This window comes from Kitasatospora sp. NPDC059599, from assembly GCF_042735125.1.
Lineage (GTDB): Bacteria > Actinomycetota > Actinomycetes > Streptomycetales > Streptomycetaceae > Kitasatospora.
The window spans coordinates 1-115,343 of the sequence record NZ_JBHWCL010000003.1 but is presented as its reverse complement, the minus strand read 5'-3'; the positions used below and the strand labels follow the sequence as shown (position 1 = coordinate 115,343).

General features: G+C 74.4%; 48 protein-coding genes (1 of these 48 running past the window's edge). 20 read left to right on the top strand and 28 right to left on the bottom strand.

From position 1 onward, the window contains the following. The 8 genes in view from ACFV04_RS02120 to ACFV04_RS02085 are tightly spaced (at most 47 nt apart) and all read left to right on the top strand, a layout consistent with a single transcriptional unit that may run on beyond the window. On the top strand, positions 1–683 hold the 3' portion of the coding sequence (locus ACFV04_RS02120) for a condensation domain-containing protein (protein WP_380526189.1). 1,042 nt of this gene lie to the left of the window's left edge; the window shows 683 of its 1,725 coding nt (coding positions 1,043–1,725); the start codon falls outside the window, past its left edge; its stop codon occupies positions 681–683. Positions 684–685: 2 nt separating this feature from the next. Continuing rightward, positions 686–2,371 carry an amino acid adenylation domain-containing protein gene (locus ACFV04_RS02115; protein ID WP_380526187.1) on the top strand — a complete coding sequence of 562 codons (1,686 nt, stop codon included), beginning with the start codon at positions 686–688 and terminating at the stop codon, positions 2,369–2,371. Beyond that, positions 2,340–3,914, top strand: a complete 1,575-nt coding sequence (locus ACFV04_RS02110) for a carbamoyltransferase C-terminal domain-containing protein (protein ID WP_380339782.1) — start codon at positions 2,340–2,342, stop codon at positions 3,912–3,914. The genes ACFV04_RS02115 and ACFV04_RS02110 overlap by 32 nt, the downstream gene beginning before the upstream one ends. Positions 3,915–3,924: 10 nt before the next feature. Further along, a complete protein-coding gene (locus tag ACFV04_RS02105; protein WP_380526185.1) occupies positions 3,925–4,140 on the top strand; it encodes a hypothetical protein in 216 nt (71 codons plus the stop codon). After that, positions 4,137–4,973 carry a hypothetical protein gene (locus tag ACFV04_RS02100; RefSeq protein WP_380339788.1) on the top strand — a complete coding sequence of 279 codons (837 nt, stop codon included), beginning with the start codon at positions 4,137–4,139 and terminating at the stop codon, positions 4,971–4,973. Before ACFV04_RS02105 ends, ACFV04_RS02100 begins: the two co-directional genes overlap by 4 nt. Before the next feature lie 16 nt (positions 4,974–4,989). Continuing rightward, positions 4,990–5,889: a 3-oxoacyl-[acyl-carrier-protein] synthase III C-terminal domain-containing protein gene (locus tag ACFV04_RS02095; RefSeq protein WP_380526183.1), complete on the top strand. Its 900-nt coding sequence runs from the start codon at positions 4,990–4,992 to the stop codon at positions 5,887–5,889. Between the two features lie 47 nt (positions 5,890–5,936). Then, complete coding sequence (locus ACFV04_RS02090) at positions 5,937–7,718, top strand: NAD(P)/FAD-dependent oxidoreductase (protein WP_380526182.1); 1,782 nt, start codon at positions 5,937–5,939, stop codon at positions 7,716–7,718. After that, positions 7,715–8,653 (top strand): formyl transferase, encoded by a 939-nt coding sequence (locus tag ACFV04_RS02085; RefSeq protein ID WP_380526180.1) that lies wholly within the window; start codon positions 7,715–7,717, stop codon positions 8,651–8,653. The genes ACFV04_RS02090 and ACFV04_RS02085 overlap by 4 nt, the downstream gene beginning before the upstream one ends. 136 nt (positions 8,654–8,789) lie before the next feature. Here the strand turns inward: ACFV04_RS02085 and ACFV04_RS02080 are convergent, their stop codons facing one another. From ACFV04_RS02080 to ACFV04_RS02070, 3 genes are read right to left on the bottom strand one after another with little or no spacing between them, the layout of a single operon-like run. Then, positions 8,790–9,944 carry a glycine amidinotransferase gene (locus ACFV04_RS02080; RefSeq protein ID WP_360262611.1) on the bottom strand — a complete coding sequence of 385 codons (1,155 nt, stop codon included), beginning with the start codon at positions 9,942–9,944 and terminating at the stop codon, positions 8,790–8,792. Continuing rightward, entirely contained in the window at positions 9,935–11,599 is a 1,665-nt protein-coding gene (locus ACFV04_RS02075; protein WP_380526178.1) for an AMP-binding protein, read from the bottom strand. Before ACFV04_RS02075 ends, ACFV04_RS02080 begins: the two co-directional genes overlap by 10 nt. A 12-nt stretch (positions 11,600–11,611) precedes the next feature. After that, entirely contained in the window at positions 11,612–12,925 is a 1,314-nt protein-coding gene (locus ACFV04_RS02070; RefSeq protein ID WP_380526176.1) for a peptide ligase PGM1-related protein, read from the bottom strand. A gap of 193 nt (positions 12,926–13,118) precedes the next feature. On the opposite strand from ACFV04_RS02070, the gene ACFV04_RS02065 reads away from it, so the two are divergent. The 6 genes from ACFV04_RS02065 to ACFV04_RS02040 all read left to right on the top strand — a co-directional run bounded on the left by ACFV04_RS02065 (position 13,119) and on the right by ACFV04_RS02040 (position 26,563). Next, on the top strand, positions 13,119–14,270 hold the full coding sequence (locus ACFV04_RS02065; RefSeq protein WP_380526174.1) for a GNAT family N-acetyltransferase: 1,152 nt from the start codon (positions 13,119–13,121) through the stop codon (positions 14,268–14,270). Positions 14,271–14,369: 99 nt separating this feature from the next. Then, positions 14,370–15,128 (top strand): class I SAM-dependent methyltransferase, encoded by a 759-nt coding sequence (locus tag ACFV04_RS02060; protein WP_380526172.1) that lies wholly within the window; start codon positions 14,370–14,372, stop codon positions 15,126–15,128. A gap of 207 nt (positions 15,129–15,335) precedes the next feature. Further along, positions 15,336–17,054 carry an ABC transporter transmembrane domain-containing protein gene (locus ACFV04_RS02055; protein WP_380526170.1) on the top strand — a complete coding sequence of 573 codons (1,719 nt, stop codon included), beginning with the start codon at positions 15,336–15,338 and terminating at the stop codon, positions 17,052–17,054. Beyond that, positions 17,051–18,805, top strand: a complete 1,755-nt coding sequence (locus tag ACFV04_RS02050) for an ABC transporter ATP-binding protein (RefSeq protein ID WP_380526168.1) — start codon at positions 17,051–17,053, stop codon at positions 18,803–18,805. The genes ACFV04_RS02055 and ACFV04_RS02050 overlap by 4 nt, the downstream gene beginning before the upstream one ends. A 159-nt stretch (positions 18,806–18,964) precedes the next feature. Then, the gene (locus ACFV04_RS02045; protein ID WP_380339820.1) at positions 18,965–19,267 is read left to right on the top strand and encodes an acyl carrier protein; all 303 of its coding nucleotides are present in this window, start codon (positions 18,965–18,967) and stop codon (positions 19,265–19,267) included. Positions 19,268–19,369: 102 nt separating this feature from the next. Then, positions 19,370–26,563 carry an amino acid adenylation domain-containing protein gene (locus tag ACFV04_RS02040; RefSeq protein WP_380526166.1) on the top strand — a complete coding sequence of 2,398 codons (7,194 nt, stop codon included), beginning with the start codon at positions 19,370–19,372 and terminating at the stop codon, positions 26,561–26,563. Positions 26,564–26,698: 135 nt separating this feature from the next. Here ACFV04_RS02040 and ACFV04_RS02035 read toward each other — a convergent pair whose 3' ends face one another. Next, positions 26,699–28,462: a SpoIIE family protein phosphatase gene (locus ACFV04_RS02035; RefSeq protein WP_380526164.1), complete on the bottom strand. Its 1,764-nt coding sequence runs from the start codon at positions 28,460–28,462 to the stop codon at positions 26,699–26,701. Positions 28,463–28,896: 434 nt separating this feature from the next. On the opposite strand from ACFV04_RS02035, the gene ACFV04_RS02030 reads away from it, so the two are divergent. Together ACFV04_RS02030 and ACFV04_RS02025 are read left to right on the top strand one after the other, a co-directional pair. Then, complete coding sequence (locus tag ACFV04_RS02030) at positions 28,897–30,123, top strand: ROK family protein (protein ID WP_380526216.1); 1,227 nt, start codon at positions 28,897–28,899, stop codon at positions 30,121–30,123. Between the two features lie 217 nt (positions 30,124–30,340). After that, positions 30,341–30,805: a hypothetical protein gene (locus ACFV04_RS02025; protein WP_380526162.1), complete on the top strand. Its 465-nt coding sequence runs from the start codon at positions 30,341–30,343 to the stop codon at positions 30,803–30,805. Between the two features lie 243 nt (positions 30,806–31,048). Here ACFV04_RS02025 and ACFV04_RS02020 read toward each other — a convergent pair whose 3' ends face one another. The 24 genes from ACFV04_RS02020 to ACFV04_RS01905 all read right to left on the bottom strand — a co-directional run bounded on the left by ACFV04_RS02020 (position 31,049) and on the right by ACFV04_RS01905 (position 65,946). Continuing rightward, complete coding sequence (locus ACFV04_RS02020; protein ID WP_380526160.1) at positions 31,049–32,002, bottom strand: ferritin-like protein; 954 nt, start codon at positions 32,000–32,002, stop codon at positions 31,049–31,051. 10 nt (positions 32,003–32,012) lie between these two features. Next, complete coding sequence (locus ACFV04_RS02015; protein WP_380339835.1) at positions 32,013–32,561, bottom strand: gluconate 2-dehydrogenase subunit 3 family protein; 549 nt, start codon at positions 32,559–32,561, stop codon at positions 32,013–32,015. A gap of 68 nt (positions 32,562–32,629) precedes the next feature. Continuing rightward, positions 32,630–34,333, bottom strand: a complete 1,704-nt coding sequence (locus ACFV04_RS02010) for a GMC oxidoreductase (RefSeq protein WP_380526158.1) — start codon at positions 34,331–34,333, stop codon at positions 32,630–32,632. A 518-nt stretch (positions 34,334–34,851) separates the two neighbouring features. Continuing rightward, positions 34,852–36,267 (bottom strand): DUF6519 domain-containing protein, encoded by a 1,416-nt coding sequence (locus ACFV04_RS02005; protein WP_380526157.1) that lies wholly within the window; start codon positions 36,265–36,267, stop codon positions 34,852–34,854. Between the two features lie 30 nt (positions 36,268–36,297). After that, on the bottom strand, positions 36,298–38,517 hold the full coding sequence (locus tag ACFV04_RS02000) for a hypothetical protein (protein WP_380526155.1): 2,220 nt from the start codon (positions 38,515–38,517) through the stop codon (positions 36,298–36,300). Between the two features lie 99 nt (positions 38,518–38,616). Beyond that, positions 38,617–42,396: a putative baseplate assembly protein gene (locus tag ACFV04_RS01995; RefSeq protein ID WP_380526153.1), complete on the bottom strand. Its 3,780-nt coding sequence runs from the start codon at positions 42,394–42,396 to the stop codon at positions 38,617–38,619. Beyond that, the gene (locus tag ACFV04_RS01990) at positions 42,393–45,617 is read right to left on the bottom strand and encodes a putative baseplate assembly protein (RefSeq protein WP_380526152.1); all 3,225 of its coding nucleotides are present in this window, start codon (positions 45,615–45,617) and stop codon (positions 42,393–42,395) included. Before ACFV04_RS01990 ends, ACFV04_RS01995 begins: the two co-directional genes overlap by 4 nt. Further along, on the bottom strand, positions 45,614–46,024 hold the full coding sequence (locus ACFV04_RS01985; protein ID WP_380339853.1) for a GPW/gp25 family protein: 411 nt from the start codon (positions 46,022–46,024) through the stop codon (positions 45,614–45,616). The genes ACFV04_RS01990 and ACFV04_RS01985 overlap by 4 nt, the downstream gene beginning before the upstream one ends. A gap of 8 nt (positions 46,025–46,032) precedes the next feature. After that, positions 46,033–46,365, bottom strand: a complete 333-nt coding sequence (locus tag ACFV04_RS01980; RefSeq protein WP_380339856.1) for a hypothetical protein — start codon at positions 46,363–46,365, stop codon at positions 46,033–46,035. A 14-nt stretch (positions 46,366–46,379) separates the two neighbouring features. Then, positions 46,380–46,889 carry a phage baseplate assembly protein V gene (locus ACFV04_RS01975; RefSeq protein ID WP_380339859.1) on the bottom strand — a complete coding sequence of 170 codons (510 nt, stop codon included), beginning with the start codon at positions 46,887–46,889 and terminating at the stop codon, positions 46,380–46,382. A gap of 22 nt (positions 46,890–46,911) precedes the next feature. Further along, entirely contained in the window at positions 46,912–48,006 is a 1,095-nt protein-coding gene (locus ACFV04_RS01970; RefSeq protein ID WP_380526149.1) for a hypothetical protein, read from the bottom strand. Positions 48,007–48,061: 55 nt separating this feature from the next. Next, on the bottom strand, positions 48,062–48,415 hold the full coding sequence (locus ACFV04_RS01965) for a hypothetical protein (protein WP_380339865.1): 354 nt from the start codon (positions 48,413–48,415) through the stop codon (positions 48,062–48,064). Continuing rightward, positions 48,415–49,059 carry a hypothetical protein gene (locus tag ACFV04_RS01960; protein WP_380339868.1) on the bottom strand — a complete coding sequence of 215 codons (645 nt, stop codon included), beginning with the start codon at positions 49,057–49,059 and terminating at the stop codon, positions 48,415–48,417. The genes ACFV04_RS01965 and ACFV04_RS01960 overlap by 1 nt, the downstream gene beginning before the upstream one ends. After that, a complete protein-coding gene (locus ACFV04_RS01955) occupies positions 49,056–49,658 on the bottom strand; it encodes a hypothetical protein (RefSeq protein WP_380526147.1) in 603 nt (200 codons plus the stop codon). The genes ACFV04_RS01960 and ACFV04_RS01955 overlap by 4 nt, the downstream gene beginning before the upstream one ends. Positions 49,659–49,692: 34 nt before the next feature. Further along, the gene (locus ACFV04_RS01950) at positions 49,693–55,986 is read right to left on the bottom strand and encodes a DUF4157 domain-containing protein (protein WP_380526145.1); all 6,294 of its coding nucleotides are present in this window, start codon (positions 55,984–55,986) and stop codon (positions 49,693–49,695) included. Beyond that, a complete protein-coding gene (locus ACFV04_RS01945) occupies positions 55,983–56,336 on the bottom strand; it encodes a hypothetical protein (RefSeq protein ID WP_380339877.1) in 354 nt (117 codons plus the stop codon). Before ACFV04_RS01945 ends, ACFV04_RS01950 begins: the two co-directional genes overlap by 4 nt. After that, complete coding sequence (locus ACFV04_RS01940; protein ID WP_380526143.1) at positions 56,327–58,339, bottom strand: ATP-binding protein; 2,013 nt, start codon at positions 58,337–58,339, stop codon at positions 56,327–56,329. Before ACFV04_RS01940 ends, ACFV04_RS01945 begins: the two co-directional genes overlap by 10 nt. 22 nt (positions 58,340–58,361) lie before the next feature. Continuing rightward, the gene (locus tag ACFV04_RS01935) at positions 58,362–59,630 is read right to left on the bottom strand and encodes a DUF4255 domain-containing protein (RefSeq protein WP_380339883.1); all 1,269 of its coding nucleotides are present in this window, start codon (positions 59,628–59,630) and stop codon (positions 58,362–58,364) included. 37 nt (positions 59,631–59,667) lie between these two features. Next, complete coding sequence (locus tag ACFV04_RS01930; RefSeq protein ID WP_380526141.1) at positions 59,668–60,357, bottom strand: hypothetical protein; 690 nt, start codon at positions 60,355–60,357, stop codon at positions 59,668–59,670. Continuing rightward, a complete protein-coding gene (locus ACFV04_RS01925) occupies positions 60,350–61,081 on the bottom strand; it encodes a hypothetical protein (protein WP_380339888.1) in 732 nt (243 codons plus the stop codon). The genes ACFV04_RS01930 and ACFV04_RS01925 overlap by 8 nt, the downstream gene beginning before the upstream one ends. An 11-nt stretch (positions 61,082–61,092) precedes the next feature. Further along, complete coding sequence (locus ACFV04_RS01920; RefSeq protein WP_380339891.1) at positions 61,093–61,617, bottom strand: phage tail protein; 525 nt, start codon at positions 61,615–61,617, stop codon at positions 61,093–61,095. 7 nt (positions 61,618–61,624) lie between these two features. Continuing rightward, on the bottom strand, positions 61,625–63,472 hold the full coding sequence (locus ACFV04_RS01915) for a phage tail sheath family protein (protein WP_380526140.1): 1,848 nt from the start codon (positions 63,470–63,472) through the stop codon (positions 61,625–61,627). A gap of 187 nt (positions 63,473–63,659) precedes the next feature. Then, positions 63,660–64,169 (bottom strand): hypothetical protein, encoded by a 510-nt coding sequence (locus tag ACFV04_RS01910; RefSeq protein WP_380526138.1) that lies wholly within the window; start codon positions 64,167–64,169, stop codon positions 63,660–63,662. 19 nt (positions 64,170–64,188) lie between these two features. After that, positions 64,189–65,946 carry a peptidoglycan-binding protein gene (locus tag ACFV04_RS01905; protein WP_380526136.1) on the bottom strand — a complete coding sequence of 586 codons (1,758 nt, stop codon included), beginning with the start codon at positions 65,944–65,946 and terminating at the stop codon, positions 64,189–64,191. 690 nt (positions 65,947–66,636) lie between these two features. On the opposite strand from ACFV04_RS01905, the gene ACFV04_RS01900 reads away from it, so the two are divergent. The 4 genes from ACFV04_RS01900 to ACFV04_RS01885 form a co-directional block, all read left to right on the top strand. Continuing rightward, positions 66,637–81,078 (top strand): type I polyketide synthase, encoded by a 14,442-nt coding sequence (locus ACFV04_RS01900; protein WP_380526214.1) that lies wholly within the window; start codon positions 66,637–66,639, stop codon positions 81,076–81,078. Between the two features lie 16 nt (positions 81,079–81,094). Further along, complete coding sequence (locus tag ACFV04_RS01895; protein WP_380526135.1) at positions 81,095–96,136, top strand: type I polyketide synthase; 15,042 nt, start codon at positions 81,095–81,097, stop codon at positions 96,134–96,136. Positions 96,137–96,173: 37 nt separating this feature from the next. Beyond that, complete coding sequence (locus ACFV04_RS01890) at positions 96,174–107,990, top strand: SDR family NAD(P)-dependent oxidoreductase (protein WP_380526133.1); 11,817 nt, start codon at positions 96,174–96,176, stop codon at positions 107,988–107,990. Between the two features lie 85 nt (positions 107,991–108,075). Next, the coding region (locus tag ACFV04_RS01885) for a type I polyketide synthase (protein ID WP_380526132.1) at positions 108,076–115,343 on the top strand (7,268 nt) is incomplete at its 3' end.

The window sequence follows — 115,343 nt, the reverse complement described above, 5'->3', positions numbered from 1 at the left end:
TCCACCAGGTCTCGATCGCGTTCGGCGACGGCGTGGAGAACACGCTGCGGCTGAAGGACGTGCGCTCCCGCCACGAGAGCATCGACACGGACAGCGGGACGCTGGACCTCGTCTTCGACCTGAACCCGACCCGCACCGCGACCGGCGGCCCGGACGGCATCGACGGCACCCTGGCCTTCGCGGTGGACCTCTTCGACCGGGCGACCGCGCAGCGGCTGGCCCACGGCCTGGTGCTGCTGCTGGAAGCCGTGGCCGCGGACCCCGATGCGCCGATCGGCCGGGCCGACCTGCGCTTCCCGCTCGACCGGGCCCGAGCCGTGCACCGGCCGAGCGGACTCGAACGGGCGGCCGTCCCACGGTCGCGGGAGCCCGCCCGGACGGCGGACCGGGCCCGGACGCCGCTGGAGGAGACCCTGTGCGGGCTGTTCGCCGAGGTGCTCAAGCGGACGACGGTCGCGGTCGACGACGACTTCTTCCTGCTCGGCGGGCACTCCCTGGCGGCCACCCGGCTGGTCAGCCGGATCCGTTCGGTCCTGGGAGTCAGGTTCGGCGTCCGGGAGTTCTTCGACGAACCCACGGTGACCGGGGTCGCCCGTCGGCTCGGCGACTCGGACCGCACGGACCCGCTGCCGCCGATCTCCCGCCGGTCCGCAGCCCCGGGCAGCACCGGCCGGGACGCGTAGCGGTGGGCGTCGACACCGGACCCGACACCCCGCCCGACACCGGACCCGACACCTCGTCCGACACCGGACCCCGGACCGGACCCGACACCCCGCCCGACACCGGACCCGCCGCCGGCGCGCCGTACCGGCGGACCCGGGCGGCGGCCGCGCGGTGCCTGCACGAGGTCTTCGAGGAACGGGCCGCCGCCGCGCCCGGCGCCCTGGCGGTGGCGTGTGCGGAGGAGCGGCTCAGCTACGGCGAGCTGGACGCACGGGCGGACCGGCTGGCCCGACGGCTGGCGGACGCCGGCGTACGGCGCGGTGCGCTGGTCGGCGTCCACCTGGACCGAGGCGCCGGGATGGTCGTGGCGATCCTGGCCGCACTGAAGGCCGGCGCCGGCTACCTGATGCTGGACCGGGCCTTCCCGGTGGAGCGGCTGCGTGCCATGGCCGAGGACGCGGCGCCCGCCGTGGTCGTCGCCCGCACGGCGGCGGACGCGGGCCGCCTCGGCACCCCGGCGGGCTTCGTCCCGCTGACCGGCCCCGGCCCGGCGCTGCCCCGCGGCGCCGTCCGCGCCGGACCGGAGGACGCCGCCTGCGTGATCTTCACGTCCGGCTCGACCGGCCGGCCCAAGGCGGTGTCCGCCCCGCACCGCGCGATCGTCGGCACCGTCCTCGGGCAGCGGTACACCCGGTTCGGCCCGGAGACCGTCTGGCTGCAGTGCGCGCCGGTCTCCTGGGACGCGTTCGCTCTGGAGCTCTGGGGGCCGCTGCTCACCGGCGGCGCCTGCGTGATCCATCCGGGCAGCCCCGATCCGCTCCGGATGGCGCAGCTCGTCGCGACCCACGGCATCACCACGATGAACCTGCCGACCGTCCTGTTCCACGTGATCGCGGACACCGCTCCGGAGACCTTCGCGAAGCTTCGGGACCTCCTGGTCGGTGGCGAGGCGCTCTCGCCCGACCTCGCCGCGCACGTGCTCCGGGAGCACCCGCAGCTGCGCCTCGTCAACGGCTACGGGCCGGTCGAGTGCATGGTCTTCGTGACGACGCACCGGGTCACCGCCGACAGCGCCGCCCGGCCCTCGGTGCCGATCGGCCACCGCCTGGCCGGCAAGCACGTCCGTGTGCTGGACGAGCGGCTGCGGCCGGTCGCCGACGGGGAGGCCGGCGAGCTGTACGCCGCGGGGGAGGGGCTCGCCCACGGCTACCTGGGCCGGCCCGGACCGACGGCCGAACGGTTCGTCGCCGACCCCTTCGGGCCGCCGGGCAGCCGGATGTACCGCACCGGCGACCTGGTGCGCAGGTCGGGCGACGGGGCGCTGGAGTTCGTCGGCAGGGTGGACGAGCAGGTGAAGATCCGCGGCGTCCGGGTCGATCTCGCCGAGGTCGAGTCCGTCCTGGCGGCGCATCCGGAGATCGGCGAAGCAGCCGTCGTCGCCGCGCAGGACAAACACGAAGACCGGTTCCTGGTGGCCTACATGACGATTCGTCATCGAATGGGAAAAGGGGTGTCCGAGCGTGACCTACGCGCCTATGCGGCCGGAAGAATGCCTGATTTCATGGTGCCGTCCCGATTCGTGATCGTGGACTCGTTCCCCCGGACACACAACGGAAAGCTCGATCGCACGGCCCTGGTCGAACGCGAAGCAGGCAGACCGCACGGAGGTGGGCAGGATGCTGATTCTGGGATTCAAAGAAGGTCATGACGGTGCGATCGCCGCGATCGAGGACGGCCGGCTGCTGTTCTCCCTGGAAGCGGAGAAGGACTCCTTCCCGCGTTACGACCGGCTGACCGCCGAGGTGCTGCTGCTCGCCGCGGAACGGCTCGGCCGGATCCCCGACGCGCTGGCGGTCGGAGGCTGGGTCAAGGGTGCGTTCTCCGTCGAACCACCCTCCAGGACGGGCTACTTCGGGGTGGGCCCGGGCTCGGTCTCGGACCAGGCCGGGACGTTCTTCGGCCAGGAGGTCCGGGTCTTCTCGTCGACGCACGAGCGGTCCCACATCATGACCGCGCTCGGCCTCTCCTCCTTCCGGCCCGGCCGGCCCTGCTACTGCCTGGTCTGGGAGGGGAACATCGGCTCCTTCTACCTGGTCGACGAGCGCGGCGAGGTCACCCACCTGCGCCACGTGCTGGCCGACCCCGGGAACAAGTACGCCTACCTGTTCGCCCTCGCCGATCCGCGCTTCCCGGCGAACAAGGGACTGCTCCGCCTCCAGGACGCCGGGAAGCAGATGGCCCTGACGGGCTTCGCGCAGCCGGGTGGCACGACCCGGGCCGAGCAGGAACTGATCGACTTCATCCTGGACCAGGACCAGATCATCCTGAACCTGGCCAAGGGCGACATGACCTGGACGCCGTTCCACAACATCGGCGTGGAGTCCCAGGAGTACAGGAACCTGGCGGCCAAACTCTCGGACGCGATCTTCGACCGGTTCCACGAGTACGCCGCGAAGGAACTCACCGAGGGCTACCCGCTGCTGATATCCGGAGGGTGCGCGCTCAACTGCGAGTGGAACCGCCGCTGGCGCGAATGCGGTCTCTTCCCCGAGGTGTTCGTGCCGCCCTGTCCGAACGACAGCGGCTCCGCGCTCGGCACCGCGATCGACGCGCAGCTCCACTACACCGGCTCGGCCGCGGTCTCCTGGGACGTCTACGCCGGGGACGCCTTCGTGGAGGACGCGGCCTTCGACCCGGCCGCGTACGACGTGCGGCCGCTGGACTTCGCCGAGGTGGCCCGCTTCCTGGCCGACGGCCGGGTGATCGCCTGGGCGCAGGGCCGCTGGGAGATGGGGCCGCGCGCGCTCGGAAACCGGTCCGTCCTGGCCGCGCCCTTCAGCACCGACACGACGACCCGGCTCAACCGGATCAAGCAGCGCGAGGGGTACCGGCCGATCGCCCCGATCTGCCTGGAGGAGGACGCCGACCGCTGGTTCAGCGGCTCGATCCCCGACCCGTACATGCTCTACTTCAGCCAGGTGCGGTCCGAGGAACTGCGGGCCGTCACCCACGTCGACGGGACCGCGCGAGCCCAGACGGTGACCCCGGAACAGAACCCGGAGATGGCCCGACTGCTCGGCGCCTTCCGCGACCTGACCGGATTCAGCGTGCTGTGCAACACCTCGCTCAACTTCTCCGGTCGCGGATTCATCAACCGGACCAGCGACCTGATCCGGTACGGCGAGGAGCACGGCCTGGACGGCTACGTCGTGGGCGACACCTTCGCCGTCCGGCGGGGGCCGAGCGCGTGAGGGGGCTCCCGTGCTGACCGGCACCGGCGCGCCCACCGCGCCCGCACCGAGCCGCTCCGGCCGTACCGAACACCCGGGCCGTGCCGAACACCCCGGTCGTGCCGAACACCCCGGCCACTGCGAACACCCCGGCCACTGCGAACGCCCCGCACACTGCGACCCTGCCGAGCACCTCGGCGCTGCCGAACGCTCCAGCCACGCCAACGGGAAGGCGGTTCCCTCGTGAGTCCAGCACCGCGTCAAGTCGCCGGTTTCCAGGCGGATCCGGAGTTCTTCCGCTTGGAGGAACGGACCGAGTTCGACCCCGGGCCGGTCCTGGAGGTGTTGCGCGGACAGCGGCTCGGCGTGATCTTCCGCAACGTGATACCGGACGGGGCGCAGAAGGAATCGGTCGCCCGGTTCTGGTCCAGCCCGGCGCGCCGGCACCGCGAGGGGGAGCCCTCGCACTACATCGGCTCCTACCACTGGAACAAGTCGACCGAGACCTACCTCGTCGAGACCGGCGAGGTCGCGGCGCACGTCCGCGAGGTGCTCGACGTGCCCGACTCGCCCTGGCAGAGCTTCCGTTCGGGACTGTCGGCGGAACTCGCCCGGCACGGCGCCGTGCTGCGGATCGCCGAGCACCGGGGCGCGGAGGCCTGCCCGGCGCTGATCCGGGCCTGGGACAAGGAGGGAAGTTTCGCCCTCGAACCCCACGAGGACGAGGCGCAGTGCGCCGATCCGCGGCAGGCCGGGTTCGAGATCCAGGGCGTGCGCGACTACGAGGTCTGCGCGGTCAACATGTGCGTCGAGCACGAGGAGGGCGGACGGCTGGTGATCTGGAACATCCGCCCGGACGACGAGAGCCGGCGCCGCCTGGGCATCGAGCACACCGGGTTCTCCTACCCGGCCGACACCCTCACCGGGTTCGACGAGCTGCGCATCGACGTCGAACGCGGCGACGTGTACGTCTTCAACGGCGCCTTCGTGCACGCGGTGGACACCAGCAAGGGGAACCGGACCAACCTGTCCTTCCTGATGGGGTTCATCGACGACCGCACCGTGGTCTCGTGGACGTGACCTCCGGCGGCGGCCGATGACCGCCCTCCACCTCTCCGCCATCGCCTACGTGCACGGTGAACGCCGCCCGATCGCCGAACTGTCCGGCCGGCTGGACCCCGAACTGCTCGACCCGGCGAGCGGCCTGTCCTGGTACCGGGCCGACGACCGGGACATCTGGCGGCTCGCCGCGGCGGCCGCCGCCCACACCGTCGAGGCCGCCGCCGAACCGCCCGACCTGCTGGTCTACGTGACGGAGAACGACCACGGGAGCAGCGACTCGCTGTCCCGGCTGGTGTGCGAGCTCGGTCTGCCCGCCATCCGGTACCTGCGGGTCTCCGGGCACGACTGCGGCAACCTCGGCCCGGCGCTGCACCTCGCCGCCCAGGCGCTCGCTTCCGGGGAGCACCACCGGGTGCTCCTCCTGCTGGCCGACCGGGTGCTGGACGGCGACCGCAGCCAGGCCGACACGCTCTCCGTGGTCAGCGACGGTGCGGCCGCCTGCCTGGTCACCGTCGAGGATCCGGGGCCGGACGGCGTGCGGTTCGCGGTGCACGGCGTCTCCACGGTCACCGGCGCCGTGGCCGGCGCCGGGGGCGCCGCCGGCGACCGGATCCTGGCCACCGTCGCACTGGCCGTGGCGGGCACGGAGGAGATCGCGCGGCGGACCGGACGCGCGGTGGAGGACTTCGACCACCTCCTCTTCCCCAACTACCGCACCGTCGCGCAGCAGTTCCTCTGCTCGGCCATGGGCGTGCCGCTCGACCGCCTGCTGGCCGGCCCGGTGGCCGAGTTCGGGCACTGCTTCTCCGCGGACAGCCTGGTGTCCCTGGCCCACTGCGCCGACCGCGGTGAGATCCGGCCCGGAGCGCACGTCCTGGCCTTCGGCGACGGCCCCAGCTCCTGGTCGTCGCTGGCCGTCGAGCGGCTCGGCTGACCCCCGGACCGGCCCCACCTCAGAACGAACGATCGTAGGGAATCACCATGCCGATATTCGTAACCGGCCCGGTCGACCGCGAGGTGCGCGACCTGGTCGAGGACGGGACACACCCGCGGGACCGCCCGGGGCCCGTCACCGACGCCCGGCGTGCGGTCGTCGTGGCCGACGACGGCACGGGCCCGGACGGGGAGGACACCCCCTCCGGCCGGAACCCGGTGACGGTGCGGGCGTTCGAGGCGACCGCGCTCCCGGTCGGGCCGGCGGCCGCCCCGTCACCGCTCGTCGAGGTCACCGGCTCACCGGCCCAGGCGTTCCTGACCGTGCTCCGGCACGCCGAGCAGCACGGCCGCCCGGACGGCGGGCAGACGGCGCTGCCGGAATCCCCCGTCCGGGACGTCGTCCTGGTCGGGGCCGGGGTCGTCAATCTGCTGACCGCCTGGCAGCTGGTCCGCGCCGGCCACCGGCTCCGGATCCTCGACGCGCGGCCCGACCCGCGGAGGGCGCTGCACTGGTCGGCGTACGGCTGCAGCCGGTCCGGCGGCGACGCCCGGATGTTCACCCTGACCGAGGCCGACGACTACCACGCCAGGAGCGCCGCCGACCGGCCGCTCGTCAACGGGGTGTTCCGCCGCTCCCTGGACGCCCGCGGCTGGAACGTGAAGGCGAGGCCGTTCACGGCCGCGGAAGAGCACTGGATATCGGAATTCGAAAGCGTTCCGGGCTGGTTGGCCCAGATCTACCACGACGACATCATCTCGTTCAACCGGGAGAGCCACACGCTCTGGCATTCGCTCCGGCACGAATGCCCCGGGCTCTTCCGGGACGTGGGGTACTCGCCGGGCATTCTCCGGCTCTACACGGACGAGGCACAGCTGGAGCAGTCGACGCGGCGCCACGTGACGCTCGGCGCGGTGCGTCGTGTCCTCGGCCCGGAGGCGCTCCGCCGGCGCCACCCCGGCCTCGACGGTGCGACCGACGAGCTGGTGGGCGGCCTGGAGGTGCCCGGGTTCACGGTCAACGTGCACTCCTTCATGGCCCGGTTGATCTCCTGGCTGGAGCGGGCCGGGGCGGTGTTCCGCTGGTCCACCCCGGTCGAAGGGCTGGAACGCGCCGCCGACGGACGGCTGCACGGCCTGCGCCTGCCCGACGGGTCGTTGACGGCCGACGGCTTCGTCATCTCCCCGGGGGCCTACGGCCGGGAGCTGCTGGCCGGCACCCGGTCTGCCGGCCGGATCCACGGTGTGCTCGGGGTCTGGATGGAACTGCCCGATCTGGAGCCGGAGTTGCGCCGGTCGTTGAAGATCGCCCGGCGCGGACACCCGGCCGAGGACGCGAACGTCACCCGGGCGACCGACGCGCACGGCCGCCCGCTCCTGGTCGTGGGATCCGGTTACGGCCACACCGGCGAGGACCCCGCCGACGTCGATCCCGCCGCGCTGGAGACGATGTTCGCCGCGGTCGAGGACACCTGTCGGCAGTTCTTCCCGAAGGCGTACGCCCTGGCCCGCGAGGACGGTTCGCTGCGCCGCAGCCGTCGGGTCTGCGTGCGCCCCTGGACCTCCGCCAACCTCGGCATCTTCGAGACGATGCCCACCACCGCCGGCGGGGTCGGTGTCATCACCGGTGGCCACAACACGGGCGGCTTCGCCCAGGCGCCGAGCGTGGCACAGGCCGTCGTCGCCGCCCTGAAGGGACGCCCGCACCCGATGCACGAGCTGTACCACCCGCAGCGCCTGGACCGCTTCCTCCGGCCCGCCCGGTACCGCCCGGCCGCGGAGCCGTTGCTGACGCCCGCCGTCCTGCCCGGTGGCCGGGGGCTGCGATGAGGCTGGAGCGGCGCAACGGCAACGAGTGGCATCGCACCGGAGACGCCGGGGATGCCGGGGATTCCGGGGACACCCCGGGCACCCCGGTTGCCCCCGGCGACCGGCTGCGGGTGGCCGTCCTGTGCTCGGACGACCCGCACCACCGCTACCTGGTAGCCCGGGTCGCGCGGGACCTGGACCTGGTCGGGGTCGTCGTCGAACCGGGCGCCGAGCAGCAGCGCCGGCTCTGGGCGCGGCGTGCCCGGACGGACGCGGTCGCCCGGGCGTACCAGGTCCGCCGCCAGCGGTGGACCGGCCGGTCGGCGTACCGGCGCCGGTACTTCGCCGCGCTGACGCCCCCGGTGGGTCCCGCACCGGAGCGGGTCCTGCGGGTCGACTGGATCAACTCCCCGGAGGCCGTGGACTTCCTCGCAGGGCTGGCGCCGGACGTGACGGTCGTCTGCGGGACGACCTACCTCAGGCGCCCGGTCATCGAGGCCGGCGGTCTGATGATCAACATCCACGGGGGGTACCTCCCCCAGTACAAGGGCAACCACTGCGTCTTCTTCGCCTTCCTGCGCAAGGACTACCACCGCATCGGTGCCAGCCTGCACCTGGTCACCTCCCGGCTGGACGGCGGCGAACTGGTCGAGGTGGTCCGGCCGGAGGTCCTGCCGCAGGACAACGACGAACACCTCTACGACCGTTCGGTGCACCTGGCGATCGACCGCCTGACGGAGATCCTCACCGTCTTCGAGGCCGGCGGCACCGTGCTGCGGACCGTCCCGCAGGAGGACACGGGGGAGACCTTCCGCCACCGCAGCCGCAAGCCGCACCTGGACCTGTGGGCCTGGCTCCGGATCCGGCTGGGGCTGGAACGGGTCCCGCACATCCCGCGCGAACAGCCGCCGTTCGACTGCCTGGTGCCGCGCGACGCCATGCGCCGGGACTCCTAGGGTCCGTCTCCACGCCCCCGCCGTCCGCGGGCGGGGGCCGAAGACGGGCCCCGGGTCCGGGCTGCCCGGGTTCGTCGGGCGCGGACGTTCAGGGGCGGTCCCGCCACGGGACCGCCCCTGAACGGCTTTCCACGGCTCAGCCGAGGTAGTCCTCCAGCACCGAGCCACGGCGGACGGTGTCCAGGGTGAAGCAGTGCAGCCCGCCGCCGAACAGCCGGCGGTGCCGGTGGCGGACCGGGACGGCGGTGAAGCCGTGCCGCTCCAGGGTCCGCATCAGCTCCGGGCACGCCTCGTTCACCAGGACCGTCTCCGGGTCGACCGAGAGGACGTTGAGGTCGATGTACGGGCTGGTGAGCACCAGGTCGTCGTCGTCGTAGGACGGGAAGGCGTTGACCTCCGGCTCGGGCGCGAAGATCATGTCCCACTTGCGCAGCGGCTCGGGCAGCATCTCGGCGACCCGCGGCGTGCGCACCAGGAGGAGGCCGGGGCGCAGGGCCAGCACCATGCTGTCGATGTGGTTGTCCGTCATCGAGACACGGTGGATACGGAACCGGCCCTCCAGGTGGCGTTCGAGCCAGTCCACGCCCAGGGCGTGGTTCTTCGTCGAGACGTTGATCATCAGGTCCCTGCCCAGGCGCAGGCACTGGGCGCCGTCGATCATCATCTCGAATCCCGTGTCGTACGGCGAGGCCGAGGGCTGCTTGATGAACTCGGCCGGTCCGCCGGGCGAGCGTTCGGCGTAGGACGGGTCGAAGGAGGCGTCCGTCATGATCGGCCGGGGCATCACCGTCCACCGGGCGCCCTGCTCGAAGTAGCCCTGGAACACCTTCTTCAGCAGCTGCGTCTCGAAGTACCGCGACCGGACCTGCGGCGGGGTCTCGATGATCTCGTCGCCGAGGATCAGGGTGTTGTCCCTGATGTTCAGCGGCGGCAGCACCGCGGCCGGCCAGGCCAGGGTCTCCACCTGGGAGACCTCGGCCAGCGGCATCGGCCGGTGCACCGTGACCGAGAGGGACTCCAGGGTCTGCGCGATGCCCTCGACGTCCTCGTTCAGCTCCTCCACGTACCGCCTCTTGATGGGCGACTGCACGCCCGCCTCCGGGCGCCCGCCGGCGCCGGGCGGGGAGATCACCGGGTAGTACTGCCGGTCGTAGAAGGACTTCTGTTCGGAGAGCTGGTCGTAGAAGAACAGCTTGAAGGAGAGTTCTGCCTCGTGCGTCGTGTAGTTCTCGGCGGACCCGACGATGACCTCCTGGAGCGGAGACCAACCGTCGTAGCTGTTCAGGCGCATGGGCCTGCCTCCTTCTGCGGTGGTTGTCCGGACACCCGGGCGGATCCGGGCCCGGTGGTGGTGGAGTCGGTGGCCTTGGCGGGGCGCGGGGCCGCGAGCAGCCGGGTCAGGGTCCTCAGGGTGGGCGCGGCGAGGAACGCCGGCACGGAGAGGGCCACGCCGTACTCGGCCCTGACCCGCTGCAGCAGCTGCATGACGCGGGCCGAGTCGCCGCCGTGGGCGAAGAACTGGTCCGGGAGCGCGGCGGTGTCACGGCCGAGCACCTCGCACCAGAGCGCGGCGACCCGGCGCTCCTGCGCGGTGCGCGGCACGTCGTCCGCCGGCTCCGCCGCCGGTGGTGCGGGCAGCCGGGAGCGGTCGAGCCGGCCGGCCGGATCCAGCGGCAGCCGCGGCAGCACCACGATCCGGTGCGGTACCGCGTAGTCGGGCAGTGCCTCGCGCAGGTACCGCAGCAACTCCTCCGGCACGGCGGCCTGCAGGCCGCGCGAGGTGGCGTACCCGGTCAGGCGGCCGCCGGGCGGCGCCGCCGGGTCGGCCGACACGGCCGCGTGCCGGACCGTGGGATGGGCGCGCAGCAGCACTTCCGCCTCGGCGGGCTCGGGCCGGTACCGCGGCGCGGGTTCGACGAACAGTCCGGCCGTGGGGAAGTGCCGTGCCAGGTCCGCGGTTTCGCTGTTGGCGAGGGGGGAGCCCGCGGTCCTGTCGGCGTCGGCGTCGGCGTCGGCGTCGGCGACCGCCACGGCGCGGAGCGCCGGCGCGGGCCCGCCGGCCGCCAGCTGGACGAGGAACAGCCGCAGCAGGTCGGGCGTGCAGTGCAGGACGGTGGCCCGCTGCCGGGCGAGGTCGCCCAGCAGGGTCGCCGGCGGGGCCGCGTACGGATTGACGACGTGCAGGCTCGCGCCGCTGAGCAGGGCGCCGAACAGCTCCGGGGCCGCGTCGTCCAGGGCGTGCCGGGCGATCAGCGGCACCCGGTCCTCGGGGGTGAGGCCCAGGCGTCCTGCGAACCGGAGCGCCTGCGCCAGCAGTTCCCGGTCGGTCCGCGACGTGCCGTCCGGCCGGACGCAGGCGGGTGCTCCGGCGGTGTCCGGTGCCCCGGCGGTGTCCGGTACCCCCGTGGTGTCCGGTACCCCCGTGGTGTCCGGTACCCGCGCGGTGCCCGGTACCCCCGCGGTGCCCGGTGCCCCGGTCGTCGGGTCGGCCGGTCCGTCCCCGGTCGCCGGCACGCGCAGCACCGGTCGTCCCTCGGCGGCGCGTTCGGCTGCCCGGGCGTGGGCGGCGTCGGTCAGGATCAGCGCCGGACCGGTGGCGGTGAGCGCGGCGCCCGACCGTGCAGCGGGTTCCTGCGGGTCGAGCGGCAGGTAGGCGGCGCCGGTCCTGAGCACCGCCAGGGCGGCGACGACCGACGCGATGTCGTGGCCGCACCAGAGCGCGACCAGGTCGCCGGGGCCGGCCGTGGACCGGATCCGGGCGGCCAGGGTGTCCGAGGCGACGTCCAGCTCGCGGTAGGTCAGGCTGCCGGAGGGGCCGTGCACGGCGGGCCGGTCGCCGAACCGGGCGACGGTCCCGCGGAACCGGTGGATCAGCGTCCCGTCCGGTCCCGGCGGTGCGGCGGCCGGCGGTCGGTCGCCGGGGTGTTCGGTCTGGTTCCGGGTCATGCTGCGCTCCTCTCAGGCGGGGATGAACAGCTCGCCGAGCCTCTCGTTGACCTCCCAGGCGTCGTCGAGGTCCGCCGCCACCGTGCAGTAGGTCGCGCCGTGCCGTTCCCGGTTGTAGCCGCTGACCACGATCACGCCGGTCCGGGTGGCCGGGTCGTAGGCCAGCCCCGCACCGGCGATGGCGTCGCGCATCGCCTCGAAGGACGGGGTGGCCCAGCCGCGTGGCCAGACGTTGGTGAGCAGGACCCGGTCCTTGGTGTAGCCCGGGCCCACCACGACCTCCCCGAGGACGTCGTAGGCATGCGTCGAGCTGGTGATCCGGCCGTTCCACTCGGTGAAGAGCACCTGGCGGTCCGGGGTGATGATCGCGTCCGCGCTCAGCCGGCCCCGGTAGCCCATGGCGTGCAGCGGCGCGCACACCTTCCGTCCACCGGCGATCAGCGCGGCCTGGAGTTCGGCGTCGAGTTCGGGCGGTGTCACCTCGGCCAGGTAGCGCGGGGCGTGCATCAGTTCGCCGATACCGCCGAAGACGACCTCCTCGTCCTCGATGGAGAACTCGGCGTAGTAGGCGCGACTGTCGTTGAAGTACCGTTCGACGACCAGCAGATGGGCACCATCGTCGGTGAGCCAGGACCAGTTCTCCGTCAGGTGGCGGCGCACCGCCGCCCGGTCGGTCAGTCGCACCGTCCGCCGCGCGCCGACCGGCCGCATGCCGTCGACCGGGCTGAGCACCTCGTTGCCCCCGCCGCCGGCGCCGTACTCGAGCTTCACCATCGCACTGTGGCCCCGCTCGATCAGCCTGGTGACGGCCTCCTCGGCGGCCCGGAGGTCCGCGCACACCGCGCCCTCCGGCAGGGGAGCCCCCGCGCCCGCGGCCGCCGCGCGGAAGACCGCCTTGCTGGTCACCACGGCGCCGCCGCCCTGGTCGACGAACGCGTACCCGGGCAGTGCCGAGCGGGCCCGCAGCCGGTCGGCCAGCACCGCCACCGAGGTGTGCGGCCACATCGCGAACACCTCGTCCACCGGTCGCCCGTCGAGTGCGGCCAGCACCTCGACGGCCAGCTGCGGATCGCTGATCTGCTCCCCGGTGAGCATTCCGGCACTCGACGAGGATTCCCTCGGCGGAACCACGACGGTGAGCGTTTCCCGGTCGACTCCGGTGTGCGCGGTCACGTATTGCAGGAATTCCTCCTCCGGAGCTTCCGGAAGGACCAGGACATCGTGGTTCCGGGCGAACCAGACGAAGTGGTTGACCCACCAGATGGCACCGTCGGCGTGCTTTCCCAGGTTTTCGTCCCAGTCGTTGCCTATGAGAACCCTTGCCATCTCAGCCCTCTCTGGAAACCATGGCGGATGAATGACCGTCAGTCCGATTTCCGCCCCGTCGGATGATGTCACAGAAGGTCCGGCGTGCAAGCGCGTGCACATTCGGTCCCGCGACGGCCCGGCGCGCATTCCGCGGGCGATTGCACCACCGTCGGCCGGTGGGTCCGGCAATTCACGAGGGGATTTCGTCACGATGCAGGTACGGGTGCACGACACGCTCGCGGCAGTTCCGGCCGCGGACTGGGCGACGGTGGCCGCCGGGGGCGGGCTGTACGCCTCCCACGCGTGGCTGACCCTCGTCGAACAGGAGACACCGGGCCGGTGCCACTACCTGCTGGCCCACGACGGCGCCGGGCCGGCCGGAGCGCTGCCGGTCTACCTGACGGCCCGGGAGCCCAACCCCTACTACGACCCGGGGTCGGTCTTCCGCACGGCCGCCCCGGGCCGGGACGGCCGGTACTGCCTGGCCGGCAGCCGCAGCGGCTACCGCAACCGGATCCTGCTGGCCGACCGGCTCACCGAGCCGCAACGGCGCGCCACCGTCGCCGCGCTGCTCGACCGGCTGGCCGCCCTCGCCGCGGCGCAGGGACAGGAACACGCGTACCTCCTGTACCTCGACGCTCCCGGCCTGCAGCAGGTCGGCGGGTACGCCGAGGACGTCGAGCCGGTGCTCAGCTACAGCGGCGACGCCTGGCTCGATGCTCCCGGCAGCGGCTTCGAGGACTACCTCGCCGCCCTCACCGCCACCCGGCGCAAGACGACCCGCAAGGAGCTCCGGCGCTTCGCCGAGCGGGGCCTCGACACGGTCCGGCTCGACCCGTCCGGGCGGCCCGGCCTGATCGCGCGGTTCGCCCGGCTGGGCAACGAGAAGTACGGGATCGAGGAGGACGAGGCCCGGCTGCGCGACCGTTTCGAGCGGCAGAGCGCGGCCCTCGACGGCAACGGCGTGCTGTTCGTCTGCCGGCGCGGGCCGACGGCCGTGGGGATGGCGCTCGCCTACCGGTGGGGGGAGTGGCTCTACCTGCGGGCCTCCGGGTTCGACCACGATGCCGCGGCCGGGGCCTATCCCTACTTCAACGTGGTGATCTACGAGCCGCTCCGGTACTGCTACGAGGCCGGTCTGCGCGGTCTCCACCTGGGCTCGGGATCCCACGACGCCAAGGCCGCGCGCGGCGCCCGCATCGGCCCGCTCGCCTCGGTGGCGCTGCCCGCGGCGGGCACGGCTCGCAGCGATCCGGCCGCGCCCACCGCGCGGACCGGCGTACGGCGCTACTGGGAACAGCAGTTCACGGCCCTGCCGCACCTGCTGGACCGGGAGCTGTGGCGACCGTGGCTCGGCCGCTGACGCCGGGGCCGACCGCAGGGACGGGACACGACGGAGGGGCGGCAGATGCCGCAGGGAACGGACACCCCGGAAGGGGCCGACGTGGAGGAGAGGACACCGATGGACGAGAGGACGCCCATGGAGGAGCCCGGCTGGGACGCCGACCAGGCCGCCCGGTACGATGCGGAACACGCCCGGATCGACACCCCGCTCACCGTCTCCTACCTCGCCGAACTGGCGGCCGGCGCAGACGTGCTGGAGTTCGGCGTCGGCACCGGCCGGCTGGCCGTCCCGCTGGCGGGAAAGGTCCGCAGCGTGCTGGGCGTCGACAGCTCGGCGGAGATGCTGGCGGCGGCCGCCAGGACACCGCTGCCGGAAAACCTGACCCTGGTGCGGGGCGACGCGCAGGACTGGACCACCGACCGGCGCTTCGGCCTGGTGCTCTGCGTCTACAACCTGCTGCTGCACTTCACCACCCAGGAGTCCCAGCTCGCGGTGGTGCGCAACGCCGCCGCCCACCTGGCGCCCGGCGGCAGCCTGGTCGTGGAGAACCTGCACCCGCCGCTGCGGGCCCTGGAGGACGGCGAACGGATCAGCGCCCTGCAGCCGGCCGGAACCGGCATGGGGATCAGCACCCAGCGGTTCGACTGGAAGTCGCTGCTGCTGGACCAGAGCGTGCTCTACGTGGACGAGGGCGGTCACCGGGTCCGGCGGTTCACCCAGCGGATGCTGCTGCCGTCCGAACAGGACCTGATGGCCCGGCTGGCCGGGCTGCGGCTGGTCAAACGGATCGCCAACTGGCGCGGCGGCTCCTGGCGTGCCGACCCCAGCGGTCCGGCCGCCAGCAACGTCATCTCCGTCTACCGCCGGACGGATTGAACCCGAACCGGTGGGCCCGCACCGGCGCGGCGCCGTTCAACCGAGAACACCTGACAGTTGAACGCGCGCCGTCAGGACCCGCCCGGGCCGCGGGCCGCGGACCTTGGACGATGGACAAACCGCGTGCGGTCCGAGGTTAATGGCCCTGCCGACGAACCGAGATGGAGGCGCACGTGTGGGGCAGGCTTCACCTGGCAGGGCTGAGCGGTGCGTGACTTCTTCGACCGGGAACCCGGGGTACCCGACCTGCGCGGCCCGTGGCGGTACCTGCTGCGGATGGCCGTCCGCCACCGCCGGGTCCTGTTGCTGGACTGCCTCGGCAACATCCTGTGGGCGGCCGGGCTCGGGCTGACGCCCGCCGTGATCGGGCAGGCCGTCAATCAGGGCCTGGTCGCCAAGGACCAGGGCGCACTGGTCGGTTGGGGACTGGCCGTGCTCGGGGCAGGTGTGCTCTCCGCGCTGTCGGCGATGTCCGTGGAACGCCTGGAGACCCGGCTGCGGGTCGAACCGGCGTACGAGACCATGCGGTTCGTCACCGCCAAGGCCTGCGAGCTGGGCGCCACGGTCGGGCGCAAGGTCTCGGCCGGTGACCTCGTCACCGTCGGCGTCTCCGACATCGGCCTGATCGGCCAGACCCTGGAGGTCGGCGCCCGCGGCGTGGGCGGCGTGGTCGGCTTCGTCGCCGTCGCGGTGTTCATGCTGGTCGCCTCCTGGCAGGTCGGCCTGCTGGTGCTGGTCGCGGTGCCGGTGATGCTCGTGGTCACCACCCGGCTCGCCCGGGTGCTGCGCGAACGGCAGGGCCGGCTCCGCACCCGCCAGCGCGAACTCACCGACCAGGCCGTCGACATCGTGCGCGGCCTGCGCGTGCTGCGCGGGATCGGCGGCGAGGACCTGTTCGCCGCCCGCTACCGGGAGGGCTCGCAGCGTCTGCGGGCCACCGCGCTCCGGCAGGGCCGCGCCTCGGCGGTGCTCGGCGCCACCAGGACCTTCCTGCCGAGCCTGCTGCTGGCCGGCGTGGTGGCACTGGCCGGCGAACTCGTCCTGGACCAGAAGCTGAGCGCCGGGCAGATGGTGGCCTTCTACGGCTACGCCACCTACCTGGTGATCCCCACCAACCAGATCACCTTCGCCGTCTCCAAGGCCATGCAGGGCCACGTCGCCGCGGAGAACGTCGTCCGGCTGCTCCGCACGGAACCCGACCTCGACCCCGGCCCGGACACCGGCGCCGTGCCCGTCCCCGGCCCGCTCGCCGACCCCGACTCCGGCCTGCGGGTGCCCGCCGAGGGGCTGACCGCCGTCGTCGGCTCCCCCGCCGACGCGGTCACCCTGGCCGACCGGCTGGGACGCCACACCGACTCCGGGACCACCTACGCCGGACGGAGGCTCACCGAGCTGCCGCTGGCCCGGGTCCGCGAGCGGATCCTGGTCGTCACCGCCGAGGACCACCTGTTCGCCGGGCCGCTGCGCCGAGAACTCGACACGGCGGACCGGCCGCCGGGCACCGACTCCGACGACCGCCTCTGGGCGGCCGTCGACGCAGCGGCCGCCCGGGACATCGTCGAGGCCCTGCCGGACCGGCTCGACACCGAGATCGCCGCCGGGGGGCGGGAGTTCTCCGGCGGCCAGCAACAGCGGCTGCGGCTGGTCCGCGCGCTGCTGGCCGACCCGGAGGTGCTGATCCTGATCGACCCGACCAACGCCGTCGACGCGCACACGGAGAACAGGATGGCCGAAGGCATCGCACGACTGCGCCGGGGCAAGGCCACCGTCGTGTTCACCACCAGCACCGTGCTGCTCCACCGGGCCGACCACGTCGCCCTGGTCCTGGACGGCAGCGTCGCGGCGGAGGGCTCGCACCGGGCGCTGACGGCCGACCCGCGCTACCGCGAACTGGTCGAGCGCCGGGCGGAGGCGGAGGCGGCATGAGCGACCTGCCCGTCGCCACCACACGCGAACTCGCCGCGTACGCACGGCGCGCCGTCCTCGCCCACCGGGGCGAATTCGCCCTGGTGGTCGGTCTCCAGGCGCTCGCCGCCGTCGCCGGACTGTTCGCCCCCTGGCTGCTCGGCACCCTGGTGGCCGACGTCACCCACGGCCACGACACCGTGCTGCGCCTGGTCCTGCTGATCCTCGGGTGCCTGGCCGCGCAAGCCGTGCTGGTCCGGCTCGCCGAGTACGCGGCGGCCAGGCTCGGTGAGAAGGTCCTGGCCGACCTGCGCGAGGACTTCGTCACCGACCTGCTGGCCCTGCCGCCGGAGACCGTGGAGGACACCGACGCCGGCGACCTGATCACCCGCACCACCCGCGACATCGACCAGCTCTCCGGCGCCATCCGGTCCGCGATCCCGGCCACCATGACCTCGGTCGGCATCGTCTGCTTCACCCTGGGCGCCCTCCTGCTGATCAGCCCGCTCCTGCTGCTGCCCTGCCTGCTCTCGGTGCCGGTGCTCTACGGCGCCGGCCGCTGGTACCTGCGCCGGGCACACCAGGGCTACCTGCGTCAGGCGGCCACCTACTCCCGGCTGACGGAGAGCCTGGCCGAGACGGTCGAGGGCGCCCGCACGGTCGAATCGCTGCGGCTGGCCGCCCGCCGGATGGACGAGGTCGACGAGTCCATCGCCGCCTCCTACGCCGCCGAGCGCCACACCCTGCGGCTGCGCAACGTCTTCCTCCCGCTCTGCGACACCAGCTACGCCCTGCCGGTGGCCGCCATGCTGATCTTCGGCGGCACGCTCTACCTGCACGGCACGGTCTCGCTCGCCGCCGTCACCGCCGGCACCCTGTATGCGTCCCAACTGCTCAATCCGCTGGACCAGTTGATGTTCTGGCTGGACTCGCTGCAGTCGGCCGCCGCCGCGCTCGCGCGGTTGCTGGGGCTGTCGCGGTTCCGGCAGCCGGCCGTGGCGGCCGCCACCGCGGGCACCGGGCGCAGCGCCGGCGGCCGGCGGGACGCCGAGGCCAGGGACATCGAGGTCCGGGACCTCCGCTACGCCTACCAGCCGGGCCGGGACGTGCTGTGCGGGATAGACCTGACGATCCGCCAGGGGGAGTGGCTGGCCGTGGTCGGCCCCTCCGGCGCCGGCAAGTCGACGCTGGCCAAGCTGCTCGCGGGGATCTACACCCCGCACGGCGGAGGCATCACGGTGGGCGGCCGGGAGGTCGCGGGCCTCGCCCCCGCCGATCGGCGCGGCACGGTCGCCCTGGTGACCCAGGAACACCACGTCTTCAGGGGCACCCTGCGCGACAACCTCACCATCGCCCGCCCGGACGCCGGTGACGAGGAGATCGCCGACGCCCTGCGCGCCGTCGACGCCTGGGAGTGGGCCGAGGAGCTGGGAGTGGACCGCGAGGTCGGCCCCGGCGGTCAGGCGCTCGACCCGGCGAAGGTGCAGCAACTGGCCCTCGCCCGCCTGCTCCTGGCCGACCCGGACATCCTCGTCCTGGACGAGGCGACCTCGCTGCTGAACCCGCGGGCCGCCCGGCACCTGGAGCGATCCCTGGCCGCCGTCACCACCGGCCGGACGGTGGTCGCCGTGGTCCACCGTCTGCACACCGCTCAGGACGCCGACCGGATCGCGGTGCTCGACGACGGCCGGATCGCCGAGTTCGGCACGCACGAGGAACTGCTCGCCAAGAACGGCGTCTACGCGAGCCTCTGGTGCGCCTGGCAGGGCTAGGGCTAGGGCTAGGGCTAGGGCTAGGTCCAGGTCCAGGTTCAGGACCTGGGCGCGGCCCGGGACGCGTCCGCTCCCGGGCCGCCGACACGACCCGAGAGTGCGCGCCGCCCGAATTCCTGTCGTGAAATCCGTCTGCCGGAGAACGTCGTAGGGGAGGGGGTGATTTTCCCATTGAGCCAGCGGATACTGGAGGACGTACGGGCGGCCTGGTGTGATGTCTTCGGGTCGGCCCCGGACGAGCCCGAGCGCGATTTCTTCGACTGCGGCGGCAATTCCCTTCTGGCCATCCGGCTGCAGCGGGCCCTTCTCACGCGGACCGGGGCGGCGCTCACCGTCGCGGAACTCCTGCGGCACCGGACGATCGGTGCGCAGGCCGCGTACATCGGAAGCACCGGGCCGGTCGGTTCCGGGCCGGATTCCGGGTCCGGCCCGCGGGCCGACGAGCCCGGTCGGGCCGATTGACGGGGCGGGCCCTTCGAGTCGCCCGGATCGACACCGGTCCGGGCCGGGTCGACATCGGATCGCGTCGAACCGGATCACGTTGAATCGGACCAGGGGGAAAAGATGCCGAACGATGTCCTGCTACCGGCCTCCTTCGCTCAGCAACGACTCTGGTTCCTGGACCAGTTGGCCCCGGGAGGCACCGAGTACCTGATCCCCTCGGTGCTGCGGCTGACCGGGGACCTGGACGTCGCGGCGCTGTCCGCCGCGGTCGCCGACCTGGTCGCCCGGCACGAGTCACTGCGGACCGTCCTCCGGGAGCGGGACGGCAGGCCCGGTCAGCTCGTGCTCGCCCCCGAGCCGGACGTCCTGCGGGTGGTCCGCGCACCGGCCGGCCCGGGGGAGGCCGCGGCGACGGCGACGGCCCCGATGGACCTTCGGCGCGGTCCGCTGTTCCGGGCCGTGCTGTACCGGCAGGGCCCGGCCGAGCACCTGCTCGTGCTGACCCTGCATCACATCGTCGCCGACGGATGGTCGGTCGGGATCGTGGTCGAGGAGCTGAGCCGGCTGTACGCCGCGCACCGCGCGGGCCGGAAGGCCGACCTGCCGGAACTCCCCATCCAGTACCCGGACTTCGCCATCTGGCAGCGGGACTCCCTGGACGGGCCGGTGCTGACGGGGCAACTCGCGCACTGGACCGCCCGACTGGCCGGACTGGCCACGCTGGAGCTGCCCGCCGACCGGCCCCGGCCCGCGGTCCGGTCGCCGCGCGGCGACACGCTCGCCTTCCGCGTACCCGCCGACCTGGCAGGACGGCTCAAGGAGCTGTTCCGGGCCCACCGGGTCACGCCGTTCATGGGCCTGCTGGCGGCCTTCCAGGTGCTGTTGGCCCGGTACACCGGCCAGCACGACATCGCGGTGGGGACACCGGTCGCCGGACGCAACCGGTCCGAGACCGAAGGGCTGGTCGGCTTCTTCGTCAACACCCTGGTGCTGCGGACGGACCTCGGTGAGGACCCGTCCTTCGCCGAGCTGCTGGCGAAGGTCCGGGAGACGGCGCTGGCCGCCTACGACCACCAGGACCTCCCGTTCGAGCGGCTGGTCGAGCACCTCGCCCCCGAACGCGACCTCGCCCGGACCCCGCTGTTCCAGACCATGTTCAACCTGCAGGACACCCGGGCCGCCGGGCCCGGCTGGGAGCTTCCCGGGATCGCCGTCAGCGCCGAACCGCTGGGTCTGGACGTCGCCAAGTTCGACCTGTCGATGGAACTCGCGGAGACCGACGCCGGATTCACCGGGATCCTGGAGTACGCCACCGACCTGTTCGACCGGACCACCGTCGAACGGATGGCCGGCCACTACCTCACCCTGCTGGCCGGTGCGGCGGCCGACCCGGCCTGCGCCGTCTCCCGGCTGCCCCTGCTCACCGCCCCCGAGGAACACCGGCTGATCAGCGACCTGAACCGGACCGCGGTGACCTACCCGGACACCCGGGTGCACGAGCTGGTGGCAGCCCAGGCGGCGCGGACGCCGGACCGGACGGCCCTCGTGTGCGGCGACCGCGCGCTGACCTACCGCGAGCTCGACGGGCCGGCCGACCGACTCGCGCAGCGGCTGGTCCGGGCCGGCGTCGGGCCGGACACCCTGGTCGGCCTCTGCCTGGACCGCAGCCCCGAGCTGGTCGTGGCGCTCCTGGGCGTCCTCAAGTCCGGCGGTGCCTACGTCCCGCTGGACCCGGACCACCCGCGCGACCGGCTGGGGCTCCTGCTGGCCGACATCTCCGCCCCGGTGGTCGTCACCCGGCGGCACCTGGTCGAGCGGATCCCCGTCCGGGCCGGTCAGGTCGTGCTCTGCCTCGACGACGGCCCGGCCGCCGACACCGCCGACACCGCCGACACCGCCGACCACCCGGCCGCCGACACCGACGACACCGCCGACCAGCCGGTCGCCGCCCCGCCGCGCCGGTCCGCGCCCGGCGACCTGGCCTACGTCATCCACACCTCGGGCTCCACCGGCACGCCCAAGGGCGTCCAGACCGGGCACGGCAACCTGGTCAACGGCCTGCTCGCGATGCAGGAGATCCTGCGGCTGGGACCGGACGACCGGCTGCTGGCGGTCGCCCCGTACACCTTCGACCCGTCCGGCATCGACCTGCTGCTGCCCCTGGTGTACGGCGCCCAGGTGCACCTCGCGACCCGTGAGGAGACCACCGCGCCCGCCCGGCTCGCCGCGCTGCTCACCGCCCGGGGGATCACCGTCCTGCAGGCCACCCCACCGCTGTGGAGACTGGTCGTCGAGGAGATGCCCGACCTGTCCGACCGCCTGCACGTCCTGCTCGGAGGGGAGGCGCTCGACCCCCGGCTCGCGGCCGTCACCCGCCCCAAGGTCCGCCGGCTCACCCACCTGTACGGGCCGACCGAGACCACCATCTGGACGCTGGGCGCGGACGTCGCACCGGACCGCGTGTCGGATCCGGTGATCCCGATCGGCACACCGATCGCCAACACCCGGGTGTACGTGCTGGACCGGCACCTGAACCCGGTGCCGGTCGGGGTGCCCGGCGAACTGTACGTGGCCGGGGCCGGGCTGTCCCGCGGCTTCCTCAACCGCCCGGCACCCACGGCGGAGCGGTTCGTGGCCTGCCCGTACGGTGCGCCCGGGGAGCGGATGTACCGCACCGGCGACCTGGCCCGCCGCCGGGCGGACGGGAACCTGGAGTTCCTCGGCCGCACCGACAAGCAGGTGAAGATCCGCGGCGTCCGGATCGAGCCGGGCGAGGTCGAGGCGGCCCTGCGCGCCGGTGGGCTGGTCGGCGACGCGGTCGTGATCGCGCGCGAGCACGCACCGGGGGACCGGCGGCTGGTCGCGTACGTGACACCCGCCGAACCCGGTGGCGGGGTCGACCTGGCCGGGCTGCGGCGACGGGCGGGCCGGCAGTTGCCGGCCCACCTGCTCCCGGCGCACACGGTGGTGATCGACGCGGTGCCGCTGACGGTCAACGGGAAGGTGGACCGGCGGGCACTGCCCGCCCCGGACTGGTCGCGACCGGAGACCGGCCGGACGTACGTGACGCCGGCCGGACCGGTCCAGCAGACGATCGCCCGCGTCTGGGAACAGGTCCTGGGCGTCGAGCGGGTCGGCGGCGAGGACAACTTCTTCGAGCTCGGCGGCCACTCCCTCCTCGCCACCCGGGTGGTCTCCCAGCTGCGCCGCGAGTTCGGGGACGCTCTCGGTGTGCAGAGCGTCTTCGCCGCGCCGACGGTGGCCGCACTGGCGGAGATCGTGACCGCGACCGGCGAGTCGGGCCCGGGCGCCGGCCCGCTGCCGGGCATGCCGCCGATCCGGCAGGTGCCGAGGAACGGACCGCTGCGCGTCTCTTTCGCCCAGGAACGGCTCTGGCTGCTGGACCAACTCGTCCCCGACAGCGCCGAGTACGTCGTCCTGCGGATGCTGCGGCTCACCGGCGCACTGGACGCGGACGCCCTGGAGCGGGCCCTCGCCGAACTCGTCGCCCGGCACGAGGTGCTGCGCACCCGGTTCGAGGCCGAGGACGGCGTTCCCGTCCAGGTGATCGAGCGGTCCGCCGTCCCCGCGATGCCGCTGACCGACCTGAGCGGGCTGCCCGTCGAACGGGCCGAGGCCGAGGTGTCGGCCGCCATCGCCGCCGAGAGCGCCGAACCCTTCGACCTGGGCGTCGCCCCGTTGCTGCGCGCGCGGCTGCTGCGGGTCCGGGCCGACGAACACGTCCTGGTCCTCGCGGTGCACCACATCGCCGTCGACGCCTGGGCCATGGGCCTGCTCAACCGTGAACTCGCCGTCCTCTACGCGGCGTTCCGCCGGGGCCTGCCGTCCCCTCTGGAGGCACCGGCGATCCAGTACGCCGACTTCGCGGCGTGCCAACGGGACTGGCTGCGTGGTGAGGTACTGGATGGCCAACTGGACTACTGGCGACGACAGTTGAGCGGCCTCACACCGCTGGAGCTGCCCACCGACCGGCCGCGCCCGGAAGTCCGCTCCGGCTGCGGGGCGAGCCACGGGTTCACGCTGACGGCGGAGCTGACCGCGGCACTGAACGCGCTCTCCCGCCGCGAGGGGGCGACGCCGTTCATGACCCTGCTCGCCGCCTTCCAGGCCCTGCTGTCCGGCTACGCCGGCCAGGACGACATCGCCGTCGGCACCCCGATCGCCAACCGCCACCGGGCCGACACCGAAGGGCTCGTCGGGTTCTTCGTCAACACGCTCGTGCTCCGCGCGGACCTCGCGGGGAACCCCTCGTTCACCGGGTTGCTCGCCCAGGTCCGGGACACCGCGCTCGGCGCCTACGCGCACCAGGACCTGCCCTTCGAGCGCCTGGTGGAGGAACTGCGCCCGGACCGCGACCTCGGCCGCAACCCGCTGTTCCAAGTGCTGTTCACGTTCCAGAACACCCCGAGGACGCCGCTCACGCTCGACGGGGTCACCGTGGCGCCGGAGGAATGGGAACAGCAGGTCGCGAAGTTCGACCTGACGCTCTCGGTGCACGAGGCCGACGGCCGGCTGGACTGTGCGATCGAGTACAGCACCGACCTCTTCGAACCCGGCACCATCGCACGGATGGCCGGCCACTTCGGGACCCTGCTGGCCGGTGCGGTGGCCGACCCGGACCGCCCGCTCTCCGAACTGTCCGTCCTCACCGGGCCCGAGCGGCGGCAGCTGCTGGAGGAGTGGACCGACACCGCCGCGCCCTACCCGGACGACCGCTGCGTCCACCAGCTGTTCGAGGACCGGGCCGCCCGCACGCCCGACGCCGTCGCACTGGTCGCGGGTGGCGCCGGGACGCCGTACGAGGAGCTGACGTACGACGGACTCAACCGGCGCGCGAACCGGCTCGCACACCACCTCAGGGCGCTCGGCGCCGGCCCGGGCACCCTGGTCGGCGTCTGTCTGGAACGCGGTCCCGAACTGGCCGTGGCCCTGCTCGGCATCCTCAAGTCCGGCGCCGCCTACGTGCCCCTGGACCCGGTCCACCCCCGCGAGCGGCTGGCGGCCCTGGTGGCCGACAGCGGGGCGGCGCTGCTCGTCACCCGCCGGGAGCTCAGGGACGGGCTCGGCGTCGGCACCACGGCCGTCTGCCTGGACCGGGACGCGCCCGTCCTCGCCGCCTGCCCCGACCGGAACCCCGCACCGTCGGCCCGGCCCGGCGACCTCGCGTACGTGGTCCACACCTCGGGCTCCACCGGCACACCCAAGGGCGTCGCCGTCGAGCACCAGGGCGTGACGGCCTACCTGTCCTTCGTCACCTCCCGCTACGGCGTCACCCCCGGCACCCGGGTCCTGCAACTGGCGTCCATCGGCTTCGACGCCTCGGTCCGGGACCTGCTCGGGCCGCTCAGCTGCGGAGCCACGGCCGTCCTCGCCCCGCACGACGGCCCGTTCGACCCGTCCGCGATCGCGGACTGCATCGAGCGCCACCGGGTGGAGGTGCTGCTCAGCACCGTCCCGTCCCAGCTACGGGCGCTCCTCGCGCTGCCCGAGGCCGAACACGCCCTGGCGCGGGTGCGGTTGACGGTGGCCAGCGGCGAGAGCCTGCGGCTCGCCGGGCAGCACGGGAGCCGTGTCCTGCCGGGCGCCCTGGTCAACCAGTACGGGCCCACCGAGTGCACCATGACCAGCACCTACTGGCCCGCTCCCGAGGACTGGGCGGAGCGCGCCGAGGACGTCGTCGGCCGGCCGATCGCCAACAAACGGGTGTACCTGCTGGACCGGTACCTGAACCCGGTGCCGGTCGGGATCCCCGGCGAGGTCTACATCGCGGGCGTCGGCCTGGCCCGCGGCTACTGGAAGCGCGTCGCGCCGACCGCGGAGCGGTTCGTCGCCTGCCCGTACGGTGCGCCCGGCGAGCGGATGTACCGCACCGGCGACCTCGCCCGGTGGCGGGCCGACGGGGACCTGGAGTTCCTCGGCCGCTCCGACGACCAGGTGAAGATCCGGGGCGTCCGGGTCGAACCGGGCGAGGCGGAGGCCGCCCTGCGCGCCGCCGGACCGATCGGTGACGTGGTGGTGCTGGCCCGGGAGGACGAACCGGGGGAGCGGCGGCTGGTGGCCTACGTGACGCCCGCCGAACCGGGCGGGCCGGTCGACGTGGCCGCGCTGCGGCGACGGGCCGGGCAGCGGCTGCCGGAGTACCTGGTGCCCGCCGTGGTGGTGGTCGACGCGCTGCCGCTGACGGTCAACGGGAAGGTGGACCGGCGGGCCCTGCCGGCCCCGGACGGGTCGCGGCCGGACACCGGCCGGGCGTACGCGGCGCCGGCCGGACCGGTCCAGCGCACACTGGCCCGGGTCTGGGAGCAGGTCCTGGGGGTGGCGCGGGTCGGTGCCGACGACAACTTCTACGAACTCGGCGGGGACTCCGTCCTCAGCATCCGGGTCGTCCACCGGGCCGGTCGGCTGGGCATCCACCTCACCCCGCGGATGATGGTCCGCCACCAGACCATCGCCCGGATCACCGAGCACCTCGGGCGGGACGGCCTCGACGGCGCCGTCGGGACGGCCGGGCGCGGCACGGTCACCCCGTTGAACGACAGCACCTCCGCGCACGCCGTCTTCTGCTTCCCGGTGATCGCGGGCAACATCACCGGCTACGTCCCGCTGGCCCGCGCGCTGAGCGCCGACGCCCGGGTGCTCGGCGTCGAACTGTCCTGGTGGGACCGGCCGGACGCGGCGCACTGGCAGATCCCGGCCATGGCCCGCAGCTGCTGCGAGGCGATCCTCGAAAGCCGCCCCGACGGGCCCCACCTGCTGGTGGGCTGGTCCTTCGGCGCGGTCCTGGCGCTGGAGACGGCCCGGTTGCTCCACGCGGGCGGGCACACCGTACGGGTCGTCGCCCTGGACGGCATCCTGCCGACGGCCGAGTACCGGGAGGGCGTGCGCGGGAACATCGCGGCGATCGACGGTCTGCTGGCCCGGCTCGCGGAAGGGCACGCCGCGGCCGGGCTGCCGGAGGACGTGGCCGCGGGACTCACGGAGCTGAACATCCCGCCGGAGCTGCACGAGGTCTCCGGCGACGACCTGGTGCGCCACCTGACCGTGATGCGGGGCATCGGGACCGCCCTCCTCGGGTACGCCCCCGCACCGGTGGAGTTCCCCGTCACCCTGTACGAGGCGCAGCACCGCCGGCTGCCGGACTGGATCGGGAGCACGATCCGGGAGACCTGGCAGCCGTACGTGCCGGACCTGGACGTGCTCGGAACGCCGGGCGACCACTACTCGTTCCTGCGCTACCCGATCGTGCGCTCGCTCGCGGACGGCCTCCGGGGGACCGTCCGCGACCACGGCTGACGCCGTCGGCGCGGGCACCGCCCGGGCCGCGCCCCGGGTCCTCGCACTCGCACCCGCGGACCCCGGACCCGGAGCACGCCGCCCGGAGGCCCCCGCCTCCGGGCGGCCCGGCGCCGGCCCGGCGTGCCCGGCCCGTCAGCGGGGTTTGGCGCGGGCGGCGAGAAGTGCGATGTCGTCCTCGGCGGCGGGGGACGCGGCGGCGGTGGGGGACGGGGGCGGGACCAGGGAGTGGAGGACGGCGTCGAGGAGGTCGTCGAGGTCGCCGGTGGCGGGCAGGCGCAGGGCGGCGAGGCGGTCCAGGGAGGTGTCGATGTCCTCGCCGCGGCGTTCGACCAGGCCGTCCGTGTAGAGCAGCAGGGTCTGGCCGGGGACGAGCGGGTGGCCGGTCTGCTCGTAGCCGCCGAGGCCGGTGCCCAGCGGCGGGCCGGTGGGCAGGCGCAGCAGCTCGGTCGGCTGGTCGGGGGTGATCAGGGCGGGCGGCAGGTGGCCCGCGCTGGAGAGGGTCCAGCGGCCGCGCCCGGGGTCGGCGAGGGCGAGCAGGCAGGTCGCGGGGCGGGCCGAGTCGTCGGCGGAGATCACGGTGTCGAGCTGGCGCAGGATCCGGTGCGGGGGCAGGTCCATGCCGGCGATGTCGCGCAGCGCGGAGCGGTAGTGGCTCATGTCGACGGCGGCTTCGACGCCGTGCCCCATGACGTCGCCCATGGCGAGCAGGGTGCGGCCGAACGGCAGCCGGACCGTCTCGTACCAGTCGCCGCCGACCACCGAGCTGGAGCCGGACGGCAGGTAGCGGGAGGCGAGGGCGAGGTTCTGGTGCGGGTTGCCGGGTTCGCTGAGCAGGGCCCGCTGGAGTTCGAGGGCGATGCCCTGGGAGCGGGTGTAGCGGCGGGCGTTGTCGATGCCGGTGGCGGCCCGGGCGGCGAGATCGCCGAACAGGGCGGCCTCATCCGAGGTGAACGGCGGGGTCGCGGCGGTGCGGCCGAGGGTGAGCAGCCCGACCAGGTCGCCCCGGGCCGCGAGCGGCAGGACGAGCAGCGAGGCGGTCCCGGCGGGGCAGGCGTCCTCGGCACCGGGCTCGGTGAGCACGGCGATGCCGCCGGTGAAGCTGCGGGCGGCGGCCGAGTCCTCCCGGTGGCGGATCGATTCGCCGGGGCGGGCCAGGTCGGCGAGGGCGGCGGTCAAGGACGGGACGGCCCGTACGGCGGCGCGGTGCAACCGCCGGGGAGCGCCCCGGCCGGCCCGGGCGGGCTCGGCCTCGGGCGGCAGGACGTCGACGACGGCGAGGTCGGCGATGCCGGGGACGGCGAAGTCGGCGAGTTCGGTGCAGGTCGTCGCGATGTCGAGGGTGGTGCCGATCCGTTCGGTGGCGGCGTCGAGCAGCGCCAGGCGGGCGCGGGCCTGTGCGAGTTCGCGGAGCTGGTCGCGGGCCGGGTCGGGGTCGTCCAGGACGACGACGATCACACCGGTGGTCCGTCCGGCGTGCCGTAGCGGCCGGTAGCGCACCCGCAGGCCGGGCGGGACGGCGTGGCCCGGGCCGTCGGGCCCGCCGGTCGCGTGCTCGCGGTCGCGGCCGTCGGCGAGGACGCGGCGCAGGGTGGTGGCGGCACCGGCGAAGGCGGTGGCCTCGACGGGTCGGCCGAGCAGGTCGGCGCGGCGCAGGCCGGTGGTGGTGGTGAAGGCGGCGTTGAGGTGGTGCCAGCGCAGGTGCTCGTCGAGCACGGCGATGCCGACGGGGGCGTCGGCGAGGACCGCGCGGACCAGGTCGGGGTCGTCGTCGCCGTGGTCACTGCCGGTGATCGAGCCGAGCTTGGCGGCGAGGGCCGCCGCCGTCGCCGCCAGCGACCGGGTGTCCGGTGGCGCGGGCGGGGAGCCCTCTGCTCGGTTGTGGTGCCGGAAGTGCATACGTCCATGATCACGCGCCGGGGCGCGGCACGCCCACAACTGGAGGAAACCTTGACCGGCCGGACGCGGTGCGGTAACGCGGCCGCCACCGGCGCGGCTCGACCCCGGACGGCGGGGGAACCGTCGCCCCGGTGACGGGGACCGGTCACCCGGACGACGTGTCGGGCAACGGCCGGGGTCCGGCGGACGAATGCCGGATGATCACCGGTCATACTTGGGCCGGTGCTCCGACACCGGGCGTCCGACAGCGGGCGTCGCACACCGTGCCGGAGCACCGGCCGACCGCCGCCGGACCGCCGCCGGACCGATGCCGGACCGGCGTCGGAACGGAGTCGGGTCAGCGTCGGACCGGCCTCAAGACCAACGCCAGAGCAGTGTCAGGCCCGCGTGAGACCGTGCCGGAGACGTCCGTGAGCACCAGACCGGAGGAACCGATGAGCCCCCACCAGCCGACCAGTCGCCCGGCGGCCGGGGCCCCCGCGGTGCCCTGGAACCGGCAGCGGCTGCGCAGCAACAACGAGTGGCTGCTGCTGGAGCTGCTGCGCACCGGCGGTGGCTCCTCGCGCGCCCAGCTGGCCCGGGACACCGGTCTGTCCAAGCCGACCGTCTCGGCCGCGCTGGCCGCCCTGGAACAGGCCGGGCTGGTCCGCGAGGCCGGGCGGCTGGCCCCCGAACGCGGCCGCACCGCCGTGCTGTACGAGGTCGACCCGACGGCCGGGCACGTGCTCGGCGTGGACATCGGCCGGGCCCGGCTGCGGGTGGCCGTCGCGGACCTCTCCGGGACGGTCGTCGCCCGCCGGGACGTGGCCAACCGGGGCCGTTCGGCGAACGCCGTCGCGGACACCGTGGTCGCGGCCGCGCACGAGGCGACCACCGAGGCGGGCCTGGCAGCGGACGGCATCGTGCACGCGGTGATCGGCACCCCGGGCGTGTGGGACGAGGAGCGCCGCGGGGTGCGCTACGCCTCCAGCCTGCCCGGCTGGGGCCGGCCGGGGCTGTTCGACCGGATCGGGGAGGGACTGGGCACGGCCGTGTCGGTGGCCAATGACGCCAACCTGGCCGCGCTCGGCGAGTACACCCTGGGCGCCGGGCGGGGCAGCCGGATGTTCGCCTACCTGCTGGTCGGCACCGGCCTCGGGCTCGGGGTGGTGAAGGACGGCGAACTGCTGCTCGGCGCGCACGGCGCGCTGGGCGAGATCGGTCAGGTCCCGCTGCCGGCCCGGGCCGACGAGCCCGCGGCGACCATCGAGCAGGAAGCCGCCGCGGACGCCGTGGTGCGCACCGCGCGGGACTTCGGGCTGGGCGCGGACGACGGCGCAGGGCGTCAGGTGACGGCGAAGCAGGTCTTCCAGCGGGCCCGGGCGGGGGAGGCCGCGGCGCTCCGGGCGGTGGAGCGGGAGGCCGAACAACTCGCCTATGCCGTCGCCGTGTTGTCCGCCGTGCTGGACCCGGACCTGGTGGTGCTCGGCGGTGGCATCGGCAGCAGTGCGGACCTGCTGCTGGAGCCGCTGGAGGCGGCCCTGCACCGGATCGCCCCGATGCGTCCGACGCTCGCGCCCAGCCTGCTCGGGGAGGAGGCGGTGCTCCTCGGCGCGGTCTCCACGGCGCTGGAGACCGCCCGGCCCGAGGTGTTCGAGCGCCGGACGGCGGGGCTGCGCTGACCGTCGGCCCCGGGGGCCGGGATGTCGCGGTGCCGGGGTGCCGGGGTGCCGGGGGAGGGTGGTGCGGGGCGCAGCGTAGTGACGGTCACGGGGGTGGTGACGCTCGGTGGTCGGCAGGTCTCGATCTGCCAACGAGTGGGGAAACGGTGCTCGCAGCGTGTGGGGCGCCTGCTTGAATCGCACGACTCATCCAAACGGAACGGAGCGTTCTCCTCACATGCCTGCACGGATACCCGGGCGCCGCCGGGCCGGCCTGGCCGGATTCGCCGGACTCGTCCTCACCGTCGGTCTGGCGCTGACCGGTTGCGACCCGTCGGCTGCCGACGGCAAGGCCGCGGCGTCGGCCACGCCGACCGCCGCCGCCCCGGCCGCGCCCGCCACCTCGGCGGTCGCGCCGGCCGCCACCACACCCCCGGAATCGCCCGCCGCCCGGTCCCAGCCGCCGACGCCCAAGGCTTCGCAGCCGAAGGTGACCACCGCGAAGCCGCCGACCGATCCGGAGCCGGCGCCCACCGCGCCGGCCGCCGCCGGCACCGGGTGCGACATCCGTTCGAACGCCGGCAACTGCTACGAGGCCGGGCAGTTCTGCCGCAACGGGGACCTGGGGAAGAGCACGCACGACGCGAGCGGCCGGGCGATCACCTGCCGGATGGTCAGCGGGAAGCCGCACTGGCAGGCCTGACGGGGACGGGCCGTCCGGGGCGGGGGCTCGGCCCGGGCGGCCCGGTGACGCAACGGCGGGTGCGGGTGCGCAAGTGGGTCAAGCGTCCGGATTTCGACGAGGCGGTACAGGCGCTTCTCGACGGCGAGTCGGACTGCTTGCGCGTAACCGGTCGGCATGCCCGCCGTGCCCGGGCCGAACGTCACTGCCCGCCTCCGGGCCGCCGTGTGTCCGGCCGGTCCCGCCAGGACGCGCAGAGCCCGCTCAGGCCGCTCCGTCATCCCACCGGAACTCTGGACGGATCCCCCGATTGATCAGGTCCCGTCCGAGGATCTGAAGCTGGAACATGGCCGCCACGTTCGGCGGCGCGCCGGACGTCCAGCACGTCTCCAGGTCGACCAGCAGCTTCGACAGGGTGCGGTTGAACTCGGTCGAGGGGTTCGGCCGGGCTTGGGAGGGCGCGAAGTCGTACACCTCCGGCAGGATGACGGGAGCTCCGCTGAAGCTCCACTTGTCGCCGGTCTTGACCAGCCGCTTCTGGACGTAGAGCTCCTTGAACAGGTAGTAGTGCGCGTGGCCGCTCTCGCCCTCCCCCGGCGGCTGATCGGGTGAGCCCTGCGTCCCCTCTCCCTCGCTCTTGATCCGGTCGATCGTGTCGACCGCGTCGGCGACGGTTCCGATCGACTTCGCGAACGGCACCGCCACCGCGTGGGCCTTCGGGTCGATCGCCGGCTCCAGCTTCCGGAACGTCCGGATGATCGTGTCGTAGAAGGCGCCGATCGTGGCAGGCGGCCGCCCGGCCAGGAGGGCGATCGGGGGGAACTCCGGGTACTCGATCTGCATGAACACCGCGAGCTGGTCCTTGACCAGTGGCTTCAGATCAACCGGAAGCTGCTGCGGAATGCCGCCGGGCAGCTCGTCGGCCGGATAGGTCGGCAGGAAGTCCGGGTGCGCGATCGACGGCCGGCCACCGATCGCGGCCAGCAGGTTTCCGGCCAGCGCGAAGTGGTTCATCTCCTGGCTGACGATTCTGTGCAGCACACCCTCGGTGCGGTCCGGGTCCTCCTTGACCGACCACTGCGCACACAGATACGGCGGGATGGTGGCGAATTCCAGCCGCATCGCGAGATGCAAGGCGCCTTTGAGGTCGTCCAGCGGCAGAACTCCCGCCTCGACGTACTCCCTGACGGTCTTCATACGCGGAGTGCCCGCGGTCACCGGATTCACGCTACAGCCCCAACTTCCTGAGCTCGTCGTCGATGATGCGCTGCGCCTCCGGCGGGACGCCCGGAAAGGCGAGCAGCGGCACGTTCCCGGGATAACCGATCGCCTCGAACCCCATGTCGGAGGTGAAGTAGCCAGTGAGCAGCAGGGACCGGAACCTGATGAAGAAGCTCCGGTCCGTCGCGGTGGTCGACGCGATCCGGTCGACGATCGTGCGCTGCCGGGAGCCGTCCAGTTCGACGAACCCCGTCCCGAACTGGCGCTGCGCCTCCGCGTCGACCGTGGCGAGGCCGGTCGTGATGACGGTCCTGTGGCCCTGCTGGGTCTTGTAGGGAGCGCTCACCCAGTCGTCGAAGAAGTCGGCGATCCCCATCGCACTCGGCGCCGGGTACTCGGGGGTGCCCGGCAGAACGATGTCGGCGAGGGCCGCGACGAGTGCGCGCTCGCGCTCCGAGAGCGTGCGCGGCCAAGGCGTGTGCGGTGTCACGAGGTTGGGATCGGTGCCGTAGCCCTGCGGTGCGGTACCGACCCCGGCGGCACTGTGCTGGTCCATCTCTTCCTCTCGCTTCCGACGTACCGTCATCCGGTCGCGCTCGCTCGACTGTCGGGCGCGTGGTGCGGTCAGATCCCGCCGCTCCTGAGCAGTTCGAGGATGCGGGCCGAACTCCGCGCGGCCAGGGCCAGGATGGTGAGCGTCGGGTTCTTGTCCGGGCTCGACGCGAATGCGGCGCCGTCGACGACGAACAGGTTCCTCACGTCCCAGCACTGGTTGTAGGCGTCGAGCACGGAGTTCTGCGGCGAGGTCCCCATCCGCGCGCCGCCGACCTCGTGGACCGCTCCGCCGCCCTGCGGCATCACGACGGGACTGGTGTCCGGCGCGCCGCCGAGCAGGCTGAAGACCTTGTTGAAGGTGTCGTGCATGTGCGTGACCTGCCGGACTTCCGGATCTCCCCATTTCCAGTGGAACCGCAGGGCCGGAACTCCCCACTTGTCCTTGACCGTCGGATCGAGCTCGCAGAAGGAGTCCTCGTTCGGGATCATCTCGCCTTCGCCGATGAGAGTGACGGCCGTGCCGTACCTCCGCCGGACCTCCGCCCGCAGGGCGTCGCCGTAGGTCGCGCCGGCGTCGTCGATCAGGCTTCCGATGCCGGTGGTCGGCATCCTGCGACCCCCGCGCGGCTCGATGTGGTACCCGCGCGGGAACCCGAGCTGCCCGGCGGCCTGCTCGGGCAGCAGCCACCACGGCACGTAGATGTGCGGGGTGAAGATGCCGTCGTCGTTCAGCACGGGGAGTTTTTCGAGCATCGGAATTCGCGACGAGCGCGAGAACTCGACCGAGTCCATCAGGTACTTGCCGACCAGCCCGTGGCCGTTTCCGATCCCGTTGGGGAACGCAGCGCTTCGCGAGTTGAGCAGGATGCGCACCGACGAGCAGGTTCCCGCCGCCAGCACCACCACCCGCCCCGTGACCGAGAACTCGGAGCCGGTCACCCGGTCGTTGTAGGTGACCCCGGCGGCCCGCCCGGTCGCGTCGACGTCGACCCGGGAGACCATGGCGTTGCACACGACGGTGAGATTGCCGGTGGCGCGGGCCGGAGGAATGAGGACGGTCGTGCTCTGGAAGTTGGAGCGGCTGGCGCAGCCGCGGGTGCACTGGGTCGAGTACAGGCACGCCGCGCGGCCGTTCAACGGGCGGGTGAGCACGGCCGCCCGGATCGACGCCACCTTCATGTCCAGGTGCTCGAACGCACGGCTGAGGACGATCTCGAAGGCGCGCGGGGGCGGCGGTGGGAGCTGGACGCCGGGCGGGGAGTCGGGGGCGTTCTCGATCCCGTGGGGAAGGCCGGTGACGCCGATGAGGCGTTCGGCCTTGTCGTACCACGGTGCCAGGTCGGAGTACTCGATCGGCCAGTCGAAGCCCAGTCCGTCGCGGGTCTTCGGCTTGAAGTCGTACGGTCCGAAGCGCAGCGCCACCCGACCCCAGTGATTGGTGCGGCCGCCCAGCATCCGGGGCCGCCACCAGCTGAACTGATTCGACTTGTCCGGATTCGGGGGGTCCGCCTGACTGTAGGGCTCACCGGCGATCTGCGAGCCGCCGTCGACGGTGGCGTCGTAGAAGCCCTGCGGCTTGTCCGGCGTCGAGGCCGCCCGCAGCGGCGCGTCCTGCGGCGTGTTGAACATCGGCGTCTCGGTGCCGGGATCGTAGTCCCGGCCCGCCTCCAGCATCAGGACGCGGGCGCCCGCCGCACAGAACTCGTGCGCCGCCATTCCACCGGCAGCCCCGGAGCCGACGATGATGACGTCGAACGCCTGGATATCGGACACGATTCCACTCTTTTCACCGGATATCGCTGCGCGATACAAGCCGTCACTCTCAGTGACTGAATCGTGACAAGTCTCGCAGAGGCTGCGATGGACCGCGACCGGTGGATCCAGGAGTGATCAGGGCGGTCACCGGCGCCGAGGCGCTGGTCAGCAGCACCGACGACAGCATCCGCTGCACCTGGTGGGACCTCGACAGCAGTGGCAAGGGCTTCCCGGACCCGGGGTCAGACCGCCCCTCCCCGCCCGCCCCGGCGCTCACCGGTGCCGCCGCCGACCATCTGTTCGTGGCGGCCCGGGACGTCCGCGGGCTGCTGGTCGACCGGGGCATCCGGATCATCGAGGACGCCGCGCACGTCTTCGGGTCCCGCACCCCGGCCGGGCCGATCGTCGGCGACGACCCCGGCGTGCCGACCTTCTTCTCCCACGTGGAAGCCCTGGGTGCCGTGTCCGGCGGACAGCCTCACCCAGGCCCGGGGTGGGGCCTGGCCGATGAGGTACCCGATGCGCGGGCCGTGGCCCTACTGCGGGGTGGGGGCGGTCAGCGGGGCGAAGGTCTGTCGGAGGTCGACGACCGTGGTCGGGCCCTTCACCCAGGCGAGCGGGGCATGGTGCACCCGGACCCCGGCCGGTTCCCGGAGCAGCGCTTCGCCGGCCGCGTTCTGCGGCCACTCCACCGAGCCGGTGGCGGTCCGCGCGGGGATGAGCCAGTAGTCGCCCCGGGTGTATCCACCGCCCGGTCGGAAGTACACCTGGACGCCGTCCTCCAGGTCGAGCCAGGCGCCCTCCTGGAGCTGCAGGGCGCCGCCGGCCAGTGGCAGGGCGTCCCGGCCGCGGGGCGCCCGGTGGTCCCAGCGGCGCAGGAACGGGTGGCGCTCGGCCAGCCGCCCGACCTCCGGCACCGGTTCGGCGGACAGCCGCACCCGGCGCCCCGGCAGGTCGGTCTCCTCCACCTGGAGCAGGTTCGCCGCCTCGCCCCGGCTGACGTACGCGCTGTCCGCGACCTCGACCCAGTCGCCGACCGAGAGGCTGAGCTTGTCGTCGTCGCCCAGCGTGGTGAGGTCGACCCAGACGCCCTCGATCGAGGCGATCGGCAGGACGACCGAGCCGTTCTCCCGGGACCACGTGAACGTGGCGCAGCCCTCCGCCGAGCCGCCGTGGTGGACCTCCACCCGGTACAGCTGGTTCTCCGGACCCCGGTATCCGGCCTCGGGGTGGGCCAGGCACGGGTCCTCGCTCGCCCGCTCCGGCCGCCGGGCGCGCGCGGCCAGCAGCCCGCCCGGCCGCTCGTGCGCCTCGGCCCACGCGTCGAAGGCCTCCCGCACCCGGGACGCCCCGCCGTCCGGAACACTCAACTCCGAGGCGGGCAGCGCGAGTACCTGCCAGACGAGCTTGGCCCGGGCCGCCGTGTCGGGCATCGCCGCACCGAGCGCGACCTCGCGGATCTCCGGGTCCTCGACGGCGGTGACGCTGCGCTCCCAGACCTTCAGGTAGACCAGGAACGGGAATTCGCCGGGCAGCCGGTCGCCGTCGCGCTCCTGGTCCCGGTAGGCGTCCGGCTGGTCCCAGTACGTCCAGCCGGCGGGCGCCTCCCGGGCGTCGCTGTCGTCGCCCTGGCCGCCGTCGTCGGGCACGGCGATGCCGGGCCCGGGCCGGTCGGCCTCGCACAGGATGCCGTCCACGTAGTAGCGGCCGCCGCCGATGGTGAGGTCGTCCACCTCGTGGTTGCCCGGCACGTAGCCGATCGCGAACCCGGCTGCCGCGGCCGGTCCGCCGCGGCGGCCGATCAGGTCGGCGGCGAGCGTGCGCAGCTGGTACCGCTCGATCGCGGCCTGCTCGTTGGCGTCGGCGTCGAGCTGGACCCGGCCCTGCTGGGTCAGCACCGCGGAGTAGTGCTTGCCGGGCCGGAAGGTCAGGCGCGAGAAGTCTGCGTGCACGGGTTCCCTTTCGGAGTCACTCGGAGCGGGTCAGGAGGCGTGGAAGATCCCGGCGTCGGTGCCGGCCGGGGTGTACTCGGCCAGCCGCGCCCGCAGGTTGTCCTCGCGCTGGGGCTGGAACAGGTCGTGGAAGGCGCCGAGTTCGGAGCGGTCCTCGGCGCCGCGGGTGATCTCCGGCGCGCACCCGGCGGCCAACTGGCCGTAGCCGGGCGTGCCGTACCGCAGGCTGGTGAACAGCGGGCGGACCCGCTCGGCCTCCAGCTCGCGCAGCCGGGCGGCCTGCGCCGGGTCCAGCTCGCCGCGCTCGACCAGCTCGGTCACCGCCGAACGCACCAGGTCCGGCTGGCACTCGTACCGGCGCGGGGTGCGCGAGCACGGCGGGACGTAGCAGAACCGCAGGCAGCCGAGCGAGCGGCGGGCCACCCGCAGGCGCCCGGTGAACACGCAGTCCTCGGCGATCGGCACCGCGTGGGTGTGCACCTCGCCGACCACCGTGGATCGGTGGGCGTGCAGCAGCGCGTAGGCGTGCTCGCAGTCGGGCCCGGAGAGCGCCGGGCGCTCGGGCCCGGTGGCGTCCAGGATGCTGTCGGCGAGGTGGATCTCCAGCGGGTCGGTGTCGACCTCGTCGCCGACGACCTGGATCGTGCCCAGGATGCTGCGCTCGATCTTCACGCAGGCGGTGGTGTGGTCCAGCACGAGGCTGGGCTCCTGCGGCGAGTGCGGTTCGCAGTGCGGCTCCAGCGACCAGCCCGGCACCAGGGTGCAGTGCCGCAGGGTGACGGAGGCCAGCGGTCCGGTGACGTTGACCCCGCGACCGGTGATCAGCAGCCCGTCCAGGACCAGCCGCCCGCCCGGGCAGACGCCCCGGACGTTGAGCGCGTCCGGCCGGTTGCTGTACCAGTCGAGCAGCCGGATCACCGGCCGGGTGCCCTCGGCGGCGCGCAGTTCGAGGCGGTCGTCGGCCGCCAGGTCGAAGTCCAGCTGTTCCTGGTAGGCGCCGCTGTGGGTGATCTCGATGACGGCGGCGCCGCCCGCGCTGCCGGACTCCTGGTCGGCGCGCCACTTCCGGTAGGCGTCGTTGATCCGCTCGTACGGCTCGCCGGGGCCGACCCGGTAGACCGTCCGGTGCCGGGCCTCCGGGCGGTCGCGCGGGTACTCCCCGCCGCCGGTGTCGTCGCCGGACGCGTAGTGGTAGTCGACCCAGACGCCGCGGCGCGGGGCGGAGCGGGCGCCGAAGGCGATCCGGCCGAGCAGCGGGTCGACGGCGACCTGCCCGCGCTTGGGCCGGTACGTCCAGTCGCTCAGGTCGGCCACCGTGATCTCGGCGGGCGGGACCGGCTCCTGGGCGCCGTCGCGCCGGATGGCGAAGCTCTTGCCCGGCCCGTAGTAGTCGGCCAGGCGCTCGGCGAGCTGCCGGCGCCGGATCGGGGCCGGCACGTTGTCGATCGTCGCGAGGTGGGTGGTCGACGGCTCCGGCTCGGGTCTGGTGACCAACTGGGCGTCGTTGCCGAGGACCGAGAAGGTGTAGAGGTTCCTGGCCCGGTCGATGCAGTACGCGGGCGCCCGGGTGACCGGGTACGGCTTCAGCCGCCAGACGTACAGGGCGACACCGGCCGGCGTGTAGCCGCCCTGGCGGCGGGTGGAAGCGGCCCGGCGGACGTCGGCGGTGTGCGCCTGCCCGTCGAAGGGCCCGCCGAGCAGGTCCAGCTCGGCGCCGCGCCGCACGTCGACCAGCCGGCCCCGGCTGAGCCGCTGACGGTCGGCCGGCTCCTCGTCCGGGCGCAGCAGCCGCACCGGCTGGGTGCCGCCGAGCAGCCGGGAGAGCTCCACCGCCCGGGCCGGCCAGTCGGCGACCGAGGCGGACAGCTCCTCCAGCAGGGCGAGCGTGCCCTTGCGCCGGCGGTTGGCGACGGTGTTCGCGACGTCGTGCCGCGGCGCCAGCCGGGCGGCGAGCCGGTCGCGGGCCGCGGCCCGTTCCGGGGAGGCCCCGCCGTGCAGGCCGGTGGCGAGCACCTCCTCGTAGCCGGGCAGGATCCGGTAGCCGACCAGGTCGCCGAGGTAGGCGACGGCCCAGTCGGCGGCGGTCTCCACGAACCAGTCCTGGTAGCCCTGTTCGACACCGCTGCGGACGACGTCGACCTGCTCGGCGATGACGGCCAGCAGGGCGCGCAGCGGCTCGCCCGCCTCGGCGTCCCGCAGCCGGTGCCACTGCGGCAGCAGCTCCACCAGTCCGTCCGGATCACGAGTCATGCGCCCACCTCGCTTCGCTCGGCAGGGGCATTCGCCCACACGCACCGCTTGATGGTTCGCTCTCCCCCCGGCCTCCGGCCGGGGGACCCCACCGCTCGCTCATCGGACGACCTCCTTGAGGATCAACGTGTCGGGCAGGTTCGGTGACAGCAGGGCGAGTTGGGCCGGACGGATGCCGCGGAACACCGTCACCACGCGGTCGGGCGGCAGCGGCCGGGTGTCGGTGACGGACGGGTTGAGGCGCAGCAGCTCGGCGACCGAGATGCCGTTACGGGCGGCGACCTCGGTGAGGGTCTCCGCTTCGGGGCCCCGCACCCGGTACCGCTGTTCGTCGAAGCGGGCGAGTCGGGCCGGGACGCTCGGCTGCGGCTGGGCGAGCCGCTCGGGCAGGTGCTCCAGGCCCTCCGGGGTGAGGCTGCCGGGCACGCCCGTGAAGGCGTCGACCTCGACCCAGTCCACGCCGGGGACGGCCTGGGCGGCGGTGAGCACCTCGGACAGGTGGGTGCTCTGGCCGAGTTGGCGCCCGGCGTAGCCGAGCCGGTCGAGCAGGGCGCGGCGCAGCGCCGGTTCGACCAGGTCCCAGGAGTGGTCCGGGTCGACCTTGACGCTCAGGGCGACGACCAGCAGGACGAGTTCGCGCAGCGCGACCTCGACCGGCAGCTTCGGGTCGCCGTAGGTGGTGAGCGAGGACCGCAGGGTGCGGATCAGGTCGGAGTCGGCGGTGAACGGGATGTCGTCCACCCCGGCCACCGTGACGTGGACGAGCTCCCGCCTGCCGTCCGAGAGCCGGGTGGCGCTCGCGCGCCCGATGCCGGCCCGGGAGCGGGTGAAGTCCTCGTAGTCGGGCACCGAGACCAGCCGGTCCAGGGCGGTGACGGCGAGCGGGATGTTGTGCCTGGCCAGGCCCGGGCCGTCCGGTCCGGCGCCGCCGGTGGCGGGCAGCGGGTTGACGACGGCGGAGACGCCGAGCGGGCGGGTGGTGAGCTGGGTGATCCGTCCGGCGCCGACGTTGCCGCTCTCGCCGATGCCGATCCGGTAGCGGGCACGGACGTTCTCCCGGCCGGTGGGCAGGCGTGAACCGTGCACGCCGTCGCCGAAGGTGACGGTGGTGCGGCCGTCGGTCGTGGTCGCGGTGACGTAGACCTGTTCGTCCGGGCCGCGCCCGGCGAGGCTGTCGACCTCGTGCCAGCGCACCCCGTCGACCCGGACCTCCAGGGTGCTGCGCGCGCCCCTGGGGGTGTCGGCGGCGAGCCAGGTGAGCGGCGACTGCCACAGCGTGAAGCGCTGGCCGGGGATGCCGGCGTCGCCGCTGCCGATGGCCTCGTCGCGGGTGGCGCCCTGGGTGGCGCGGACCACGTTGCCGAGGACCTGGACGGTGTCGCGCCGGTAGCGGAAGGCGAGGCGGGTGCTGAGCGTGATGGTGGTGCGGACGGTGTCCCCGGGCAGGCGCGGGTCGACGCTCTGCTCGACGCCGGCGATCATGGCGCGTTCGGTGCCCCGGACCCCGGTGGTGTTCGGGATGTCGGTCCGCTCGCCGCTGACCGCGATCCACCGGCCGGGGGTCAGCCCGTCGTAGAGCCGGGCGAGTTCGATCCGGTCGCCGTGGACCTCCTCGGTGACGGGCTCGTCGGCGAGCCGCAGCGGCTCGCCGCGGGCGTAGACGGTGGCGTCCCGGATGTCCGAGAGCTGGGTGTCCTTCTCGTCCGACCACGGCTGCTGAAGGGACAGTTCGGTGACCTTGCCGGTGATGCCGAAGTCGGCGCGGGAGATCACCCGTACGTCGGTCACCCGGGTGATGACCTCGGCGAGGTCGCGGTTGCCCGGGATGCCGCCGTCGATTCCCTTGCGCGGGCGCTGGATGACCACCCAGCTGCCGGGCGCGATCTGGTCGTACACGGCGTCGAGGGTGAGGACCGTGCCGGAGACCGGCTGCAGCTTGGTGGTGAACACCACCTCGACCGCGGGCGGCGACTCGTCGGTGGCGGTGTAGCGGTGGACCCGGACGTTCAGCTCGCCGGACTCGCCGGTCTTCTCCTGGCCCGGGTCGAGCTGGTAGTCGAGCGCGGCGCCGGGCCCGCCGTCGACCTTCACGTGGATGCGGCCGTCGGCCTGCGGGCGGGACACGAAGACGGTGCGCTCGGGCAGTTTGGCCAGGAACGTGGCGCTGACCCCGGCCTCCTGGTCGGGAGCGGGCACGGCGGCGCGCACGGCCGTGGCGTGCGGATTCGGCTGCGGCGCCGGCGGCTCGGTGGTGACCATCGTGACCTGTCCGGGCCCGAAGGGGAAGGTGTGGTCCCACGGCAGCGAGAAGCCGTTGTGCGTCAGGCTGCCGGCCTCGACGTACGTGAAGTCGGCGGTCTTCGGGACGGTGCCGGCGGTGTCGAAGCCGACCCGGACGCCGATCAGCGTGCTGCCGGAGAGCGGCCAGTCCACGTAGCGGTCGATCCGGCCGTCGTTGCCGTAGACGGGCTTGAGCGGCGCGGTGGCGCCGAACGGGGTGGCGACCACCCGCATCGCCTGGATCTCGTGCACGGCGAGCGGCGCCGTCAGGTCGACCTGCCGCCAGGCGGGGTAGAGGCCGTCGCGCAGCCGGGGGTCGAGTGCGGACAGCAACTGCACGCCGAGGTCCGATCCGGGCGCGAACAGGCGCTGCGGGTCGCGGGCGAGGTCCCGGGCGCTCAGCGGGGGCCGGGCGGGGGCGGTGCGCAGCGCCGCCAGCACCGAGCCGAGTCCGCGGACGGCCGGGTCGGCGGTGCCGATGCCGGGAGGGTGCGGTCCGGGCTTCTCGGGAGCCTGCGGCGGCTCCAGCTGGTGGGCGCGGTCGCGCAGGCCGGACAGCTCCTCGCCGAGGCGTCCGAACCAGTCGGCCACCGGCTGCTGGGAGCGCGCCAGTTCGGCGGCCTCGGCCGACCGCGCGATCACCGGGGCCAGCCGGTCGGCGAAGTCCGCGGGGGTGCTCAGCGGGCCGGACGGCCGGTCGAGGTCGGCGCGCAGCGGGGCCAGCACCTGGTCGTCGAAGTCCCGGACGATCCGGCTGTGCCCGGGCCTGGGGTTCGGGGCGTTCTCGGAGACGGTGATCCAGTCCGCCAGCTCGGCGCGCAGGTCCTTGAGGGTGCGCAGGTCCCGGGGCAGCCCGATCACCGTGACGTCGTTCTCGCGGTCGATCCGCACCTCGGGCACCAGCCGCAGCACCCGGTGGACCGGGTCGGCGGCCTTGTCGGAGCTGAACACGAACAGCAGCCGGTCGCCGGGCTTGATGTTGTTGGCGGTGCCGGCGGCGAACAGCTCGGCCCGGCCACCGGGGTTCAGCTGTCCGGGCGTCAGCTGGTACGGGCGGCGGCGCAGCACCGCCAGTTCGTTCCAGGCGGAGCGGGCGGCGAGGTCCTCGACGGTCTCGAAGGACTGCGGGTCCTCGCCGGGGCCGGGGACGCTCTGGCTGCGGGCGCCGCGCGGGATGGTCACGGTCGGGTCCTCGGCGGCCCGCGGGTCGTGGTCGAGCGTGTAGGCGAGGTAGGTGTCGGCGGCGACGCCGGGCCGGGGTCGGTGCCCGACCAGCCGGCCGAGCAGGGTGAGCGAGACCTCCTCGGTGGCGGTGCGCAGGTAGCCCTCGTTGGCGATCCGCTCCGAGTAGAAGGTGAGCACGTCGGCGAGCACGGCCCAGGAGTCCAGCAGCGCGATCGCCGGGTCGTCCGGGGTACGGACGGTCAGGTCGCGCAGCGCCGGGTAGGCGGGTCCGGACAGCCGGGCGAGCAGGCTGTCGAGGAACTCCCCGTAGCTGCCGACCCGGTAGTCGATGGCGTCCAGCCCGGGCGGGTTGAACAGCGGGACCGGCGTCGCGGTGGCGGTGCCCAAGCAGCCGCAGGTGCACTGGCCGCTCATCGGCCACCTCCGATCACGATCGAGAGCCGGCCGTTCTCCGGCCAGTCGGGGTCGTTGTCGCAGCCGGCGATCTCCAGCGCGCCGGGCCGCAGCAGCCCGTCGGCCAGCTCGCCGTCGTCCCGCCCGAACTGCCGCCGCAGCCGGGTGACCCGGGCACTGACCACGCCGGGTACGGCGGCGGCCGCGGCCACCAGCCGGGAGACCCGCACCGGCTCGCCGAAGCCCAGCGCGTCGGGGTGGAAGAAGCCGAGGCGGCCGCCCGGCAGGGCGCGGGTGCCCAGCACCCGCCGCAACTCGGCGAGCACGTGACCGCGTTGGTGGCCGGGGGCGGCGCAGACCTGCAGTTCGAGGTCGAGCGGCACCACCAGGGCGGGGCGGACGACCAGGTCGTGGCCGATCCGGCGGTACGCCTCCAGGCCGTGTCCGACCGCTTCGAGCAGGGCGGTGTCAGCGGTGGCGTGCCCGTACGGCTCGACGGCGACGTGGACCTCCTGGACGCTGCCGGTCCAGCGGAGTTCGGCGGCGGCCCGCCGGACGCCCGGCAGGGCTGCGGCCAGCTCCGCGTAGTCGGCGGCGGTGACGGCGCGCAGCCGGGTGCGGCTCAGCGCGAGCGGGGCCGACTGCCGTACCTGGTCGAGCGGTTCGGGATCGGTGCCGCCGCTCGCGGGCATCGGGTTGCGGACCCGGAGCAGCGCGTCCTGCGGCGGTACGACGGTGCTGGGCCCCCTGGGGTGGGGCGGCTGGTCCTGGCAGACCACCAGGTGGTTGATGGCCTCCGCGCCGACGTTGCCGGCCGTGCCGTTGCCGATCCGGTAGGCGACCCGCAACTCCGCGCCGGGCCGGGGCGGCTGACCGTGCCGCCCGTCGCCGAAGCGCAGCGCGAGGCGGCCGTCGTCCTCCGGCTCGCCGACGAAGTGCCGGTCGCGCGGGCCGTCGGCGAGCAGGTCCCGGCGGGGCGTCCACTCCTGGCCCCCGGCGGTGGCCCGGACGGCCGGCAGTGCGGCACGGGGGTCCTGGACGGCGATCCCGGACGCCGGGCCGGCCAGCGCGGGGGAGTCGGGGTCGAGCCCGGAGGCGTACCGCCCGCCCCAGCTCTGCGCCACCTCCCAGACGCCGGGCCGCCGGAGCACCCCGCCGGAGCGGGCCCGGGCGGTGAGCACGTCCAGGCGGCGCAGTTTGGCGGCGAGCAGGCGGGTGCGGCGGGCCAGCAGTTCGCGCAGCCCGGCGGCGGGCCGTTCGGCGAGGTGCAGCTCCTGCACCACCGGGGCCCCGAACAGCAGGGTCAGTTCGGCGAGTTCGGCGCGGGAGAGGGGGTGGCCGCAGTCCGCGCGGTGCCACAGCTCCTCCAGCCGCCGGCGGACCCGTTCGGGGATGCCGGCGAGCAGGGCGGCCTGCCGGGCGCAGACGTGCGCCCGGTCGGGGTAGGCGGCCGCCTGGGTCACCGGCGCGTAGCGCAGCACCGGGCGGAAGGGCTGCGGCAGGACGGGGTAACGGGTCTGGTCGAGCAGCGCCTCCAGCGTTGCCGCCTGGGCGTCGGCCGTGGGCGGCTCGACCACGGTGCCCTGGCCGTCCTCGCCCTCCGCGTTCGCGCCCGGCGCGAGCTGGATGCTCAGCCCGGCCCGCCGGACCGCCGCCTCGCCGAGCAGCGCGTACAGCTCGCGGACCTGGTGCGGGCCGAGCTGGCGGCCGGTCCTGGTCCGGTCGAGCAGTTCGTGGATCGCCTCCGCCGCGGGGCTGCCCCCGGTGCGGTCCGCGCAGCCGGATCCGTCCGGTCCGCAGGGAGCCACCCGGACCGGCTCCGGCGGCACCGCGAAGGTCTCCGGGGCTCCGCCGCAGAAGGTGAGCGAGCGGCCGTGGTCGACCAGGACGACGTTGCCGCGGGCGACGCTCACGTCGGTGATCGGGCCGCAGTCGCTCCCGCCGCGTGCGGACAGGCAGACCGGGAAGGAGAGCGCGTCCTCCGGCGCCCACTCGACCTCGACCACGGGCTGCTGGTACAGCTCGTCGACCAGACGGGTGACCGAGGTGAGCCGGACGGCCTGGCGGTGCGCGGGGTCGGCGTCGGCGGCGGCGCCGGTGCGCGGGCCGAGCACCTCCTCGACGACCAGCAGGTCGCCGGGGCGCAGCGCCAGGTGCCGGGTGCGGTCCTCGGGCCGGTCGGCCTCGTGCCAGTCGTCGCGCAGGGTGGCGGAAGTCGCGCCCTTCGGCAGGACGCAGTCCTGGTCGCCCCAGGTCCAGAACCGCAGGGTGTTGTGCTCGGGGTGCAGCACCAGGTCCGTTCCGCCGAGCGGCTCGAACACCTCGACCGCCGCGGTTCGGGTGAGCGCGTCCAGTTGCTCGTCGGGGATCACCGTGGACAGCTCCGGGCGTTCCTGCGGACCGAGCCGGCTGACGTCGACGGCGGCGAAGCGGAAGCCGCCGGGGTGGAGGGTGAGCGGGCGGTCCGTCGCCAGGGCGACGAACGCCCGGGCGTTACAGCCGTCGTGCACGGCGTAGTCGATCAGCCGGACGTGCCGGCGCACCGACACCCGGCGGCGGGCGGTGTCGAGGTACGCCTCGGTGGCCACCGCGTCCTGCTGGTAGGAGAGCTGGTCGGCGGTGTGGGCGAGCAGCTCGACCAGGGTGATGCCGAGGTCGGGCAGGTGCCGCTCGGTCCAGCCGGGGGTGGTCAGGCTCATCCGGTCCAGCACGAGCCGGCGCAGGCTCTCGTAGTCGCGGGCGGTGTAGTCGATGACGGCGGACGCCGGGGCGGAGGGCGGGCAGCTCTCCTCGGTGCGGCAGTCGTAGGGGGAGGGGCAGTCGGCGCCGAAGGAGAACCCGGTGCTCGCGTACCTCGGGTCGAAGCCCGGGTACGGTCGGGTGCCCGGCCGGCCGTAGGCGTCCGCCTCGACCACGGTCAGCCGGTAGCGGGAGGTGTCGCCGACCCGGTCGAGGGTGACGTGCATCCGGTCGTCCAGCTCCGGGTCGTCCGCGCGCTCGATCTCGACCGCGAGGGCGCGCAGTCCGGTGATCCGGCGGCCGCCGTCGACGCGGATGTTCTCCGGGCCGAGCTCGCCCGGCGCCCGGCCGAGGAAGGTCACGGTCAGCGTGCGTCCGTCGTCCTCCGGCTCGGCGCCGTCCAGGCCCAGCAGGTGCGCCGCGCGCACGTCGGCGCGCCGCAGCTCCGTCCCGCACTGTTCCGTCCCGCACCGGGCCGTCGGTTCCTCGGATCGCCCGGTCATGCCGCCACCCCGCCCTCGAACACGTCCTGCCGCTGCGTACCGGTCCGGCGGACCACGTACGCCAGCTCGACCCGTACCACGTTGTCCTCGCTCTCCACGTCGAGCGCGGCGATCTCGATCACGTCGCCGAGCCACCGCTGAAGCGCCGCCTGGACGGACAGCTGCAGGGTGGCCGCCAGCTCCGGGCTGTTCGGCGCGAAGACCAGGTCGAGCAGCCCGCAGCCGAAGTCCGGGTGCATGACCCGCTCGCCGGGGCTGGTGAACAGCAACTGCTCGATCAGGTCGCGCACATGGTCGTCGTACGCCGCCTCGGCGGTGCGCCCGCGGCTGTCGATCCGGAACGGGAACGCGAGGTCCGTCCGGGCCGGGGCGGGCAGTTGTGAGATGTTCACGGGCCCGGTGTTCATGCCGGTGTTCACACCCCCACCGCCCGCTGCTGGACGACGGTCACGATCGGCGGCCCCTGCGGGACCTGCTCGGCGCTCTGGCACAGCCCGACGGCGGACTGCGGCAGCGCGGGGGAGCCGTTCACCCGGATCCGGGCGGACGGCAGCACCCAGCGGACCGTCACACAGGGCTGCGGCTTGCCGGCCACGTTGAACGGGCAGCCGGTGACGGTGTACTGGTCGGCCGTGCTGGTGACGGCCTGGCCGGCGACCAGCGCCCGCGCCTGGGCGGGCCGGGCCGTCACCTGGCCGCCGTGCGGGCAGGTCACCGTCGCATTGACGTGCAGCAGATTTCCGGTCATGACGTTCTCCCCCGTCAGGTCACGCTCAGAGCGTCCTGGTTGATGGAAACGGTGGCGCCGACGAGCGAGATCGAGGCGCCCTGGCCGTTGCTGATCTGGATGCCCGAGTCGTTGATCACGATCGAGGCCCCGCTCGGGGTGCGGAGCGTGATCCCCGTGGTCGGGTCGTCGGACAGGACGATCACCCGCCGCCCGGTGGTCTCCAGCACCGTGTTCGGCGCCCCCGGCGGGCCGGTCGCCGCCTCCACCGGGACCTCCGAGGCGGAGCCGTACCAGCAGCCCGTCCAGATCGGGTAGCTCTGGTCGCCCTGCTCGAACTCCACCCACACGCCCGCCCCGACCGGCGGGACCGCGTAGTGCCCCATGCCCGGACCGGCCACCGGGAAGCAGGGCATCGCCCAGGTCGACACGGCCTCGCCCAGCACGTCGGGCACCTGGGCCTGGATGCGGCCGATCCCGAGCGGGTCGGCGTTGTTCACCACCGTCCCCCGGAACTTGCCGAGGTAGCGGGTCGGTTCGGCCATGCGGGCAACTCCTGCTGCAGCATCAGGGGATGACGGTCGGCTGGAGGGCGATCAGGCCCTCGCGGGTCAGCGTGAAGTTCTGGGTGTACGAGCCGCGCTTGAGGTTGTGGGTGACGCTCTTGACGAAGTACAGGCCGTCGTAGGTGAGCCCGGCGCCGCGGACGCCGACCAGCTCGCGCGGCCGCAGCACGTGCCCGTACCGGACGACGTCGAGCTGGCCGGAGCCGGAGACGGCGTCCGCCGACTGCATCGCCTTGGCGATGGTCTCGGCGACGGCCTGGCTGGTGTCCTTCTTGGCGGTGTCGGCGATGACCTTCTTCTTCAGCGCCGGCGCGGGCTTGAGCGCCAGCGGCGGGCGCAGGATGCTGACCTCCGGCACCGGCAGGACGGAGGACACCTTGGTCGCCGGGAGCTGGATGCGGGCCTCCGGCTCCTCGCGGGCCGTGCCGTCGAAGGCGAACGTCAGCTGGTCGACGTTGGACAGCGCGTCCATGTTCACGTTCAGCGCGTGCTGCGGGACGCCGAGCCGGTTCTCCGGCCCCCAGTAGGCGCGGCTCATCCCGGGGACCGGGCCCGGGTCGAGGTAGAACACGTAACCGTTGGCCTTCGCCAGCTCGCTGACGTACCCGAGGTCGGTGCCCTTCTGGAAGTCGATCCGCCGGGTGGGCATCGGCGTCTGCGGCACCAGCTCGGGGACGACCAGCGGCAGGATGCCGTACTGCCCGTACTTGCCGATGATCGCGGTGACCCGGGCCGCCGGGGACATCGCGGGGAAGGGCACCCCGGCCTGCTCCTCCAGGTCCATCAGCACCGTCAGGTCCTCGCCGGTCACGGTGAGCGTGGACTGGCCGGGCTGGTTGCTGATGCCCACCTCCTGGCGGATGATCACACCGTCCATCAGTACGGTCGGGGTGCCCGTCACGGTCACCATCAGCACGACCCTGGTCTTCGGGTCGAAGAAGCCGCCCGGCAGCAGCGCGGTGTTGATCAGACCCTGCTTCGACAGGTCGAAGGCGAGCTGGAACCCACTGCGCTGCCCGGACGCCACCGTGACCTGCGCCGACAGCAGGGCGTCCGTCACCGGCTGCGGCACCGGCACCGGGATCTGCGGACCCATCAGCAGGCTGAGACGGATCGACCCGACCGGCCCGCCCCCCGTGACGGCCGAGAGGTCAGGCACTGCCCACCCCCGGCACCGCGCCGGGCAGCGCGATGGTGATCCGCCGACCCGGCGTCGCGGTCAACTCCCGCGGATCGACCACCGGGTTGGCGTCGGCGATCCGCCACCACTGGTCGGCGCTGCCGAGGTAGCGGTTCGCGAGCAGGTCGAGGCGGTCGCCGACGCTCACGGTGTGCTCGGCCAGCGGGGTCAGACCGTCCGCGCTCGGCAGCAACCTCCGCTGCAGGTACGGCACCTGCCGCCCGTCCGGCGTCGTGCGCAAGGCCACCGGGACGCCGTGGTACCGGCTGGTCAGCGGGTACGGCGAGGGCGCGGGCAGCCCGTTCAGCGGGTCGTCGACGGTCATCAGAACCCCCCTCCGAGGCCGAGCGCACTCAGCCGGCCACCGGCCGCCGTGCCGACCAGCCGCTCCTTCTGCGCCAGATGCGCCAGGTACAGCTCCGCCCCGCGGTGCCCGGTCGGCAGATCACTGACGGTCAGGACCCGCAGACCGATCGCGACGGCCGCCCTGATCGGATTCAGGTCGATGTCGAACGCCTCCTCGGTGATGGTGAGTTCGGTCAGCCGCACCGGCAGGATCCGCTTGCCACCCCAGGTGAAGAGGGTCAGCGGGGCCTCGATCGGAGTGATTTCGAGAGTGCCCAGCGCGGCCAGCGCCTGATTGGCCAGCAGCTGCGCACTGGCCGGCTGCACCAGCAACTCCAGCGTCGCCAGCTGCGGATGGATCCCGTTCGGCGACGGCAGCTCCAACTGGTCGGTGGCGTCCAGCTCCGCGGTGAACTTCCACGTCTCGACGGCCGGCCCCTTCAGCCGCAACGCCTCCGTCCGGTCCCCACTCCCGTCCGCCCCCGCCACCTGCGGCGCCAACGACCGCTCCAGGCTGTCCGGATTGAACTGCAGCACGATGACCCGCTGCGGAGTCCCCCGCTGCGGATCCACGATGACCAGCCCGGACCTGATGGGTTTGGGGGCGTCGGTGTAGCCGGTCACGCGTCCCCTCCTTCCCCGTCGGAGTCCTTCTCCGGGGAGGCCCGGCGGTCGCGCTCCGCGATGGTGGCGCGAGCCTGGTCCCGGACCTTCTCCTCCGGGTCGTGTTCCCGGAGGAACACGAACAGGGGATGGAGTTCCTCCCAGTCGACCCGCCCGGCGCAGAAGACGGCGATCCGTCGGACGAGCGGCTCGGGATCGTTCATCGACCAGCGGAACAGGGCGAACATGTCCGGGTCGAACGGGCCGTAACAATGGACGGAAAGCATCCGCAGGGCGTTCATGAGGGCGACGCCGTCCCGGGTGCTGTCGAACAGCTCCGTCATGGTCTCGTTGTCGTGCACGTCGATTCGCCCGCGGACGAATTCGACGCTCGGTTCCCGGTCCAGGCCCGCGATCAGGAAGTAGTGGACCTGAAGGAGATCGTCCTCGATCCAGTAGACGGCCGCACCGCGGTCGGGCGTCAGCCAGATCTTCTGGAAGGGGGAGCCGTCGCTGCTCTCACTCGTCGAGTGGAGATCCCAACCGGCTTCTTCCGCGAGCCTGTCGACCTCGGCACGACCGAGTACGTCCTTGGGTACGAGCCGCACGAACAGGGTCAACGGAACTCCTTCATCGCAGTAGGGGGTTGAGTCGTCACGAGGGTATCCACAGGCCGCCGGGCGATCTCCGCCATCCGGGGTGCAGCTTCTCGTCCGACGCTATTCGGCCGTCGGGCGCGAGGAACCTCGCGGCGTTGTGCATCGCCCACAGGGGGAACTGCTGGACCAGCTGTTCGTCGCTGAGCATCAGGACATCGGCCTTGGCCTTGGCGAAAGCGCGGATTATCAGGAGCTTGGACCGTGTCGTCATCCCCGCCACGGCCGTTTCGAGCTGAGCGCCCCTCCTGGTGAGCCCGCCGGTCCGGGAGTTCGTGTGCTCGGCGGCGATGCCCTGTGGGTTCAGCAGGTACTGCGAGCCGGCCACGGCGTTGCGTGGCGCCATGGTGTTGGTGTTCGACACGACGTCCTGCCAGGTCGCCTCGGGGAAGTTCGCGAGTTGCCAGGCCGCGATGTTCGTCATGGCGGCTGCCGGATAGCGAGCGCCCTCGACGGTCGGCATGAGCCTGGCCGCCGCTGCCATGGTCTCGGCGGCCTTCGGATTGCTGCGGAAGAACTCGTCCTGCGGGACTCGGCGCTGCACGAGGTCGAAGAAGGCTCGCTGCATCCGCTGACGGGCTTGGGTCGATCGGTCGGCCGCGCTGACGCCTTCCTTGCCGAGGCTGTGGGCGAGCATGTCCTCGATCTCGGCCAACTTGTCGGCCGCCGCGTCCTTCGACGCCGGCCCGGCCTTGACGTAGTGCCCCGACCCCAGACCGCTGAGCACCTTGACCAGCCCTGGCGGAGTCTCACCGGCCCGGTCGCCGCTCCTGATGGCGCCCTGCTGTTCGCTGACACCGATCTCCATGCCACCGCCGGATGCCATGATGATGCGCTCGTGCCCCGGAGGCCGGTTCCCCCCGTGGATGGCACGTGCCTCGACCAGACCGGCCCGGGCCGGCCGGCTCTCCTGGCTGGGCGTGTCCGACGCGCTGCGGCGCTCCTGGTAGGCGCGCTGCTCCTCGTTGAGCACGCCGGCCTGGGCGACGACCTCCGGTGCGTTGATCAGTTTCTCGCCGAGCTGTTCCAGGATGCGCATCAGTGCGGGTTCGTTCTTGCGCACCAGGTCCTCGGCCGCCGGGATGTGGTCCCGGACGTCCTTCTCCGGGTTCAGTTCGGCGGTGATCGCGGTCAGCGGCCCGTCCTCGCGGGCGCTCAGGCCGGTCAGCCGGTACCACGCCCGCATTCCGCGGAGGACGCCACGGAGCGTCAGGCGGCCGATGCCGAAACCGAGCAGGCGATCGACCTTCGGCCGGATGCGGGCCACGATCAGTTCGAGGCGCTGCTTCTTCGCGTCCGGGGAGTTCTCGTGGGCGCGGCGTTGGGCGCGCTGCTGTTGGCGCCTCTGGTGCCAGGCGCGCAGGCGGTCACGCTGTTTGCGGTAGCCGTCGCGGAGCTTGTGGGCGCCGGCGGTGAGGGCGCGGCCGAGTTTGCTGTTCAGGAGCTTCCGGCCGAGGGTGCGGGCGGCGACGCGGACGCGGGTGAGGGCGGACTTGACGGTCTGGCGGGAGGCGTTGAGGGCGCGGCCGACGGGGGAGGTGGGGCGGCGGGGTGCGGTGGACTTGGGGCGGGTGACCTCGCGGCGCGGGCGTCCGGGGGTGGGGGCCGGGTGGCGCTCCGCGTGCTGGACGGTGTGCCGGGCGGGGCCGGTACGGGCCGGGCGGGCGGGCCGGGCGCGGCCGGGGGAGGGAGGTTTGCGCAGCGACTGGGTGGCGCGGCGCAGGCTCGCGCGGGCCTTGTTGACGGCGTTCCCGGCGGCCTTGCGGGCGCCCTTGCCGGCCCTGGCCAGGCCCTTGAGGATCTTCTGGGCGATCCCCTTGAGCTTGGTGCCGACGGCTTTGCCTGCCCCCTTGAGCTTGCTGAGCAGGAAGTTGGAGATGAAGTCGAGCAGCGCGACCACGCCCGCCGCGACCGCGTCGGCGAACAGGCAGGCGGCCGAGCCGGATTTGACCGCCTTGAGGAAGGTGACGAACTTCCCGATCGCGGCGACGATCTTGCTGATGGTGTTCCATGCCGCCACCAGGCCCTGGATGATCGCCATGATCGCGCCCGCGGCCGGCACGATCAGCGACACCAGCTTCTCGACGACGATCGAGACGATCATTCCGGGCAGTGAGGCGACGATCGCCTGCCAGGCCATCCGTCCGATCTGGGCCATCGAGATGCAGCCCTTGACCAGGACGTTGACGATGGTGGAGGTCAGGCCGACCACCGACTCGACCTTCTCGTTGAACCAGGTCCGCACCGCGCTCTTGATCGCACCCCACAGGTAGTGCTGGATGCCGTCGATCGCGGCGGTGCCGAGCTTCTTCAGCCACCCGCCCGGGTCGGAGGCGATGTCGCCGATCAGGACCGCGAACTCTCCGAAGACCGCGATCGCCTTCTCGACGAAGTCGATCGCGTCCATGACGGACTTGCGGACCGCCTCGATCGCGGCCTTGAGCCCGGCCTCCAGCGCGTTCAGCAGCGCGTTCAGCCCGGCGGCCAGCAGGTCGAGCAGCTTGTTGACGGCGTTCTTGAGCTTGTCCGCCCACTCGTTGACCTTGGCGACGGCTTTGTCGCGCCACTCCTCGATCTTCTTGCGGAACTTGTCCCGCAGTTCGGGGAAGGCCGCCAGCAGTACGTCGCAGATCTTGATCAGCGCGTCGGCGAGCTTGTCGATCAGCTCGACGGCGAACTTTCGCGCCTGGTCGATCGCCCAGTTCGCGAACTTTCGGAAGCCGTCGATGATGTCGTTGATCAGGCCGCGGAAGTAGTCGAAGACCTTGGTGACCGCCTCGACCAGCGCGTCGAAGGCGGCCTTGACCTTGGACTTGACCCAGCCCCACCAGCCCTCGGACTCCTCCTTCTTGCGGTCCTTCTCCTTCTGCGCCTTCTCCTCGGCCTCCTTCCGCTTGTCCTGGATCTTCTGGTTGTCCTGCTGCTGACGCTCCCGGACGTCCTTGTCGGCCTCGGTGCGCTTCTTGCCGATCTGTCCGGTCTTGTCCTGGTGCTCGGCGTCGGCGTCCTGGTCCGCGGTGGTGGTCTTCTGGTCCTGCTCGGTGCGCCACTGCTCGCGCTCGCCCTTGACCTGCTCGGCGGCCTCGCCCCGTTCGCCGGCCTGGGCCTGGGCGTTGTCCGCCACCGCCTGGTCGACCTCGGCCTGGTTCTGCCGGCGCGCATCGGCCTCGCCCTGCTTCTGCTCGGCCTGTTCGGAGCCCAGTCGGCTCTGGCCCTGGCCGACCGCGGCCTGGATCTGCGGGCCGCGCTCCTGCTGGGTCACGATGCCGATGCCCGGCTTGACGTCGACCGCGCCACCCGCCCTGGCGCCCCCGCCCTTGCCCCCGCCGCCCGGTACGGAGGCGGTGAGGGTCTCCTTCGGCACGTCCGGGTAGATCCGGTCCTCGCCCATCGGCTTGGCGGCGTCCTCCCGGCCGACGCCGAGGATCTTCGTGGAACTGTCCTTGAGCTTCGCGGCCTGCCGGTCGGTGCGCGCCGGGTCGCTCTCGCCGGTCAGTTCGACCTCGGGCGCCCGGCCGACCGTGGTGTTCAACGCCGGATCCGTCGTGGGGACGCCGTCGACCGCGCCCTGCACTTGCTGCACTTCCTGCGGCGAGACCTGGGTGCCCGCGTCGTCGGCGACGTGCGGCGCGGCGACCCGGTCGCCGGGGTTCCGGCCCTCGACCTTCTTCTGCTGGGCCTTCTGCTGCTCGCCGTCCGCGCCCTGCGGACCGACCCGCTCCAGCCGCTCCGTGACCGCCACGGCGGGCGGCGCGGCCTCGGGCGTGCCGGACTGGGTCTGCGGTGCGCCGGACGGGCGCTGGACGGTCGGCGGGGCGGCCTGCAACCGGGCGTGCTGCTCGCCGACCGTACGGTCCACCGAGCCGTCCACGCCGTCCAGGGTGGTGGCCAGCTGATCGGGCGGCAGGCTCGCGGCGGTGGCGAGCGCGCTCTGCGGGTCCTGGGCGGAGACGTCGGGCGGGGCCTGCTGCTTCTCCTGCTCGGGCGGGGCGCCCCCGGCTGCGCCACCGGCCGCGCAGCCGCCACCCGCACCTCCGCCGTTGCCACCGGCACCGCCGTCCGACTCCGCCTCGGTGGTGGGCTGCTGCGGGCCCGCGCAGGCACCGCCGCCGGACTCCAGCGAGGCGTCCGGGGCGGGCTGGGCGGTGAGTCCGGCGGGCGCGTCGGCCTGCTCGGCAGCCGGGCCGGTGGCGGTGGCGGCGTCGGCGTCGCGGCCGGTGTCGGGACGGGTGTCGGGAGTGGCGGCGGGCCCGCCGGGGCCGTCGCCGCCGACCGGACCTGTCGTGCTGGGGGCCGCGGCGGTGAGCTCCGGGCCCGGGCCCTGCGGCTCGGGTGTGGCCGCGGGCTCGGCCTCGCGTGCCTCCTCGGCGGGGGCTTCCGGCTGCTGCGGCTCCGTCGGGGCGGGCTCGGTGGCGGCCGGTGCCGGGGTAGCGGTCGGGTTCGTGGCCGGGTCGGGGCCGATCTCCTGCTCGACCGGCTGCTCCGGCTGGAGGTCGCGGGCGCTCCGGTCCTCGGCCTCGGCGCCGGGGCTCGGCTCGGGGGCGGCCGCAGGCTGGGCCGGGTCGGGCTGGGCCTGCTCGGGAGCCGTCGGCTCCGCCTCGTCCTCGGGCCGGCTCTCCCGCTCGGCCTGCACCTGGTCGGCCTTGGTCGCGGGCGGGGCGGGGAACTCCGGCGCCTCGGCATTCGCGGAGGGCGCGCCGTCCGCAGTCACCGGGATCTGATCGGCGGTCGGCACGCCGGACACGTCGAGATCGGCCGAGGGCAGGAAGTCCCCGGGATTGAGCTCCGGCCCGGGCTCGGCCGACTGCGACTGCCGCTCCCGGTCCGTGCCGGGGCCGTCGTGGACCTCCGCGTCCGCGCCGGGCTCCAGACCCAACGGCCGTTCCTCGTCCGGTGTTTCGCGCTGCTGCTGGTCGCCCTCCAGCATTCCGTGCCGGGCGAGCGGGCTGTCCTCGGCCCGCGCGATCGCTTCCAGGCGCTCGGGCTTGACGGGTGCGGGCTGCGGCAGCAGCACGGCGGCGGGCTCCTGCGGCTTCGTGCCGGCCGAGGGCTGGGCGGCGGCGTCCGCCGGTCCGGCTTCGGGCGAGCCGGGTACGGAGACGGCTGCCGGCTGTGCGCCGTCCTCCGTCGTGGCGGCCTGCTCCGGCTCCGCGTCGGGGGTCGTCGGGGGTGCCTCCTCGACGGTGGGAGGCTGTGCGTCGGCGGCGGGCTGGGCCTGACCGGACTCCGGCTGCGGAGCCGACTGCGCGCCCGGTGGAGTCTGCGCGGCCTCGCCCTCCGCGGGCTGGGCCTGCTGCTCGTCCTGCTGCTCGTTCTGCTGCTCCGGGCGCTCCTGGTCGTCCTGGTCGTTCTTGCCGCCGTGCCCCTTGCGGCGCTTGCGCCGACCCTTCGGGTCGTCCGACTGCCGTGCTTCCTCGTCGAGTTGACGCTTCCGATCCTGCTCGTCGCGATCCTGCTCGTCCGTCTGCCCGCGCTCGTCGGTGGCCCGGTCGGCGGCATCGGTCACCGGCTCGGGCGTCTGCGCGCCGTCCACGTCGGCCGGGCGGTGCTCGGCGGCCTCGACCAGCTCCAGCACCCGGGTGTAGTCCGACGAAGGCAGCCGGTCCGCCAGCCGGGCAAGCACGGAGGCCTGCAACTCCGGTGCGAAGCGTGCGAGTTGCAGGCGGACCCGGCCGGAGGAGTCGGTCGGGTCCCCGCGCAGCGAGCGCAGGATGCCGGCTGCCAGCCGGTCGACCAGGGTGGCCGGATCGAGCCGCTCGGTGCGGAACCGGTCGGCGTCGACGGTCGCGTAGCGGAGCCAGCCCGGCGTGGCACTCGGCGTCGCCGCCGCCGGCCGGTCCTCGCGCGCGCCGTGCTCCGCCTCCCGTTCGATCGCGTCCTGCGGCAGGCTGACCGCGCCCAGGTCACGGCCGGCCCGCAGTGCGCCGAGCGGGTTCGGGGCCTGGACGGTGTGCAGCAGCTCGTGGGTGAGCAGCCGCCGGCCGTCCTCACCGGCCGGCCGGTACTTGCCCTCGCCGAAGAAGAGGTCCGGACCGACGGCGACGGCGTCCGCGCCGATCAGCTCGGTCAGCGCGGCGGAGTCCCGGTCGGTGTGCACCCGGACCCGGCTGAGGTCGTGCCCGAGCCGCGCCTCCAACTCCCGGCGCACGCCCGGGTCCAGCGGCTGGCCCGCGCCGGAGACGATCTCCTTCGGCTCGGGCGTACGGGCCTTCGGCGCCCGCGTCTTGCGCCGGGTCGCGCCCTGCTTGACGTCCTGCCCGGAATCCCGGGCAGGAGCGTTCAGTCGGCTCATGTCCGCCCCCGCTCCGGCGCCCGGCCACCGCCGGACAGTCCGGTGTGCACGGCGCGGGCGAGCGCCTCGCCGAGCCGCTGCGCCGAGGCGTCAGCCGGCAGCGGCGGCAGCCCGGAGAGCAGGTCCAGCGCGCGGTCGCCGCCGACCGCGAGCGGCACGCCGCGCGTCTCGACCAGGCGGGTCAGCTCGCTCCGGAACGCCGCCGTCAGCCGCTCGTGGTCGATCCGCGCGAAGCCGTCGAGGACCAGCTCGCCGATCTCGACCTCGATCCGCCCGGCACCGCCCGTCCCCGCGCTGCCCGGCTCGGCGCTGCTCCTCCGCCCGATCCCGGGCCCCTCGGTCAGATCCATCCGGAGACCTCCGAGGGCGACAGCGAGCGCTCCAGCTTGAGGTACTCGGTGCGCGCGGCGGCCAGCAGGTGCCGCATCTGCATCGGGCAGTCCTCGTCGGCGGCCAGGAAGGCGGCGGACAGCGCGATGTTGCGGATGGAGCCGCCCGCCACGGTGAGCTGGGCGAGCCGCTCCGGATCGACGCCCCGGCTGGGGGTCTGCGCGGGGATGACCCGCCGCCAGATCTCGGCGCGCTCCGGCACTCCGGGGAACGGGAAGTCGGCCACGAACCTGATCCGCCGCATGAACGCTGGGTCCAGCGCCTTCTTCATGTTGGTGGTGAGCACGGCAAGGCCCCGGTAGGCCTCCATCCGCATCAGCAGGTAGCTGACCTCCAGGTTGGCGTAGCGGTCATGGCTGTCCTTGATCTCGCTGCGCTTGCCGAACAGCGCGTCGGCCTCGTCGAACAGCAGCAGCGCGCCGCCGCGTTCGGCCGCGTCGAAGACCCGCCGGAGGTTCTTCTCGGTCTCGCCGATGTACTTGCTGACGACCTGGGAGAGGTCGATGACGAACAGGTCCACGCCGAGCTGCCCGGCGACGACTTCGGCCGCCAGCGTCTTCCCGGTGCCCGACCCGCCGGCGAACAGCGCGGTCACGCCGAGGCCGCGGCGCAGCACCGACTCGAAGCCCCACTCCTGGTAGACCGTGCCACGCCGGCGGACGTGGGCGACGATCTCGCGCAGCGTCGCGAGCTGGCGTTCCTCCAGGACCAGGTCGTCCCAGGCGGCGCGCGGCTCGACCCGCCGGCCCAGCTCGTCCAGGGACATCCGGGCTTCCACCAGTCCGGCGTGCCAGGCCAGTCGGCTGACGTCCGCACCCTCCGCGCCGTCGGCGCCGTCCCCGCCGTTGCCGCTGGACTCGGCAGCCCGCCGGGCGGTCGCCGCGGCCGAGCGGATCACATGGCCGGGCAGCGAGAACTGCGCGGCCAGCGCGCGGAGTCCGCCCTCGGTGACCCCCGGCGCACCGTCCAGCGCCTCGGCCCAGATCCCCAGCTGCTCCTCGGGGCCGAGTGGGGGCACGGTCAGCCTGCTGCGGTCCGAGGCCCCGGCGGGCGGGGGCTCGTCGCCGGACACGACCAGCGGCACCGCGAGGCCGGCGAGGAAGGCCTCCGCGCCGTTCGGGGCCTGCGGACGCTCCCGGCCCGGCTCCCCGCTCTCCACCAGCAGCGCGGCCGGGATCAGGATCGCCTCGCGCTGCCACAGCCGGGCGAGTTGCTCGCGCTCGGCGGGCTCGGTGGGCAGGTCCTCGCGGTGCGCGGCGTAGAGGCCGAGTCCGGCGCGGTGGGCTGCCTCCGCCGCGATCTCCCAGCGGGTGCGGCGGTCGGCGCCGGTCAGCTCGGTGTGCGGCGGGCCGGACAGCCCGGCCGAGGTCCACCCCCGCGCCAGCGCGGCGGCGCACCGCTCGTGCGGGCCCGGCAGCCCGTCGGGCGGCCCCACCCGGGTGAGCAGGCCGTGCAGCCGCACGTCCAGGTACGGCACGCCGACCAGGAAGTGCAGCACCCGCTCGTCGATCCGCAGCCGGGAGGCGGTGAGCGCCGTCTCGTCGTCGAGTTCGATCAGCCGGAAGCGGCGCAGCGGGCCGACCGGGGTGAGCGCGCTCCAGTGCGGCTGGTCCAGGGCGGCGAGGGCGAGGGAGAAGGTCGGGTACGCGCGCCCCGGGTCGCCGCCCGCCGCGGCGCACCGGGCGGCGGCCGTGGGGTCGATCGCGGGGGCGGAGGTCAGCACGAGGACGTCGCGCTCGAACGGGGTGAGCCCGAAGGAAGCGGTGACGGCGTCCAGAGCGGTGGCGGGCTGCCGGCGCCCGCCCCGGCGGGCGCCGGGGGCCGACGGGACGGCGGGCTCGGCAGCACGGCCGGCCGCGTGCGCGTCGACCCGTTCGAGCACGGCGGCGACCGCGGCGGACAGCGACTCCCGGTGCGAGTCGTCCGCCGAGCCGTCGCGGCCCTGCCTCCGGCGCGTGCTCATCTCCGAACCTCCCGTCCTGTGGTCAGTGCGTCAGGTCCACGACCGGGCCGGTGAAGGCCCCGTCGCCGGACACCGTCAACTCGCTCGGCACGCCGTCCACCTGGATCCGGGCCAGGTACGCCGTCGGGCGGACGCCGACGACCGGCACCCGGACCTCGAACGGGTCGGTGCGCGGCAGCGGCGGCGCGGGTGCGCGGAACTGGTGGCTCGCCCCGGGCCGCCCGGCGGGCGGGTGCAACTCGTCCAGTAGCAGCAGGACTTGCTGGTCGTCCCGGAGCGGCAGGTCCAGCCGGACATCCAGCCGGGCCGAGACCCCGGCCGGTCCGTCGCTGCGGTCCGCGGTGCCGATCGGCGCGTCGATCCGCGGCTGCCGGGTGAAGGTCTGCACGTTGGACTCCACGGCGAGGTGCTCGGCGGCCGGTCGGCCGTCCAGTGCCAGCCCGTGCAGCACCTGCACCCGGAACACACCGGGCGGCAGGTCCTCCGGTACGGCGACCACAAGACGGTCGTCCCGGACACCGCCCGGGTCGACCGTCACCCGGCGCTCGCCCAGCCGGGCCACCACCAGGTCCGCGCGCAGGCCGGAGCCGTCCACCACCAGCTCCCGGTCCTTGGTCACCGGCCCTTCCGCGGGGGCGCCCCGGGACCCGGCGGGCCGGGAGAGTACCCGCTCGACGACCGGTCCGCGGGACGGCACGGCCTGCACGGAACGGCGCAGCACCGGCTTGCCGGCCACCGGATCGGCCTTGCCCTCCACGAGGACGGCGGTGGCCTGGTAGGCCACGGACAGCGCGTACGGCGTCTGGAACAGCGTCATCCACAGCTTGGACATCTCGTCCACGTCCATCGGCGTGGGCGTGAAGCGCACCCGCTGCGGCGAGGCGGCCAGGTCCGTCCCCACCAGGTACGGCTGGGTGGCCGCCTCGTCGATCAACTGCCGGGACAGCAGCGGCTGTTCGGTCAGCGCCCGGACCACGCAGCCGAGCAGCCGCTGGCCGACCAGCTGGGTCTCCTCGCCGTAGCAGCTGATCAGGTAGTGCAGGTCCAGGGCGGCAGCCGGCCGGGTCAGCAGGGTGCCGTCGGTCGCGCGGGTGGGCGCGTCGCGGTTGCGCAGCGAGGCGTTGGGCGTGACCTGGTAGAGGAAGACGGTGATGGTCGGGTCGGTGGGCGGCTCGGTCGGCGGTTTGCGGGTGCTGACCTCGACCGCGAACGGGATGTCGGGCGAGAGCGCTCGGGTGATGAGCAGCCGCAGCGCCTCGCTCACGGTGGCGATCGCGAGGTGGTTGCTCACGGGTTCACCCCCTCGGTCATGTGCCCCACCCGCTCGGTCATGAGGTCTCCCGGTTGAGGTACTTGTCCAGGTCGAGGGCCGGGCCCGGGCGGGCGGCCGCCGGCTTGCGCGGTCCGGTCGGCGTGCGCTGGGCGGCCTTGACCTCGACCCGCCCGATCTGGACCCGTACCACCCGCTCGACCGGCCGTTGCCGGCGGCGGGTCCCGGTCCCGTGCGCCTGGCCCGGGGCGGCTGCCGCGGCGGCCCGCCGTACGGACGCCGGCGCGGCGGCGGCCGTACGGACCGGTGCGGGCGGTGCCACGGTCGGCAGCTCGGGGGCGGCCGCCCGGTGCAGTGCGGTGACGGGCGTCGGTACGGCTGCCGGGCGGGCGTCCTCCCTCCGCAGCGCCGGCTCGACGGCCGGTGCGGCAACGGGGGTGACCGGTGGCGCGATCAGCAGCGGCGGGCGCGGCAGCGGAAGGACCGGTGCGACAGCCGGCCGGTCCTCACCGACCACCGTCCGCAGCGCCCTCTCGACGGGCGCCGCCGGCGGCCGGGGGAGTGGCACGGGAGCGGGTCGCCTGCCCGAGCGGCCCGGCCCGAACGACTCCTCGTCCACGACCGGCAGCGCCGGAGCGAGCGCCTCTGGCCGTTCGAACGGCCCCGGCAGGCGCGGGCGGACCCGTACCCCGGCCCGGTCCCCGCCCGGGTCGCCCTTCGCCACCAGGCGGTCGAAGTGGTCAGGCATCTGCACACAGCTCCAGGTAGTAGCGGCGCCGCAGTGGGCTGAGCGCCAGGATCTCCGCCTCGCTCCAGCCGTAGGCGGTGGCCAGGAGGTGGACGTCGAGCAGGGTCGACCGGGCCCAATCGTCCAGCTCCTCCCAGAGGTAGGAGGCGATGTCCAGCTCGGCGAGGGCCTGCTCGCCGCACTCGGGGCAGCTGAGGTTCAGCCGGACGTCCGCGCAGGGGTCGGCCGCGGCGGCGGCCTCGGCCACGCGCCGCTGGACCGGTTCGGGGAGCTGCCGGGCGGCGACCGGCTCCCCGCCGTGCTCGGCGGTCAGCACGCACCGCTCCAGCACCACGGCCCTGGCCCGGCCTGCGGGGGCCTGTTCGGCGGCGGCCAGGTCGCCGGGGGTGGGCAGCCGGAAGCCGACCTGCCAGCCGTCCAGCTCCACCCGCAGCGGGCCGTCCGCCGGCCGCGCGGCACCGACCACCTGCCCGGCGTCGAAGGCGAACTCCATCTCCTCCGCGCAACTCGGGCAGCCGACCCGCACGTTGAGCCGTTCGCCGAACAGCTCCGCGCGCAGGCCGAACAGTTCGGCGTCCCGTCGGCCGAGCGGTACGGCCAGCAGTTCCTCCGGCCCGGCGCCCGGACGGGCGACGGTGTGCAGCAGCAGGGCCCGCCCGGTGCGGCCGGCCGCCAGCCCGGCCTCCCAGGCGGCCAACAGGGCTGCCTCCCCGGCGAGTTCCACCGGTCGGCCGCTCAGGCCGGCTGCTGGAACGAGGGCTCTTCCGGCTCGGGCGTCTCCTCGTCCCGCTCCCAGCCCTCCACCTCCAGTTTGAGGCTCTGGATCGCCACCGCGTTGGCGTTGGCATCCAGTTCACCGAGCGCCTGGTACTCACTCGGCCAGGCGCGGTACAGCTTGTGGGCGACCGCCACCTGACCGGCCTCGTTGAGCACCTGGATCACCAGGTCCTTGCGGAAGTCCCGCAGCGAGACCTCCGCCCCGCGGCCCGCGCCGACCATCCAGACCTTGTTGGCCCAGCGGTCGAACTCCGGGTCGTGGGTGACCCCGCGCTCCAGGGTGACCGCCTCGAAGTCGGTGCGCCCCGGCGACTTGCGCGGCGCGCTCGGATCGCCCCCGCTGCGGTGCTTCACCACCTCGGTGGTGCGCTTGAGCGGGCTGATCTTGCTGATTCCGGCGACGACCCGACCGTCCCAGACGACCAGGAACTTGAAGTTCTTGTACGGATCGAACCGGTATGGATTGACGGTGAACTCGACCATGGAGATCCTAAACCTCGAACTGTCCGGCGAGCTGCTCGATCTTGACGATCACGAATTCCGCGGGCTTGAGTGGCGCGAATCCGACCACGACGTTCACCACACCGCGATCGATGTCGTCCTGCGTGGTGGTGTCCTTGTCGCACTTGACGAAATAGGCCGAGCGCGCCGACGTGCCCTGGAACGCGCCCTGCTGGAACAGCGAGTGCAGGAACGCGCCCACGTTCAGCCGGATCTGCGCCCACAGCCGCTCGTCGTTGGGCTCGAACACGACCCACTTGGTACCGCGGTAGAGGCTCTCCTCCAGCATCAGCGCCAGGCGCCGCACCGGGACGTACTTCCACTGCGAGCTGAGCGCGTCGGCGCCCGCCATGGTCCGCGCGCCCCACGCCACCGGGCCCACCACCGGGAACGTCCGCAGGCAGTTCACCGCGAGCGGGTTCAGCAGGCCGTTCTCCCGGTCCGTCAGCGGGACGGTCAGCGCGCGTACCCCGGGCAGCCCGGCCTCGGTGCCCGCGGGTGCCTTCCACACGCCCCGCTGGCCGTCGGTGCGCGCCATCACGCCGGCGATGGTGCCCGACGGCGGGAAGCTGCGCAGCCGGCCGGTGAGCGGGTCGACCAGCTCCAGGTGCGGGAAGTACAGCGCGGCGTGGTCGTTGCGCACCGAGTCGAAGGCGGACAGGCCCGCCCGGGCGGCGTCCAGCGTCGTCCACGCCTGCGGCGAGTCGACGATCAGGAACATCCGCTGCTCCACGCAGAGCGCCTGGGCGGCCGAGACGACCGTGACGGCGTCGTCCACGCTGGCGTAGCCGGCCAGTTCCGGCAGCACCAGCAGGTTGACGTCCGGCACGTCGCGCAGGGCCTGGATGCCGGTCTTGCCGGCCTCGCTGCCGATCAGGTCCGTCATGCCGGGGGCTCCGCCGTCCTGGCCGCCGGCGAGGGCGAGGACCGGCGGGTTGACCGAGCCCTCCAGTCCGAGGTTGTTGGCGGCCTCACCGAGGAAGCGCACCACGTCGGCCGGGTCGGTGGAGCCGGCGACGACCTGGAGCTGCCGCCCGAACACGCTCACCCGGGTGCCCGCGAAGGCCCGCTTGCCCGGGGCGTCGGGCAGGGCCCGCAGCTTGCGCTCCAGCAGCAGGGCGAGCTCGGGGACGGTGGTCGGCGCGGTGCCGTCCGCGGCGGGGTCGTGGATCGTGACGGTCCGCGAGACGTCGGCGATCTTCACCTGGATCTCGTGGGTGAGGTCCGGCAGGGTGGCCGCGAAGGGCTTGGAGACGGTGCCCACCGGGTCCGGCCGGCTCTCCGCGAGCACCTTGACTCGGACGACAGTCGAGCCGCTGTTCACCACCGTCTCGGCGAACCGGGGGCCGGCAGCCTGGGTCGACAGGTCCGCGAAGGACTCCCGGACGGCGCCGGAGGTGTCGAAGACCTGGAGGTTGAAGGTCTCGGCCGGGGTCGGCGTCCGGTAGTCCACGGCGACCCGCAGCGCCCCGCCCCAGAGCCCCGGCTCGACGGCCGTGACCTCCAGGGCCGGGGTGGCGGTGGAGGTCTGCGTCGAGCTGAGCGTGACGCCCGCGGCGGCGCCGGTGCCGGCCGCCGCGACCCGGACCACGATCCCGACCGAGCCCCCGTTGAGGAAGAACTGCTGGACGGCGTAGCTGACCGGGCTCTGACTCGCGAGTCCGCCGAAACGGCGTTCGAAGTCCGCGAAACTGGTGATGGTGACCGGCTGGTCGAGCGGGCCGCGCCGGGTGGCCCCGACGAAGGCGGTCACCGAGGTGCTCACCGCGGTGATGGTACGGACGCCGCTGGGAAGCTCTTCGATGTAGACGCCCGGATAGGTCGGTGTCGTCGGCAAATTCCCCCTCCGTTCACTTCGTGCATCAAGAGGCCGGTGAAATGGAATCCGGATGCATTGGTGGCAGGCTCAGTCTCGGATTCAGGTGACAATTCGTCAAGACCTGAACAGAAAAGGCTAATTGTCATACCGGGCCTTTTCGGGGGTTGCGGAATTCGGCATTCCGCAACCCCTGTGCCGGTGCCCGTCAGCCGCCTTCGGGCAGGTTCCGGTAGTCGGGTCGGGCCGGCGTGGGGTCCGGCGGCGTCGCTGCGGGTGCGGGTGCGGGTGCGGGTGCGGGTGCGGGTGCGGGCATAGGCGTGGGTGCGGGCTCGGGCGCCGGAGCCGGAGCCGGAGCCGGAGCCGGCGCGGGCGTAGGCGTGGGTGCAGGCGCGGACGGCGCAGGCGTGGGTGCGGCAGGCGTGGGTGCAGGTGCGGCAGGCGTGGGTGCAGGTGTGGCCGGCGTGGGCGCGGGCGCGGGGACCGGCGGCTGGTAGGACGGCGGCCGGGCGGCCCCCAGGAACCAGCCCCAGCTCGCGCCGAACCGGTGCTCCAGGAACCGGAACGCGGCGTAGTAGACCGTGCCGAAGCCGGTGACCAGGGCGGAGGTGACGGAGGCGTTGTCCAGGTGCAGGCCGAGCCGCGCGGCCTGCACCACGAGGAACGCGACGATGTAGGGCACGCACGTGCGCCACAGGGACAGGGCGAGTTGGTACATCTGTCCTCCTCGGCCGACGTCAGCCGGCGACGGTGAATCCGTGTGCCTGGCCGAGCCGGGTCAGCGAGTCGATGCCGGGTATGCCGTCCGCCTGCTGCCCGCTGTACCCGTACCGGCGCTGCAGCGCGGAGTAGGCGTCGATGGTCCGGGTGCCGAACGAGCCGTCGGCCCACTGCCGGTCGAGCAGCCCCTCGGCGACGAGGGCCCGCTCCACCGTGTACACGTCGTCGGCGTGCGTGGTGGCGCCCTGGGGCGCGTCCGGGTCCTGGCGGGCCGCCGCGACCACCCGCGACTTCGACACCTCGGCCAGCGGGATCGGCCCGCCGAGCAGTCGGCGCAGCGAGGACTCGCCGGGCACGCCGTCCGCGTCCCCGCCGGAGTAGCCCAGACTGCGCTGGTAGTCGGCGTAGTTGAGGGTGTCGGCGTCGGTCCAGTCCGGTCCCGGGCCCTGGCCGTAGTGCGAGCCGAAGCCCGCCGTCACCAGCGCCTCGCCGACGATGGTGACCTGCGGACCGTGCGCGCCGTAGCCGTACGACAGGCCGCCGACGTCCTTCCGGTATCTGGCCGGGGTCGGGTCCGGGGTCGGGTCCGGGGTCGGGTCCGGCTGGGGCGCGGGCTGTTGGGGCGGGGTGACCACCGTGCCGGAGGGGCGCGGCGCACCCGACGTCACCCAGGCGTACAGCGACGGGCCGGGGCAGTCGGTCGAGTAGCCGTCCTGGTGCCCCTTGATCTCCGGGCCCGCCGGGCCCTGCTGCTCGCAGTACTCGATCGCGTCCCGCAGCCCGTTGAGCTGTTCCGGGGTGGGCACGGTCGAGCCGGAGGAGCCGACCAACCCGCACACCGCGTAGTGCGCCTCGTTGAGCGGGACGTCGCCGTTGGCGCTGTTGCGCCGGTTCAGCCCGCGGCCCTCGAACACGGAGCCGTGCTCGCAGACCACGAAGCTGTAGCCGATGTCCGACCAGCCGTCGTCGTCCATGTGCGAGGCCTGGAGGCGTCGTACGTAGGCCGGGCAGGTGTCGTGGGTGTCGAAGGTGTACGCCGTGCCGAGGTAGTGCACCTTCACTCCGGCGCGCGGACCGGCGTACGGGATCGAACCGTTGGGCTCGCGCCAGGGCCGCGCGCCCCACTGGTCCCGGTCCACCAGCTGCAGTCCCGGCCAGTCGGGCGACTGCGGCCCCGGGGCCGGGGTCGGCGCGGGCGGCTCGGGGTCCGGGGCCCGGACGGCGCCGGCCCACGCCCGCAACTCGTCCAGCGAGCCGTTGAACACGTCCGCGTCGAGCGGGTCGTCGCTGTACTGGTGGAAGCGCCAGGACGCCTGGATGCGCGGCGAACCCGCGGACACGTAGTCCGCTATCCACAGGAAGTCACCGGCGTTGTCGTCCGTCCGGAACCAGTAGTCCCGGTTGGTGTAGAGCCCGACCAGGCGGTCCGGGTAACGCTGCTTGACCGCCGCCAGCCACCGGTTCTTCGCCTCGGTCGCGTCGCCGTCGCCGACCGACTGTCCGTACGGCTCGAAGTCCAGCACCAGCAGCTCGCCCGCGGGGACCTGCCCCACGACCCGGCAGAAGTGCTCCACCTCGCCCTCGACCGGGTTCTCCGCGTGCAGGAAGTGGTAGTGCCCGACCACCAGCCCGCGCCCCCGGGCGTCCGCGAGCTTGTCGGCGTACCCCGACTGGCCGGTGTGGCCGCCTTCGGTGGCCTTGATGAAGACGAACTCCGCGTCCCCCGGAATGCCCGACTGGAAGTCGGAGACGTCATAACCCTTCGCGTATGCCATCAGGATGCTCCCCCTTTGCGCCGATGGCAGCCACGGCCGACCGGCCCCATCCCCCGGGGCACGCGACGTCGACCAGGGCGTCATGCCCACTTCACAGCACGACTGACTGAACGTCAACTCCTGTGATTTGAAGGTGTTCTGTGGGTTCTGCGAGCCTTCTGCGGCGGCCCGTTCTGCAGGCCCGTGCCACTGGCACATCCACCGGACGACACGCCGTGGCGAGGGTGTTCGGGGGTCCTGTCCGGTGGTCGGCGGGCGATGGTCGGGCCCGCGGAGGCGGCGCCCCGGCTGAGCGCCGCCGAGCGGATGTGCTCCCGCGCCCGGGCACAGTCGGCGCGGCCGCGGTCGCGGCGGGCGGGGTCGCGGCGGGCGGGGTGGAGGTGAACCGGGCGAGCGAGCTCCGGTTGCCGTGTCGGGGCAGCGGTGGTGCTCTCTCGGCTCCGGGCCCGGAGCGGTCCGCCGGAACGGACGGTCGACCCGCCCCATGGTGCGCGCGCGGGCCTCCCGCTGCTCCGCGACCCGCCCGCTCCCCGTGTCCACGTCGTGTCGCGGCCTGCGCTATCGAGCTGCTATGCGACTTGGGCAAGATCGACGTCGCAGGTCCGGTGGCGGTACACGCCGGGCATGACGAAGGCGTCCCGGTCGGCGCGCGACCCGTGCGAGCGGGCCCCCGCCACGGTCCGGCGACTGATGGTCCTGCTCGCCGTGAAGGAGTCCGAAGACACGATGGCGCACCCCGACGGTACGGAAGCACCACTGCTGTGGACACTGGCAGGCAGCGGCAAGGAGTCGCTGGCGGCCGGCGCGCGCGGCCTGCACGCGTACCTGGCCGGTCGTGACGACTGGAGTCCCCAGGACATCGCGTTCACCCTCGCGCGCACCGCTTCCGAGGGGAGCCGGCGGGCGGCACTGGTGGCGGACGGCCGCGACGGATTCCTGCGGCGGCTGGACGCGCTCGCCGACGGCAGGAGCATGCCCGGCCTGGTGGAGGGCGCCGCAGGGGCAGGTCGCCGGGTCGCCTTCGTGTTTCCCGGACAGGGCGCGCAATGGCCCCGGATGGCGGTGGACCTGCTGGACACCTCCACGGTGTTCCGCGACCGGATGGACGCGTGCGCGCAGGCCCTGGAACCGTTCGTCGACTGGTCGCCGATCGACGTGCTCCGCGACCCGGACGCGCCGGGCACACCCGCTGCGGACCGGGCCGACGTGGTGCAGCCCCTGCTGTTCGCCGTGACGGTGTCGCTCGCCGCGCTGTGGCGCTCCCACGGTGTGGAACCGGCCGCCGTGCTCGGGCACAGCGTCGGCGAGGTCACCGCCGCCGCGGTCTGCGGCGCGCTGTCCCTGGACGACTGCGCGCGGGTGGTGGCCCTGTGGAGCCAGGCCCAGGCGACCCTGGCCGGGAAGGGGGACATGGTCTCCGTCATGGCCCCGGCGGGCGAGGTCGAGCCGCGGCTGCGCCGCTGGGACGGCCGCCTCGTCGTCGCCGCGCACAACGGGCCGCGGTCCGTGATCGTCTCCGGTGACCGCGACGCCGCGGCCGAACTCCTCGCCGACCTGGCCTCGGACGCGGTGCACGCACGGCGGATCGCGGTGGGCCTGGCCGCCCATTCCCCCCACATCGACGCGATCGTCCCCCGGATGCGCGCCGACCTCGCACCGATCCGGCCCCGCACACCGCATCTGCCCTACTACTCCGGACTGACCGGGGGACGACTGGACGTCCCGGTGCTGGACGCCGACTACTGGTGCCGCAACCTGCGCAACACGGTCAGGTTCCACCAGGCGACCGGGGCCCTGCTGCGGGACGGGCACGGCGTCCTGCTGGAGGTCAGCCCGCACACCGTGCTGACCTCCGCCCTCACGGACTGCGCGGAGGAACACGGTGCGCAGGCCGCCGTCCTCGGGACGCTGCGCCGGGACCAGGGCGGTCCGGGCCGGTTCCTGACCTCGCTCGGTGACCTGTACGTGCGCGGTGTCACCCCGGACCGGGAAGCGCTGTTCGCCGGGCAGCACGCCCGGGTGCGGGAACTGCCGGCGGCTGCCCTGGCGGCGCTCGCGGAGCCCGGCCCGGCGGACGCGAACGGGTCCGGCGGCGCGGGCGGTGACCGGGACGCCGGCACCGCGTTGCGCGTGGAGCTAACCGGATCGGACGTACCGGAGCGGCGTGCCGCGCTGGCACGGCTGGTGGGCGAGGAGATCGCCGCGCTGACCGGGCGGTCCGATCCGGTCCCCGCCGACCTGCCCTTCCTCGACCTGGGATTCGACTCCGTCACCGCCGTGGAGCTGCGCAACCGGCTGAGCGCGGCGACGGCGCTGCGCATCCCGGCGACCGTTGTCTTCGACTGCCCGACCCCGGCGGCCCTGACCGCGTACCTCTGCGCCGAGATCAGCGGCGACCGGCCCGACGGGAACACGGACGCGGACGAGCCGGTGCGGCGGGCCGAGGACGACGACCCGGTGGTGATCGTCGGCATGGGCTGCCGCTACCCCGGCGGTGTCGGCAGTCCCGACGAACTCTGGGAGCTGGTGTCGGCAGGTGCCGACGCCGTCTCCGCGCTGCCCGACGACCGCGGTTGGGACACCGCCGGACGGTACGACCCCGTACCGGGGACGCCGGGCCGGTACTACCAGCGAGAGGCGGGTTCGCTCGCCGGTGCGGCCGGGTTCGACGCGGAGTTCTTCGGCATCTCGCCGCGCGAGGCGGCGGCGATGGACCCGCAGCAGCGGCTGCTGCTGGAGACGACCTGGGAAGCGCTGGAGCGGGCCGGGATCGACCCGGCCACCCTGCGGCGGACCCCGACGGGCGTCTACGTCGGGGCGATGACCATGGACTACGGGCCCCCTCTCGAACAGGGCGCCGACGAGGGCGGCCACCTGCTGACCGGCAACACCGGAAGCGTCGCGTCGGGCCGACTGGCCTACACCCTCGGTCTGGAGGGAGCGGCGGTCACCGTGGACACTGCGTGCTCGTCCTCGCTGGTGGCCCTGCACCTCGCGGTACGGGCGCTGCGGGCGGGCGAGTGCTCGCTGGCGCTGGCCGGCGGCGCGACCGTGATGCCCACGGTCGGCATGCTCGTGGAGTTCAGCCGTCAGGGCGGTCTGGCTCCGGACGGCCGCTGCAAGGCCTTCGCGGCAGCCGCCGACGGTTTCGGCCTGGCCGAGGGCGTGGGGATGCTGCTGGTGGAGCGGTTGTCGGACGCGCGGCGCAACGGGCATCCGGTGCTGGCGGTGATCCGTGGTTCGGCGGTGAACCAGGACGGTGCGAGCAATGGTCTGACGGCGCCGAACGGTCCGTCGCAGCAGCGGGTGATCCGGGCGGCGCTCGCGGACGCGGGGCTGCCGGCGTCCGCGGTGGACGTGGTGGAGGCGCACGGCACGGGGACGCGGTTGGGTGACCCGATCGAGGCGCAGGCGCTGCTGGCGACGTACGGGCAGGACCGTCCGGCGGACCGGCCGGTGTGGATCGGCTCGCTGAAGTCCAACATCGGCCATTCCCAGGCCGCGGCGGGCGTGGGCGGCGTCATCAAGTCGGTGCTGGCGATGCGGCACGGGGTGATGCCGAAGACGCTGCACGTGGACGGTCCGACGCCCGAGGTGGACTGGTCCGCGGGGGCCGGCCGGTTGCTGACGGAGGCCCGTGCGTGGGACGACACGGGACGCCCGCGCCGGGCGGGGGTTTCCTCCTTCGGCATCAGCGGGACCAACGCTCACGTGATCCTGGAGTCTGCGCCGGCTGAGGATCCGGCCGGGGCGGTGGAGGGTGCCCGGCGTCCCGGGACGGTGGTGTGGCCGGTGTCGGCGCGCAGTGCGGAGGCTCTGCGGGCGCAGGCGGGGGCGTTGGTGGCACGGGTGGTGGCGGAGCCCGGGCTTGATAGGGCGGACGTGGGCTATTCGCTGGCGGTGGGGCGTGCGTCCTTCGAGCACCGTGCGGTGGTGGTGGGCGGGGACCGGAGCGAGTTGCTCGGTGGGTTGAAGGCGCTGGCGGAGGGGCGTTTGGCACCGGGGTCGGTGGCCGGCGGCGGGTTGGTTTCCGGTCGTTCGGTGTTGGTGTTCCCGGGTCAGGGTTCGCAGTGGGTGGGGATGGCTGCGGGGCTGTTGGGTGAGTCGGAGGTGTTCGCGGGGCGGATGGCGGAGTGCGGGCGGGCGCTGGCGCCTTACGTCGACTGGTCGTTGACGGAGGCGTTGGGTTCGGAGGCGCTGCTGGCGCGGGTCGAGGTGGTGCAGCCGGTGCTGTGGGCGGTGATGGTGTCGCTGGCGGAGGTGTGGCGTTCGTTCGGTGTGGTTCCGGACGCGGTGGTGGGCCATTCTCAGGGTGAGGTCGCGGCGGCGTGCGTGGCGGGCGGTTTGAGTCTGGAGGACGGGGCCCGGGTGGTGGCGTTGCGTTCCCGTGCGGTGGGGGCGTTGGCGGGGCGGGGTGGCATGGCGTCGGTGCCTCTGCCGGTGGGTGTGGTGCGGGAGCGGATCGCCCCGTGGGCGGGGCGGTTGTCGGTGGCGGCGGTGAACGGGCCGTCGTCGACGGTGGTGTCGGGTGACGCGGACGCGGTGGCGGCACTGGTCGACGCGCTGGTGGGTGAGGGGGTGCGGGCGCGTGTGATCGAGGTCGACTACGCGTCGCATTCCGCGCAGGTGGAGGAGATCCGCGAGCGGTTGCTGTCCGATCTGGCCGGCATCGTGCCCCGTTCCGGTGCCGTGCCGTTCTGTTCGAGCGTGACGGGTGGCCTGTTGGACACGAAGGCCCTGGACGCGGAGTACTGGTACCGCAATCTGCGGGAGACCGTCGAGTTCGAGCAGGCGACCCGCGGGCTCCTCGCGGCCGGGCACCGCGTCTTCATCGAGGCCAGCCCGCACACGGTGTTGGGCGTGGCGGTGGGGGAGTCGGTGGAGGCCGCGGGTGTGGACGCCGCGGTGCTGGGGACGTTGCGGCGTGAAGAAGGCGGCCTGGAGCAGGTGCTGCGCTCGGTGAGCCGCGGGTGGGAGTGCGGACTGGAGGTGGACTGGTCGGGGGCGTTCCCGGAGGGCCGACGGGTGGACCTGCCGACGTACGCCTTCCAGCGGCGGCGCTACTGGCTGACGGCCCCGGCCGCCGTCCCGGCCGCCCCCGCCGAAGACCGCTGGGACGACCTGGAACTACAGGACCCCGCTCAACTCGCCGAAACCCTCGGGGTCGGCCGTGAAGCCCTGGACGAAGTCCTGCCCGCCCTGGCGACCTGGCGCTCCGCCAGGAACCGTGAACGGAGGGCTGGATCCTGGCGCTACCACGTTGCCTGGGCACCCCTGTCGGTCGCGCCGGCGGACGGCCTCCCCGGTCGCTGGCTCGCCCTGCGTCCCGAGGGCGACGAAGCGGCGGCCGTCCTGGGCACTCTCGGCGAGGCCGGAGCCGACCTCCTCCCGTGCGTCGTCGCCGATCCGGGCGCGACCCGCGACCACATGGCCGCTCTGCTCACGAAGACCGTCGGGGAGCAGCCGATCGCCGGCGTGCTGTCCCTGCTGTCCTGGGAGGAGCGCCCCCATCCCGAACACCCCGACCTGCCCGGTGGTCCGGCGCTGACCCTCGCCCTGGCCCAGGCGCTGGAGGACGCGGGTATCCACGCCCGGCTCTGGACGCTGACGAAGGGAACGGCGGTCCTGGGCGGTGCGGAACGGCCCGGACACGTCGGCCAGGCCGCGTCCGCCGCCCTGGGCCGGACGCTGGCACTGGAGCACCCGCATCGCCGGGGCGGCCTGATCGACCTGCCCGAGGTGCTGGACGTACGGGCCGCCCGCCGCTTGTGCGCGGTGCTCGCGGGAGCCGTGGCCGATGAGGAACAGGTGGCGGTGCGCTCCACCGGGGTTCACGGACGCCGGCTCCGGCCCGCGTCGTCCGCGCCGCCGAAGGCCCGTAAGGGTGGCGCGGACGGCGCGGCCGTCCGGGTGCGGACGCGACCGCGATGGCAGGGCACGGTCCTCGTCACCGGTGGCACCGGTGGCGTCGGCTCGCACACGGCGCGCTGGCTCGCGGGCCAGGGCGCGGAGCGGCTGCTGCTGGTCAGCCGTCGCGGTGCCGACGCACCCGGTGCGGACGCGCTGCGGGAGGAACTGACGGCGCTGGGCGCCGAAGTGGCCTTCGCGGCCTGCGACGTCGCCGACCCGGCCGCACTGGCGGCGCTGCTCGCCGACATCCCGGCGCGATACCCGCTGTCCGCCGTCATCCATGCGGCGGGCGTCCTCGACGACGGTGTGCTCGACGCGCTGGACCCCGCGCGGCTCGCCGTGGTGCTGCGCGCCAAGCTGACCGCCGCACGGAACCTGCACGAGGCCACCGCGGGTCTCGACCTGTCGGCCTTCGTGGTGTTCTCGTCGGTGATGGGCGTCGTGGGCAACGCCGGGCAGGGCAACTACGCGGCCGCCAACGCGGCCGTCGACGCACTCGTCGCCGCCCGCCGGGCCGCCGGGCTGCCCGGCACGTCCGTGGCCTGGGGCGCCTGGGCCGGGCCGGGCATGCTGGCGGACGGTGTCGCCGCGCGGCTGCGGGACTTCGGCATGCCGGTGATGGAGCCCGAAACGGCCGTCACCGCGATCGGCCGGGCACTCGCGGAGGACGACGAACTGGTCGTGGTCGCCGACGTCGACTGGAGGCGCTTCACCACGAGCACGGGCCTGCGGTCCGCCGCCCTGCTCGACGGGATACCGGACCCGGCTGCCGCGAGGCCCGTCCAGGACACCACCGCGCCGTCGGCGGCCCGGGAGGGCGGCGGCTCCGCCGACACCCTCCGGCAGCAGATCGCCGTACTGCCGCGCCACGAGGACCGGGTCAGGACCCTCACCGAACTGGTACGCACCCACGCGGCGACGGTCCTGCGCCACCCCGACGTCGACACGGTCCGGTCCGGAAAGGCGTTCTCCGCGCTCGGCTTCGACTCGCTGACGGCGGTGGAGCTGCGCAACCGGCTCGCCGCCGTCACCGGACTGGCTCTGCCCGCCACCGTCCTGTTCGACCATCCCACACCGTCGGCGCTGGCCGACCGGCTGCTCGCGGACCTGGACCTACCGGACGTGGCGAGTGGCGCCGCCGAGTCTGCCGGCTCCGTCGGCTCCGTCGGCTCCGTCGGCTCCGAGGCGAGCCGGGGGGCGGAGCCCGGCGGCAACGAGCCGATCGCGATCGTCGGCATGGGCTGCCGCTTCCCCGGCGGGGTCGCGCGGCCCGAGGACTTCTGGCACCTGCTCTCGAAGGGCACCGACGCCGTCGGCGACTGGCCGTCGAACCGGGGCTGGGACACCGAGGGGCTGTACGACCCCGACCCTGACCACGCCGGCACCACGTACAGCAGGCAGGGCGGCTTCCTGCACGACGCCACCGAGTTCGACGCGGAGTTCTTCGGCATCTCGCCACGCGAGGCCCTGGCCATGGACCCGCAGCAGCGGCTGCTCCTGGAAACCGTCTGGGAGGCGGTCGAGGACGCCGGGCAGGACCCGACCGCGCTGAAGGACCGGCAGGTCGGCGTCTACATCGGTACCAACGGTCAGGACTACTCCGCGCTGCTGGAGGGCGCCGAGGGAGTGTCCGAGGGCCATCTGCTGACCGGGAACACGGCCAGCGTACTGTCCGGGCGGCTGTCCTACGTCCTCGGCCTCCAGGGGCCCTCACTCACCGTCGACACCGCGTGCTCCTCGTCGCTGGTGGCGCTGCACCTGGCCGTGCAGGCACTGCGGCGCGGCGACTGCGAGCAGGCCCTCGCGGGCGGGGTGACGGTGATGAGCACCCCGCGGCTCTTCGTGGAGTTCAGCCGCCAGCGCGGGCTCGCCGCCGACGGACGGTGCAAGGCGTTCGCGGCGGAGGCGGACGGCACGGGCTGGGGCGAGGGCGCCGGAGTGCTGCTGCTGGAGCGTCACAGCGACGCCCTGCGCCACGGCCACCCCGTACTCGCACTGATCAGCGGTACCGCCGTGAACCAGGACGGCGCCAGCAACGGGCTCACCGCCCCCAACGGCCCGTCCCAGCAGCAGGTCATCCGCGCCGCCCTGGCCGACGCCGCGCTGCGCGCCGACCAGATCGACGCGATCGAGGCCCACGGCACCGGCACGAGGCTCGGCGACCCCATCGAAGCGCAGGCGCTCCAGGCCGTCCACGGACCGGCGCGCCCGGCGGACCGTCCGCTGTGGCTCGGCTCGGTGAAGTCGAACATCGGGCACACCCAGGCGGCTGCCGGGGTGGCCGGGGTGATGAAGATGGTGCTGGCCATCCGCCACGGCGAACTGCCGGGAACCCTGCACGCCGGGACGCCGAACCCGCACGTCGACTGGTCCGACGGTGCCATCCGCCTGCTCACCGCGCACACCCCGTGGCCGGAGACCGGGAACCCACGCCGGGCAGGCGTGTCGTCGTTCGGCATCAGCGGCACCAACGCGCACGCGATCATCGAGCAGGCACCGGCCGTCGCGGTCGCGCCCGCCCCGGAGCGGACCGACACCTCGGCCGTGCCCGCCCCGGGCACCGCCACCACGGCCACCGCGCGCCGGGCCGCCCCGCCCGTGCCGCTGCTGCTCTCGGCCGGCACACCGGAGGCCCTGCGGGCACAGGCCGGCCGACTGATGAGCCGGCTCGATGCCGACCCGGACGCCGAACTGGCGGACGTCGCCTACTCGCTCGCCACAGGACGGGCCCCGCTCGAACACCGGGCCGCCGTCCTGGGACGGGACCGGGCATCCGTCCGACGCTCGCTCACCGCACTCGCGCGCGGCACGGCAGCGGGCCACCTGCTCACCGGAGGCGCCGTACGCTCCGGCCGGACCGCCTTCCTCTTCCCGGGACAGGGCAGCCAGCGGGCCGGAGCCGGCGCGGAGCTCTACCGCGACGACCCGGTGTTCGCCGACGCCCTCGACGAGGTGCTGACCGGCCTGGACCCGCACCTCGACCTGCCCCTGCGCGACATCCTGTTCGCCGAGCCCGGAACCCCCGGTGCGGCGCTGCTCGACCGCACCCGGTACACCCAGCCCGCGTTGTTCGCCCTGGAGACGGCGCTGTTCCGGCTCGTGCAGCACTGGGGTGTGCGGCCCGACCTGCTGATGGGGCACTCCATCGGCGAACTCGCCGCAGCCCACGCGGCGGGCGTGCTGGACCTGCCCGACGCCTGCGCGCTGGTAACGGCCCGGGGCCGGCTGATGGACGAACTGCCCGAGGGCGGGGCGATGGTGGCGGTGGAGGCCACCGAGGAGGAAGTGCACCAGGCCCTGCTGGACGACCGCACCGGGCACCCGCACCCCCTCCCGGAGACGGAAGCGGACCGCGACCCGGGCCGGGACGCGGTGGACATCGCCGCCGTCAACGGGCCCACCTCCGTGGTCCTGTCCGGTGACGCGGACGCGGTGCTGCGCCTGGCCGGGGCGTTCCGCTCCCGCGGACGGCGCACCCGCCGGCTGAGCGTGAGCCACGCGTTCCACTCCGCCCGGATGGACGGGATGCTCGACGCGTTCCGGGACGTGGCCGAGTCGCTGACCTACCACGCGCCCGGCATCGAGATCGTCTCCAACCTGACCGGGCGCACGGCCACGGCCGCGGAACTCCGTTCCCCCGAACACTGGGTGCGCCACGTCCGGGGCACCGTGCGCTTCCTGGAAGGGGCCCGCCGACTGCGGGCCGAGGGCGCGACGACGTACCTCGAACTCGGACCGGGCGGCGTGCTGTCCGGCATGCTCCACGCCTGCCTCCCCGACGCCACCCCCACCCCCGGCGGCCCCGGCGGCCCCGGGACGGTGCCGCTGCTGCGCGACGGCCGCGGCGAGCCGGACGCGGTCCGCACCGCACTCGCCTCGCTGCACCTGCGCGGCGTGGCGGTGGACTGGTCGGCGGGCTGGAGCGGCACCGACGTGCAGCGGGTCGACCTGCCCACCTACGCCTTCCAGCGCAGGCGCTTCTGGCCGGTGGCCGCGCCGGACCCGGCCCCCGCCGCCCGGCGCTCCCGCCGGGAGACCGAGCTCCCCGCCGGCCCCCGCCGCTACCGCATCGCATGGGAGCCGCTCACCGCGCCCGCGGAGCCCCGCCTCTCCGGCCGCTGGCTGCTCGTCACCCCGGACGGACCCGGTGCCGAGGACACCGCACTCGCCTGCGAGCAGGCGCTCGCCGGACACGGCGCCGACGTGGCCGTGATCCGGGTCGGGGCCGCCGCCGAACGCGCCGAACTGGCCTCGCTCCTCCCGGAGTTCGGCTCCTTGGAGGGAGTCGTGTCGCTGCTGGCCCTGGCCCGGGGCCCCCGCCCGGGCCTGCCGATGCTCGACGCCTGCCTGACCGGGACCCTGCTGCTGCTCCAGGCCCTGGGCGACAGCGGCATCGACGCACCCCTGTGGTGCGCCACCCGCGGCGCGGTGGCAGCCGACGGCACGGAGGAGGTCCGCCCCGAGCAGGCCCAGGTGTGGGGCCTGGGCCGGGTGGCGGCACTGGAGCACCCGCTGCGCTGGGGCGGCCTGGTCGACCTGCCGGACCTGCTGGACGGGCCCGCGCTGGACGGGCTGTGCGCGGTGCTGGCCGGACGGGACGGCGAGGACCAGGTGGCCGTACGCGCGCCGGCACCGTTGGGCCGTCGACTCGTCCCCGCGCCGGAGCCCGCGACACCCGCGCCCGCACCGTGGACGCCGCGCGGCACGGTCCTCGTCACCGGCGGCACCGGAGGCCTCGGCGCCCAGGTGGCGCGCTGGCTCGCGGAGCGCGGCGCGGAACACCTCGTCCTCCTCGGTCGGCGGGGCCCCGAGGCCCCCGGAGCCGACGCGCTGGTCGACGCCCTGGCGGCGCTCGGCGCCCGGAGCACCCTGCTGGCCTGCGACGTCGCCGACCGCACCGCGCTGGAGCGGGTCCTGGGGCGGCTGCGCGACGAGGGCGACACCGTACGGGCCGTGGTGCACACCGCCGGACTCACCTCGGACACCGCGCTGATGGACTGCACGCCGGAGGAACTGGCCCGGCGGACGGCGGCCAAGACGTGCGGCGCGGCCCACCTCGACGCCCTGTTCGAAGACCGCCCGCTGGACGCCTTCGTGCTGTTCTCCTCGATCTCGGGCACCTGGGGCAGCGGCGGCCAGGGCGCCTACGCGGCGGCCAACGCCTACCTGGACGGCCTCGCTGCGGCGAGGCGCGGCCGGGGCCTGACGGCGACCTCGGTGGCCTGGGGCCCCTGGGCCGGCGCGGGCATGGCCGAGGGCGCGGTCGGCGACGGCCTGCGCCGACACGGGCTGGTGCCGATGGCCCCGGCAGCGGCGCTCTCCTCGCTCGGCCTGGCGCTGACCCTGGACGAGGGCGAACCGGTCGTCGCCGAGCTGGACTGGAGCCGCTTCGCGCCGATCTTCGGCTCGGTCAGGGACAGTGCGCTGCTGCGCGGCCTGTCGGCCGCCCCGGAGCCCCGGGCGGCGGACGGCGACCCCGCGGACGCGGACACCTCCGCCGGGTCCGGACCCGGCACGGGCGGCGACCCGTCGTGGCTGCACCGGCTGCACCGACTGTCCGGGCCCGAGGGCCGCAAACTGCTGACGGAACTGGTGCGGAGCGAAGCGGCCGCCGTGCTGGGCCACGAGTCGGCCGCCGGCCTCACGGCCGACCGCCCGTTCCGCGAGCTGGGCTTCGACTCGCTCACCGCCGTCGAACTCCGCAACCGGCTGGTCGCGGCCACCGCTCTGCCGCTCGCGTTCACCACCGTCTTCGACCACCCGACGGCAGCCGCCCTCGCCGCCCACCTCTTCGCCGAGCTGAGCGGCACCGAACCGGACGCCGACGGCACGACCGGCACGGCCGCGACGGACTCCGCAGGCGCCGGAGGCGCGGCCGGGCCCGCGGCGGCCGACGAACCCCTGGCGATCGTCTCGATGGCCTGCCGGTTCCCGGGCGGCGTCCGCTCGCCCGAGGACCTGTGGCAGCTGGTGGCCGACGGAGTGGACGCGGTCGCCGCGCTGCCCGCCGACCGCGGCTGGCCGCTGGACACCCTCTACGACCCGGACCCCCTGCACCCGGGCACCTTCTCCACCACCGGCGGCGGATTCCTGGACGGCGCGGCCGAGTTCGACGCGGAGTTCTTCGGCATCTCCCCGCGCGAAGCACTGGCCATGGACCCGCAGCAACGACTGCTCCTCGAAACCAGCTGGGAGGCACTGGAGCGGGCCGGACTCGACCCCGCGTCGGTCCGCGGCAGCGAGGGCGGCGTCTACGTCGGCGTCGCCGCCCAGGGCTACGGCACCGGCCCGCAGAACCCGTCCGACGAGATCGAGGGGCACCTCCTCAGCGGCACGGTCACCAGCGTCGCCTCCGGCCGCGTCGCCTACACCCTCGGACTCGGCGGGCCCGCCGTGACCGTGGAGACGGCCTGCTCGTCCTCGCTGGTGGCACTGCACCTGGCCGGCCAGGCACTGCGCGCCGGCGACTGCTCGTTCGCCCTGGTCGGCGGCGCCGCGGTGATGGCGAGCCCGGACGCCTTCGTCGAGTTCAGCCGTCAGCAGGGCCTGTCGCCCGACGGCCGCTGCCGCTCCTTCGCCGAAGGGGCGAACGGCACGGGCTGGGGCGAAGGGGTGGGCGTCCTGCTTGTGGAACGCCTCTCCGACGCGCGCCGCCTCGGACATCCGGTCCTCGCCCTCGTACGGGGCACCGCGGTGAACCAGGACGGTGCCAGCAACGGCCTCACCGCTCCGAGCGGCCCCGCGCAGCAGCGGGTGATCAGGACCGCGCTGGCCGCGGCAGGACTGTCCGGCGCCGATATCGACCTGGTCGAGGGGCACGGCACCGGCACCGTGCTCGGCGACCCCATCGAGGCGCAGGCCCTGCTGGCCACCTACGGCCAGGACCGGCCCGCCGACCGCCCGCTGTGGCTGGGATCGCTGAAGTCCAACATCGGGCACACCCAGGCCGCCGCCGGGGTCGCCGGCGTCATCAAGACGGTGCTCGCACTGCGCAACGGCGTGCTCCCCGGCACCCTGCACGCACGGGAGGCGTCCAGCCGGGTGGACTGGTCGGCCGGCGCGGTCCGGCTGCTCGCGGACGCCCGCCCCTGGGACGCCCCGGACGGGGACCGGCCGCGCCGGGCCGGCGTCTCCGCGTTCGGCATGAGCGGCACCAACGCCCACGCCGTCCTGGAGGAAGCACCCGCCGCCGACGCCGGCCCGCTGCCCGACGGCACGGACGGCGAACCCTCCGAGGACACCGGGACCACCGTTCCGTGGCTGCTCTCCGCCATGACGCCCGCGGCCCTGCGCCGACAGGCGCGCCGACTGGGCGAGCACCTGCGGGCCGGCCCCGACGGGGGCGCCGCCGCCCCGGCCCGTGCGCTCGCCACCACCCGCCCCGCCCTGCCCTTCCGGGCAGCAGCCGTCGGCCGCGACCGCGACGCGCTCCTCGACCGGCTGGACGCCCTCGCGGCGGGCGAACCCGCGCCCGACGTCGTGCGGGACCGGGCGCGCGGCGGCCGTACGGCCTTCGTCTTCCCCGGCCAGGGCTCGCAGTGGGCCGGCATGGCCGCGGCGGCTCTCGACGCCTCCGCGCCGTTCGCCACCGCCATCGCTGCCTGCGAACGGGCGCTCGCCCCGCACACCGACTGGTCCCTGACCGAGGTGCTGCGCGGCGCGCCCGGCGCGCCGACGCTCGACCGCGTGGACGTCGTCCAGCCGGTGCTCTTCGCCGTGATGGTCGCGCTGGCCGCGCACTGGCGCGACACCGGGGTCACCCCGGACGCGGTCGTCGGACACAGCCAGGGCGAGATCGCCGCCGCCCACGTCGCCGGAGCGCTGTCGCTCGACGACGCGGCCCTCGTGGTGGCGCGGCGCAGCCGGGCGCTGCTGAGGTTGGCGGGACGCGGCGGCATGGTGTCGATCGCCGCCTCCGCCGAGCGGACCACGAGCCTGATGCCCGCCGGCGGACGCCTCTGCGTGGCCGCGGTGAACGGCCCCGACGCCGTGGTCGTCGCCGGGGAGCCCGAGGAGCTGGCCGCCCTGCTCGCGGCCTGCGACCGGGAAGGTGTACGGGCCAGGGCGATCCCGGTGGACTACGCGGCCCACTCGGCCCAGGTCGCCGAGATCGAGGACGAACTGCGCGAAGCCCTCACCGGGATACGCCCCCGCGCCTCGGCCGTCCCGCTCTACTCGACGGTGACCGGCGAACCCGTCGCCGGAGAATCGCTCGACGCCGCCTACTGGTACCGCAACCTGCGCGAGCCGGTCGACTTCGTCGGAGCGACCCGCGCCCTGCTCGACGCGGGCCACACCCTGCTCGTCGAGGTCAGCCCGCATCCGGTGCTGCTCGCCGGGATCGAGGCGGTGGCCGCGGAGGCCGGGCGGGAGGTGTCGGCGGTCGGCACGCTGCGGCGCGGCGACGGCGGCCGGGACCGGCTGCTGGCCTCACTGACCGAGGCGTGGGCGGCCGGCGGTGGTCCGGTGGACTGGTCGCCGTGGACGGGGGCCCCCGGGCCGGGAGGCCCGGCACCCGTCCTGTTGCCGACGTACCCCTTCCAGCGCGACCGGTACTGGCTGCCCACACCGGGCCGGACGGCCGCCGCGGCCACCACCTCGGCCACCACCGCGGCCACCACCGCGGTGCCGGCCGAGGACACCCCGGAGGCCGTGGGCGACGACGACGCCACCCCCGCCGTACGACTGGCCGCCCGGCTGGCACCGCTGGACCGGCAGGCACGCCGTCAAGCGGTACTCGACCTGGTCATCCGGCACGCGGCCGCGGTCCTCGGCCATCCCGGAGCCGGTCCGGTGCGCCCGGAACGCTCCTTCTCCGAGGTCGGCTTCGACTCGATGCTCGCGGTGCGGTTCAGGAACGCGCTGTCCGGGGCGACCGGGCTGGCCGTCCCGCCGACGGTCGTCTTCGACCACCCGACGCCCGAAGCGCTCGCCGCCCACCTGGACGCGGAGCTGTCCGCCGCGCCCGAACCGCCCTCGCCGCTGCTGGCCGAGCTGGACCGGCTGGCCGCGCTCCTCGAGGCAGTCCCGCCCGGAGCGGCCGACACCGACGGGGTCGGCGAACGACTGGACGAACTGCTGCGCGGCTGGGGCCGGCGCGCCGGCGCACCGGGCGGCGAGGCAGCACCGCCCGGACCGGTGGACGACACCGCCACGGCGACGGAAACGGCGACAGCGGACGAGCTGTTCGCCCTGCTCGACAACGACTTCGGCAACGCCTGAGAGAGAGCTGGCACTGATGTCCGACGACAAGAAGCTGCTCGACTACCTCAGGCGCGCTACCGCTGACCTGGGTGACGCCCGGAGGCAGCTGCGCGAGGCCGAGCAAGCCCGCCACGAACCGATCGCCATCGTTTCCATGGCCTGCCGCTATCCCGGCGGCGCCGACACGCCCGAACTGCTCTGGGACCTGGTCTCCCGGGGCGCCGACGCGGTCTCCACCTGGCCGGTCAACCGCGGCTGGGACCTGGAGGGCCTCTACGACCCGGACCCCGAGCGGCCCGGTACCTCCTACACCCGGCACGGTGGCTTCCTCCACGACGCCGCCGACTTCGACGCGGAGTTCTTCGGCATCTCGCCGCGCGAGGCCCTGGCGACGGACCCCCAGCAGCGGCTGGCACTGGAGACCGCCTGGGAGGCGGTCGAGCGGGCCGCGATCGACCCCCGCACGCTGCGGCGCACCGGCACGGGTGTCTTCCTCGGGGCGATCGGCAACGGCTACGGCGCGGGCTCGCGCCACCTCCCCGAGGTCCAGGGCCTGTTGGACACCGGGACCGCGAGCAGTGTGGTCTCCGGCCGGATCGCCTACACCCTGGGCCTGGAAGGGCCCGCAGTGACCGTGGACACGGCCTGCTCCTCTTCTCTGGTCGCCCTGCACCTCGCGATCCGGGCCCTGCGGGCCGGCGACTGCACGCTGGCCCTGGCCGGCGGGGTGTCGGTGATGGCGACCCCCGACGCGTTCGTGGCGTTCAGCCGCCAGCGCGCGCTGTCGGCCGACGGCCGCTGCAAGGCGTTCGGGGCCGACGCGGACGGAACCGGCTGGTCCGAGGGCGCCGGCGTCCTGCTGCTGGAGCGGCTGTCGGACGCCCGGCGCAACGGGCACCCGGTGCTGGCCGTCATCCGCGGTTCGGCCACGAACCAGGATGGTGCGAGCAACGGCCTGACGGCGCCCAGCGGCCCGTCGCAGCAGCGGGTGATCCGGGCGGCGCTCGCGGACGCGGGCCTGACGGCGTCCGAGGTGGACGTGGTGGAGGCGCACGGCACCGGCACCACGCTCGGCGACCCCATCGAGGCGCAGGCGCTGCTGGCCACGTACGGTCAGCGGCGGCCCGCCGAACGACCTTTGTGGCTGGGCTCGTTGAAGTCGAACATCGGCCACACCTCGGCGGCGGCCGGAGTGGGCGGCGTCATCAAGATGGTGCTGGCGATCGAGCACGGCGAACTGCCCAGGACCCTGCACGCGGACCGGCCGACGCCCATGGTGGACTGGTCGTCGGGAGCCGTGGAAATCCTTTCCGAGGCCCGAGCCTGGGACGACACGGGACGCCCGCGCCGGGCGGGGGTGTCCGCCTTCGGCGTCAGCGGCACCAACGCCCATCTGATCCTGGAACAGGCCCCGGCGGAGGAAACCGAACCGGCGGCCGACGCCGCGGCCGATGGCGATGCGTACCCGCTGCCCTGGGTGCTGTCGGGGCGTACCGACGAGGCGCTGCGCGACCAGGCGGCCCGGCTGCTGGCACACCTGAGCGCCGGTCCCGGACCCCTGCGGGCCGCCGGCACCGGCCGCGCCCTCGCCCTCACGCGTACCGCCTTCGAACGGCGGGCCGTGGTCGTGGGCACCGACCCGGACCGGCTGATCGACGGCGTGAAAGCCCTGGCCGAAGGCCGGTCGGTGCCGGGGCTGGTGCGGGGCGACGGTGTGTCGTCGGGCCGTTCGGTGTTGGTGTTCCCGGGTCAGGGTTCGCAGTGGGTGGGGATGGCTGCGGAGTTGTTGGCCGAATCGGCTGTGTTCGCGGGGCGGATGGCGGAGTGCGGGCGGGCTCTGGCGCCTTACGTCGACTGGTCGTTGACGGAGGCGCTGGGCTCGGAGGCGCTGCTGGCGCGGGTCGAGGTGGTGCAGCCGGTGCTGTGGGCGGTGATGGTGTCGCTGGCGGAGGTGTGGCGTTCGTTCGGTGTGGTTCCGGATGCGGTGGTGGGCCACTCCCAGGGCGAGGTCGCGGCCGCCTGCGTGGCGGGCGGCCTGAGCATCGACGACGGGGCCCGGGTGGTCGCGCTGCGTTCCCGTGCGGTGGGGGTGTTGGCGGGGCGGGGTGGCATGGCGTCGGTGCCTCTGCCGGTGGGTGTGGTGCGGGAGCGGATCGCCCCGTGGGCGGGGCGGTTGTCGGTGGCCGCGGTGAACGGCCCGTCGTCGACGGTGGTGTCGGGTGACGCGGACGCGGTGGCGGCACTGGTCGACGCGCTGGTGGGTGAGGGGGTGCGGGCGCGTCTGATCGAGGTCGACTACGCGTCGCATTCCGCGCAGGTGGAGGAGATCCGCGAGCGGTTGCTGTCCGATCTGGCCGGGATCGTTCCTGTCTCGGGTTCGGTGCCGTTCTTCTCGACGGTGACGGGCGGTTGGCTGGACACGAAGGCCCTGGACGCGGAGTACTGGTACCGGAATCTGCGGGAGACCGTCGAGTTCGGGAGGGCCACGGAGACGTTGTTGGCGGAGGGCTTCCGGTTCTTCGTCGAGGCCGGCCCGCACCCCGTGCTCACCTTCGGCGTCCAGCAGACCGCCCACGAGGCCGACACCGCCGGCTCCGCGCAGGGCCCCGCCGTGGTCGTGGGCACGCTGCGGCGCGGCGAGAGCGGCCTCGACCGTTTCCTGACGTCCCTGGGAGAGGCCTACGCGGGCGGTCTGCTGCCCGACTGGGACCGGGTGTTCGCCGGACACCGTCCGGACGGCGTCTCCCTGCCCACCTACCCCTTCCAGCGTCGCCCGTACTGGCTGGAGGACACCGGCCCCACGGCGGGCGGTCCTTCCGGAACGTCCTCGGAGGGCGACGACTTCTGGGAGGCCTTGGGCGGGGGTGACCTGGACCGGTTCACCACGACCCTCGGGGTGGCGCCCGAGGACCCGCTGAACGTGGTGCTCCCCGCGCTCGCCACCTGGCGCACCGAGCGCACCGAGCGTTCGGTGGTCGACTCCTGGCGCTACCGCGTGACCTGGCGAGCCCTGCCCGAGGGTCCCCCGGTCGCACTGGACGGCAACTGGCTCGTGCTGTCGTCCGACGGTCGGCCCGAGGACGGGGTGCGCCGATCGGAGACGACCGTCCAGGTCATGGAGCAGGCCGGGGCTTCGGTGGTCCACCTACGGATCGCCGAGGCGGAGGCCGACCGTGCCGTGCTGGCCGACCGGGTTCGCGCGTCCCTCGACGCGCTGCCCGGCCCGGTGACGGGAGTGCTGTCGCTGCTGGGCCTCGACGAGCGCCCGCACTCGGCGCACCCCTGCGTCCCGCTGGGCGCCGCGCTCAACCTGGCCCTGGTGCAGGCCCTCGGAGACGCCGGGATCGACGCGCCCCTGTGGTGGGCGACCCGGGGAGCGGTGTCGGTCGGGGGCACGGACACCGGGAGCGCGGTCAGCGCCGCGCAGAACCTGCTCTGGGGTCTGGGCCGGGTCGCCGCGCTGGAGTTCCCGCAGCGCTGGGGCGGTCTGATCGACCTCCCGGAGGTCCTGGACACGGACACCGCCCCGCAGCTGTGCCGGGTGCTGGCCGGCGGCGTCGGGGACGAGGACCAGGTCGCCGTACGGGCCACCGGCTGCCACGGCCGGCGGCTGGTCCGGTCCGCCCTGGGCGACACCGCGCCGCGGCGCAGCTGGCGGCCCGGGGGCACCGTGTTGATCACCGGCGGCACCGGTGGGATCGGCGCGCAGATCGCGCGCTGGCTGGCCCGGCGGGGAGCCGGGCACCTGGTGCTGGTCAGCCGGCGCGGCGCGGATGCGCCGGGTGCGCCGGAGCTCTCCGAGGAACTGGCCGCCCTCGGCACCCGGGTCACCCTGACCGCGTGCGACGTCGCCGACCTGGAGGCCCTGCGCGCGCTCAAGGACGGCCTCGAACAGGACGGCCACCGGATCAGCACCGTCTTCCACGCCGCAGGGGCCGGGCTGCTGGTGCCACTGCCCGACACCGACGCGGACGAGTTCGCCGACACCCTCCACGCCAAGGTCGGCGGGGCCGGGAACCTGGACCTGCTCTTCGACCGGGACACGCTCGACGCGTTCGTGCTGTTCTCCTCCATCTCCGGGGTGTGGGGCAGCGCCGTCCACGGCGCCTACGCCGCCGCCAACGCCTACCTCGACGGCCTCGCCGAGGACCGCCGGAGCCGCGGCCTCGCCGCGACCTCCGTGGTGTGGGGCATCTGGAGCCCCGAGGGCGGGGCCGGCGGGATGGCGGCCGAACTGGCGGAGGAGACCCTGCGCGGCCACGGCGTGCTCTTCATGCCGCCCGCGGTCGCGATCACCGGGCTCCAGCAGGTCCTGGACCACGACGAGACGGTGGTCGTGGTCGCCGACATCGACTGGGACCGCTTCGCGACGGTCTTCACCTCGGCCCGCCCCAGCCCGCTGATCGGGGAACTCCCCGAGGTGCGCACCGCGCTGGCCGCCGAGCCGGAGACCGGCGGGACCGGGGCCCAGGGAACGCCCTCGGCGCTGCGCGACCGGCTGGAGCCGCTCCCGGCGGCCGAGCGGACCCGGGTGCTGGTCGAGCTGGTCCGGACCCACGCGGCCGCCGTCCTCGGCCACGACTCGCCGGACGCGGTCGCCCCCGGCCGTGCCTTCCGCGACCTGGGCTTCGACTCCCTGACCGCCGTGGACATGCGCAACCGGCTCAACACCGCCACCGGCCTGCGGCTCCCGGTCACCGTCGTCTTCGACTACTCGTCGGCGACCGCGCTCGCCCGGCGCGTGGAGACCGGACTGCTGGGCGTCGCCGAGGAGCCCGCCACCGTCCGGTCGCTCCCGTCGGCGGCACCCGCCGCGGACGACGACCCCGTCGTGATCGTCTCCATGAGCTGCCGCTACCCCGGCGGCGTACGCACCCCCGAGGACCTGTGGCACCTGGTCGCCGACGGGCGCGACGCCGTCTCCGGGCTGCCGTCCGACCGGGGCTGGGACCTCGACGCGCTGTACGACGCGGACCCTGACCGGCCCGGCCGGAGCTACGCCGCCGCGGGCGGATTCGTCACGGACGCGGACCGGTTCGACCCCGGGTTCTTCGGGATCTCGCCGCGCGAGGCCCTGGCCATGGACCCGCAGCAGCGACTGCTGCTCGAAACCTCCTGGGAGGCGATCGAGCGCGCCGGCATCGACCCGGCGTCCCTGCACGGCACCCCGACCGGCGTCTTCGCCGGCGCCTCCTACCAGGGCTACGGCGGCACCCTGCGCGACGTCCCCGAGGAACTGGAGGGCCTGTTCATCGCGGGCATCTCCACCAGCGTCCTGTCCGGGCGGGTCGCCTACCAACTCGGCCTCCAGGGGCCCGCCGTGACCGTGGACACGGCCTGCTCCTCGTCCCTGGTGGCGGTCCACCTCGCCGCGCAGTCGCTGCGCTCGGGCGAATGCGCGCTGGCCCTGGCGGGCGGCGCCACGGTGATGGGCACCCCGCTGTCGTTCACCGGCTTCAGCCGGCAGCGCGGGCTCGCCGAGGACGGGCGCTGCAAGTCCTTCGCCGCCTCGGCGGACGGCTTCGGCATGGCCGAGGGCGTGGGCCTGCTGCTCCTGGAACGGCTCTCGGACGCCCGCCGCAACGGCCACCCGGTGCTCGCGGTGCTGCGCGGCTCGGCGATCAACCAGGACGGCGCGAGCAACGGGCTGACCGCGCCCAGCGGCCTGGCCCAGCAGCGGGTGATCCGCGACGCGCTGGCGAACGCCCGACTGACGGCCGCCGACGTGGACGTGGTCGAGGCGCACGGCACCGGCACCCGGCTGGGCGACCCGATCGAGGCCGACGCGCTGCTGGCCACCTACGGGCAGGACCGGCCGGCCGACCGGCCGGTGTGGCTCGGGTCGCTGAAGTCGAACATCGGGCACACCCAGGCCGCCGCCGGAGTCGGCGGCATCATCAAGATGGTGCTGGCGATGGGGCACGGCGAGCTGCCGCGGACCCTGCACATCGACCGGCCGTCCCCGAACGTCGACTGGACGGCGGGCGCCGTCGCCCTGCTGACCGAGGCCGCCCCCTGGCCGGAGACGGGACGGCCGCGCCGAGCCGGTGTGTCCTCGTTCGGCCTGAGCGGCACCAACGCCCACGTCGTCATCGAGCAGCCGCCCGCCGAGCCCGAGCTCGCACCCGTACCCGCACCCGCGGCCGTACCCGGGGCGTCCGCCGTCCCGTGGGTCCTGTCCGGGCGGACCGCCGAGGCGGTGAAGGCCCAGGCCGAGCGGCTGCACGCGTACCTGACGGAGAATCCGGAGCTGTCGTCCGTCGACGTCGGCTACTCCCTGGCCACCACCAGGACCGCCTTCGAGCACCGCGCGGCCGTCGTCGGTGACGACCGCGCGACCCTGCTGGGCGGCCTGGCCGCGCTGGCCGCGGGAGACCGCGCACCCGGCCTGGTCGAAGGAACCGTCGCCCGGTCGGCCAGGACCGTCTTCGTCTTCCCCGGCCAGGGATCCCAGTGGGCCGGCATGGCCCGGGAACTGCTGGACCACGCCCCGGTCTTCGCCGACCGGATCGCGGCCTGTGACCGCGCCCTCGCCCCGCACCTGGACTGGTCGCTGCTCGCCGTCCTGCGGGACGAGCCCGACGCGCCCCCGCTGGACCGGGTGGACGTGGTGCAGCCGGTGCTGTTCGCCGTGATGGTGTCGCTGGCCGAGCTGTGGCGGGCGCACGGGATCGTCCCCGACGCCGTGGTCGGCCACTCCCAGGGGGAGATCGCCGCCGCCTGCGTGGCCGGCGCGCTCTCGCTGGACGACGCGGCCCGGATCGTCGCCCTGCGCAGCCGGGCCCTGACGGCCCTGACCGGACGCGGCGGCATGCTGTTCGTGCCGCAGCCGGTCGAAGCCGTACGCGCAGCACTGTCCGCCTACGACGGGGCACTCGACATCGCCGCGGTCAACGGGCCGACGTCGGTGACGGTCTCCGGCGACCCGGCGGCACTGGAACGACTGCGCGAGCAGTACTCCGAGGCGGGCGTCCTGGCCTGGCCGGTCCCCGGTGTGGACTTCGCCGGACACTCGCCCCAGGTGGAGGAGCTCCGGGAGGAACTGCTCACCCTCCTCGGCGGCACCGCGCCGCGGACGTCCGACATCCCGTTCTACTCCACGGTCAGCGGCGGCCCCCTGGACACCGTGGGCCTGGACGCCGCGTACTGGTACGAGAACCTGCGCCGGCCAGTGGAGTTCGGACGGGCGGTCGACGCGCTCATCGCCGACGGGCACCACACCTTCGTCGAGTGCAGCACCCACCCCGCGTTGACCGTCTGGCTCCAGCAGGCCGTCGAAGCGGCCGGGGCCGGAGACGGAGCCGTCGTCGGCACCCTGCGCCGCGCCGAGGGCGGCCCCGACCGCTTCCTCGCCGCGCTCACCGAACTCCAGGTACGCGGACTGCCGGTGGACTGGGGCACGGTGTTCGCCGGAACCGGCGCGCGCAAGCGACCTCTGCCCACCTACGCCTTCCGGCAGCAGCGCTACTGGCTGGACACCACCCCCGACCGGCCCGCCGACGCCCTGACCGGCACTGACGCCATGACCGGCACCGGCCCGGCCGACTCCGGCTTCTGGGAGGCGGTCGACCACGGGGACCTGGACGCCCTCGCCACCACCCTGCGGGTCGAGGACGGCGAACTGAGGGCCTCCCTCGCCTCCCTGGTGCCCACCCTCGCCGAATGGGCGCGCGGCCGGGCCGGCGACCGGACCGCCGACAGCTGGCGCTACCGGGTCGCCTGGAAGCCCCTGCCGGCACCCGAGCGGCCCCGGCTCACCGGCAGCTGGCTCGTCGTCGCCCCGGCCGGCGCCGCCGACGACCCGGCCGTCGCGTTCGCCGTGGACTCCCTGCGCGGACACGGCGCCACACCCGTTCTGGTCGAGGCGGGCCCCGACGCCACCGACCGGACCCGGTTCGCCGCACTGCTCCGCGACGCCCACGACCACACCGACGGGCCGCCCGCCGGAATCCTTTCGCTGCTCGCCCTGGCCGAAGAACCGCACGGCGGCGGCTCGGCGCTTCCCCGCGGCCTCACCCTGACGGTCGCGCTGCTCCAGGCCCTGGGCGACCTCGGCACCGACGCCCCGCTCTGGTGCGCCACCCGGGGCGCGGTGTCGGTCGGCCGCTCCGACCGGATCGACAGCACCCTCCAGGCCCTGGTCTGGGGCCTCGGCGGGGTCGCCGGTGTCGAGTACCCGCAGCGCTGGGCCGGCCTGGTCGACCTGCCGCGACGGCTCGACGACCGGGCCGCGACCCGGCTCGCCGAAGCACTGACCGGCCCCGACGGCGAGGACCAGGTGGCGGTACGCGCCACCGGCCGCTACGGCCGCAGGGTCGTCCACGCCGCACTCGGCGACACCGCGCCCGTACGCGACTGGACGCCCGAGGGCACGGTCCTGATCACCGGCGGCACCGGCGGCCTCGGCGCCCAGGTCGCCCGATGGCTCGCCCGCACCGGCACCGCGCACCTGCTGCTCACCAGCCGGCGCGGCGCACAGGCCCCGGGGGCCGACGCCCTGCTCGCCGAACTGCGCGGACTCGGCGCCGCCGCCACCGCGGTGGCCTGCGACGTCGCGGACCGCGACGCACTGGCGGAACTGCTCGCCGGCATTCCGGCCGAGCGCCCGCTGCGCGCCGTCCTGCACACCGCGGGCGTCCTCGACGACGGGGTGATCGACTCGATCACCCCCGAACGCGCGGCCGGCGTCCTGCGCCCCAAGCTCGACGGCGCACGCAACCTCGACGAGCTCACCCGTGAACTCGACCTGACCGCGTTCGTGCTGTTCTCCTCGCTCGCCGGCACCCTCGGCGGCACCGGCCAGGGCAGCTACGCCGCCGCCAACGCCTACCTCGACGCCCTGGCCCGGCAGCGCCGCGACCTCGGACTGCCCGGCACCTCGGTGGCCTGGGGCCTGTGGGGCGGCGACAGCCTCGCCTCCGGAGCGGTCGCCGAACGGCTGATCCGGGACGGCCTGCCCGCCATGGATCCCGCCGCGGCCACGATCGCGCTGCGCCAGGCCCTCGACCACGACGACACGGCCGTCCTCGTCGCCGACTTCGCCTGGGACCGCTTCACCCGGGCGTTCACCGCGCTCCGGCCCAGTGCCGCCCTCGGGGACCTGCCCGAGGTACGGGACGTACTCGCCGCCGCGGGCAGGCCCCGGAGCACGGCCGACGGTGCCGAGCCGCCGGCCCTGCGGCTGGCCGCACTGCCCCCGGCGGAACGGGACCGGGCCCTGCTGGACCTGGTCCGCCGGGAGGTCGCCGCCGTGCTCGGCCACCCCGGGCCCGAGGCGGTGGGGCCTGACCAGGCGTTCAAGGAGATCGGCTTCGACTCGCTGACCGCCGTCGAACTGCGCAACCGGCTGGCCGCGGCCACCGGCCTGCGCCTGTCGGTGACCCTGGCCTTCGACTACCCCACGGCCACGGCCCTGGCCGGACACCTGCGCACCGAACTGCCGGGGGCGCCCGCCACGCAGACGCCCGACGCTCCCGGGCAGCTGCCCGCGGCCGCCGCGGTGCCCGAGGACGAGGCGATCGCCGTGGTCGCCATGAGCTGCCGCTACCCCGGCGGCGTCAGCACCCCCGAGGAGCTGTGGGAGTTCGTCGCGGGCGGACAGGACGCGATCACCGGCTTCCCCACCGGACGAGGCTGGGACCTGGAAGGTCTCTACGACCCGGACCCGGACCGGGTCGGCAGCACCTACGCGCGGGAAGGCGGCTTCCTCCACGACGCCGACCGCTTCGACCCGGCCTTCTTCGGGATCTCCCCGCGCGAGGCGCTGACCATCGACCCCCAGCAGCGGCTGCTGCTCGAACTCTCCTGGGAGGCGTTCGAGCGGGCCGGCATCGACCCGCTGTCACTCAAGGGCAGCGCGAGCGGCGTCTTCGTCGGATGCAGCCACCACGACTACGGGTCGCGCGTCACCGAACCCTCCGAAGAGCTCGAGGGCTACCTCGGCATCGGGAGCGCGGGCAGCGTGGCGTCCGGGCGGATCTCCTACAGCCTCGGCCTCGAAGGGCCCGCGGTGACCGTCGACACGGCGTGCTCCTCGTCGCTGGTCGCGGTCCACCTCGCGGTCCGGTCGCTGCGGGCCGGCGAATGCTCGCTGGCGCTCGCCGGCGGGGTGACCGTGATGTCGACACCGGGCGCGTTCGTGGAGTTCAGCCGGCAACGGGTGCTCGCCGAGGACGGCCGCTGCAAACCGTTCGCCGCCGCCGCCGACGGCACCTCCTGGGCAGAGGGCGCCGGACTGCTCGTCCTGGAACGCCTCTCGGACGCCCGGCGCAACGGCCACCCGGTGCTCGCCCTCGTCCGCGGCTCCGCCGTCAACCAGGACGGCGCCAGCAACGGCCTGACCGCCCCCAACGGCCCCTCCCAGCAGCGGGTCATCCGGGCGGCCCTCGCCGACGCCGGACTGACCGCTTCCGAGGTCGACGCGGTGGAGGCGCACGGCACCGGGACCCGGCTGGGCGACCCGATCGAGGCCCAGGCGCTCCTGGCCACGTACGGCCGGGAACGCGGCGCGCAGCAGCCGCTGTTGCTGGGGTCGCTGAAGTCGAACATCGGACACAGCCAGGCCGCCGGCGGCGTCGCCGGCATCATCAAGATGGTGCAGGCCATGCGGCACGGGGCGCTGCCGCGCACCCTGCACGTCGACGCGCCGACACCCCACGTCGACTGGTCGGCCGGCGCGGTCCGGCTGCTCACCGACGACACCCCGTGGCCGGAGACCGGCCGCCCCCGGCGGGCCGCGGTGTCGTCGTTCGGAGTCAGCGGCACCAACGCCCACACCATCCTCGAACAGCCCACCGAACCGGCCCCGGCCGCCGCCCCCGCGCCGACCCCTGACACGCCCGTCGCCCCCGCCGAGCCCGCCCTGCCCTGGCTGCTCTCCGGCCGCGGCGCGGACGCGCTGCGGGAGCAGGCCGCCCGGCTGCTCCGGCACGTGGAGCATGCCCCGGCCCTCGCCGTCGCGGACCTGGGCCGCTCCCTGGCGCTGAACCGCAGCGCCTTCGAGCACCGGGCCGCCCTCACCGGCACGGACCGGCAGACCCTGCTCCAAGGGCTCACCGCCCTCGCCGCCGGCGAGCCGTCGGCGGACCTGGTGAGCGGTGTCACCGGCCCGGCCGCGAAGACCGCCTTCCTGTTCCCCGGCCAGGGCAGCCAGCGCACCGGGATGGGCGCCGAACTGTACGCGCGGTTCCCGGTCTTCGCCGACGCCTTCGACGCGGTCTGCGCGGAACTCGACCCGCTGCTCGACCACCCGCTGCGGGAGGTGATCGACGCGGCCCCCGGCGCCCCCGGCCACGGCCTGCTGGACCGCACCGAGTACACCCAGCCCGCCCTGTTCGCCCTCGGCGTCGCACTCTTCCGCCTCGTCGAGCACTGGGGCGTGCGTCCCGACCGGCTGCTCGGCCACTCCGTGGGCGAGCTGGCCGCCGCCCACGTCGCCGGGGTGTTCACCCTGCCCGACGCCGCGAGGCTGGTGGTCGCGCGGGGACGGCTGATGCAGGCCCTCCCGGCGGGTGGCGCGATGGTCGCCCTCGCCGCCGGGGAGGAGGAGGTACTGCCGCTGCTCGCGGGCCGCGAGAGCGACGTCGGCCTCGCCGCGGTCAACGGCCCGGCCTCGACCGTGATCTCCGGCGACGCGGCGGTGGTGGACGAGATCGCCGCCGTGCTCGCCGCGCACGGCCGCAAGACCCGACGGCTGCCGGTCTCCCACGCCTTCCACTCGCCCCTCATGGAACCCATGCTCGCCGAGTTCCGCGAGGTCGTGGCACGGATCGTCCCGGGGGAGGCCACCGTCCCCGTCATCTCCGACCTGACGGGCGAGCCGGCCACCGCCGAGCAGCTCGGCTCACCGGACTACTGGGTGGAGCACGTGCGCGGCACCGTCCGCTTCCAGGACGGCGTACGCCACCTGGAACGCGACGGCGTCACCGCGTTCCTCGAACTCGGAGCCGACGGCGCGCTCACCGCCATGGGCCAGGACTGCCTGACCGGCGCCACCGGCGGCTCCGTGCTGGTGCCCCTGCTGCGCAAGGACCGGCCCGAAGCACCCGCGGCGACGGCCGCCCTGGCCCGGCTGCACGTCGTGGGCGTCCCCGTGGACTGGAACGCCGTCCACTCCGGCGGCCCGTCCCGTTCCGCCGTCGACCTGCCGACCTACGCCTTCCAGCGCGGCAGCTACTGGCTGGCGGCCAGTCCGGCCGCGGCCGACCTGCCCGCGGCCGGACTGCTGACGGTCGACCACCCGCTGCTCGGCGCCGGAACGGAACTCGCGGACTCCGACGGCTTCCTCTTCACCGGCAGGTTCTCGGTCCGCAGCCACCCCTGGCTGGCCGACCACGGCGTCTACGAGGGCGTGCTGTTCCCCGCCACCGCGTTCCTGGAACTCGCGGTCCGCGCGGGCGACCAGGTCGGCTGCGACCAGGTCGAGGAACTGACCCTGGAGGCACCGCTGGTGCTCCCGGCGGGCGGAGCCGTCGCACTTCAGCTCACCGTCGGAAGCCCGGACGCCTCCGGCACCCGCCCGCTGAGCGTCCACGCCCGGGCCGCCGACGCCGGCCCCGACGCCTCCTGGACCCGGCACGCGAGCGGCCTGCTCACCTCCGCCGGAGAGCCCGACCCGGCGGACCCGGTCGACCCGGCGGACCCCGCGGCCTGGCCGCCGCCCGGAGCCGTCCCCCTCGACACGGAAGGCCTGTACGACCGCTTCGCGGACGGCGGATTCGCCTACGGCCCCGCGTTCCAGGGCCTGCGCGCGGCCTGGCGGCTCGGCGACGAGGTGTACGCCGTCGCGAGCCTGCCGGAAGAGCAGCAGCCGGACGCCGCCGCGTTCGGCCTGCACCCGGCCCTGCTGGACGCCGCCCTGCACGCGCTGGTGTTCGACGTACTGGAGGGACCGGAGCAGGGCTGGCTGCCGTTCTCCTGGAACGGGGTGCGCCTGCACGCCTCCGGCGCCACCGAACTCCGGCTGCGGCTGACCCCCACCGGCCGCGACGCCGTCGCCGTACGGGCGACCGACGCCACCGGGCGGCCGGTGGTGTCGGCCCGGTCCCTCGTCCTGCGGCCCGTCTCGCCCGACCGCTTCAAGGCCACCCGCGCCGGACACCACGAGGAACTGTTCCGCCCCGAGTGGCAGGCCCTGCCCGAGGGCGCCGCGACAGTGGCGGGCACCGTCTTCGGCCCGGAGTCCTGGACCGTGCTCGGCACCGGGACGCCCCTGCCCTCCGGCGCCGCGCCGCTCCCCGGCCGTACGGTCACCGACCTCGCCGCGCTGTCCGCACTGCTCGACGCGGGCGCCCCGCCGCCCCGGCTGGTCCTGGCCGCCTGCCCGCCCGCCCCGGCCCCGCACGCGCCGCCCGGCACCCTCCGCGACGCGGTCCACGACGGCCTCGGCACGGTCCTCGCCCTGCTGCGCGACTGGCTGGCCGACGAGCGCCTGACCGGCTCCAAGCTGGTCCTGGTCACCGCGGGCGCGGTCCCGGTGACCGGCGACGACGTCCCGGCCCCGGCCCTGGCCGCGCTCTGGGGCATGGTCCGCTCAGCGCAGACCGAGAACCCCGACCGCTTCGTCCTGCTGGACCTGGACGCCCACGAGACCCCGACCGCCGTACTCGCCGAAGCCCTCGCGTCCGGGGAACCCCAGCTCGCGATCCGAGCCGGGGCCGTCCACATCGCCCGGCTGGCCCGCGTACCGCTGTCCGCCGCCGGGCGCACACCCGGCTGGGGCGGCGACGGAACCGTCCTGATCACCGGCGGCACCGGCGCCATCGGCGGCCACGTCGCCCGCCACCTGGCCGCCGAACACGGCGTCCGGCACCTGCTGCTGACCAGCCGCAGCGGCCCCGCCGCCGACGGCGCGGCGGAACTCCTCGCCGACCTCGCCGCCCTGGGCGCGCACGCCGAGATCACCGCCTGCGACGCCGCCGACCGCGACGCCCTCGCGGCCCTGCTGGCCGCCCTGCCCGCCGCACACCCGCTGACCGGGGTGGTGCACGCCGCGGGCGTCCTGGCCGACGGCGTCGTCGCCACCATGACGCCCGAGCAGCTGGACCTCGTCCTGCGCCCCAAGGTGGACGCGGCGATCAACCTGCACGAACTCACCGCCGGCCTGGACCTGTCCGAGTTCGTGCTGTTCTCGTCCATCGCCGGAGTCTTCGGCGGCATGGGCCAGGGCAACTACGCCGCCGCCAACGCCTTCCTGGACGCACTGGCCCACCGGCGTCGCGGCGACGGGCTGCCCGGCCGCTCCATCGCCTGGGGCCTGTGGGCCAACAGCACCGGGATGACCGGCGGGCTCACCGAGGCCGACCTGCGACGGATCGCCCGGGGCGGGATCGTCGCCTTCGACCCGGCCGAGGGACTGGCACTGTTCGACACGGCCGGCACCCTCGACGAGCCGGTCGTCCTCCCGCTGCGGCTCGACACCGCGGCCGTCCGCGCCCAAGCCGGCACCGGCGGCGTCCCCGCCCTGCTGCGCGGCCTGGTGCGCCCCGGCGCCCGGCGCGGCGTCGCGGGCCCCGCCGCCGGCACCGGCCCCGACGGGCCCGAAGCCCTGAAGCAGCGCCTCGGCTCCCTCAACGACACCCAGCGCGGGAGGGTGCTCCTCGACCTGGTCCGCTCCCACGCCGCCCTGGTGCTCGGCCACAGCGGCCCGGCCGCGGTCGAGCCCGGACGCGGCCTGCTGGAGGTCGGCTTCGACTCGCTGACCGCGGTGGAACTGCGCAACCGGCTGCGCGCCGCCACCGGCCACCCCCTCCCGGCCACCCTGCTCTTCGACCACCCCACCCCGGCCGCGATCGCCGGACACCTCGCCGCCGAACTGGTCCCCGACGCCGGGCCCGGGCAGGTCCCCGGCCTGGCCGAACTCGACCGCCTGGAAGGCGCCCTCGACGGCGGTGTCGACGACCCGGCGGACCGCGAACGGCTCGCCGACCGACTCCGGGAACTCCTGGGCCGCCTCGACCCGGCGGTCACCGAAGCCGACGGCGACGGCACGGCAGCCGACTCCATCGAGGACCGCATGGACGGCGCCAGCGACGACGAACTCTTCGACCTCATCGACAACGAACTCGGCCTGTCATGACACCGACCCGACACGCGAACCAGGACGGCGGCACCCGATGGTGAACGACGACAAGCTGAGGGACTACCTCAAGCGGGTGACGGCGGATCTGCACCACACCCGCCGGCGCCTGACCGAGGCCGAGGAAGCGGGCCGCGAACCGATCGCGGTCGTCGCGATGAGCTGCCGCTACCCCGGCGGCGTACGGTCCCCCGAGGACCTGTGGCGCCTGGTCACCGACGGCACCGATGCCATCACCGGCTTCCCCGGCGACCGGGGCTGGGACCTGGACCACCTGGACGACCCGGAACAACTGCGCGAGGGCACCAGCCACACCGCCCTGGGCGGCTTCCTCGACGACGTCGGGCACTTCGACCCCGGATTCTTCGGGATCTCCCCGCGCGAAGCGCTCGCGATGGACCCACAGCAGCGGCTCCTCCTGGAGACCACCTGGGAGGCGTTCGAACGGGCCGGCATCGATCCCGCGACCCTGCGGGGCAGCAGGACCGGCGTCTTCGCCGGGGTGATGTACCAGGACTACGCGGTACGGCTGCGCCAGGTACCCGACGACGTGGCCGGCTACGTCGGCAGCGGCAGCTCCGACAGCGTCGCCTCGGGCCGCGTCGCCTACACCTTCGGTCTGGAGGGCCCGGCGGTCAGCATCGACACCGCCTGCTCCTCCTCGCTGGTCGCCATCCACCTCGCCGCCCAGGCCCTGCGGGCCGGCGACTGCACCCTGGCCCTGGCCGGGGGCGCGATGGTCATGTCGACACCCGTCCCGTTCGTGGAGATGAGCCGCCAGGGCGGCCTGGCCCGGGACGGCCGCTGCAAGTCCTTCGCCGCCGCCGCCGACGGCACCGGCTGGGGCGAGGGCGTCGGCATGCTCCTCCTGGAGCGCCTCTCCGACGCCCGGCGCAACGGCCACCCGGTCCTCGCCCTGATCCGCGGCACCGCCGTCAACCAGGACGGCGCCAGCAGCAGGCTCACCGCCCCCAACGGCCCCGCCCAGCAGCGCGTCATCCGCCACGCCCTGGCCAACGCCGGACTCACCCCCGCCGACGTGGACGTGGTCGAGGCGCACGGCACCGGCACCCCGCTGGGCGACCCGATCGAGGCCCAGGCCCTGCTGGCCACCTACGGGCAGAACCGCGCGGACGGTCAGCCGCTGCTGCTCGGCTCGCTGAAGTCCAACATCGGGCACACCCAGGCGGCGGCCGGCGTCGGCGGCGTCATCAAGACCGTCCTCGCCATGCGGCACGGCACCGTCCCGCCCACCCTGCACGCGCAGGACCCGTCCCCGCAGATCGACTGGACCGCGGGCGCGGTACGCCTGGTCACCGCGAACACCCCCTGGCCCGAGACCGGACGGCCCCGCCGGGCCGCGGTGTCCTCCTTCGGCGTCAGCGGCACCAACGGACACGTCGTCCTGGAACAGGCGGACGAACCCGTCCCGGAACAGGCCGACGAACCCGTCCTGGAACAAGCGGACGAACCCGCCGCCCCCGCCGTCCTCCCCTGGGTGCTCTCCGGACGCACCGCCGAAGCGCTGCGCGCCCAGGCCGCACGGCTCCGCGACCACCTCGACGCCCACCCCGGCCCCGGCCCGGCCGAGGTCGGCCACGCCCTCGCGACGACCCGCGCCGCGCACGAGCACCGGGCGGTCCTGATCGGCGCCCACCCCGACGAGTTCCGGGCCGGCCTCGACGCCCTGGCGGCCGGCCGCACCGTCCCCGGCCTGGTCCTCGGCACCGCCGGAACCGGCGGCGAAGTCGCCCTGGTGTTCCCCGGACAGGGCTCCCAATGGGCCGGCATGGCCGTCGAACTCCTCGACTCCGCCCCCGTCTTCGCCGCCCGCATCGCGGACTGCGAACGCGCCCTCACCCCCTTCGTCGACTGGTCCCTGGACGCCGTCCTGCGCGGCGCCCCCGGCACCCCGCCGGCCGACCGCGTCGACGTGGTGCAGCCGGCGCTGTGGGCCGTCATGGTCTCCCTGGCCGAACTGTGGCGCTCCCACGGCATCACCCCCGGCGCGGTCATCGGCCACTCCCAGGGCGAGATCGCCGCCGCCGTGGTGGCGGGAGCGCTGAGCCTGGAGGACGGGGCGAAGGTCGTCGCCCTGCGCAGCCGCGCCATCCGGGCGCTGTCCGGCCGCGGCGGCATGGCCTCGGTGGCGCTGCCCGCCGAACAGGTCGCCGAACACCTCGCCCCCTGGGCCGGCCGGCTCTCCGTCGCCGCCGTCAACGGACCCGCCTCCACCGTGATCTCCGGCGACACCGACGCGCTCGACGCGTTCCTCGACCGGACGACGGCCCTGGACGTCCGCAGTCGGCGCATCCCCGTCGACTACGCCTCGCACAGCGCCCACGTCGAGGACATCCGCACCGAACTGCTCGCCCGGCTCGACGGACTGACCCCCCGCCCGTCCGCCATCCCCTTCTACTCCACCCTCAGCGGCGGCCTGCTGGAGGACACCACCGCTCTGGATGCCGACTACTGGTACCGCAACCTCCGCGGGACCGTCCGCTTCGAACAGGCGACCCGCGCCCTGCTCGCCGACGGCTACCACGTCCTCCTGGAGAGCAGCCCGCACCCCGTCCTCACCGTCGGAGCCCTGGAGACCGCCGAGGACGCGGGCGCCGACGCCACCGCCGTGGGCACCCTGCGCCGCGACGAGGGCGGCCCGCGCCGGTTCACCGAGTCCCTGGCCGAACTCCACCTGCGCGGAGTCTCCCCGGACTGGGACACCGTCTTCGCCGACCGCCGCCCCGGACGGGTGGAACTGCCCACCTACGCCTTCCAGCGCGACCCGTACTGGCTGGAGGACGGCGCCGCACCCGTCGCCGACGTCACCTCCGCCGGACTGACCCCCGCGGACCATCCGCTCCTGGGCGCCGTCGTGGTCCTCGCCGACGGCGACGGTCTGCTCCTCACCGGCCGCCTGTCGGCCCGCACCCACCCGTGGCTCGCCGACCACGCCGTCGGCGGCCGGGCACTGCTCCCGGGCACCGCCTTCCTGGAACTCGCGCTCCAGGCCGGAGCCCGCGTCGGCTGCCCCCGGGTCGAGGAATTCACCCTCGAAGCCCCCCTGGTGCTGCCCGAACACGGCGGCACCGTGCTGCGCCTCACCGTGGGTGCCCCCGACTCCCTGGGCCACCGCCCGCTCAGCCTGCACTCCCGGCCGGACACACCCGCCGACGGCGACCTCGACGGTGCCCTCGACGACGAGTGGACCAGGCACGCCGAAGGCGTCCTGGCCCAGGTTGGCGCGGAAGGCGCCGAGGCCGACGGGCCGATGCCCTGGCCGCCGCCCGGCGCCGAACCCCTCGCCCTCGACGGTCTGTACGACCGCTTCGCGGCGGGCGGATTCGCCTACGGTCCCGCCTTCCAGGGCCTGCACGCGGCCTGGCAGCGCGGCGACGAGTTGTTCGCGGAGGCCGTCGTGCCCGCCGGGCTCGCACCCGACGCCGCCCGCTTCGGCCTGCACCCGGCCCTGCTGGACGCGGCCCTGCACGCCACCGGCGTGCCGGGCACCCCTGGCGCGGACGCCCACCCCGAGGGACGGCTGCCGTTCTCCTGGAGCGGCGTGACCCTGCATGCCGCCGGTGCCGACGCGATCCGCATCCGGCTCGCCCCGGCCGGACCCGACGCGGTGACGCTCGCCGTCGCCGACGCGACCGGCGCCCCCGTCGCGACCGTGGACGCGCTGGTCCTGCGGCCCGCGGGCACCGTCGGCCTCGGCGCCGACCGCGCCCCCCACGGCCGCCACCACCAGGACCTCTACGCGACGGAGTGGGTCACCGCACCCCCGCGCGGCAGTGCCGCACCGGTCCACCGCACCGCGGATCTGGCCACCCTGGTGGCCGCTGTCGACGCCGGAGCCCCGGTGCCCGAAACGGTCCTGCTCGCCTGCGCGGAGCCCGCAGCCACGGCCGGACCGGCCGCGGCCGTCCGCGCGGCCGTCCACCAGGCCCTCGCCGACGTCCGGACCTGGCTCGCCGACGACCGCTTCGCCGGCTCGCGCCTGGTGTTCGCCACCCGGGGCGCGGTCGGCGCCGGGGAGGGGGAGGACGTACGCAACCCCGCGCACAGCGCGCTCTGGGGCCTGGTCCGCTCGGCCCGGTCCGAACACCCCGGGCGCTTCGCCCTGCTCGACCTCGACGCCGACGACGAGCACGGCACCTCTGCGGGCGTCGCCGCGGCCCTCGCCTCGGGAGAACCGCAGTCCGCGGTCCGCGGCGACGACGTCCGCGTACCCCGGCTGGTCCGAGTCCTCAGGAACGACCCGGACCTCTCGGACGACGCGGCAGGGCCCCTCCGGGCCTTCGACCCGGACGGCACGGTCCTCATCACCGGCGGCACCGGCCTGCTCGGCTCCCATGTCGCCCGCCGGCTGGTCACCGGGCACGGCGTCCGGCACCTGCTGCTGCTCTCCCGCGGCGGCCCGGCCGCTGCCGGAGCCGAAGAACTGCGGGCCGAACTCGCCGCGCTGGGAGCCGAGACCGCCATCGTCGCCTGCGACGCCGCCGACCGGGTCGGCCTGGCCGCCGTACTCGCGGACCTGCCGCCCGCGCACCCGCTGGCCGCCGTGGTCCACACCGCGGGCACCCTCGACGACGGCGTCGTCACCGCACTCACCCCCGAACGGGTGGACGCCGTGCTGCGCCCCAAGGTCGACGCCGCCCTCCACCTGCACGAACTGACCCGCGACCTCGACCTCACGCACTTCGTGCTCTTCTCCTCGGCCGCGGGCACCTTCGGCGGCCCCGGACAGGCCAACTACGCCGCCGCCAACGCCTTCCTCGACGCCCTGGCCACTCAGCGCCGGGCGGCAGGGCTGGCCGGCCAGTCCCTGGCCTGGACCCTGTGGGAGCAGCCCAGCGCCCTCACCGGACACCTGGACGAGGACGACGTACGACGCCTCGCCCGGTCCGGGATGCCGCCACTCTCCACCGAGCGAGGACTCGCGCTCCTCGACACCGCCCTCACCGTGGACCGGGCCGCCCTGGTCCCGATGCGCCTCGACGCCGCGGCCCTGCGGTCCGCGGCGGCGGACGGCACCCTGCCGCCGCTGCTGCGCGGCCTGGTGCGCACACCGCCGCGCCGGGCGGCCACGGCCGCGGAGGCGAGGGCCGACGACAACGCCCTGCGCCGGCGCCTCGCGGCCCTCGACGGCACCGGGCGGACCCGGCTGCTCGTCGAACTCGTCCGCACCCACGCGGCAGTAGTCCTCGGCCACGCCTCCCCGGACACCGTCGACGCCGGACGGGCCTTCCGCGAACTGGGATTCGACTCGCTGGCCTCGGTGGAACTGCGCAACCGCCTGAACGCCGCCACCGGCCTGCGGCTCCCCGCCAGCCTGGTGTTCGACCACCCGACCCCGGCGGCGCTCGCGGACTTCCTGGGCACCGGGCTCACGGACCCGGAAACGGCCGCCGCCGCCCTGCCCGCCGTACCCGCGGGGCCGGCCGACCGGAACCGGGACGCGGACGACGACCGGATCGCGATCGTCGCCGCGGCCTGCCGCCTCCCCGGCGGCGTCCGCTCACCCGAGGACCTGTGGCGGATGCTGTCCGAGGGCCGCGACGGCGTCTCCGGGTTCCCCACCGACCGCGGTTGGGACGTCGAAGCCCTCTACGACCCCGATCCCGACCGCATCGGCACCTCCATCACCCGCGACGGCGGCTTCCTGTACGACGCCGCCGACTTCGACGCGGAGTTCTTCGGCATCTCGCCGCGCGAGGCCCTGGCCATGGACCCGCAGCAGCGGCTGCTGCTGGAGACCACCTGGGAACTCTTCGAGCGCGCGGCCATCGACCCGGCCGCCCTGCGCGGCGCCCCCGTCGGCACGTACGTCGGCCTGATGCAGCAGGACTACGCCGCCCGGCTGCTGCCCTACATCCCCGAGGACGTCGAAGGATTCCTCGGCACCGGCAACTCGGGCAGCATCGTCTCCGGACGCCTGGCCTACTTCTTCGGCTTGGAAGGCCCCGCGGTCACCGTCGACACGGCGTGCTCGTCCTCGCTGGTGGCCCTGCACCTCGCGGTACGGGCGCTGCGGTCCGGCGAATGCTCGCTGGCACTTGCCGGCGGGGTCAACGTGATGTGCAGCCCCGAACTGTTCGTCGAGTTCAGCCGACAGGGCGGACTCGCCCCGGACGGCCGCTGCAAGTCCTTCGCCGCGGCAGCCGACGGCACCGCCTTCGGCGAGGGCGTCGGCATGCTGCTGGTGGAGCGCCTGTCGGACGCGCGGCACAACGGGCATCCGGTGCTGGCGGTGATCCGTGGCTCGGCGGTGAACCAGGACGGTGCGAGCAACGGCCTGACGGCGCCGAACGGCCCGTCGCAGCAGCGGGTGATCCGGGCGGCGCTCGCGGACGCGAGGCTGCCGGCGTCCGCGGTGGACGTGGTGGAGGCGCACGGCACGGGGACGCGGCTGGGCGACCCGATCGAGGCGCAGGCCCTGCTGGCCACGTACGGGCAGGACCGTCCGGCGGACCGTCCGGTGTGGATCGGCTCGCTGAAGTCCAACATCGGCCACGCCTCGGCTGCCGCCGGTGTGGCGGGGGTCATCAAGTCGGTGCTCGCCCTGCGGCACGGCGTGATGCCCAAGACACTGCACGTGGACGGGCCGACGCCCGAGGTGGACTGGTCGACGGGAGCCGGCCGACTGCTGACGGAGGCCCGTACGTGGGACGACACGGGCCGCCCGCGGCGGGCCGGCGTGTCCTCCTTCGGCGTCAGCGGCACCAACGCCCACGTCATCCTCGAACAGGCCCCGGACGACCCGACAGCTTCCGCGGACACGCTCGTCGACCGGCCCGGGACACCGGAGACCGCACCCGCCGCCGTCCCCCTGCTCCTCTCGGCGCGCACTCCGGAGGCGCTGCGCGCCCAGGCCGCCGCGCTGTCGGCCCGGATCGGCGACGGTTCGGGCGTCCGCGCTACGGACGTGGCCTTCTCCCTGGCCACGGGCCGCAGCGCGCTGGCACACCGCGCGGTGCTGGTGGGCACGGAGGAGAACCTCGCCGAGCACCTGACCGCGCTGTCGCAGGGCGCTGCGGTGGCCGGCGGCGGGTTGGTTTCCGGTCGTTCGGTGTTGGTGTTCCCGGGTCAGGGTTCGCAGTGGGTGGGGATGGCTGCGGAGTTGTTGGCCGAATCGGCTGTGTTCGCGGGGCGGATGGCGGAGTGCGAGCGGGCGCTGGCGCCTTATGTGGATTGGTCGTTGGCGGAGGCGCTGGGCTCGGAGCGGTTGCTCGCCCGGGTCGATGTGGTGCAGCCGGTGTTGTGGGCGGTGATGGTGTCGCTGGCGGAGGTGTGGCGTTCGTTCGGTGTGGTTCCGGATGCGGTGGTGGGCCATTCCCAGGGCGAGGTCGCGGCGGCGTGTGTGGCGGGTGGTCTGAGTCTGGAGGACGGGGCCCGGGTGGTGGCGTTGCGTTCCCGTGCGGTGGGTGCGTTGGCGGGCCGTGGCGGGATGGCGTCGGTGCCTCTTCCGGTGGAGGCGGTGCGGGAACGTGTGGGCCGGTTGTCGGTGGCGGCGGTGAACGGTCCGTCGTCGACGGTGGTGTCGGGTGACGCGGACGCGGTGGCGGCACTGGTCGAGGCCTTGGTCGGGGAGGGGGTGCGGGCGCGTCTGATCGAGGTCGACTACGCGTCGCACTCCGTGCATGTGGAGGAGGTCCGTGAGCGGTTGTTGTCCGATCTGGCCGGGATCGTTCCTGTCTCGGGTTCGGTGCCGTTCTTCTCGACGGTGACGGGCGGTTGGTTGGACACGGAGGTCCTGGACGCCGAGTACTGGTACCGGAATCTGCGGGAGACGGTGGAGTTCGGGCGGGCCACGGCGGCGTTGCTGGGGGAGGGTTTCCGGTTCTTCGTGGAGTCCGGTCCGCATGCGGTGCTGGGTGTGGCGGTGGGGGAGTCGGTGGAGGCCGCGGGTGTGGATGCGGTGGTGTTGGGGACGTTGCGTCGTGGGGAGGGCGGTCTGGCGCAGGTGTTGCGTGCGGTGGGCCGCGGGTGGGAGCGCGGGTTGGGGGTGGACTGGTCGGGTGCGTTCCCGGGGGCGCGGCGGGTGGACCTGCCGACGTACGCCTTCCAGCGCAGCCGCTACTGGCTCGACGTTCCGACCACGAGCTGGGACGTCGCCTCGGCGGGTCTCGCCACGACCGGGCACCCGCTGCTCGGCGCGGCGACGCAGGTCGCGGACTCCGATGAGTTGCTGCTCAGCGGCCGGATCTCGCTGCGTACCCACCCCTGGCTCGCCGACCACGCGGTGTCGGGCGTCGTCCTCTTCCCCGGCACGGCGTTTCTCGAACTCGCGATGCGCGCCGGGGCCGAGGCGGACTGCCCGGTGGTCGAGGAACTCACCCTCGGATCGGCGCTCGTGCTCCCGGAGGAGGGAGCCGTCCACCTACAGCTCCGGGTCGCCGCACCCGACGGCGACGGTCGGCGCAGGCTCGGCGTGTTCGCCCGTACGGCACGGGACGCCGCCGCGCCCTGGACCGAGCACGCCACCGGCACCCTGGTACCCCGGCCCGCCGGGGACCCGGCCGGAGCCCCGGCCGGTCTGCTGAGCTGGCCGCCGTCCGGTGCCGAACCCGTGGACACCGGCGACCTCTACGAGCGCTTCGCCGAGGCCGGCTACCACTACGGCCCCGCGTTCCGCGGCATCGGTGCCGCGTGGCTCCGCGGCGGCGAGGTGTTCGCCGAGGTGGTGCTGCCGGAGCCGCAGCACGCCGACGCCGCCGGATGCGTGCTGCACCCCGCGCTGCTGGACGCGGCCCTCCAGATCGCCGCACTGCTGCCCGACCAGGACGGCCGGGCCCGGCTGCCCTTCAGCTGGAACGGCGTGACCAGCGGGATCACCGGGGCCACCACGCTGCGCGTGCGGCTCGCCACCGACGCGCCGGACACCGTGACCCTGCACGCCCACGACCTGTCCGGACGGCAGGTGCTCGACGTGGAGGCCCTGCTGCTGCGGCCTCCGGCCGCCGGCGGGCCGCTCTCCGCGACCGCCCACGCCGACCTGCTGTACCGCCTCGACTGGACCCCGGCCACCGACCCGGCCGACACCGCCGTGCCCGCCTGGGCCGCCCTCGGCGGTGCCGTCCCCGGCGCGGTGTCATGGCAGGACATCGACGCCCTGGGGGCCGCTCTCGAAGCGGGCGCCGCCCTCCCCGAGGTGATCGTGGCGGCCGTCGCCACCGCCGACCTGCCCCACCCCGCCGACCGGGTCCGCGCCACCGCACACCAGGGCCTCGCCCTCGTACAGCAGTGGCTGGCCGACGAGCGGTTCGCTGCGGCCAGGCTGGCCCTGCTCACCAGGGACGCGGTCCGTACCGGACCGGTCGACCATCCCGTCGATCCCGCCCAGGCCGCCCTGTGGGGCCTGGTGCGCAGCGCGCGGGCCGAGCACCCCGGGCGCTTCGTCCTCATCGACGCGGCCGGGACCGGCGAGCCGGCTGACGCCCTGCCTGCGGCGCTCGCCGCCGGGGAACCCGAGCTGGCGCTGCGGACCGGCCCGCCGCTGCTGCCGCGGCTGGTCCGCGGCGGACGGCCGGACGGCACGCTGTCCCTGCCGGACGGCGCCGCCTGGCGGCTCACCACCGACGGCCGGGGCTCCGTGGAGGACATCGTGGCGGAGCCCGCGCCTGCGGCCCTCGCCCCGCTGGGCAAGGGTGAGGTACGGATCGCGGTGCGCGCCGCCGGGCTGAACTTCCACGACGTCATCGCCGCGCTCGGCCTGGACCCCGACCCCGAACAGCAGGGCCTGGGCAGCGAGGGCGCAGGAACCGTCATCGAGGTGGGCCCGGGTGTGGACGACCTGGTACCCGGGGACCGGGTGATGGGGATCTTCGGGGGCGCGTTCGGCCCGACCGCCGTCGCCGACCGCCGTACCGTCGCCCGGATGCCGGCGGGCTGGTCCTTCGCCCGCGCCGCATCCGTGCCGGTGGTGTTCCTCACCGCCTACTACGGTCTGTTCGATCTCGGCGGACTGCGGCGCGGGGAATCGGTCCTGGTCCACGCCGCGGCCGGCGGTGTCGGCATGGCGGCGGTGCAACTCGCCCGGCACGCCGGTGCGCGGGTGTTCGCGACCGCCTCTCCCGCCAAGTGGGACGTCCTGCGGGCCGGCGGACTGGACGCCGCGCACATCGCCTCGACCCGTACCACCGACTTCGCCGAGACGTTCCTGACGGCCACCGGCGGGCGGGGCGTCGACGTCGTACTCGACAGCCTGGCGCGGGAGTTCGTCGACGCCGGTCTGCGGCTGCTGCCGAACGGCGGCCGGTTCGTGGAGATGGGCAAGACCGACGTCCGCGACCCCGAGACGGTCGCCCGGCAGCACCCCGGGGTGCGCTACCGGGCGTTCGACCTGATGGAAGCCGGTCCGGAGCGCATCGGCGAGATGCTCGCCGACGTCCTGGACCTGTTCCGGCAGGGAGTGCTGCGTCCTCTGCCCGTCACCGGCTGGGACGTCCGGCAGGCCCCGGCCGCCCTGCGCTCGCTCAGCCAGGCCCGGGGCACCGGCAAGAACGTCCTGCTGCTGCCCGCTCCGCCGGACCCCGAAGGGACTGTCCTGGTCACCGGGGCCACCGGCACCCTGGGACGGCTCCTGGCCCGGCACCTGGTCGTCGCGCACGGCACCCGGCACCTGCTGCTGGCGGGCCGCCGGGGCGGATCCGCCGACGGAATGCCGGAGCTGGTACGGGAACTGACCGGGCTCGGGGCGTCGGTGACCGTCGCAGCCTGCGACGTCGCCGACCGCGCCGCGCTCGCCGCCCTGCTCGGGTCGGTGCCCGCCGCGCACCCGCTCACCGCCGTCGTCCACGCGGCCGGTGTCCTGGACGACGCCACGATCGCGGGGCTGACACCGGACCGGCTCGACCGCGTCCTGCGGCCCAAGGCGGACGCGGCGCTGGCCCTGCACGAACTCACCCGGGACCTCGACCTCTCGGCGCTGGTCCTGTTCTCCTCGGGCACCGCCCAGTTCGGCGCGGCCGGGCAGGCGAACTACGCCGCCGCCAACGCGGTCCTCGACGCCCTCGCCGCCGAACGCCGGGCCGAGGGGCTGCCCGGCCTGTCCATCGGCTGGGGCCTGTGGGAGGAGCGCAGCGGGATGACCGCCGCGGTCACCGCGGGCCGGGGCGTCGGGGCGGGCGCGCTGACCTCGGCGGAGGGCCTCGCCCTGTTCGACGCGGCACTGGACTCCCCGTACGCCTACCGGCTCGCGGCCAGGATCGCCCCGTCCGTGCTGCGGGCGGACGACCGACTGCCCGCTGTGCTCCGCGGCCTGGTCCGCCCCGCCCGTACCGGTTCCGCCTCCGCCGCGGCGCCGGCCCGCTCGATGGCGCGGCAGCTCGCCGAGCTGCCCGAGGCCGAGCTGTACCGGACCCTGCTCGACCTGGTGCGCGGCAACGCCGCGGCGGTGCTCGGCCACACCTCGCCGAACCTGATCCGCCCGGCCCGCCCGTTCAAGGACGTCGGCTTCGACTCCCTCACCGGGGTCGAACTGCGCAACCGGCTGGTGTCCTCGACCGGGCTGCGGCTGCCGGCCGCGCTCGTCTTCGACCACCCCACCCCGGAGGCACTGGCACGCCACCTCGCCGAGCGGGCCACCGCCGCCCGCCCGACGGGCGACGCGGCGGTCCGGGCCGGGCTCGACACCCTGGAGACCCTGCTCGACGCCCTGCCGCCGGACGGCGTCAGCGACGAACTCGCCGCCCGGATACGGGACGTGCTGTCCCGCCCGCTGCCCGGCGGGACACCGGCCACCACCGCCCGCCCCACGGGCGACGCGGACGACCTTGCCCCCGACCTGATCGAGGCGGCCAGCGACGACGAGGTGTTCGACTACATCGACCGGCAGTTGGGATCCGCATGACCAGGGCACCGGTCCGCGGACCCCGCGCACCCCGCGCAGCCCGAGACGAGACCCGAGCAGCCCGAGACGAAAGCAGCGGTGTCCAGTGAGCGACCAGAGGATGCGCGACTACCTCAACCGGGTGACCATCGACCTGCGGGACACCCGGCAGCGGCTCCGGGAGGCCGAGGCCCGCACGAGCGAGCCGATCGCGATCGTGGCGATGAGCTGCCGCTTCCCCGGCGGCGTCCGCACCCCCGAGGACCTGTGGGAACTGCTCGCCGAAGGCCGCGACACCATCGGGCCCGTCCCCGACGACCGGGGCTGGGAGACCGCCTGGCCGTCCGGCGGCACCGTCCCCGGGCGGGGGGCGTTCCTGGACGGCGCGGCGGACTTCGACCCGGAGTTCTTCGGCATCTCGCCCCGCGAGGCGGTCGCGATGGACCCGCAGCAGCGGCTTCTGCTGATGGCGTCCTGGGAGGCCGTCGAGCAGGCCGGCATCGACCCGCTCACCCTGCGGGGCAGCCGTACCGGGGTGTTCGCCGCAGCCATCGACCAGGGGTACGCGACGCTGGGCTCCGGCGCCGCCGAAGCCGTCCAGGGTTTCCTGATGACGGGGAACTCGATGAGCGTGATGTCCGGGCGGGTGTCCTACGCGCTCGGTCTCGAAGGCCCCGCCGTCACCGTGGACACCGCCTGTTCGGCCTCGCTGGTGGCGCTGCACCTCGCGGCGCGCGCCCTGCGGGCCGGTGAGTGCTCGCTCGCGCTCGCCGGTGGGGTCAGCGTGATGGCGCTGCCGGCGGTGTTCGTCGAGTTCAGCCGGCAGGGCGCGATGTCCGCCGACGGCCGCTGCAAGCCGTTCGCGGCGGCCGCGGACGGCACCGGCTGGGGCGAGGGCGTGGGAATGCTGCTGCTGGAGCGGCTGTCGGACGCGCGCCGCAACGGCCACCCGGTGCTGGCCGTGCTGCGCGGTTCGGCGATCAACCAGGACGGTGCCAGCAACGGCCTGACCGCCCCCAACGGACCCTCCCAGCAGCGGGTGATCCGGGCGGCGCTCGCGGATGCGGGGCTGACGGCGTCCGACGTGGACGCGGTGGAGGCGCACGGCACCGGTACCACCCTCGGCGACCCGATCGAGGCCGACGCGCTGCTGGCCACCTACGGTCAGGACCGGCCCGCCGGGCGTCCGTTGTGGCTGGGGTCGCTGAAGGCGAACATCGGGCACACCCAGGCCGCCGCCGGGGTCGCCGGGGTCATCAAGACGGTGCTCGCGCTGCGGCACGGCGTCCTGCCCCGCACCCTGCACGTGGACGCGCCCACCCCGCACGCCGACTGGTCCTCGGGCGCCGTCGAACTCCTCACCGAGGCCCGCGACTGGCCCGCCGTCGACCGGCCGCGCCGGGCCGGGGTGTCCTCGTTCGGCATGAGCGGCACCAATGCGCACGTCGTCCTCGAACAGGCACCGGAGCCGGAACAGGCCGACGGACCGGAAGCAGCGACCGACGGCCCGGACACCGCAGCCGGGGCGGGCGCGCCCGGGGCCGTGCTGCCCTGGGTGCTGTCCGGCCGCACCGCGTCCGCGCTCGGGGACCAGGCGGCCCGGCTGCGCGCCCGGCTCGCCACGGACGCGCCCGCACGGGCGGCCGACATCGGATTCTCGCTGGCGACCACCCGGTCCGCTTTCGACCACCGGGCCGTGGTGATCGGCGACGGGCGCCCCGCACTGCTGGACGGCCTCGCCGCCCTGCCCGGGCCGGGCACGGACCTCTCCACCGCCCCGGCCACGCCCGCCGATGTCGTCGCGGGCACCGGCCGGGCCGTCGAGGGCCGGACGGCCCTGGTGTTCCCCGGCCAGGGCTCCCAGTGGGCCGGCATGGCACAGGACCTGCTCGCCACCAGCCCCGCCTTCCGGGACCGCCTCGCCGCCTGCGACGCCGCCCTCTCCGCCCATGTCGACTGGCGGCTCCCCGCCGTCCTGGAGGGCGCGCCCGGGGCACCCTCCCTGGAACGGGTGGACGTGGTGCAGCCGGTGCTGTGGGCGGTGATGGTGTCACTGGCCGCGCACTGGGAGTCCTGGGGCGTCCGACCCGACGCCGTGGTCGGGCACAGCCAGGGCGAGATCGCCGCCGCCGTGGTGGCGGGAGCGCTGAGCCTGGAGGACGGGGCGAAGGTCGTCGCCCTGCGCAGCCGGGCCATCCGGGCGCTGGCCGGACGCGGCGGCATGGTCGCGGTGTCCCTGCCCGAGGACCGGGTCCGCGCCGAGATCGCCCCCTGGGCCGAGAAGCTGTCGGTGGCCGCCGTCAACGGGCCCGCCGCCGTGGTGGTCTCGGGCGGGACCCAGGCCCTGGCCGAACTGCTCGCCCACTGCGCCGCACAGGGCGTACGGGCCCGGTCCGTACCCGTGGACTACGCCTCGCACTCGGCCCAGGTCGAAGGGATCAGGTCCGAGGTGCTGGCCGCGCTGGCCGGCGTACGCCCGCTCCCGGCCCGGATTCCGCTGTTCTCCACCGTCACCGGCGACCGGCTCGACACCACGGTCATGGACGCCGACTACTGGTACCGCAACCTCCGCGGGACCGTCCGCTTCGATGCCGCCGTCCGCTCCCTGATCGAACAGGGCCACGAGGTCTTCGTCGAGGTGTCGCCGCACCCGGTGCTGACCATGGCCCTCCAGGACACCGCCGAGGCCACCGGCGCCGAGGAGCCGCCCGTGGTCGTCGGCACCCTGCGCCGCGACGAGGGCGGACTGCGCCGGGCCCTGCGCTCGGCCGCCGAACTGTGGGTGGCCGGCGCGGCCGTCGACTGGTCCGCGGTGTACGCCGGCACCGGCGCCCGCCCGACCGCCCTGCCCGGATACCCCTTCCAGCTGCGGCGCTACTGGCTGGAACCGGAGCCGGAGGCGGCGCCCGGCACCGGACCGGCCGCCGCCGACCCGCACGACACGGCCTTCTGGCACATGGTCGACCACGACGCCCCGGCCGAGATCGCCGCCCACCTCGCCGTCGACGAGGACGCCCTCGCCCCTGTCCTGCCCGCCCTGCGGGGCTGGCGCAAACAGCGGCGCGACGAGAGCGTCATCGACTCCTGGCGCTACCGCATCGGCTGGCAGCCCCTGCCCGACCCGCCGGCCGCCACCCCCGCCGCCGGCACCTGGCTCGTCGTCCTGCCCGCCGGACACCACGACGACGCCCGGGTACGCGGCCCGCTGCTCGCCCTCACCGAAGCGGGCGCCACCGTCGTCACGGCCGAACTCACCGCCGACGCCGTCCGCCGCACGGACCTCGCGGACACGCTCGCCACCGCCCTCGGCGACCGCGTCCCGACGGGCGTGCTGTCGCTGCTGGCCGCCGACGACCGGCCCCACCCCGACCACCCGGCCCTGCCCACCGGGACGGCACTCACCGTCGTCCTGGTGCAGGCCCTGGGCGACCTCGCGCTCACCGCACCCCTGTGGTGCGCCACCGCCGGGGCCGTGTCCACGGGCCAGGACGACCCGGTCACCCACCCCCGCCAGGCACTGGTCTGGGGCACCGGACTGGTGGCCGCGCTGGAACTGTCCGCCCGCTGGGGCGGACTCATCGACCTGCCGCCGAACCTCGACGCCCGCGCCAGGACCCGCCTCGCCGCCGTCCTGGCGGCCCCCGGCACCGGCCCGGACGGCCTCGGCCGCGAGGACCAGCTCGCCCTGCGCCCCACCGGCCTGCTGGCCCGCCGCCTCCGGCGCGCCCCCCGGACCGACAGCCGTACGAAGCACTGGAAGCCCCGCGGCACCGTCCTGCTGACCGGCGGCACCGGAGCCGTCGGCCCGCACCTCGTCCGCTGGCTGGCCCGCAGCGGCGCCACCCACCTCGTCCTGCCCGGCCGCCGCGGCCCCCAGGCACCCGGCGCGGCCGAACTCGCCGCGGAACTGGCCGCCCTCGGCGTACGACTGACCCTGCCCGTCTGCGACCTGGCGGACCGTCAGGCCGTGGCGGAACTGCTCACCGGCCTGGACACGGCGGGCGACCCGGTCACCGCGGTCGTCCACGCGGCCGCGTTCGTCGCGCTCGCCCCCCTGGACGGCACACCGATGTCCGCGTTCGAACAGATCGTCGCCGCCAAGGCCGCCGGCGCCGAACACCTCGACGCCCTGCTCGACCGCGAACTCGACGCCTTCGTCCTGTTCTCCTCGATCGCCGGGGTCTGGGGCAGCGGCGACCACGGCGCCTACGCCGCAGCCAACGCCTACCTCGACGCCCTGGCCCAGCACCGCCGGGCCCGCGGCCTCACCGCCACCACCGTCGACTGGGGCATCTGGCAGGCCGAGAACCCCTTCCAGGACCGCATCGCCGGAGCGGACGCCGACCTGTTCAACCTGGAGCAGCACGGCCTGCCCCGGATCGCCCCCGACCTCGCGGTCCACGCCCTGCAGCAGGCACTCGACGACGACGAGACCGTACTCGCCGTCGCCGACGTCGACTGGGAGCAGTTCGCCGCCGTCTTCACCTCCACCCGCCGCAGCCCGCTGCTCACCGGCATCCCCGAAGCCCGCCGCGCCCTGGAAGCCGCGACCGGCGACACGGAGGCACCCGCCGCCGCACTGCTGCGCCAACGGCTCGCCGCCCTCGCCGAATCCGAACAGCACCGCCTGCTGCTCGACCTGGTCCGCACCCACGCGGCAGCCGTCCTCGGCCATCCCTCGGTGGACGCGATCCGGCCCGGCGCGGCGTTCCAGGACATGGGCTTCGCTTCCCTCACCGCAGTCGAACTCCGCAACCGGCTCAACACCGCCACCGGACTGCGGCTGCCGTCCACGCTGATCTTCGACCACCCGTCGTCCACCGCGCTCGCCCGGGAGATCCGCGCCGAACTGCTCGGCCGGCAGGCCGCCGACCCGGACCCCGCCGCCCCGGACGCCGCCGCGCACCCGCCCGCGCCCGACGACGAGCCGGTCGCGATCGTGTCCATGGCCTGCCGCTTCCCCGGCGGCATCGGCACCCCCGAAGACCTGTGGCGCCTGCTCGCCGACGGCGGCGACGCCGTCTCGGACTTCCCCACCGACCGCGGCTGGGACCTCGAAGTCCTCTACGACCCCGACCCCGACCGCCCCGGCACCTCGACCACCCGGCGGGGCGGCTTCCTGCACGACGCCGCCGACTTCGACGCGGAGTTCTTCGGCATCTCGCCGCGCGAAGCCCTGGCCATGGACCCCCAGCAGCGGCTGCTCCTGGAAACCACGTGGGAGGCGATCGAACGCGCCGCCATCGACCCGGCCGCCCTGCGCGGCAGCCGCACCGGAGTGTTCACCGGCGTCAACTACGCCGACTACGCGGCCGTCGTCGCCCAGTCGGAGGAAGGAGACGGCCACCTGCTCACCGGCAGCGCACCCAGCGTCGTATCCGGCCGGGTCGCCTACACCCTGGGTCTCGAAGGCCCCGCCGTGACCATCGACACGGCCTGCTCCTCCTCACTCGTCGCCATGCACTACGCCGGCCGGGCCCTGCGCGGCGGCGACTGCTCCCTCGCCCTGGTCGGCGGCGTCGCCCTGATGGCGACCCCCGGCGCCCTGATCAGCTTCTCCCGGCAACGGGGACTCGCCGAGGACGGCCGCTGCAAGGCCTTCTCGGACGACGCGGACGGCATGGGCATGGGCGAAGGCGTCGGCGTCCTGCTGCTGGAGCGGCTGTCGGACGCCCGCCGCAACGGACACCCGGTACTGGCGGTGGTACGCGGCTCCGCCGTCAACCAGGACGGCGCCAGCAACGGACTCTCCGCCCCCAACGGTCCGTCGCAGCAGCGGGTGATCCGGGCGGCGCTCGCGGACGCGGGCCTGACGGCGTCCGAGGTGGACGTGGTGGAGGCGCACGGCACCGGCACCACCCTCGGCGACCCCATCGAGGCGCAGGCCCTGCTGGCCACCTACGGCCAGGACCGGCCCGCCGGACGGCCCCTGCTGGTCGGCTCCCTCAAGTCCAACCTCGGCCACGCCCAGGCAGCATCGGGTGTGGCGGGGGTCATCAAGACGGTGCTGTCCATGCAGCACGGGCAGGTGCCCCGCACCCTGCACGTCAGCAGGCCCTCCGGCCACGTCGACTGGACGCGCGGAGCGCTGGCCCTCGCGACCGAGCAGCAGCCCTGGCCGTCCCACGGCCGCCCCTTCCGGGCCGGAGTGTCCTCCTTCGGCCTGAGCGGCACCAACGTCCACACCATCCTCGAACACACCCCCCTGGAGGACGACGGCCCGCCGGCCGAGCGCACCCCCCTGCCGGCGGTGCCCTGGCTGCTGTCGGCGAAGAGCCCGCAGGCACTGCGCCTCCAGGCCGACCGGCTGCGCCGCCACCTGGACGGCAACCCCGGGGTCGACCCGCGCGACATCGGATCCGCTCTGCACACGCGCACCGCCTTCGAGTACCGGAAGGCACTGGTCGGGGACCGGGACCAACTCCACACCCTGCTGGGCCGGATGGCCGACGACGACTCGGGAGCGTGGGACGGCGGTCGCCCGGTCGACGGTCGTTCGGTGTTGGTGTTTCCGGGTCAGGGTTCGCAGTGGGTGGGGATGGCCGCGGAGTTGTTGGCCGAATCGGCTGTGTTCGCGGGGCGGATGGCGGAGTGCGAGCGTGCGCTGGCGCCTTATGTGGATTGGTCGTTGGCGGAGGCGTTGGGCTCGGAGTGGTTGCTCGCCCGGGTCGATGTGGTGCAGCCGGTGTTGTGGGCGGTGATGGTGTCGCTGGCGGAGGTGTGGCGTTCGTTCGGTGTGGTTCCGGATGCGGTGGTGGGCCATTCCCAGGGCGAGGTCGCGGCGGCGTGTGTGGCGGGTGGTCTGAGTCTGGAGGACGGGGCGCGGGTGGTGGCGTTGCGTTCTCGTGCGGTGGGGGTGTTGGCGGGCCGTGGCGGGATGGCGTCGGTTCCCTTGCCGGTGGAGGCGGTGCGGGAACGTGTGGGCCGGTTGTCGGTGGCGGCGGTGAACGGTCCGTCGTCGACGGTGGTGTCGGGTGACGCGGACGCGGTGGCGGCACTGGTCGAGGCGTTGGTCGGGGAGGGGGTGCGGGCGCGTCTGATCGAGGTCGACTACGCGTCGCATTCCGTGCATGTGGAGGAGGTCCGTGAGCGGTTGTTGTCCGATCTGGCCGGGATCGTTCCTGTCTCGGGTTCTGTGCCGTTCTTCTCGACGGTGACGGGCGGTTGGTTGGACACGGAGGTCCTGGACGCCGAGTACTGGTACCGGAATCTGCGGGAGACGGTGGAGTTCGGGCGGGCCACGGCGGCGTTGCTGGGGGAGGGTTTCCGGTTCTTCGTCGAGTCCGGTCCGCATGCGGTGCTGGGTGTGGCGGTGGGGGAGTCGGTGGAGGCCGCGGGTGTGGATGCGGTGGTGTTGGGGACGTTGCGTCGTGG

Coding starts and splice junctions, on each gene's coding strand:
- ACFV04_RS02110 (WP_380339782.1), top strand. CDS start 2,340: ATGCTGATTCTGGGATTCAAAGAAGGTCATGACGGTGCGATCGCCGCG.
- ACFV04_RS02095 (WP_380526183.1), top strand. CDS start 4,990: ATGACCGCCCTCCACCTCTCCGCCATCGCCTACGTGCACGGTGAACGC.
- ACFV04_RS02090 (WP_380526182.1), top strand. CDS start 5,937: ATGCCGATATTCGTAACCGGCCCGGTCGACCGCGAGGTGCGCGACCTG.
- ACFV04_RS02085 (WP_380526180.1), top strand. CDS start 7,715: ATGAGGCTGGAGCGGCGCAACGGCAACGAGTGGCATCGCACCGGAGAC.
- ACFV04_RS02080 (WP_360262611.1), bottom strand. CDS start 9,944: ATGCGCCTGAACAGCTACGACGGTTGGTCTCCGCTCCAGGAGGTCATC.
- ACFV04_RS02075 (WP_380526178.1), bottom strand. CDS start 11,599: ATGACCCGGAACCAGACCGAACACCCCGGCGACCGACCGCCGGCCGCC.
- ACFV04_RS02070 (WP_380526176.1), bottom strand. CDS start 12,925: ATGGCAAGGGTTCTCATAGGCAACGACTGGGACGAAAACCTGGGAAAG.
- ACFV04_RS02065 (WP_380526174.1), top strand. CDS start 13,119: ATGCAGGTACGGGTGCACGACACGCTCGCGGCAGTTCCGGCCGCGGAC.
- ACFV04_RS02060 (WP_380526172.1), top strand. CDS start 14,370: ATGGACGAGAGGACGCCCATGGAGGAGCCCGGCTGGGACGCCGACCAG.
- ACFV04_RS02050 (WP_380526168.1), top strand. CDS start 17,051: ATGAGCGACCTGCCCGTCGCCACCACACGCGAACTCGCCGCGTACGCA.
- ACFV04_RS02040 (WP_380526166.1), top strand. CDS start 19,370: ATGCCGAACGATGTCCTGCTACCGGCCTCCTTCGCTCAGCAACGACTC.
- ACFV04_RS02035 (WP_380526164.1), bottom strand. CDS start 28,462: ATGCACTTCCGGCACCACAACCGAGCAGAGGGCTCCCCGCCCGCGCCA.
- ACFV04_RS02030 (WP_380526216.1), top strand. CDS start 28,897: ATGAGCCCCCACCAGCCGACCAGTCGCCCGGCGGCCGGGGCCCCCGCG.
- ACFV04_RS02025 (WP_380526162.1), top strand. CDS start 30,341: ATGCCTGCACGGATACCCGGGCGCCGCCGGGCCGGCCTGGCCGGATTC.
- ACFV04_RS02015 (WP_380339835.1), bottom strand. CDS start 32,561: ATGGACCAGCACAGTGCCGCCGGGGTCGGTACCGCACCGCAGGGCTAC.
- ACFV04_RS02000 (WP_380526155.1), bottom strand. CDS start 38,517: ATGACTCGTGATCCGGACGGACTGGTGGAGCTGCTGCCGCAGTGGCAC.
- ACFV04_RS01995 (WP_380526153.1), bottom strand. CDS start 42,396: ATGAGCGGCCAGTGCACCTGCGGCTGCTTGGGCACCGCCACCGCGACG.
- ACFV04_RS01990 (WP_380526152.1), bottom strand. CDS start 45,617: ATGACCGGGCGATCCGAGGAACCGACGGCCCGGTGCGGGACGGAACAG.
- ACFV04_RS01985 (WP_380339853.1), bottom strand. CDS start 46,024: ATGAACACCGGGCCCGTGAACATCTCACAACTGCCCGCCCCGGCCCGG.
- ACFV04_RS01980 (WP_380339856.1), bottom strand. CDS start 46,365: ATGACCGGAAATCTGCTGCACGTCAATGCGACGGTGACCTGCCCGCAC.
- ACFV04_RS01975 (WP_380339859.1), bottom strand. CDS start 46,889: ATGGCCGAACCGACCCGCTACCTCGGCAAGTTCCGGGGGACGGTGGTG.
- ACFV04_RS01970 (WP_380526149.1), bottom strand. CDS start 48,006: ATGGGTCCGCAGATCCCGGTGCCGGTGCCGCAGCCGGTGACGGACGCC.
- ACFV04_RS01965 (WP_380339865.1), bottom strand. CDS start 48,415: ATGACCGTCGACGACCCGCTGAACGGGCTGCCCGCGCCCTCGCCGTAC.
- ACFV04_RS01950 (WP_380526145.1), bottom strand. CDS start 55,986: ATGAGCCGACTGAACGCTCCTGCCCGGGATTCCGGGCAGGACGTCAAG.
- ACFV04_RS01945 (WP_380339877.1), bottom strand. CDS start 56,336: ATGGATCTGACCGAGGGGCCCGGGATCGGGCGGAGGAGCAGCGCCGAG.
- ACFV04_RS01940 (WP_380526143.1), bottom strand. CDS start 58,339: ATGAGCACGCGCCGGAGGCAGGGCCGCGACGGCTCGGCGGACGACTCG.
- ACFV04_RS01930 (WP_380526141.1), bottom strand. CDS start 60,357: ATGCCTGACCACTTCGACCGCCTGGTGGCGAAGGGCGACCCGGGCGGG.
- ACFV04_RS01920 (WP_380339891.1), bottom strand. CDS start 61,617: ATGGTCGAGTTCACCGTCAATCCATACCGGTTCGATCCGTACAAGAAC.
- ACFV04_RS01910 (WP_380526138.1), bottom strand. CDS start 64,169: ATGTACCAACTCGCCCTGTCCCTGTGGCGCACGTGCGTGCCCTACATC.
- ACFV04_RS01905 (WP_380526136.1), bottom strand. CDS start 65,946: ATGGCATACGCGAAGGGTTATGACGTCTCCGACTTCCAGTCGGGCATT.
- ACFV04_RS01900 (WP_380526214.1), top strand. CDS start 66,637: ATGGTCCTGCTCGCCGTGAAGGAGTCCGAAGACACGATGGCGCACCCC.
- ACFV04_RS01895 (WP_380526135.1), top strand. CDS start 81,095: ATGTCCGACGACAAGAAGCTGCTCGACTACCTCAGGCGCGCTACCGCT.
- ACFV04_RS01890 (WP_380526133.1), top strand. CDS start 96,174: ATGGTGAACGACGACAAGCTGAGGGACTACCTCAAGCGGGTGACGGCG.